The following is a 112,277-nucleotide window of genomic DNA, read 5'->3' as shown; positions in this document are numbered from 1 at the left end:
ACCTATTGCCAGCAGCAGGATGATCGATAGCGTGTCATACAGCCCGGGCGGAAGCTTGAGTTCGCTCCTGACCAGGCCTGCGAACAGACCGAACACGAAAAACAGAACTACCGGATCGAACCCCATGCATGTCCTCCGAACGGATTGTCGTTACCGGCTCACTCGATTTCGATGAGGATTTCACCGGGGTTCACCCGGTCGCCCTTGACCACGTTGACCGCTTTCACGGTGCCGTCGACGCCAGCCTGGATCTCGCTTTCCATTTTCATCGCTTCGCTCACCAGTACTGCCTGGCCGGCCTTGACTGCATCACCCACCTGAACCAGCACGTCGACCACGTTGCCGGGCATGCTGGTGGTGACGTGGCCCGGCTGGCTGGCCTGTTTGCGCTGCCCGCCACCGCTGCCGCCAGCGTAGCTGTTCAAGGACTCGAACACCGCCTCTTCCGGCATGCCATCCAGGCTCAGATAGAAGTGCCGCTTGCCGTCGCCCTTGACGCTGACGCCGGTAATATCGACCCGGTAGGTTTCGCCGTGGACATCGATGATGAACTCGGTCGGGCTGCCCTCCTGCGCCATCGGCTTGGCACCGCTGCCGTCGGGGATCGGCAGCAACGCCTCCGGCTTGAGCGTACCGGCGGCGCGCTCTTCGAGGAACTTGCGGCCTATGTCCGGGAACATGGCATACGTCAGAACGTCTTCTTCGCTCTGGGCCAGCGTGCCCACTTCCTTGCGCAGCTTGTCCATCTCCGGCGGGATCAGGTCGGCCGGCCGCACATCGATGACCTCTTCGGTTCCGATTGCGCGGCGACGCAGGTCCTCGTTTATGCTGCCGGGCGCCTGACCGTAGCGACCCTGCAGCAGAAGCTTGACCTCGTTGGTGATGGTCTTGTAGCGCTCACCGGCGAGCACGTTGAATACCGCCTGCGTTCCAACGATCTGCGAGGTGGGCGTGACCAGCGGCGGGTAGCCGAGGTCGGCGCGCACACGCGGGATTTCTTCGAACACATCCTGAATTCGATTGAGCGCGCCCTGTTCCTTGAGCTGGTTGGCCAGGTTGGACATCATGCCACCCGGCACCTGATTGACCTGCACGCGGGTATCGACGCCGGTGAATTCGCTTTCAAACTGGTGGTACTTCTTGCGCACGGCATGGAAGTACAGGCTGATGTCCTGAATCAGTGCCAGGTCCAGGCCCGTGTCATAGGGAGTGCCGCGCAGGGCGGCGACCATCGACTCAGTTCCCGGGTGGCTGGTGCCCCAGGCCATGGAGCCGATGGCAGTATCGATATGGTCGGCACCGGCCTCAATCGCCTTGATCTGAACCATCGCAGCCATGCCGGCGGTGTCGTGCGAGTGAATGAACACCGGCAGGCTCAATTCAGCCTTCAACGCGGTGACCAGCTCGGCGGTGGCGAATGGCGTCAGCAGGCCGGCCATATCCTTGATGGCGATCGAATCGATGCCCATGGCGGCCATGGCCTTGGCCTGCTTCACATAGCCGTCCACGGTGTGGACCGGGCTGGTGGTGTAGGCGAGGGTCCCCTGGGCGTGCTTGCCGGCATCCTTGACCGCAGCGATGGCGGTTTCCAGATTGCGCACATCGTTCATGGCATCGAAGATGCGGTAGACGTCGATACCGTTCTCGGCACTCTTGGCCACGAATGCCCGCACCACGTCATCGCTGTAATGGCGGTAGCCCAGCAGGTTCTGACCGCGCAGCAGCATCTGCAGGCGGGTGTTAGGCAGCGCCTCGCGCAGCTGGCGAAGCCGCTCCCATGGATCTTCCTTGAGAAAGCGCACGCAGGCGTCGAAGGTGGCACCGCCCCATACTTCCAGCGACCAGTAACCGACCTGATCGAGCTTCGGGCAGATCGGCAGCATGTCCTCGGTGCGCAGGCGTGTGGCGAGCAGGGACTGGTGGGCATCGCGCAGGATGGTGTCGGTAACGGTGATGGTGCGTGTAGTGCTCATTTGCTGTTCCTCGTTAGCTGCAAGCTTTAAGCGACAAGCTGCAAGCGGATCAGATTTTTCTTTCAGCTTGCAGCTTCAAGCTTGCCGCTGGGGTTCATAGTCCGGCATGCGCCGCGATGGCTGTGGCGATGGCCAGGGCCAGTTCTTCGGGCTTGCGCTTTACCGAGTACTGCAACAGCTCCGGATGGGCTTCGACGAAGCTGGTGTTGAACACCCCGCTACGAAACTCGGGGTTGCGCAGGATCTCCTGGTAGTAGGGCGTGGTGGTCTTCACACCCTGCAGGCGCATGTCGTCCAGCGCGCGCAGGCCACGGTCCAGCGCTTCCTCCCAGCTCAGCGCCCAGACAATCAGTTTCAGACACATCGAGTCGTAGAAGGGCGGAATGGTGTAGCCGGTGTAGATCGCCGTATCGACCCGCACACCAGGGCCACCAGGGGCGTAATAGCGGGTGATCTTGCCGAAGGAAGGGAAGAAATTGTTCTTCGGGTCTTCGGCGTTCACCCGGAACTGGATGGCGAAGCCGCTGTGATGAATGTCTTCCTGCTTCACTGACAGCGGCAGGCCCGAGGCGATACGGATCTGCTCACGCACGATGTCGATGCCGGTGATCTGTTCGGTGATGGTGTGCTCGACCTGAACCCGGGTATTCATTTCCATGAAGTACACGTCGCCCTCGGCGAGCAGGAATTCCACGGTCCCGGCGTTTTCATAGCCCACCGCCTGGGCTGCGCGCACGGCCAGGTCGCCCACGTAGGCGCGCTGCTCGGGCGTCAGCTGCGGGCTGGGTGCTATTTCGATCAGTTTCTGGTTGCGCCGCTGGATCGAGCAGTCGCGCTCGAACAGATGCACCGTATTGCCGTGGCTGTCGGCGAGAATCTGCGCCTCGATGTGCTTGGGATTGACGATGCACTTTTCCAGGAACACGTCCGCCGAGCCGAATGCCTTGGTTGCTTCGGAGATCACCCGCGGCCAGGCCTGTTCCAGCTCTTCGCGGCTGTTGCAGCGACGTATGCCGCGTCCGCCGCCACCTGAGGTGGCCTTGAGCATGACCGGATAGCCGACGCGTTCGGCTTCCTTCAATGCTTCGTCGAGGTCCGCCAGGTTGCCTTCGGTGCCCGGCGTGACGGGTACGCCTGCGGCGATCATGCTGCGCCGGGCTTCGGTCTTGTCGCCCATGCGGCGGATGACCTCGGCGTCCGGCCCGATGAACTTGATGCCGCGCCGCGCGCAGATCTCGGCCAGTTCGGCATTTTCCGACAGAAAACCATAGCCCGGATGCAATGCGTCGCAACCGGTTTCAACCGCCACGTTGACCAGCTGACGCGCGTTCAGATAGCCGGCGAGCGGATCGCTGCCGATGTTGTACGACTCGTCGGCGCGTTTGACATGCAGGGCATAGCGGTCGGCATCGGTAAAGACCGCGACCGAGCGAATGCCCATCTCGGCGCAGGCACGCACGATACGTACGGCAATTTCGCCACGGTTGGCGATGAGGATCTTCTTGATCACGTCCGTTCCTCGTGGTGGTGATCGGGCCATTTACGTTACGGCTGGCCAGACATATAGAAAAATGAATAATATTTCTACGTTGTATAAGCAAAAGCTTATGGAAGTGCCGTGAGCTCCTGTTCAGAGGATAGAACACCATGCGCAAATCTCTGCTTCGGATGACGCTGCGCCAGCTGCAGGTCTTTCGTGCGGTGTGTGCCAGCCAGTCCTACAGTCGTGCCGCAGAGGAGATGGCGCTGACCCAGCCTGCCGTCAGTCAGCAGATCCGTCAGTTGGAGGAACAGCTCGGCCAACCGTTGTTCGAGTATGTCGGCCGCAAGCTGTACCTCACCGAAGCGGCCCACAGCCTGCTGGCGGCCAGCGAGGACATCTTCGAGCGGTTGGATAACCTCGACATGAGTCTGTCGCGGCTCCAGGGCACCTTGCGCGGGGAGCTCAAGGTTGGCGTGGTGAGCAGCATCCAGTACCTCACGCCGCATCTGCTGGCGGCGTTCCGCGAGCGTCATCCCGAGGTGACCTTCTGCATGGAGGTCATGCGCCGGTCCGATGCGATCCGCCGGCTTCAGGACAATCGTGATGACGTGACACTGATGGCGCTGGTGCCCGAGGATCGGGCCCTGGAGTTCTTTCCGTTCCTCGACAACCCGATCATAGCCGTCGCTCACGCCGCGCATCCGTTGGCAGCGCAGGGCGGTCTGTCGCTCAAGGTGCTGGAAGAACACGTCGTGCTCAACCGCGAATCCGGTTCGGGCACGCGCAAGGCCTGTGAAGAATTCCTGCAGAACAAACGCGTACATCTGCAGCAGACCATACAGCTGGGTTCGGGGGATTCACTGGTGCAGGGCGCCCTGGCCGGGCTGGGCATCGCCATGGTGACCGCGCACGCCGCGGCCAGTCATCTGCGCAGCGGCGAGCTGGTACAGCTCGATTTCTCCGAGCTGCCGCTCTATCGGAGCTGGTGCGCGGTGCATGCCCGCGGCAAGCGACTCAGTCCGGTCGCTGAGGCGTTCCTCGGGTTTCTTCGCGAAGAGCGCGCACAGATCCGCCAGATTGCCAGGCGCTTCGAGCACCGGCAAACGGCGGCGGACTAGCCGCTAGGCGGGGCGCGGCTCGCGGTGCTGGAGGTCGATCAGATCGGGAAAGTCGCAGACCGCCGCGTGCAGCGCCTGGCTGTCGCGGTAGTCTTCTATCGCTCGCCGGTACGCCATGCGTTGCCGGTCCTGCTCGCGCCGTCTGGCACGGCGGGCGTTATTGGGGCCCTGTTCGTCGTCAAATGCGGTATCAAGCTCGTAAGCCATGTTGCACCCCCGTTTGGAGTTGAGTCCGGAACGGGGACATCTTGGCCTGCCGGGCATGACGGGCTTATGACAAGGCGTGCTCAGGTTTCGCCGACGTGGCGCTCCATTTGTTCCTGGCGCTCCTTGGCCTCGATCGAAAGCGTTGCCGTGGGGCGCAGCAGCAGGCGACGCAGGCCGATCGGCTCACCGGTCTCGTCGCAATACCCGTATTCGCCCTGCGCCAGGCGGTCCAGCGCCTCATCGATCTTGTCCAGCAGCTTCTTTTCCCGCTCGAGCATGCGCAGTTGCCACTGACGGTGCTCTTCGGCGCTGCCGACATCCGCCGCATCGCCAGGGATGTTTTCGGTTTCGCGCAGGGACTGAAACTCTTCGTCGATACGCTGGCGCAGGGCCTCGCGCTCGCGGGTCAGCAGATCGCGGAAAAACGCTTGCTGCTCCTCGTTCATGTACGCATCGGCAGGCTGCGCAAGGAGCTGTTCTTCGGTCATTAAGGGCTTGTTCATAGTGTTCACCGGTCGGTCTTCTTTTGCTTGGGCGTTGCCGATTACAGACACTCTCGAGCAGGGTTTGTTCAAGCTCCATCGCGGCCCGGCTTGGCAGGCACGGCGGGCTGACGGAGAATGCCGTTCTTTAGGATCACAGGGACAGGTGATGGAACTGCGTGGCGTATTGACCAGTTGGAATGATCAGAAGGGCTTCGGGTTTATCGAGCCGGACGCGGGCGGTGAACGGGTCTTCGTGCATATCTCGGCCATGCGCGGTGATGCCCGGCCGGTTACCGGCGATGCGGTGCTGTACATCCCCGGACGAGACGCTCAGGGACGGTTGCGCGCCGAACATATGCGCAGCGAAGCGCTGGCCGTCGACCGCCCGGCAATCCGTCGCAAGCCACGTGCCGAGAAGCTGCAAGGAAAGGCGGCGCCGCCGCGCAAACCGGCCGCTAGACGACAGCCGCGAGCGGCTGCGGCCGGATCGGTACGAAACCTTCCGGCGAAGCTGATCTTGCTGATCATGCTCCTGGCACTGCCCATCGCCGGCACAGTACAGGTGCTGCTGCTCGGCAGTGGCCGCTGGCGGGCTACCTGGTGATCAGCCTGCTGACTTTTCTGATGTACTGGTCGGACAAGCAGAAAGCCATGAAGGGGGCCTGGCGCACGCCGGAGAGTACCTTGCATCTGGCCGAGCTCGCGGGAGGCTGGCCGGGCGCCCTGGTAGCCCAGCAACTGCTCAGGCACAAGACGCGCAAGGCGTCCTATCAGGTGACGTGCTGGCTGATCGTTGCCCTGCACCAGCTGTTCTGGATCGACTGGCTGGTGCTGGGCGGGCGTTACCTGGGCCGCTTCATACGCCCCTGGCTGGTGTGATCAAACGGCCACGCCGAGGCTGCGCAGGTAGTCATCGTAGCTACCGCTGAAGTCGGTCACACCATCGGCGGACAGTTCGATGATACGCGTGGCCAGCGAGCTGACGAATTCCCGGTCATGGCTGACGAAGATCAGCGTGCCGGGATAGTTGTCCAGCGCCAGGTTCAGCGCCTCGATCGATTCCATGTCCAGGTGGTTGGTCGGCTCGTCCATGACCATCACGTTGGCCTTCTTCAGGATCAGCTTGCCGAACAGCATACGGCCCTGCTCGCCACCGGAAATCACCTTCACCGACTTCAGAATTTCATCGTTGGAGAACAGCATGCGCCCAAGGGTACCGCGCACCAGCTGCTCGCCGCCCTGCGTCCATTGCGCCATCCAGTCGAACAGCGTGCAGTCGTCCTTGAAGTCTTCGGCGTGATCCTGAGCGAAGTAGCTCACGTCAGCGCTTTCCGTCCACTTCACTTCGCCGGACAGCGGCGGCATCTCACCGACCAATGTACGGAGCAGAGTAGTCTTGCCGATGCCGTTCGGCCCGATGATCGCCACGCGTTCGCCGGCTTCGATCTGCAGGCTGAGATTCTTGAACAGCACCTCGCCGTCATAACCCTGACTGACGCGATCCAGCGTCACCGCCTGACGGTGCAGCTTCTTGTGCTGGTCGAAGCGGATGAAGGGGCTGACGCGGCTCGACGGCTTGACCTCGTCGAGCTGGATCTTGTCGATCTGCTTGGCGCGGCTGGTGGCCTGCTTGGCCTTGGAGGCGTTGGCCGAGAAACGGCTGACGAAGGTCTGCAGTTCGGCGATCTGTGCCTTTTTCTTGGCATTGTCCGACAGCAACCGCTCGCGCGCCTGGGTGGCGGCGGTCATGTATTCGTCGTAGTTGCCCGGGAACAGGCGCAGTTCGCCGTAGTCCAGGTCGGCCATGTGCGTGCATACGCTGTTGAGGAAGTGACGATCGTGGGAAATGATGATCATCGTGCTGGTACGCGCCTTGAGCACGTCTTCCAGCCAGCGAATCGTATTGATATCCAGGTGGTTGGTCGGCTCGTCCAGCAACAGAACGTCCGGATCGGAGAACAGCGCCTGCGCCAGTAACACGCGTAGCTTCCAGCCGGGCGCGACTTCGCTCATCGGTCCGAAGTGCTGCTCCAGGGGAATGCCCAGGCCGAGCAGCAGCTCGCCGGCGCGCGATTCAGCCGTGTAACCGTCCATCTCGGCGAATTCGGTTTCCAGCTCGGCCACGGCCATGCCGTCCTCTTCGCTCATCTCGGCCAGCGAATAGATCCGGTCGCGCTCGGCCTTGACCTTCCATAGCTCCTCGTGACCCATGATGACGGTGTCGATGACGCTGAAGTCTTCATAGGCGAACTGGTTCTGGCGCAGCTTACCCAAGCGCACGTTCTGCTCGATCATCACCTGGCCGCCCGAGGGCTCCAGCTCGCCGCCGAGGATCTTCATGTAGGTCGACTTGCCGCAGCCGTTGGCGCCGATCAGGCCGTAGCGGTTGCCATTGCCGAATTTGACGGAGACGTTTTCGAACAGCGGCTTGGCGCCGAACTGCATGGTGATATTGGCGGTAGAGATCAAGACGGAATCCTGCAGGCGGAGAATGAGGCGCCGGGCGTTGGCGGGGCGCGTATTGTACTGGCATAACGCGCCGTCGGACAGGCCGCCCGACGGGCCGTGATTACAACAGGCGAAGAGGAGTTCGCCGGTCGGCTTTGCTGCGGCAAGGCCGGCCGGCCGGCAGTCCCGGAGAGGGTTAGTAAGGCAGCATCCCGCCGGAGGCGGCAAACATCTCGCCGGTGACATAGCTGGCTTCGGTGGACGCCAGTTGTACGTAGAGCGGTGCGATCTCCACGGGCTGACCGGGTCGGCCGAGGGGGGTCTGTTCACCGAAGGTCTTGAGATTGTCCATGGTCTGGCCACCGCTGACCTGCAAGGGCGTCCAGAAGGGCCCCGGCGCCACTGTGTTGACCCGAATGCCTTTTCCAATCATCTGCTTGGCCAGGCACTTGGTGAAGTTGACGATAGCGGCCTTGGTCATCGAGTAATCGAGCAGATTTTCCGGTGGATCATAGGCGACCACCGAGGACGTATTGATGATCGAGCTGCCCTCCGGAAGGTGCGGGATGGCCGCCTTGCTCAACCAGAACATGGCGTAGAGGTTGGTCTTGACCGTCCAGTCGAACTGGTCGGTGCTGATGTCCATGATCGAATCGTTGCTTTGTTGCCGCGCCGCGTTGATCACCAGAATGTCCAGCCCGCCAAGTTCCTCCACGGCGCGCTTGATCATTTCCTGACAGAACTTTTCATCGCGGATGTCGCCTGGAAGTGCAACCGCCTTGCGTCCGGCGTCCTCGATCAGCTTGATCACGTCCTGTGCGTCCGGCTCCTCGTCCTCCAGATAACCGAAGGCGACATCTGCGCCTTCCCGCGCATAGGCGATCGCCGCCGCCCGGCCGATGCCCGAGTCGCCGCCGGTAATCAATGCCTTGCGACCCTGCAACCGTCCGCTGCCCTGATAGCTTTCTTCGCCGTGGTCAGGACGTGGATCCATTTTCTGAGCCAGCCCTGGCCAGGGCTGGCGTTCCGGATCGAAAGGCGGCTGCGCATACATCTTCTGCGGGTTGCGCATGGGCTGCGGAGCTTTCGTTGACGCTGAACCAGCAGCGGCTGACGAGCCGGCCGACGTTTGCGCGAAGGCCGGCGCGACCATACCGGCAGCCAGCGTTGCGGCCGCCCCATGCAGGATGGTCCGGCGTGAAGGTGAAAAATCATCTGAATTCATTGAGCGACTCCCATGAACCGAGTACGTTCGCACGAGCGGGCAGGCCGGCTCGCACCCGCTTGGGTAGACGGGGCTCGCACAGAGGGAGTTCGAGATTATCGACAGACGGCCCGGAAAGGGCTCGAATCATGGATGATGGGGATAGCGAATTAAGGCTTAGAACGTGAACGTCGGACGCTGTTGTGCCTGGGCATCAAGCTGACTGACCTGCCGCGTGACGACCGGCAGGGAGACCGGGGTAATGTTCTGATCAAGGTTGTGCTCGAACGCGTAACCCGGGGCTGCCTGTTGTTCAGACGAAGCGTTGGTCGAATGCTGCAGTCCAAGCATGACAATCGCGGCCAGCGAAAATGCCATCCATGTGTAGTGCACAGTATTCGCCTTCATTCTGAACCTCCTTGGGCTAAGCCAGTCTCAAGCTAGACGCAACGCGCCTTGCGGCTAATAGAGAGTGCAACAGCCGTGCCAGACGCTGCTCAAGAAAAATGCCAAGAAAATCAACGGCATGAAAATTTCCCTCGTTCCGCTGTTCATGCAATTTGCACGAAGCTCCCTTTTTGCTCAGGTAATCTGCACGAAGCAATTCTGTAGCATGGCTTCAAAGCGAGACGCCATGGTCATTCGCACGGCTCATTGATCGATCCGTCGGGTTGTACGGGAGAGGATGCGCGTTGCAGTGCGTTCAGCCAGTTGGTGTGCCGCCAGGCGCGACGCTGCCGCTAATGCAGTGGCGCATGGCCGAGACGAGTTTGGTTTTTGCTAGGGACTGTCGGGACGCGCGCTCGGTGGGTGTCAGGATAGGCGACGGGTGAGCGGCGGACGGGTAACGGACGGGATCAAGCGGAAGGGCTCAGGGGTGGAGGACGGGCATGTACAGTGTGCAGTCCGGAAGCTGAATCTCACATCTGCATGCCGGTTGGCGACAGACGGTGAGAACTATTTCTCGCGAGACGGTCAGAACGTCCAGGTTTGCTGGCGCTGCGACTGTGGGGCCGCCTGATTGACGTGACTTACCACAGGCAGGGACACCGGCTTGATACTGTGGGTGGCATAGCGCTCGATGCTGTACGTGACGGCGGATTGCGGTTCGGAGGCCTGAGCCGGCGCGTTGTTCTGAATGGAGAGCATGCCGATAGCAGCCAGTGACAGTGCCATCCAAGTGTAGTGAACAGTGCGACCCTTCATCTGAACCTCCCTTTGCCGTTTTTATCACGTGGCGGCTGTTGAGCCGCGCGGACAGTAACTGGTGCAATGGCCGTGCCAGGGAGTATCTATAAATTTCTTCTTCTAAATCAGTTATTTAAATTTGGTGAGGTCATGCGCCATCGTGCACTTTGCATGGAAGGGATTCTGAGGCCGTGTAGATTGCACGAACGGGTGAGGGCGTTGTTACAGGGTTAACGGCTGTAGCGGGGTGCTACGCCCGGCGCGGAGGCCGGGCGTATTAGGCTCAGTAGCGTTCCAGCCAGTGGGCGTAGGGCGCGGGGAGGGTCCAGGAGGCACGATCGAGTTTCAATTCGCGCGCGGCATGGTAGGCCCAGTGTGGGTTTGCCAGGTGTGCCTTGCCGACCATGACCAGATCCAGCTGGCCGTCCTGCACCGCTTTTTCCGCGACATGCGGTTCTCCGAATCCCCAGGCAGATGAGACCGGCAGGCCTGCTTCGTCGCGCACTCGCCTGGCGATCGGCCCCATGAATGCAGGCGCCCAGGGGATCTGCGCTGCCGGTGTGGAAAAGCCGATGCTTACGCTGAGCATGTCGAGCCCGCCGGCCTTCATGCGCTTCACCAGGTCAATCGAGTCGGTCATGGTCTGTTCGTCACGACCGTCGAACTCGATAACACCAAACCGTGCGGTCAAGGGTAGGTGGGCTGGCCACACCTCGCGCACGGCGGCAAAGGTCTCCATCAGAAAGCGGCCGCGGTTTTCCGCACTGCCACCATATTCATCGCTACGCTGATTGGAGTGCTCGGAGAAGAAGCTCTGTCCCAGATACCCGTGTGCGAAGTGCAACTCCAGCCATTCGAATCCGGCGTCGAGTGCACGCCGGGCAGCGGCGACAAAATCTTCCTGCACGCGGCGGATGTCATCCTTGCTCATTGCTTCGGGTGTCTTGTTCAGGTGCGCTCCGAACGGAATGGCCGAGGGAGCGATGGTCTGCCAGCCGCGTGAGTCATCGTTGGCGATGTGATCATCACCTTCCCAGGGACGATTGGCACTGGCCTTGCGGCCAGCATGGGCGATCTGGATTCCCGGCACTGCGCCGGCGGCCTTGATTGCCCTGACTGCGGGAACGAACGCCTGAGCCAGCTGATCGTTCCATATGCCGGCATCGCCGGGTGTGATCCGGCCTTCGGGTGACACGGCGGTGGCCTCGACAATGACCAGGCCGGCGCCGCCGCGGGCGAGCGACGTGAGATGAGCCAGGTGCCAGTCATTGATCAGGCCATCGACTGCCGAGTACTGACACATTGGCGGCACGGCGATCCGGTTGCGCAGAACGGTGTCCTTTAATTGAAAGGGTTGGAATAGTGCGGACATGAAAGCTTCCTGTGATCTGGATTATTTGTAAGTTCGATAATATTCGTACTATGGCTCGGAAGCAAATCGCTGTGTATCATTCGAGCCATGCGTCCCTTCAAGCACCCATCTGCCGATCAGTTCAGTCTCGAGCGCGTACTCTACGCGCTGAGCGATCCTGTGCGGCTGGATATCGTCCGGCGTTTGGCAACGGTTGCGGAGGCGAGCTGTGGCGATCTGGATGGTGGACGCCCCAAGTCCAGCATGTCGCATCATTTTCGCGTATTGCGTGACGCAGGGTTGGTGCGAACCCAGGGGGTGGGCACCACGCATATGAACGCGTTGCGCAGGGAAGAGATCGACCGGCGCTTCCCGGGTCTTCTGGACGCGGTGCTTGGCGCCCCGGTGGACGCATCAGTAGAGGCCTGATCCGGGCGCCAGCCGGTTGCGGCTTCAGGCGTTGGGCAGGCGCAGCGTGAAGGTGGTCAGCGTCTCATCGGACACTACGTCCAGCGTTCCGCCGTGGGCGCGGGCAATTTCTGCCGAGATGTACAGGCCAAGCCCCAGACCCTGCAGGCTGGTGCCACTCTTGCGCCGGTAAAAGGGCTCGAACAGCTGCTTCTTTACGGCTTCGGGTACGGGTTCGCCGGCATTGCTGACACTGATGGCCAGTTCATTACCCTCTAGCGCGGCGACGATCCGAATCGGCTCGGCGTCGTTACCGTGAGCGACTGCGTTGCCGACCAGATTGGATAGCACCTGGGCGAGCTTGTAGTGGTCACACCGCACCGGGCGGTGCACCTGAATATCGGTCTCGATCCGATGTACCGGCGCCGCAGTGCGCAGTTCTTCGACCACCTGCATCACCGTCGGCTGCAGCTCGCGACTCTGGGGCTCGACAGCCAGTCCGCTTCCCAGCCGGCCCCGGGCGAAGTCCAGCACGTTGCTGATCATGCTTTCCATCCGACCGATGCTGTTCAACATCAGCTGGGCGATATTCGATGTGCGAGCGTCCTCGGCCGAACGAAGGATGGAGGCAGTACCCGCCTTGATCGAAGCCAGTGGATTGCGCAGGTCATGGCCGAGCACGGCAATGAACTCTTCGCGCAGTTTCGCGGTGCTGCGCTCGTCGCTCAAGCTGGCCTCGCTCTCGATCAGCTTGAGGTGGTTGTCCAGGTGTAGCCCGATCAGCTCGGCGAACAACTCCAACATGCCCAGTGTTTCTGGCGTCTTGAGGCGAACCGGATGGGGGTGTATGGCGCAGAGCGTGCCGAAAAAGCTGCCGTCCCCCAGCCTGATCGGCATCGACACGTAGCTCTGAAAGCCGTACATCGCCGGTGTCGCATGTTCCGCGTAGACCGGGTCCGTCTCAACGTTCTCGATCACCACAGGCTCGCTGCATTGGCGCACCTGCTGGCAGAGGGTCGTAGTGATGTCGAGTTCTTCGCCGGCCTTCAAGCCGAAGTGAATGGTGTCGAGCACCTGGCAGGCCACCCAGCGGTTCTCCGTCACCCGCGCTACCGTGACGAAGCCCATGCCGGTGGTTCGACAGATCACCTCAAGAATCCGCGGTACCGCTGCGATCTTCTCGAAGATGGTTACCTCTTCGCCTGTTTCCACGTGCATGACAATCGACTCGCTCTGTCGGTACAGGAGTGGCGACGTCGTCCGGGACCGTCGCCGCGCCGCGGGACATTATGGTGGCTGAGGTTGCGAGACGCAAAGCAGCAGAGTGATGCATTCGTTAAATCTGGCGCATTGCGCCGCGCTTGGCTAACCTGTCGCGATCGTTCGCTGGTCTGTCCGACGCTGCTGCGCGCGGGGGCTCAGTCACCTTCACCCGCGGAAACCGTACATGCCCAATCTGACGCCCAAGCTAAACGCCTTGCGCAGCCTGACAGAAACCATCGTCGCGGAGACGGTCGCCCCGCACGCCGAGCGTATCGATCGCAACGGCGTCTGGCCCGCAGAGTCGATGCAGGCCCTTGCCGAAGCCGGTCTGCTGGGCCTGCAGGTACCCCAGGCGCAGGGTGGTCATGGCCAGGGCATGCTGGCGCTGAGTGTCATCACCGAAGCGCTGGGCAAGGCCTGCCCCTCCTCGGCGCTGTGTTTCGGCATGCATTGTGTGGGAACTGCGGTCATCGCCGCCAAGGCTACCTCGCACCAGCAGGAACACTACCTACGCGCGATTGCCCGGGGCGAGCATGTGACCACGCTTGCGCTGTCCGAGCGCGGTACCGGCTCACATTTCTATCTGCCCGAGACGACGCTCGACGATGCGGGTGATACCTATCGGCTCAACGGTACCAAGCAGTTCGTCACAAGCGGCGGCCACGCCGATTCCTACGTGGTGTCGACCGTCGCCAGCGACAAGGCAGACAACGGTGACTTCAGCTGCGTGATTGTCGATGCCCAGGCGTCCGGAGTCCGCTGGGGCGATGCCTGGAATGGCTTCGGCATGCGGGGCAACTCGTCGCGCCCGTTGCACCTGGAGAACGTCTGCGTACCCAAGGCCAATCTGCTTGGCGAGTCAGGCGATCAGGTGTGGTACGTCTTCGAGGTGGTGGCGCCGTATTTCCTGATGGCAATGGCAGGAAGCTATCTGGGCGTGGCTCAGTCGGCACTCGACACGGCCGGCGAGCATCTGCGCGCGCGCCGTTACGAGCATTCGGGTGAGTCGCTACGGCACATCGAAACACTCCAGGTCCGCTTCGCCGATATGTGGACCAGTCTGGCGCGTACCCGCGCACTGGTGCGCGAGGCGGCCAGGATGGGCGACGCCGGGCACCCGGAGGCGCTGCCCCATGTACTCGCCTGCAAGACGGCTGCAGGCGAGACGGCAGTGCAGCTGGCCAACGAGGCGATGACCCTGTGCGGCGGCACCGCCTACCGGGACAATAGTCGCGTGGCACAGATGCTACGCGATGCCCGGGCCAGTCATGTCATGGCGCCGACCACTGACCTGCTGAAAATCTGGACTGGTCGCAGCCTGCTCGGCCTGCCGTTGTTATAACCATGAAGAGTCAACGCATCCTACTCATTCATCCCGAGGACGCTGCTGACGCCGCCGACGTCAGGGCCCTGCAGGAACTGATAGGCTCGCTGGAGCTGCCGCTGACGCTATGTGATGCGCACGATTTCGGGCTGCGCCTCGATGCGCCCGACGCGAGCGATGACGAGCCAGCCGTACTGATTTTTCCTCAACTGATTCGCCGTCCGTCAAGCCTGGCCCGGCGCGCCCGTGCGCACTGGCCCCGGTGCGAGATTCTGTTTCTGCAACCGGCCACGGAAACCGAAGCCTTTCGCCGCAGCCTCGGGCTGGCGCCGATGCTGGGGTCCTACTGGTCCATTGTCGACACCAACCCGGCGACGCTCGGACCAGTATTGGTCGAGGCCGCCGCCGCCGTCAGCCGCCGTGCGCGCTTTCGCACCACCCTCGATCGAGCCAACGCCAGCCTGCAGCTGCGCCTGTCCGGCACGGACCCCGGCCGCGCAAATATAGCCGATCATTACCTGGCGAATTTCATCGATTTCGCCCAGGACGCGATCATCGGTATCGACCTGACCTATCAGGTTCTCTTCTGGAGTTCCGGAGCCGAAGAGCTCTTCGCGATGGATGCCCGTTCGGCAGTAGGGCGCAGCGTCAGACAGATGCCGTTCTGGAGCGATGAGCTGGAAGCCGTCCCCGAGGAACTGGCCCGTCGAGGCCGATCGATGGTGGTCGAGCGGAGCTGTCAGCTTGGCGAACGCGACATGGCACTGGAGATTCATTGTTCCAGCGTGCGCGATGCCGATGGCATGCCGCTGGGCGTCTCGCTGATGATCCGCGACGTGTCCGCCGCGCTCGCCCAGCGCGCCGCCAGCGAGGCGCTGATGCATGCCGAGCATCAGCACCTGTACCAACTCTTTCATCAGGCGCCGGGCTTCGTTGCCGTGACGCAGGGCCCCCGCCACATGGTGGAACTCGCCAACCGGGCCTTCCATCAGCTGGTGGGGCGCCGCGACGTTATCGGCCTGCAGGCCAGCGAAGCCTTCCCGCAGATGGAAGGCGAAACGCTCAGCGAACTGCTGGACCGCGTATACACCACCCGTCGGCCCTTTGTGGGGCGGGGGCTGCCCGTATTCATCCACCGCTCGCCCAGCGCCGCGCCGGAGCTGCGCTACGTGGATTTCGTTTTCCAGCCGGTGCTGTCCGAGCATGGCCTGCCTTCGGGCATCTTCTGCCAGGGCAACGACGTTACCGCGCAGAAGCTCATGCAGGAACAGCTCAAGCGCTCCGAAGAACACCTCGAGGCGCTGGTCGAGGAGCGTACCCGCGAGCTCGAACGCAGCCAGCTGGCCCTGCACCAGGCACAGAAACTCGAGGCGATCGGCAAGCTGACCGGCGGCGTCGCCCACGACTTCAACAACGTGTTGCAGATCATCGGCGCGAACCTTCAGCTGATGCGTGATGGGGTGGCCGGCCAGCCGCACCTGTCACGGCGCCTGGAGGCCGCAGCATCTGCAGTGGAGCGCGGTGCCAAGCTGTCCTCGCAGTTGCTCGCCTTCGCCCGGCGCCAGCCACTGCAACCGTCGCCCCTGAATCTGGCGCGCCAGCTGCGCGGCATGGACGATCTGCTGCGCCGTGCGCTGGGCGAAGACATTCAGATCGAGACGGTCGTCGCCGGTGGGTTGTGGACCACGCTGGTCGACCCGCATCAGCTGGAAAACGTTGTTCTGAATCTTGCCATCAATGCGCGCGATGCGATGCGCGATGGCGGCCAGCTGACCCTTGAGCTGAGCAACGCCATGCTCGACGATGAGTATGCGCGCAGCACGGCGGACGTGACGCCGGGGCAGTACGTGCTGCTCGCCGTGTCGGATACCGGCTGCGGGATGAGCGCAACGACCGTCGAGCACGCTTTCGAGCCGTTCTACACGACCAAGCCCGAAGGGCAGGGGACCGGGCTGGGCCTGTCGATGGCTTATGGGTTTGCCAAGCAGAGCGGCGGTCACATCCGCATTTACAGCGAGCCTGGCAACGGGACGACGGTGAAGCTGTATCTGCCGCGTTCGCTGCAGGAGGAAATCGAGCCGGTGACCCCGCTTACCGGCCCCGTGGTCGGCGGCAGCGAAACCATTCTGGTTGTGGAAGACGATCCCGCGGTGCAGGCCGCGGTGATCGAGCAGCTGACAGGGCTAGGCTACAACGTGCTGCGCGCCAGTGATGCCCAGAGCGCACTGAGCATCCTGCAGAGCGGCCTGCATATCGATGTCCTGTTCACCGACGTGGTCATGCCGGGCCCGTTGCGCAGCCCGGAGCTGGCGCGCCAGGCCAAGCAGCTGCTGCCGGATCTGATCGTGCTGTTCACCTCGGGCTATACACAGAACGCCATCGTCCATGGCGGCAAGCTCGATCCGGGAGTGGAGCTGATCAGCAAACCCTACCGGCTGGTCGATCTGGCACGCAAGCTGCGTCATCTGTTGGCCAACCGCGCGCAAAGCCAGGCGATGCCTTCCATTCTCTGTGAGCCGCAGCCCGGCATGGTGGGACAGGTTCACGACATTCTGCTGGTGGAAGACCAGCAGGATCTGCTGGAAATGACGCGCGAGCTACTGATAATGCTCGGGCACGACGTCATGGCCGTAGCCTCCGCGGAGGACGCGCTCGAGGCGCTTGCCGAGCGCCGGTTCAGCGCGCTGTTGACGGACGTCGGGTTGCCCGGCATGTCCGGTGAGCAGCTGGCCGACAAGGTCCGCGCGCGCTGGCCGGAAACCAGAATTGCGTTGATTACCGGTTATGGAGAGGGGTCGGGTGGGGATCTGCTGACGCTGGCCAAGCCGTTCAATCTCGAGCAACTGCGCGATCTCCTCGCGCAGCTGTGAGCTGATCAGGGCTCCTGCAGCATGTCCGCCACGCGATGCTTGAGCGCCGCAACGGAGAACGGCTTGGTCATCAGCGCCATGCCGGGCTTGAGAAAGCCCTCGGCGAGCGTGGCGTTCTCGGCATAGCCGGTAATCATCAGCACTTTCAGTGCCGGATACAGTTGTAGCGCCTGCTCTGCCATCTGCTGACCATTCAGGCCGGGGAGTCCTATGTCGCTGACCATCAGCTTGATCGGCTGTTTGGCGCTGACCGCGCGCAGGCCGGCGGGTCCATCGGCTGCCTGCACCACATCGCAACCCAGTTCCAGCAAGGCTTCGACAATCAGCTCGCGTACCAGTGATTCATCTTCGACCACCAGTACACGACAGGGGGCGGCGCTGGCGCGCGGTTGTTCCAGCTCAAGGGCAGCAGGCGGTTCGACAGTGCCGTGGGAGCGCGGCAGGTAAAGCGTGATGCTGGTTCCGCGGTGCGGCGTTGAAGCGAGCGTTAGGTACCCTTCGCTCTGACGAGCGAACCCGTAGACCATCGACAGCCCCAGTCCCGTGCCTTGGCCCTGGGGCTTGGTGGTGAAGAACGGCTCGACAGCGCGCTGGATGACCTCCGGGTCCATCCCGCGGCCGGAGTCAGTGATGCGGATCATTACATAGTCGCCAGGGGCGACATCGTGTGGCGTTGCCGCTTGCGGCTGGTCAAAGGCACCGTTGAGCGTTTCGATGCTCAGCACCCCGCCATCGGGCATCGCATCGCGCGCATTGATGGCGATGTTCAGCACGGCGCTTTCCAGCTGATAGGGGTCGCATCGGGTGACCCAGAGGGCCTCTGCAAAATTCAGGCGCAAATCGTAGAGCGGACCAAGCGTTCGGCTGAGCAGGTCTTCCATGCCGGTCAGCAAGCGGTTGCTGTCGACATGCTTGGGATCCAGCGGCTGGCGACGAGCAAAGGCGAGCAGTCGGTGCGTGAGCGCGGCGGCTCGCTGCGCAGAGCCCATGGCCGCCATACCATAGCGTGCCAGCGAATCGGTCTTGCCCTGCGTGATTCTGGTCAGCATCAGTTCCAGCGAGCCGATGATGCCGGTGAGGATGTTGTTGAAATCATGCGCCAGCCCGCCAGTCAGCTGACCGATGGCTTCCATCTTCTGCGCGTGGCGCAACTGGTCCTCGGTACGCCGCAGGGCCTCGGCCTGTTCCTTTTCGGCAGTGATATGCCGCCCATAGGCGTAGATCGCGTCTTTCTCGGCATAGGTGTGCCAGGAGATCCAGCGGGCTGATCCATCGCGATGACGGAAGCGGTTCTCGAAGTTGGTCAGATTGTCGCTGGCGGCGCGGTCGTGTTCGGACTGCGATAGCGAGAAATCGTCGGGCCAGACGAAATCCAGAAAGTTGCGGCCCTCTACCTCGTCCTGGGCATAGCCGAGGATGTCGTTCCAGGCTGGATTGACCGAGCGCAGGGTGCCGTCGATATTCACCACCGCCAGCAGATCTCGCGAGTTGCGCCACACCCGGTCGCGCTGAACGGTCCGCTCTGCGACGCGCCTTTCCAGGGTTGCATTGAGCTCACGCAGCGACTCGGCCGCGGTTCTCTGGTCATGGATATCGGTATTCGCGCCGATCCAGCGCAGCAGCATGCCATCTTCGCCATACATGGGCAGTCCGCGTGCAAGGTGCCAGCGGTATTCGCCATCATGCCGGCGGATGCGAAGCTCGTCCTCGTAGGGTACTCCGGTCGACAGCGCCTCGTGCCATGTATGGCGGCCGGCTTCGATGTCGTCCGGGTGAATCAGCGTGCGCCACACCTCGTGGCTGAGCCGGCCGATCGGCACACCGGCATAAGCATGGGCGCGTTCGTTGAACCAGTCGATGTGGCCATCGGGTCGCGCGGTCCAGACGATGTTAGGCATGGCCTGCGCCAGCACTTCAAACTGGGCTTCGCTGGCACGCAGAGCTTCCTGGGCGAGATGGGCGCTAGTGACATCGTGCCCCTCTACCAGCACCCCGGTCACGACACCGGCATCGTCGGTGATGGGCTCGTAGATGAAGTCGACGAAGCGGCGCTCCAGGCGCGCGTCCAGGCCGCGCCGCAGCATGATGCTGACACCGAACTGCACCATGCGCTCGCCCGTGACTCGCACGTCGTCGAGCCATTCGACAAAGCCTTGCCCCTGAAGCTCAGGCAGCGCTTCGCGTACAGTACGGCCGACCAGGTCATCGCGCGCAACGAGGCTGCGGTAGGCCTGGTTGACGAACTCGAAGACATGGTCGGGGCCTGTGACCGCTGCGATGAAGCCGGGGGCTCGCTCGAACAGCTGGCGCTGACGTTCGCTTTCTTCCTTGATCCGGCGTTCGGCCATGACTTCGGAAGTGGTCTCGACCACCGCGGCGAAGAAGCCGGCTATGTCGCCGTCTTCGCCGCGCACCGGTGTATAGGAGAAGGCGAAGTGCGTCTCCTCCGGGTAGCCGTGTCGCTCCGTAATCAGTTTGAGGTCATCCATGTGTACCGGTTGACCGCGGTACGTCTGGTCGACGATCGGTCGCAGATCGTCGGCGATGTCGCTCCAGACTTCGAGCAAGCGTCCGCCGAGCGCAGCAGGGTGCTTGCCGCCAAGCATCTTTGCGTAGGCGTCGTTGTACAGAATAATCTGCTCAGGCCCCCAGGCCACGAACATCGCCTGCTTGGACCCGAGGATAACGCTGATCAACGTTTGCAACGCCAGCGGCCAGTCGGCGGGAGAACCCAGAGGGGTGTTTGGCCAGTTATGGGCGCGGATCTGCTCGCCCATCTGTCCGCCGCCACCAAGAAATATAGGGAACGAAGCGTCCCGGGTGCCCGTCATCAGGATCCCGGCAGATTCAGGAAACGGAGGCGGGAATAAGCTGCGACAACGCCTCGGTCAGCTCCCCAATGTCATACGGCTTGGTAAACACCGGCCGGTCCGCCCAGGCTTCAGTCAGCCCGGCCTCGCCATAGCCGGTAGTGAAGACGAAGGGAATGCCACGGGCATCAAGACGTTCGGCAACCGGGAATACATAGCTGCCGTTGAGGCTCACATCGAGAATGGCAGCGTCGAAGTCCAGCCGCTTGGCCATGTCCTCGCCTTCCTCGACACTGGTAGCGACGCCGGCGACGGAATAGCCACGATCGGCCAGCATTTCCTCGAGCAGCATGGCTATGAGTGCTTCGTCTTCTACTATCAATACCTTGCTCATTCGCCACCCTGAAGCATGGCCCGGGGAGTCGGGCGTCGTGCCGATCGTTTATACGGCATTGGCCATCATTTCCCAAGCGATTGATGGTCCGAAGCGCGATCGCTCTCCGGTTCAATTGCATCAGACCGATTCGCCGCTGCCTCGTTCCAATGTGCGTAGAACGGCGTCGTATCGACCATGTTCAGTGCCGCTTCGAAGGACGTAGTCACCCTGGCGGTAGCACCGGTGAGATGTGGCCTTCTGTTGGTCCGGCGATCTGAACGCTTGGATAGCGACCCGGTCACAAGCTGTACCGTTCACAGCAGGAGATCAATCATGAAACTACCGATTAGCGTTGCGTTATGCGCCGCATTGGCTGCGGGCGTCGCCCAGGCTGCCGATCGTGAAGTGACCATGCATAAGGTCAGCGCCGAGGGCAAACAGGAGACCGTCGGCGTGGTGCGGATCAGCGAAACCGAGCACGGGCTGCTGTTCGAGCCGAATCTGCGGGGGCTGGAGCCTGGCATTCACGGCTTTCACGTGCATGAAAATCCGAGCTGCGATCCGGCCGAGAAGGACGGCGACATGACGGCTGCAGCAGCAGCAGGTGGCCATTTCGACCCCGAGAAAGCGGGCGAACATGAAGGACCTTACGGCGACGGTCACCTCGGCGACCTGCCAGCGCTGTATGTCGACGAGCGTGGCAATGCCGAGCATCCGGTGCTGGCGCCGCGTCTGGACAAGGTTTCGGCCATTGCCGACCGGGCACTGATGGTCCATGCCGGCGGTGACAACCATTCCGACAGCCCCGAGCCTTTGGGCGGTGGTGGCGCACGTGTGGCCTGCGGGGTGATTGGTGGCTGACGCGGCCTATACCTCCGGGGAGGTGGTGGTGCCATCCGGGTTCGTCACGGGTGTGGCGTGGATATTCCTGATCCTCTCCGGCGTCAGCGTGGCGATTGCGCTGGTACAGGCATTGGCCTTGCTGTTCTGGCCGCCCTTGGTCGATGTGCTGGACCAGTACCGAGCGGTGGCCGGTCAACAGGGTGAAGCTGGCGAATTGTCCGCCTTCGTGCTGGACAACCTGGCCTGGATGACCTTGTCCAACCTGCTGGTCTCGATGGTCACGCTGATCGCCGCCATCGGACTGCTGAAGCGCTTCAACTGGGCGAGGCTGGTGTTCATCGGCATGCTCGGTCTGATCATGCTATGGGCACTGGGCAGCGTGTTGATGCTTTGGCAGGCCGCACCGTTCCAGACCGCAGGCGCGGCAGCCTACGAACCCCTGATGCAGGGTCCGACCATGCCAGGGATGATGTTCGGCACCGCATTGACACTGCTGTTCTGCCTGCTTCTGGGCTGGGTTATCAAGCGGTTGTGCTCGGCGCGCATCCGCGCTGAATTTCAGTGAGGTCATACCATGCGACTTGAAGGGTCATGCCATTGCGGTTCGGTTCGCTTCGAGCTCGACAGCGCGCACCCTGCGCCGTACCAGCGCTGCTACTGTTCCATCTGCCGCAAGACGCAGGGCGGGGGTGGTTATGCCATCAACCTGGGCGGTGACGCGACAACGTTGAAGGTCACCGGCAAGGACAACATCACGGTCTACCACGCGAAGATGCCGGACGGGAGTGCCAGCAGTGCCGAGCGACACTTCTGTCACCTGTGCGGTAGCGGCCTGTGGCTGTTCAGCCCCGATTGGCCAGAGCTGGTGCATCCCTTCGCCTCGGCAATAGACAGTGAGCTGCCGGTGCCGCCCGAGCATACGCATGTAATGCTGGATTCGCGGGCGTCCTGGGTCGAGGTTCAGGCTGAAGAGGGAGATAAATGCCATGCGGTGTATCCCGAGGAGTCCCTGGCCGATTGGCACGAGCGCACCGGGATGACGCGCTGAGCAGTGTCAGTCGCGGTAGAACACCTGCACCAGGTGGTAGCCGAACTGCGTTTTCACCGGACCATGGATGGTCTTCAGCGGCTTCCTGAAAATGATCTGATCGATCGCGCGGACCATCTGGCCGGGGCGAACCTCCCCCAGGTCTCCGCCGCGTTTGCGCGAAGCGCAGAGCGAATGCTTGCGTGCCAGCACGTCGAAGGCCTCGCCGGCGGCCAGCCGCTTTTTCAGCTGCGCTGCCTCGGCTTCGGTCTTGACCAGAATGTGACGGGCCATGGCTACCGGCATGGTTACTCCTGGGCGTCCGGGCTGCGCTGGCCGGCGCGGGTCGACAGGCGCAGACCACGCAGACTGCGTTTGACGTTCTTCAGATGATTGACCAGTTCCGGCCCGCGGCGCATCGACAACCCCATCGCCAGTACATCGATCACCACCAGATGGGCGATGCGCGATGAAAGCGGGGTGTAGATATCGGTATCTTCCGGCACGTCGATGGGAATATGCACCTGCGCCAGCTCGGCCAGCGGCGTCTGACTGGGGCACAGGCTGATCAGTTTGGCTCCGCTTTCCACTACCAGCGTGGCGCTGTGCAGCAGATCCTTGGTGCGTCCGGTCTGGGAGATGGCGACGGCGACGTCCTCCGGCCCCAGCGTCACTGCCGACATCGCCTGCATGTGCGGATCGGAGTAGGCCGCGGTGCTGACCTGCAGGCGGAAGAACTTGTGCTGCGCATCGCTGGCCACCGCGCCGGAGGCGCCGAAACCGTAGAATTCCACGCGCCGCGCGGAGGCGAGTGCCTCGATGGCCTGTTCAGTGGCACGCGGGTCAAGGCGTTCGCGAACGTCCATGAGGGTCGCCAGCGTGGTGTCGAAAATCTTGTGCGACAGCGCGTCCACGCTGTCATCTTCACTGATCGAGAACTGGCCGAAGTTGGCGCCTGCCGCCAGACTTTGCGCCAGCCGCAGCTTCAGGTCCTGGAAACCGGTGCAGCCGATCGCGCGGCAGAAGCGCACGATGGTCGGTTCGCTGACGCCCACCTCGCGGGCCAGATCGGCCATCGACGAATGCATGACCTGCGCGGCCTGGGCGAGGACGTGATCGGCGACCTTCAGCTCGGATTTGCGTAACTGTTGGCGACTGGCGGCGATGTGCTGGAGCAGATTCACGGCGGCTTCGTGTTAGTCTTCGGTGACCCGAACCTCGGGGGGTCGTGTAGTTATACTACAAAACCCGCCTCACTGCCCTTGATGGAGGTCCTGCGTGTCCATCAACAGTCAACTCGAATGCGATATCGTCGTCTTCGGCGGCACCGGTGACCTGGCCATGCGCAAGTTGCTGCCGGCTTTGTATTACCTTCACCGCGAACGCCATTTGCATCCCGGAACCCGCATCGTCGCACTGGCCCGTGCCGAACATGATGTCGCCAGCTACGCGCGTCTGATGCGACGTCATGTCAGCCAACACGTGGCCAAGGCTGATTTCGATGCCACGATCTGGGACGCTTTCGCCGAGCGCTTCAGCTATCTGAGCATCGATGCTGGTCAACGCGTCGCGTTTCCCCGCCTGGCCAAGGCGCTGGGGGCGGAGCCGGGACGGGTACGGGTCTTCTATCTCGCCACCACGCCCAACCTGTTCGCGGTCATCGCGCGGCATCTCGATTCGGTCGGCCTGGCCAATTCCGATGCTCGTATCGTGCTGGAGAAGCCGCTGGGTGAAAGCCTGAGTACGGCCAACGGCATCAACGACGAGATCGGGAAGGTATTCGACGAGTCGCGGGTGTTTCGCATCGACCACTACCTGGGCAAGGAGGCGGTGCAGAACCTGCTCGCGCTACGTTTCGGCAATGCCCTGTTCGAGCCGCTGTGGCGCAATGCGCATGTCGACCATGTGCAGATCAGTGTGCTGGAACCGGTTGGCGTGGAGAACCGCGGGGACTATTACGACCAGGCCGGCGCCATGCGCGACATGGTGCAGAACCACCTTTTGCAGCTGCTCTGTCTGGTTGCGATGGAAGCCCCGGTGCACTTCGAACCCGAGGCGGTCCGTAACGAAAAGCTCAAGGTCCTCGAGGCGCTGCGTCCGATCACCGGCATGGATGTGCAGGACCGCACCGTGCGCGGTCAGTATTCCGAAGGTAGCCGCGCCGGTGAAGCGCTACCGGCCTACTATTTCGAGAAGAGTGTCGATCACGACAGCAATACCGAGACCTTCGTCGCCCTGCGAGCGGAGGTCGACAGCTGGCGCTGGGCGGGCGTGCCGTTTTACCTGCGTACCGGCAAGGCCACGTCGCAGCGCAAGTCCGAAATTATCGTGCAGTTCAAGTCGGTGCCCCACCGGTTGTTTCCGGAAAGCGATGATCAGCTTGCAGGCAACCGCCTGGTCATCCGGCTGCAGCCTGACGAAAGCATCAGCCTGTCGCTGATGGCCAAGTCGCCGGGGCGCGGCATGTTGTTGCAGGAGGTGGATCTGGACCTGCAATTCGACAAGGCATTCAAGCGGCGTCGCTGGGAGGCATACGAACGCCTGCTGCTGGACGTTATCCAGGGCGATGCGACGCTGTTCATGCGCCGCGACGAGATTGAGGCGGCCTGGCAGTGGGTCGATCCGATCATCGCCGGCTGGAACGACTACTACCGAACGCCGAAACGCTACGCTGCCGGCAGTCGGGGGCCGGACGCCGCAGACAGTCTGCTCGAGCGCAGCGGCCACGCCTGGTTCGACGGTCGGCCGACGAAAAGGCGACCGTGAGTCACAGGGTCGAGGTGGTCGCGTGTTCGCTTTCCAGTAACGCAGTGAAGTCGCCGGCGGGAAGCGGCTTGCTGATCAGATAGCCCTGAACTTCGTCGCAGCCGTTGTGCTTGAGGAAGGCGAGCTGCGCGTGATTCTCGACGCCTTCGGCCACCACGTTCAGGCCCAGACTATGCGACATGGCGATGATCGCCCGGACAATGGCTGCGTCGCGGCCTTCCTCGCTGACCCCTGACACGAATCCGCGATCGATCTTCAGCGTATGCAACGGGAAGCGCTTGAGGTAGGCGAGCGAGGAATAGCCGGTTCCGAAGTCATCCACTGACAGGCGGATGCCCATGTTCTGAAGCTCGGCGATGTTGCGCGTAACCTCATCGGAGTGCTCCAGCAACATGCTCTCGGTCAGCTCCAGCTCGAGCATGTCGGCGGGCAGATCGCACTCGTCAAGAATGCCCTGGACACGCTGGGCGAACTGGCTCTGGCGCAGCTGCTGAACCGATAGATTGACGGCCACCGCGACCGGTGCAGGACCTTGGTGATACCAGCGGCTTGCCTGCGCGCAGGCCTGTTGCAGCACGGTGTCGCCCAGGGCCAGGATCAGCCCGGTTTCCTCGGCCATTTCGATGAATTCACCGGGCATCACCAGGCCACGCTGCGGGTGCTTCCAGCGCACCAGCGCCTCGGCGCTGCGGATGCGGTCACTGGCCAGATGCAGCTTGGGCTGGTAATGCACCACCAGCTGATTCTCGTCCAGTGCCTTGCGCAGCTGGTTTTCCAGCTGCAGGCGTTCGATGCTGTAGGACTGCAGATCGCGGGTGAAGAACTGGAAGCTGTTACCGCCCAGATGCTTGGCGTGCTGCATCGCCTGATTGGCCTGGGTGATCATCAATAGGGCATCGCGCGCTGTCTGCGGGAACTGGCTGATGCCGATCGATGCGGTGATCACCAGTTCATGGCCGTCGATGGTAACCGGTCTCTTGAGGCCTGCGAGCAGTTGCTCGGCCAGGCGCGCCAGCTCTCCCTTCGCCGTGTGCTGCTCGACGATCACCACGAACTCGTCGGCCGATAACCGCGCCAGAATCTGCGCATCGGGCACCAGATCATTGAGGCGCTCGGCGACGGTGCGCAGCAACTGATCGGCCACATCATGTCCGAGCGTGTCGTTGATGTACTTGAAGCGGTCCAGGTCGATATGCATCAGCGCCAGATGCTCACCGGTCTTGCGCGCGCGTCCGGCGGTCTCGTTGAGCCGCTGGGTAAACAGGTTGCGGTTGGCCAGCTGCGTCAGCGGATCGTAATTGGTCAGGTACTTGACCTGTTCCTCGGTCTGTCGGCGGGTGGTCAGGTCGGCAAAGAAGCCGACGTAATGTGTCACCAGTCCCTGGTTGTCACGCACCACGGCCAGCTGCAGCCACTGCGGGTACAGCTCGCCGCTGCGCCGCTTGCCAAGCCGCTCGCCCTGCCAGTGGTCCTGCTCGGCCAGATACTGGCGCAGGCGATCGAAGTCCTCGCGGTCCTTTTCCATACCCATGTTGATGATTGCCCGCCTGAGTACGTCGCTTCGGGCGTAACCGGTAATCACACTGAACGCCTTGTTCACGGTGAGGATGTGCAACTGCGGATCGAGGATGAAGATGCCGTCGGAGGTTGCCTCGAAGACCGTTGCGGCCAGCTGCGCAGCCTCGGCCTGGTGGCGGCGGGCGGTGATGTCGCGGCGGGTGCCGATCATCCGTTTTACTCGCCCCGCGGCGTCGCGCTCGACTGCACGCCCGCTGTCTTCCACCCAGACCCAGCGCCCATCGGCGTGCCGCACACGGTATTCGATGCGGTAGGCAGAGGTCTGGTCCTTCAGATGCCGTACCAGGGTCTGACGCACCGGTTCGGCATCCTCCGGATGGATCAGCGGACGCAGATCCTGTTCCATGGTGCGTACCGCATCCGGTGACAGCCCGAAGATTTCCTGCACATGCGAGTGATACACGCGGTCGGAAGCCAGATCCCAGTCCCACAGGCCCAGCTCACTCGCCTCGAGCGCCAGGCTCAGCTGGGTCTGGCTTGAGCGGAGCGCCTGGCCGGCTTCTTCCAGCTCGGCGGTACGCTGATCGACACGCTGTTCAAGGATGTCGTGGCTTTCGCGCAGGCTCTGCTCGGCCTGGCGGCGCTGCTGAATCTCGCGCGCCAGCTGCTGGTTGAGACCCTCGGCCTGACGACGCGCTTCCTCCAGCCGGTTGACCAGAGCATTGCTGTGTTCGCTGGCAATCAGCGCGCGCAGCGATGAACGATTGATGAAGGCACCGGCGAGCAGAATGCAGCCGAACAGCGTGACACCCATCATGCCCCAGTACGGGCTGGTCGAGTCATCCTGACTGAGCAGGTAGAGCGTGGCAGGAGCGAAGGTGGGCACCACAAAGCTGGCGAAGGCCAGGAAGCGGTTGGCATAGATCACCGCCACGCAGATGCCCACGCCGCTAGCCAAACCGTAGACGGGTGCCTGCACGGCGAAATTGTCCAGCGGGACCATGAGGATCTGGCCGATGCCCAGGCTGAGGCCGGTCAGCGCATTGCCTAGATAGAACAGGGCGCGCCAGCGCAGGCGCAGACGATGTGTATCGCTGGCAGCGTGATAGCGCTTGACCAGCTGGCTGCGAAGGCCGGCAAGCACCAGCAGGGCAAGTAGCCAGCTGAACAGGATGGTGTGGCCGACCTGATTCCAGACGAGCACGGTCGTGACCACCGCAGCAAGCAGGATCAGCCATTGAGGCAAACGGGAATACTCATACAGCAGATCAAGCTGCCGTACGCGCAGGTCCTTCTGTTGCGTTGTCGGATATCCCTGTTGCGGAAACGCCATGGTGACGTGCTTCCTCTGAACGCTAAGCGTTTCTTGTTATCGTCGCTTCACCGCAAACAACCGACGCGTATGCAGTGCTCCCCTGTGGTTCACCTTACACGAGGGCTCGATGCCAGCACAGCCCCCGAACGCTGAAAAAACGCAGCCAGTGCGTCTGGAACAAGGCTCCGGCGGATTTCTTCCGGCCTTCGCGTGGTCGCTGGTAGAATGCGCCGATGGATATTTCACATCTGCTCAACTCGCTCAATGACGCCCAGCGGCAGGCCGTGACCGCCTCGGTCGGCCAGCAACTGGTGCTGGCTGGTGCCGGCTCCGGCAAGACCCGGGTACTCGTTCATCGCATCGCCTGGCTGATTCAGGTCGAGAATGCCTCGCCCTGGAGCGTGCTCTCGGTGACCTTCACCAACAAGGCCGCCTACGAGATGCGTCATCGCATCGAGCAGCTGCTGGGCATCTCCCCGCAGGGCATGTGGGTGGGCACCTTCCATGGCCTGGCCCATCGTCTGCTGCGGGCACACTGGCGCGAGGCCGGGCTGGCCGAGCAGTTCCAGATCCTCGACAGCGACGACCAGCTGCGCCTGGTCAAGCGGGTGATCCGCGAGTTGAACCTCGACGAGAACCAGTGGGCGCCGCGCCAGGCGCAGTGGTGGATCAACGGGCAGAAGGACGAAGGCCTGCGCCCGCAACACATTCAGCCGGCTGGCGATGTGTTCCTCGCCACCATGCAGCGCATTTACCAGGCCTACGAGCAGGCCTGTGATCGTGCCGGCGTGGTTGACTTCGCCGAGCTGCTGCTGCGTTCGCTCGAGCTCTGGCGCGACAACGTCAGTCTGCGCGAGCAGTATCAGGCGCGCTTCCGGCACATGCTGGTCGACGAGTTTCAGGACACCAACGCGGTGCAGTACGCCTGGCTACGGCTGATCGCCGGGAAAAACCCGAGCCTGATGGTGGTGGGTGATGACGACCAGTCGATCTATGGCTGGCGCGGCGCACGCATCGAGAACATTCAGCAGTTCCAGACCGACTACCCCAACGCCGAACTGATCCGCCTGGAGCAAAACTACCGCTCGACGGCCTGCATTCTGCGCGCGGCCAACTCGCTGATCGGCAACAATGCCGGGCGTATGGGCAAGGAGCTGTGGACCGACGGCTGCGAAGGTGACCCGATTGCGCTCTATGCCGGCTATAACGAGCAGGACGAGGCGCGTTTCATCGTCGAGCGCATCGAGCAGGGCATCGCCAGCGGTCTGGCACGTAGCGAGATCGCCATTCTCTACCGCTCCAACGCCCAGTCCCGGGTATTGGAAGAAGCGTTGCTGCGCGCAGCGATCCCGTACCGCATCTACGGCGGCCAACGCTTCTTCGAACGCGCCGAGATCAAGAACGCCATGGCCTATATGCGGCTGGTGGCCAACCGCGGCGATGACGGCGCGCTGGAGCGCATCATCAACTTGCCGACCCGCGGCATTGGTGACAAAACCGTCGAGCTGCTGCGTCAGCACGCCCGCGAACAGGACGTCTCGCTGTGGCAGTCAGCCTGCGATCTGATCGACCTCAAGCGCCTGACCGGCCGCGCCGGAAACGCCGTGCAATCCTTCCTGCAGCTGATCGAGGACATTGCCCTGCGCGTTGAAGGCCTGCCGCTGTACAGCATGACCCAGCAGGTCGTCGAGCACAGCGGGCTGCTGCGCTTTCACGAGAACGAGAAGGGCGACAAGGGTCAGGCCCGGGTCGAGAACCTGGAAGAACTGGTGTCCGCCGCGCGCGGTTTCGAGAACGAAGTCATCGACGAGGAGCAGGAGGGCGACACGTTGCTGGCGTTCCTCGCGCACGCCTCGCTCGAAGCAGGGGAAACTCAGGCCGACCGCCATGAAGACAGCGTGCAGCTGATGACATTGCACAGCGCCAAGGGTCTGGAATTCCCGCTGGTGTTCCTCGCCGGGGTGGAAGAGGGTCTGTTCCCGCACAAGATGAGCCTGGAAGAGCCGGGCCGTCTGGAAGAAGAGCGTCGCCTGGCCTACGTGGGCATCACCCGCGCCATGCAACAGCTGGTGATAACCTGGGCCGAAACCCGCCGCCTGTACGGCAGCGAAACGTTCAACAAGGTTTCGCGCTTCGTCCGCGAAATCCCGCCGGAGCTGATCAAGGAAGTGCGCCTGAGCAGCCAGGTGAGCCGCCCGTTCGGGCCGAAGAACAACATGTTCCAGCAGGAAGCCAGCGAAAGCACCGGTTTCGCGTTGGGCCAGCGCGTCATGCATTCGCTGTTCGGCGAAGGCGTGGTACTCAACTACGAAGGCCACGGCGCCCAGGCGCGGATTCAGGTGAACTTCGATGACGAAGGCAGCAAGTGGCTGATGGTGGCCTATGCCAAGCTGGAGCCGCTCTGAACGAGCGAACCGAATAGCACAAAACAACATGACGAATTCGGCGCTGCACCAGAAGGCAGTCCGCCGCTTGAAGCCCGGAGCTGCCTGACATGAAAAGACGCCAAATCCTCACCGCCGCCGGCCTTGGTCTGGGCGCTGCGGCACTCGCCGGATGCAAGGGCGACAACCAGAATCAGAACCAGGCGGCAGGAGCGTGTGAGCCCACCGAGCAGCAAACCTACAAATGGAAGATGGTGACTTCCTGGCCGAAGAACTTCCCCGGTCTGGGCACCACCGCGCAGCGCTTTGCCGATACCGTGAACGCGCTATCCGGCGGCCGCCTGAGCGTTCAGGTTTTCGCCGCCGGTGAGCTGGTCCCCGCGCTGGAAGTATTTGATGCCGTATCGAACGGCACCGCTGAACTGGGTCATAGCGCCGCCTATTACTGGAAGGGCAAGAGCCCGGCTGCGCCGTTCTTTACCGCCGTACCCTTCGGCATGAACGCGCAGGAGATGAATGCCTGGCTGTACGAGGGCGGTGGCATGGAGCTGTGGCAGCAGGCTTATGCCGATATGGGCGTGGTGCCGCTACCCTGCGGCAATACCGGCGTGCAGATGGCCGGCTGGTTCAACAAGGAAATTCACACCGTCGATGACCTCAAGGGTCTGAAAATTCGCATGCCCGGCTTCGGCGGCGAAGTGCTCGCCCGCGCTGGCGCCACTACAGTCAATCTGCCCGGCAGCGAGATCTTCACCGCGCTGGAAACCGGCGTGATCGACGCCACCGACTGGGTCAGCCCGTACAATGACCTCGCCTTCGGCTTGTATCAGGCGGCCAAATATTACTACTACCCCGGCTGGCAGGAACCCTGCGCCGTGCTCGAACTGAGCATCAACCAGGCCGCACTCGACGGGCTGCCGGCCGACTTGCAAGCCGTCGTCCGCCAGGCCGCACGTTCGACCAACCAGGCCATGCTCGACGAATACACCCGCCGCAACGCCGAAGCCCTGCAAACCCTGGTCACCGAACATCGCGTGCAGTTGCGTCAGCTACCCGAAGCGGTACTCGACCGCCTGCGTGAACTCTCTACCGAGGTGCTCGAAGAGACCGCCAACAGCGATCAGCTGACCCGGCAGGTCCGGGACTCGATGGAAGCCTTCCGCGAAAAGGTCGCTGCCTACCACGCCATCAGTGAACAGGCCATGTACGGTCTGCGCCGCTGACCACACCGCGCCTGACTGCACCCGTGCTGTACGCGCAGCGCTGGCGCCGCGCGGCCGCCGGCGGTGCCCGATCGCGGCGAGGACGCCGCTCCCACAGTGCCGCGGCGTCTTGCCGGTGCGCAAGGGGACGCAGACCAGGGTGTGTGGGAGCGTCGCCCCCGGCGCGACGCGATGCTCGCATCGTCCGGGCTTGGCGGACACATCCCCCTCCACCGGCGCTCGCAAATATAAGTCACCTATTCTCTCGGATAGCGCGTATAACGAACTGGCTAGTGAACACATCGCGCCAGACTCCCATCCCCGACGCCATCTCATAACCCCTGGACTCTACTGATAACAAATCAGGGATCTTGAGCGTCCGTTTTAGATTCGAGTTTCTCTCAGGTACCGGATGCCACCGCACATTGCGTGACGTGGTCGGCTTTCCAACATAGGTAACTCACATGAAAAAATTCCTTCCTGCCGCCAGATTGCTGGCCGCCAGCGCTATCGTCCTGTCCGGCTTATCGCTAGCCGGTTGTTTGGGCGGCAGTAGCAGCAACAGCGACAACAACACCGGCACCGGCGGCGACTCGCCCGTGACCGGCACGCCAGGTACACCAGGCACCGACAGCCCAACGGCGACGCCCTCCGACCCGATCGGCGACTCCGATCTGATCCAGGCGGTGCGCCCGATCAGTGACAGCATCACGGTTGATACCAACAAAAAACTTGCCGTCACTTTCAACCAGGATATGGACGGCCAGACCATCAACGGCACGTCCTTCCTGCTGCAAGGCGAGACAGGTCCTGCGGTGGTCGGCGGTGTCACATACGACCCGGCTACCCGCACTGCGATCTTCACGCCTGACAGCGGCCTGACGGACAACACGTTGTATACCGGCACGCTGACCACCGACGTAGCAGGCGCTTCGGGCGTCACGCTGGGGAACAGCCTCAGCTGGCAGTTCACCACCGGCGATACGGTCGATACCACCGCACCCACGGTTATCTTCGATCCGCTCGATGGCGATGCGCAGGTAGCCATCAACCGGAATCTCACCGCGACCTTCTCCGAAAGCATGGATCCCACCACCATTACCGCCAGCAACTTCACGCTGACGACTGGGGGTAATCCGGTGCCCGGCGAGGTCAGCTACCTGGGTAGTACGGCGATCTTCGATCCGACCGCTGACCTGTTGCCCGGTACGCTTTACATCGCGATGCTGACCACCGCAATTACAGATCTGGCCACCCCTGCCAATGCGCTGGCAGCTGGGCAAACCGCTGAGTTCACCACCGATAACAGTCTCGTACCGGCTGCCGGACCGGAACCGGTTGTGTTGGGCACCGCTGGCAACTTCGTGATTCTGTCGAAAACCGGTATCACCACCACCGGCACCACCGCTATTACCGGTGACATCGGCGTCAGCCCGATCGACGAAGCAGCCATCACCGGCTTCAGCCAGGCGCGTGATGCTACCGATACCTTCTCTACGTCCAGCCTTGTAACCGGCAAGATCTTCGCTGCCAACATGGCTGCCCCGACGCCAAGCTATCTGACCACGGCAATCAGCGACATGGAGCTGGCTTTCACCAACGCAGCGGGCCGCACCAACCCTGCAGCCACCGAACTGGGTGCAGGTGATATCAGCGGCGAAACTATGGCTCCCGGCTTGTACAAGTGGGGCACCAGCGTGCAGGCCACGTCGGACGTCACCTTTGACGGCGGCCCGAATGACGTCTGGATTATGCAAATCGAGCAGGACCTGTTGCTGGGTTCCGGCGTAGCCGTACAGCTGACTGGCGGCGCCAGGGCAGAAAATGTCTTCTGGCAGGTAGCCGGTCAGGTGACGCTGCGTACTGGCGCCACGCTGCAAGGTATCCTTCTGAGCAAGACGCAGATCGTTATGGAAACTGGCGCGACCCTGAACGGTCGCGCACTGGCCCAGACTCTGGTTACGCTCGATGCGGTAACCGCTACTCAGCCGGAATAGGTAGCAGCAAGAGCGAAGGACTCTCAGGTCTTCCGCTCTGAAAAACAAAGCCCTGGTCGCGAGACCGGGGCTTTTGTTTGTTCAGGTAACACGCGCATGGCGCCAGCCCCACCCCCTCCTGTAGGAGCGCCGCCCCCGGCGCGACGCGATGCCCCACATCGCCGAGTTTGAATATCGACCCGATCCGTCGCAATCGCCCCCTTGGCAAAACCACAAATCTCATAGCACTATCACCCCACTGCGAACGGCTTTATCGCACCCCAACCTCGGCAAGGATGCCCGATACGATTCCCTTCTGATCGATCGTCGCCCGCCCGGGCCGGTCTGCGTCTGACTGTACGCAGCAACACCACAATAAAAATCTGCCAAAACACGGAAGTCACGACATGAACGTCATCAAACTGTTGGCCATTCTCGCTGCAAGCACCTACCTGTTCGGTTGCGCCGCTGGCGCCAAGCAGGAAAACATCACCTACCGCTCCTATCAGCCTGCCACCTATGCCCAGGAACTGAGCAAGAACGTCAACGTCGAACCGGTCTCTGGCGGCCGCGAAACCAACCCGGCCTGGACTTCCGAAATCAGCAACAACGCCTTCTTCGGTGCGCTGCGCGACAGCCTCTCCGCCCAGAACCTGTACTCCGATAACGGCCGCTACAAACTCCAGGCCACCCTCGTCGGCGTCGACCAGCCCCTGTTCGGCATGGACATGACCGTCACTACCCGCATTCGCTACACCCTGGTCGACACCCAGACCAACCAGACCCTGCTGGAAGAAACGGTCGTCGCCCCGCACACCGCCACGGTCGGCGATGCCTTCGCCGGCGTTAAGCGTCTGCGGATGGCCAATGAAGGCTCGGCGAAGAAGAACATTCAGAATTTTCTGAATCGGTTGGCTCAGTTAAAGATCGCGCCGAAGCAGGTTTCGCTGGTCGAGTGATGCAGGAATGCCGGGCGGTGGAACATTGCTTCTGCCGCTCGGTCAGGCTGCGCTGGAAGGGCTCAGGGGGACAAGGGCTCAGAGGGGGACAGATTTATTTTCCTCCTCGCATCCCACCTCCCTTCGAAACGCCCCAAGAACGCCGGGGTCAAAGCGAGACGTAATCATCCAGTTAGCAGCCGGCCCAGCCGGCCATGGGAGCGTCATGAGTTTTGATATAGCGCACGACCCCGACCAATCCGAGTTCTACCTCGAAAGCGATGCCGGCAGGGCGTGCCTTGCTTATCGAAAGCTGGGGCAGGACACACTCGATCTGTATCACACCTCCGTGCCGGAAAGCCTGCAGGATCAGGGGATCGCCGCCGCCTTGACCGAACACGCCCTGGCGTACGCGAAGGAGAAAGGCTACACGGTGCAGCCGACCTGCCCTTATGTGCAGCACTACATGAGCGAGCACGGCCTGATCTAGGCTGCACAAAAAGCGGGACGGATTGATCGGCTTTGCCAGCGCCTGGAGCGTGTTTAGCCGGAGCGCCGACCTGAGCGCTCATGAATGATTGTCCGGTTCACGATCCCGCTCGTATCGCAGCTCAACCACAAATGCCGGTAACCACCGCTCCCGCCGCACCGTCCACAATTCATAACTCGGGGCGAAGCGATCCGTCTCATCCAGGCTGCCAAGGTTCACTTCTATCTCGTCGCCCGAGCGCGAGAAAACAGACGACCCGCACTGCGGACAGAAGTAGCGCCCTGCATAGCTGCCCGTCTCGCCATCCACCGTCACCGCTTGAGCGGGATAGATCGCTGACGCGTGAAACAGGGCGCCATGGTGCTTGCGACAATCCAGGCAATGGCACAGGCCGACCCGGTCAGGTTCACCCATTGCTTCAATACGCACCTTGCCGCATAGACAACCGCCCGTTACCGAGTCCATGTGAGTCTGCCTCGCTGGTGAATGGGTCCGCCTCATAGCGTAGTGCATGGGCAGCGCAGGCCGTGGGGCCACTGAAATGTCCAACCGCGAATCCTCCGTTTCGCTGACTTTCTTGAGCTCGTGGAGTCAGAACCTGCTGAGAAAGCATCGACGGAGAGAGGAACGTATGGCGAGGGAGCGTGAGAAAATGCTCAGCGGCGAACTGTACGACCCGCTGGCCCCGGAATTGGTGGCCGCACGAGAGCGTTCCAGCCGGTTGTGCCGCGCGCTGAATCTTACGCAGGGTGAACAGGACCCGGAGGGTCGGCGCCTGCTCGCCGAGTTGTTCGGCCATGGAGGTGACACGGTACGGATGCAGCCGCCGTTCTACTGTGATTACGGCAGCAACATCGAGCTGGGTGAAAGCGTATTCTTCAACTTCAATTGCGTGGTGCTCGACGTGGCGCGGGTGCGCATCGGTGATTACACGCTGCTCGGTCCGGGTGTGCATATCTATACGGCAACGCATCCGTTCGAGGCGAAGCTGCGCCGGCAGCAGGAGTTCGCCAGACCGGTGGCCATAGGCTCCGACGTCTGGATCGGCGGCGGAGCGATCATCTGCCCCGGCGTGACGATTGGTGCGAAAGCGGTGATCGGCGCGGGGAGCGTGGTCACCCGAGACATTCCTGCAGGTGTGCTGGCGGCAGGCAATCCATGCAGAGTGATACGATCGATCGAGCAGGACGACAACGGTGCTGGGTCATCTCAAGAAAGGTAGACGCCTTGAGCACCGGACAGCCCGATCGTTCGCGTCCACACCGTCGAACCTTCGCTTCGCTAGGGTAGCCGACAGTCACAGGGAGTGTGCATGAGATATTTTGAAGACATCGCCCCCGGCGAAGTTCACCAGCTCGGCCCGCGCGCGATCACGCTCGATGACTCACTGCGCTTCTGCGAAGAGTTTGACCGCCTGCCGTTTCACCTCGACAGCGACCAGGCACGCCAGTCGATCTACGGCGAGCTTATTGCCAGCGGCTTGCATACGCTCTCGCTCACCGCGTCCATCGTGGTCGATGGGTTCATGTCGCAGACGTCCATGACCGGCGCATCCGGTATGCGGAATGTGCGCTGGCATCGCCCGGTTACACTCCCCAATGAGCTGCAGGTAAACGTCACGGTCCTCGACAAAAGCCCGCCCAAGCCGGGGAAGCACTTCGGCGTGGTGACGTGCAGGTTGGAAACGACAGGGCAGGATGGTGTGTTGGTGATGTCGGCAACGGTTGATTATCTTGTTGGCAACGAACCGAGACGATAATGCGATCTGCGTCACGCTCAGGCAAAGATCCGCTCGAGGCTCTACCCGATTTCTGGCTGAATTGGCATTGCACATACTTCGCCGGCTAAAGGAGGCTCTGCGCTCCGCTTAGTACGTTCGATCACAGTTCGGGACATGATTAATGGTACTTAAGCACACGCTTTCTGAGATACGAAGCTTACGTGGCGCGTCGACCGGCATCCTTATAGGGTTTGTATCGATTATGTCGGCATGTTCGAGCAGCGGGCCTCGTTACGGGGGGCTGCCGTCACCGCCGCCGGGCGAGGCGATGATGATCATTTATCGCGGCGACTCTACCGCAGCGACATTGCGGAACATCGAATTTCGAATCGATTCCAAGTCGGTCGCCGTTTTGCCTAATAATTCTCACACTATTCTGGCGGTGAGTCCGGGTATATATGCAGTAGACGCTCAGCAAACTGCTTGGCTTGGCATGCAGGATATGAAACCAATCAGTACCTCGGTTGATTGCAGGGCCGAGAGCCGCTGTTTTGTCCGATATTCAATTACCAACGAAGGAAGCTACATTTCGCACCGAATCTCTACCGCTTCTCTCGAAGAGGCCAGTAAGGAATTGTCGCTTACCGGATTTGAGAAACCCTTGGCGGAGCAGAGGTAGCAGCTCGATTTTTGCGTGGCCTAGCTCGGCAAGATCCAGGGTAACAGTGAGGATGGGCTTGAGTCGTTCCAGTCGATCGCTGTGGTTTCAAGCAAGCCGGGCAAGAAGTGGCCGTCTAATAGGAGAGGTTAGTCAGTGAGCCATGGGCCGGCTGGCGTGCGTCCTTATGTCCATCTATAACTCCAATGAAGATGTGCGGTTGATAACACAGCGCTTCGTTTCGCGTACAGGGAACTCCAAGTTTGCCCGTGCCTGCTTTAGTTGGCAGCCGCGTGACGACGTCATGCCAAAAGGGTATCCCAATGCAACTCATCTACCGCGCCAGCGACATCACAGAAGCTCACATCGTCTCCGGCATGCTGCAGGCGCATGGGCTGGAGGCGTTTGTCGGTGGGCACTATCTGCAGGGTGCGATTGGCGATATGGCGGTGCAGGATTTCGCCGTGGTGCATGTGGCCGATGAAGATGTCGCTGAAGCGAAGCGATTGATCGCTGACTATGAGGAGCAGGCCGGCGGCGATACGGATTCCTATGGCTCAAGCATCGTTCGCAGAGCCGACAGGGTGGGAAGCTCGCCGTTGACCAGGCTGATCACCGGGATCGTGGTAGTCGTCGTGGTGGTTGTGTCGTTTTATCTTTTTGGCAGTTGAATCTCATTTGATCAATCGAGGACTCGTCATGAGCCATGCAGGACACTGTTATTGCGGGGCCATTCGTTATGAACTGTCAGGCGAGCCGAATGTGGTCGCCCTGTGTCACTGCACTGATTGCCAGCGCAGCGCTGGCGCGCCAGCGGTGTCCTGGGCGATGTTTCCCGAAGAAGCGCTGACGGTCACGCAGGGCGCGCCGAAAAGCATCAACGGGTCGGGTGGCGCGGTGCGCAGCTTCTGTCCGGAGTGCGGCAGTGGTCTGTTCTACTACAACGCGGTGAACCTGCCCGGGATCGTCGATGTGCAGACGGCGACACTCGATGATCCCGCGTCGCTGCCGCCGCAGGTTCAGATTCAGACGGCAGAGCGCCAGGGCTGGATGGCGCACCTGAACGAATTGCCCGCGTTCGAGCGGTTCCCTGAATGAGTCTGCCGCCAGGAGCGGGAGCGGGCGCGGGGAGGGGCGATGCCACCTGACGCCGCCTCGCAACCGGCTGGTATTGCCCGCCTGGCTCTGGGCGCCATGTTCATCTATCAGGGCCTGCTGCCGAAAATCCTGCTGACCAGCCCAACCGAGCTGAGACTGGTGGAGGCGAGCGGCCTCGGCTTGCCGGCCGAGCTCATTGTCCCGCTGGCCGGCGTTGGCGAGATCCTGCTCGGGCTGCTGATCCTGTTCCGCCGCGCTGGGCTATGGCCGGTTTACCTCGCTGCGGCGGCGCTGGTCGGGCTGGTGTTTTACGTGGCGGTCGTCATGCCCGGTTTGCTCGCCGAGGCGTTCAACCCGGTAACCACCAACCTGCTGGCGCTCGCTCTCTGCTACGTGATCGTGTGGTTGGAGGCACAGGCGTCACGAGGCGTGACGCCTGTCTGAGATGTGATGGCGCAGGAGTAGCGTGGTGCTCAGGCTCGCCTGCTGGTTCAGGCCGCCCCGTCGCGTGCATCGACCAGCTGCCGCAGCGCGGCGGGCAGCCAGTTGCGTAGCGTGCTGCTCAATCGCTCCTCATGACGCTGCCATACCGTGCCCACCCAGATCACACCGATACCGAGGAAGGTCAGCACGAAGGGAAACAGCATGCTGTCCTGGAAGACGTCGTAGGCCAGATGCCCGAAGTAGCCCGCGGCACCGAGCCCGCCGAAGACTGCGAAGACCCGCCGGCCAAGCAGGGTGCCGACAGCGATAATCGCCAGATTGATGCAAAGGTAGCCGAACTTGCTCAGTTCACTGTCGGAATCCATGGACGACAGCCCGCCCCAGAACGCTACCACCCCGAACAGGTACAGCCAGAATGCATAGTCGCGATCACCGCGTGCGTGCAAATCGACGCGGAACGCCAGTGCGATCATCAGCAGCCCGAAACCCAGCGACACCAGCTTGCGCTGTTCCCAGACATTGTCCTCGTTGCCGAACAGAAAGGGCGTGAGATCCATGCTCATGTACCAGAGCGTGACCGCCACGGGCATCACCAGAAACGGCAGGCGATAACGCCACAGCATGACCGCGCCGCAGGCCAGGGTGGCCAGTTCCATGAGCACCCAGCGCCAGTCGATCAATCGATGATACTCGCGGTACACCTGTCCTTCAGCCCACAACCCGAGCGCGGATTGCAGGCCGTAGATTGCCAGGGGTGTCAGGGCAATGACGAACGCACCGGTGATGCCGGCGGGTATCGCCAGCTGTTTGCGTAGCAAGGACTCGGTCAGACAGATCCCTGCGGCGGCATAGGCCAGTGCGATGCAGACGATGCCCCAGCCGCCGAATCGATCCCAACCGAGCGTCATGAACAGGGTCATTGCGCCGATGGCAATACAGCCGCCGAGATAGTAGAGCACATGCGTGGCGCGCAGGCCCGGGGTCTGGGCGGCACGGCCGGCAAGATAATCCCAGAGCTGCTGCGCCTGCGGTTCGGTCAGCAGGCCCTGGTCGGTGGCATCCTTGAGCAACGTGCGGTTCAATTTCATCGTCAATCCTTGAGCGAAGGCTGACCGCCCTGGTTAGCGTCCCAATGTGGCTGGCAACCAGGTAATCAATCCCGGCCATATTGCGGCAATCGCCAGCATCAGTATCTGTATCGCAATGAACGGTAGCACGCCGCGATAAATGGCGGCAGTCGGCACGCTCGACGGCGTCACACTTCGCAGATAGAACAGCGAGAAGCCGAAGGGCGGGGTAAGGAAGGAGGTCTGCAGGTTCAGTGCGATCATCACCCCCAGCCAGATCGGATCGATGCCCATGGCCAGCAGCACCGGCCCGACGATGGGCACTACCACGAAGGTGATCTCGATGAAGTCGAGAATGAAGCCGAGCAGAAAGATCACCAGCATCACCAGTAACGTGGCAGTGAAGGCGCCGCCCGGCAGCTGGGCGAATACGTCATGGATCAGGTCCTCACCCCCGAAACCGCGGAACACCAGCGAGAAGATCGAGGCGCCGATCAGGATCAGAAATACCATGGCGCTGATTTCGGTCGTGGCGTAGGCCACTTCACGCAGGCGTTGCAGGTTCAGCTGGCGCTTGAACGCGGCGAGAATGCCGGCGCCCAGCGCGCCGACGGCGGCCGCTTCGGTCGGCGTGGCAATGCCTGCCAGGATCGAACCAAGCACGGACATGATCAGTAGCAGCGGCGGCACCAGGCTGGTCAGCAGCTGGACTACGCTGACCTGGCCGCGCTCCTCGGGCGGCAAAGCCGGTAGCGCCTTGGGCCTGAAGATCGCCATACCGACCAGATACGCTAGATACAGGCCGACCAGTACCAGCCCCGGCAGCAACGCGCCAATGAACAGATCGCCAACGGTGACAGTCTTGGGCGAAAAGATCCCCATACGCAGCTGGGCCTGCTGATAGGCGCTGGAGAGCACATCCCCCAGCAGCACCAGTACGATCGAAGGCGGAATGATCTGCCCCAGTGTGCCGGTGGCCGCGAGGGTGCCGGTGGCCAGCGCCGGGTCGTAGCCGCGGCGTAGCATGGTCGGCAGCGCCAGCAGGCCGAGCGTGACCACGGTGGCGCCAACGATGCCGGTGCTGGCTGCGAGCAGAGCACCGACCAGACAGACCGAAATCGCCAGCCCCCCACGCAGGCCGCCGAACAGGCGCGACATGGCGTCGAGCAGATCTTCAGCGATCCGCGATTTTTCCAGCATCACGCCCATGAACACGAACAGCGGCACGGCGAGCAGCGTCTGGTTGTTCATGGTGCCGAACAGGCGGCTGGGCAGCGCACCGAAGAAGCTCGGCTCGAAGGTGCCGGTCAGCGAACCGATAGCGGCGAACAGCAGCGATACCCCACCGAGGGTAAAGGCCACCGGGAAACCGGCCATCAAGGTCAGACACAGGCAGATGAACAGCAATACCGCCATGAATTCTGCGCCCATCACAGTGCCTCGGCGTGGTCAGGTTGCAGGTGGGTAGGCAGCTTGCCGGTAAGTACGCACAGGGTTTTGATGATCTGCGAGATCGCCTGTAGCAACAGGCTTCCGACCAGCAGCAGGATGATGCTCTTCTGCAGGTAGACGAAGGGCAGGCCACCGGCCTCCGATGAACGTTCACCGCGTGTCCAGGAGACGGCGACGTAATCCCAGCAGGTCCACGCCAGGAACAGACACATTGGCAACATCAGCAGCAGTGTGCCCAGCAGATCGGTCAGCGCCTGGTGCCGGGCATTCTGTCGGCGAAAGAAGATATCCACGCGTACATGGGCGTCACGCTGCACCGCCCAGGCCGCCGCGCCCATGAACACCAGGGCGTGCGCGTACATGACCAGCTCCTGGGTTGCCGTGGCGCCGATACCGAACGCATAGCGCAGCAGCACCACAGCGCAGGTCAGCAGCACCAGCAGGACGGACAGCCAGGCAACGCCGCGGCCGAGCAGGGCATTGGCGGCGTCGATCAGACGCGAAAGGCTCAGGGCAAGGTTGGCGAATTGGCCGGGCATCGGATGGTTCCGCAACGGTGTTAGCTGGGCAAGCGGGCTTCGCAGCTGTCATCAATCGGTAACGCTCGCGCGTCACTGTCTGGCTGAGGCCGCTGTCAGGACGGGATGATGCGCGTACGGCCCCGATCGTCGATGGCTACGAAGACAAAGACCGCCTCGGTGACCTTGCGACTGTCATCGTGGGCAAGGTCTTCGCTCCACACTTCCACGCAGATCTTGATCGAGCTGCGGCCGATGTCCAGCACGTGGCAGTGGAAAGCCAGTTGCGCGCCTACCGGGACCGGCACCATGAAACCCATGCGGTCGATCGCTACCGTAGCAACCCGTCCGCGAGCGATGCGCGAGGCAGTGCCGGTGCCGGCCACGTCCATCTGTGACACGAGCCAGCCGCCATAGATGTCGCCGAAACTGTTGCAGTCGCGCGGTAGCGCGGTGACCTTGAGCGCCAGGTCCCCGTTCGGGACCGGATCCTTGTCTAGATCGTGCATGGGATTCTCGTAAAAGTCTTTGTAGTTGTTTTGGCAGAACGCCCGGCGGAGGCCTGTTGACATCCGTCAAGAACGCGTATCTTAAGGGATTGCCAGCCTCCTCTCAATGAATCCTTCGCCGGTGTTCAGAAAGTTCCCTGCCATACTCAGCTTTCACATAACTGTCATAATTCCGGAATAAGATTGTCACGTTCCTCCCATAACGTTTGCTCCAGTGCTTGCTATGGAGCGTCTCTGGAAGAGATCGAGCGTTGATACAAGTGCCATGGTCGTTAGTACCGATGACAATGTAAAAACTGGAGAAAGAGCATGAAGAAAGGTCTGATGGTTACTGCTGTTCTGGCGAGCAGCCTGCTGGCACAAGCCGTATATGCAGCCGAAACCGTACAAATCGACGGTTCCAGCACAGTTTTCCCGATCTCCGAAGCGATGGCTGAGGAATTCCAGTCGGCCGAGAAAGGCGCCACTCGCGTGACTGTCGGCGTATCCGGCACTGGCGGCGGCTTCAAGAAGTTCTGCCGCGGCGAAACCGACATGACCGGCGCTTCCCGCCCGATCAGCCCGGAAGAAGTCCAGCTGTGCAAGGAGAACAAGGTCGAATTCATCGAGCTGCCGGTTGCCATGGACGCCCTCACTGTCGTCATCAACCCGCAGAATGACTGGGTTGACCATCTGACCGTGGAAGAGCTCAAGACCATGTGGGAGCCCGAAGCACAGGGCAAGATCAGCAACTGGAACCAGGTTCGCGACAGCTTCCCTGACCGCAAGCTGAACCTGTTTGGCCCTGGCGTGGACTCCGGTACTTACGACTACTTCACCACTGCCGTCGTAGGCAAGGCGCACTCCAGCCGTGGCGACTTCACTGCCAGTGAAGACGACAACGTTCTGGTACAGGGCGTAGCGAACGACCGCAATGCACTGGGTTTCTTCGGTCTGGCTTATTACGAAGAAAACAAGAACAAGCTCAAGGCCGTGCCGATCGCCTACAAGGGCAAGGACGCAGTCGAGCCGAGCCTGGAAACCGCTGGTGACGGCAGCTACCAGCCGCTGACTCGCCCGCTGTACTACTATGCCAGCAAGGCATCCCTGGAAAACAAGCCGCACGTAGACAAGTTCGCATCGTTCCTGCTGTCGCAGGACAACACCGAGCTGGTCCAGGAAGCTGGCTACGTTCCGATGGGCGACAAGGTGTATGAAGCTGCGCAGCGCGTCCTGAAAGAGCGCGAAGTCGGCACAGCCTACGAAGGCGCAGAAGTAGGCGTCGACGTGGTTGAGACCCTGAGCCGCAAGAAGCACTACTAAGCAAGACGGTTGAAAAAGCGGGGGCTCATGCCTCCGCTTTTTCACATCCAAATCCAGCAGATCCGACACGAGCCTGAACGATGACCGAAACCGTAACCGCCCGACAGGGGTCCGAGCGCAGCTTCACCGTTTCGCCCCACTTCCTGCGCCGGCGTGCAATCATCAACGAAATCGCCCGCGCCATCCTGTGGGCATCCGCAGCGCTTTCGGTGCTGGTCACCGTCGGTATCGTCTATGTTCTGGTCAGCGAATCGCTGGCTTTCTTCGATCACGTTTCGCTCTGGGAATTCGTGTCGTCCACGACCTGGACGCCGGTGTTCGCCAACCCTCAGTTCGGCATCTGGCCGCTGCTGTCCGGCACGTTGACCGTGTCAGGTATTGCGTTGTGTATCGCTATTCCCTTGGGACTGCTGCTGGCTGTGTATCTGAGCGAATACGCACCCGACCGGGTACGTGAAGTGATCAAACCGATCCTGGAATTGCTCGAAGGCGTTCCGACCGTTGTATACGGCTATTTCGCTCTGCTGCTGGTTACGCCCATGCTGCAGATCATTTTCCCCGAGCTGCCCGGATTCAACATGCTGGCGCCGGGTCTGGTGCTGGGCATCATGATCCTCCCCTACGTCACCTCGCTGAGCGAGGACGCGATGCGCGCGGTTCCCAACGGGTTGCGCGAGGGCGGATATGCCCTGGGCTATTCACGATTTCACACCGCGTTCCATGTCGTCATTCCCGCGGCGATCTCCGGTATCACGGCCTCGTTCGTCCTGGCGATGTCGCGCGCCGTAGGTGAGACCATGGTGGTGGCGATCGCTGCCGGGCAGATGCCGCATTTCACCTTCAACCCGATGGAAGGGGCTGCCACCATCACCACCTTCATCGTACAGGTGACCCTCGGCGATGTGCGGCACGGATCGATCGCCTACCAGTCGATCTTCGCCGCCGGCCTGGTCCTGTTCCTGCTGACACTGGTGTTCAACCTGATCGGCTTCTACCTGCGCCGCCGCTTCCGCCAGGCGTATTGAGGACTGCTACCCATGAGATCGCTTACCGATAATGTTCAGTCCGGCGTGAACTACGCATCGATCGCCCGGAAGAATCGCTCCACCGACATGGTGCTGGCAGCCTTGGGTATATTCGTGCTGTTCATCGCCATCACCACGCTGCTGGCGCTGTTCGTCGACCTGGTGATCACCGGCTACCCGCGTCTGGCCGATCCTGATTTCTACACCAGCTTCCCATCACGAAAGCCTCTCCAGGCGGGCATTCTGTCTGCGTGGGTCGGTACCATCCTGGTGATGATCGTCACCGCGGTGCTGGCCATTCCGCTGGGCGTCGCGGCCGGGCTGTATCTTGAGGAGTACGCCGGGAGCAACTGGTTGACCGACATCATCGAGATCAACGTCTCCAACCTGGCCGGCGTACCGTCGATCGTATACGGTCTGCTGGCGCTGGGCCTGTTCATCTATACCTTCGGCATGAGCGAAACGGTGCTGGTGGCCGGTATGGTATTGGCACTGCTGATTCTGCCGATCATCATCGTCGCCACCCGCGAGGCGGTGCGCTCGATTCCCAAGGAGCTGCGCGAGGCAGCCTATGGACTCGGCGCGGACCAGTGGCAAACCATGTCGCAGTACATCCTGCCGGCCGCCAAGCCGGGCATCATCACCGGCGCCATTGTCGGGCTGTCGCGGGCCATCGGCGAAACCGCACCGATCATCACCATCGGCGCCCTGACGTTCATTGCCTTCCTGCCGCCGTCGCCTGTCTCTGGGGATGCGCCGTTCATCAACTTCGACTGGTTGTTGAGCCCCTTCACGGTCATGCCGATCCAGATGTTCAGCTGGATTTCGCGGCCGCAGGCGGACTTCCACCTCACTGCGGCGGCGGCGGGTGTGGTGCTGATCGTGATGACATTTATGATGAACGCGTTGGCGATCTACATCCGCTATCGCGCTCGCAAAGGTTGAGAGCGGGCCATGTCCGCGCTGAATGATCAAGGCGGTTCTCTTATGAACGCACAGGTTCCCAACGATATGAGCCAAGTAGTCATGACCCAGACCAATGCTGACAAAACGCGGGATCGCTGGTATCTCGAACCCACCGAGCCGCTGCGGGCCCGTGTCGACAATCTGAAATTCTGGTACGGCGACGGCACCCAGGCAATTGATGACATCAACCTGCCGCTCGTCGACAAGAAGGTGACATCGCTGATCGGGCCGTCCGGCTGCGGCAAGAGCACGTTGCTGCGCTGCTTCAACCGCATGCACGACCTGTACAAGGGTGTGCGGTATTCCGGTGCGATCAATCTGTATCCGGAAAACGAAAACCTGATCGATCTGGACCCCAGCGTGGTGCGCATGCGCATCGGCATGGTGTTTCAGAAGCCCAACCCGTTTCCCAAGTCGATCTACGACAACGTTGCTGCCGGCCTGAAGATTCGCGGTATTCGCAATCGCACCCAGCTTGACGAGATCGTCGAGAATTCCCTGCAGCAGGCCGCGTTGTGGGATGAAGTGAAGGATCGCCTGCATCAGTCGGCGTTCAGCCTGTCCGGTGGCCAGCAGCAGCGTCTGTGTATCGCGCGGGCCCTGGCCGTACAGCCGGAAGTGCTGCTGCTGGACGAGCCGACCTCGGCACTTGATCCGATTGCCACGGCCAAGGTCGAGGATCTGATCGATCAGCTCAACGGCAAGGTGACGATTCTCATCGTCACGCACAACATGCAGCAGGCGGCCCGCGTCTCGCATTACAGCGCCTACATGTATCTCGGCAAGCTGATCGAGTACAACGATACGCACGAGCTGTTCACGCGTCCCAAGTGCCAGCGCACCGAGGACTACATCACTGGCAGGTTCGGTTGATTCCGCGACGGACACTGATCCGTACGGTTTAAGGAGCACGTATGCCCAACAAGCAGAATGGTCATCTTCAGCACATATCGCAGCAGTTCAATACCGAGCTAGGCCAGCTTCGCACCGATTTCCTGAAAATGGGCGGCATGGTGCAGGATCAGGTCGTCCAGGCGATCGAATCGCTGGTCAGCCAGAATACCGACCTCGCCGAAAAGACGCGTAGTGCCGACAAGGAAGTCGACCGCATGGAACGGTTGATCGACGAGGAAGCCTATCGGGTCATTGCCAAGCGTCAGCCTACCGCCAGTGACCTGCGTCTGGTCATGTCGGTCGTGAAGATGGTCGCCGACCTCGAGCGGATCGGTGATGAAGCGAAGAAAATTTCCAAGTTCGCGATCAGCCTCAGCGAAAACGAGGCCAATGTGAACGGCCCACGCGGGCTGCTCGAGGCGCGGCACATCAGCAACCACGTCAGCGAAATGGTCCGGGACGCGCTGGATGCCTTCGCCCGCTTCGATACGGCGCTGGCCTTGAAGGTCATGAAGGAAGACAAGCGCGTCGATGAAGAGTACAAGGCGGCCACGCGCACACTGGTTACCTTCATGATGGAAGACCCGCGCAACATCAGCAGCTGCCTGTCGATCATGTGGGTGTTTCGTTCGCTGGAGCGGGTTGGCGATCACGCCTGCAACATCGCCGAGCAGGTAATCTTCATGGTCGAAGGCGAGGATGTACGTCACACGCCGATGGCCGAGCGCGAGAAGATCGTCGGCCACTGAAGCGAGCCGAACCGCTGCAATGAAAAGCCCGCCGATTGGCGGGCTTTTTTTACCACTGCGACAACTCAGTCGTTCAGGCTCAGGACCCACTTGGCAAGGGTCGTGGCCTCTTCTTCGGTTACAGGGTTGGCCGGCATCGGGATCTGCCCCCAGGTACCGACGTGACCGTTCTTGATATGGTCAGCCAGCATGGCGATGTTTTCGTCGTTGTCCTCGTACTTTTCAGCGACTTCCTTCAGGCTGGGACCGACTACCTTGGTATCCATCTGGTGACAGGCGGCACAGGGCTTGCTCTTGTACAGCGCTTCTCCGTCTTCGGCCAGCGCCGCGTGGGTGGACAGCAGAGCGCCGGCAGTGATCAAAGGCAACAGCAACTTTTTCATGGATTGTCCTCGAGGCTATCGTGGGGGCGGCTGGCTGCCGCCTCGTTATTCGTCATTCGGAATGCGCAAGGTATTGACCCCATAACTAGCAGGTTTTCTCCCCAGGAGGCAATGACCAGATTGTCGCATGCGGTGAATCAGCCGCCGTACGGCGGATCGTGATGGCGTTTCGCTGCAAAGTCTTGCGGTTTCCGCAGCGGTCTGCGTTAAGCTAGGCGCGAAGCTGATGAGAGATATCACATGGCGAAAGTGTCCGTCCTGATTGTGGACGATGCCCCCTTTATTCGAGACCTGATAAAGAAGGCCCTGCGCAGTCATTTTCCCGGATTGCAGATCGAAGAGGCCATCAATGGTCGCAAGGCCCAGCAGATGCTCAGCCGGGCGGAATTCGATCTGATCCTCTGCGACTGGGAAATGCCCGAGATGGGCGGGCTGGAGCTGCTCAAGTGGTTTCGTGGTCAACCCGGTACCGGGGCGACGCCGTTCGTCATGGTGACCAGCCGCGGCGACAAGGAAAATGTCGTCGAGGCAATACAGGCCGGGGTTAGTGACTATGTCGGCAAGCCGTTCAGCAACGAACAGCTGATCGCCAAGGTCAAGAAGGCTCTGCAGCGCTCCGGACGCCTCGCCCTGCTGCAGGGTGGTGCGCCCAAGCCGACCGTCAGCAGCGGACTGGATACCATTGCCAATCTGACTGGCAACCGCCGTGCAGAACCGCCGCCGAGCGCGCCGCCACCGAAGCCGCGACCGATTGCACCACCCGCCGTATCAGCCAGCGCGCCCGCGGAGGAAGCCCCGGTTGCCGCTGCAGAGTCGGTGCGTGGACAGGCGCAGTTGCGCTTGCCCGGCCAGCAGTTCGCCTGCGTGATCAAGACGCTCAGCCTGCGTGACGCCCTCGTCGTGGTTCGCCGCGGCGAGCGAATGCCCCAGGTGTTCGAAAGCGGCGTGCTGGACCTGGAACAGGATTCGGATCGCTCGGTGGCCCGGGTCAATGCCTACGTGCACGCCGTCGCGTCGATGGAACCGAAGATGGACTGCGAGTGGGTCAAGGTAACGCTGAAGTTTGTCGATCAGGATCCGGAGAAGCTGGATTATCTTTCGCGTCTGATCGCATCGGGCACCGCCCAGCAACATTATTCTCCGGGAGCCTGAGGCTCTCGAACCGCCGCTATCCGCTCACACCAGTCGCTTGAGCGGGAAGTGGCAGGTAAAACTGCTGCCCTGACCTACCGCACTGTGTATCTTCAGCTCGCCGTCATGACGTATCAGTACATGCTTGACGATGGCCAGGCCCAGACCGGTTCCGCCGGTGTTGCTGTTACGGCTTGAATCGACCCGGTAGAAGCGTTCGGTCAGCCGCGAGATGTGCTGCGGGGCAATTCCTACACCGTTGTCACGCACGCTCATGTGCGCTCCGTTATCGTCCACCCACCAGCGAACGTGGATGTCGCCGCCAGCCGGCGTGTACTTGACCGCATTGAACACCAGGTTGGAGAAAGCGCTGCGCAGCTCCCCCTCGACGCCGAGCAGACGGCGGTCGGACAGTGCTTCGAGTGTGATGCGATGATTCTGCTCGCCTGACAGCGCCTGAGCGTCCTGACGAATCGTCGCCAGCATGCGCTCGACAGCCACCGGCTTGGTTTCCGCTGCGGTATCGGAGGTTTCGAGTCGCGCCAGCAGGAGCAGATCGTTGAGCAGGCTCTGCATCCGCCGGCCCTGCTGCTGCATCTGCAACAGCGCCCGCTTCCAGCGCGGGTTGATCTCGTCGACGTTGTCGGTCAGCGTTTCCAGGTAGCCGACCACTACGGTGAGCGGAGTGCGAAGCTCGTGGGAGACGTTGGCCACGAAGTCCTTGCGCATCTGCTCGAGGTTGTGCAGCCGGGTCACGTCGCGGACCACCATCAGCCGCTCCCCCTCACCATAGCGGGTGATCGCATACTGCAGCCAGACGTTGGCATCGATGGGTGAGTGGATATCCAGCGTCTCGCGATACGCGCCCTGTTCGAAGAAGCTGACGAAACGCGGGTCACGAATCAGGTTGGTGACGGTCTGGCCGCTGTCGGCGGGTGCACGCAGGCCCAGTAGCCGCTCCGCCGCGTGATTCCACCACTCCAGATGCCCCTCGCGATCGACCATCACTACCGCATCCTTGAGCGCAGCGGTGGACGACTGGATGCGATCGATCACTGCCTGCAGCCGCTGGCGGTGCCGCGCGTCGCGCCGCTGCATCTGGTAGATGCTGTCGAAGATGTCGTGCCACACGCCGCGGGCATCGGGCGGTAGCTCGTTCGGATGGTTCTTCAGCCAGTTCTGAAAGCGAAGAAGCTGACGGAGGGTCCAGAGGGTATGCAGCGCCAGGCCTGCGGCAAGTGTCCACGCCAGCTGATCAATCAGCAGGCCAAACAGGGTGCAAAGGAGCAGAAGCAGGGCGAGACGATACAGGACCGCGCGGAACCAGTTGATCGTCACGCATCACTCCCTTGTTCAGTGCAGTCCGGAAGGCCGATCAGCTACGGGTGGAGAACCGGTAACCCGTGCCGCGCACGGTTTGTACCAGATGTTCGTAATTGCTGCCCAGCGCCTTGCGCAAACGGCGAATGTGAACGTCGACGGTGCGCTCTTCGACATAGACATTGCCACCCCAGACCTGATCGAGCAACTGGCCGCGAGTATAGGCCCGTTCCTGATGGGTCATGAAGAACTGCAGCAGGCGGTATTCGGTCGGGCCCATTTCGGCGGGGCTGTCATCGATGGTGACGCGGTGACTGACCGGGTCCAGATGCAGGCCGTTCACCTCGATCGGCGCTTCGCTGTCCACCGGGCCGGTGCGACGCAGCACAGCCTTGAGCCGCGCGACCAGCTCGCGGGGGGAGAACGGTTTGGTGATGTAATCGTCGGCGCCCACTTCGAGGCCCTGAATCTTGTTGTCTTCCTCGCCCTTGGCAGTGAGCATGATGATCGGAATATCCGAGGTCATGTCGTCGCGCTTGAGGCGTCGGGCCAGTTCGATCCCGGTGGTACCTGGAAGCATCCAGTCGAGCAGAATCAGGTCGGGCTTGCTGTCGATGATGCTGGCGTGGGCCTGTTGGGTGGTTTCCGCCTCCAGGCATTCGTACCCGGCCATCTCCAGCGCTACTGCGATCATCTCGCGAATCGGCGCTTCGTCATCCACGATCAATATGGTTTTGCCTGCCATGGTTTACCGTCTCGTTGCAGATTCCTGATATGCGCCGATTAGATAACAGATTTGTTGCAGTTGTATGACGAGATGTCCGATGAGCGGCGAGCTCAGCGCAGCCAGTAGTCGAGCGCCAGGCCGATGAACACCAGCAGGCCGCTCCAGTGGTTCGACAGGAAGGCATTGAAGCACGCATGCGCTTCACGCTCGCGAATCAGCCAGTGCTGCCAGGCGAAGCTGAGCAACATGGCGCCGAGCCCGGCGTAGAAGAACGGGCCGAGTTCAAAGCGTCGCCCGACCAGCACCAGGCAGATCAGCGTCAGACCCTGAAGCAGGGCGATGATCGCCCGGTCGGCCTCACCAAACAGAATCGCCGTGGACTTGATGCCGATACGCAGATCGTCCTCCCGATCGCACATGGCATATTCGGTGTCGTAAGCCACGGTCCAGATCAGGTTGGCCAGAAAGACCAGCCACAGCGCCGCAGGCAACGCTTCGGCCTGCGCGGCGAACGCCATGGGGATGGCCCATGAAAAGGCTGCTCCGAGCACCACCTGTGGATAGAAGGTGAACCGCTTGCAGAATGGATACAGCGTCGCCAGGGCGATACCCCCGAAGGCCAGCTTGATGGTCAGCGCGTTGGTGAACAGCACCAGTGCGGCGCTCAGCGTCACGAGGATGGCGAACAGAATCAGCGCCTCGCGCGCGGTGACTCGACCGGTAGCCAGGGGACGCTGACGGGTTCGCGTCACATGACCGTCGAAATTGCGGTCGGCGTAATCGTTGATCACGCAGCCGGCGGCGCGCATGCAGATTACTCCGAGCACGAAGATCACCAGATTCTTTACATCGGGCACGCCTTCGGCAGCCAGCCAAAGCGCCCACATTGTCGGCCACAGCAGCAGGTAGGTGCCGATGGGCCGGTCCAGCCGCATCAATTGTATGAAGTCGTCGGCGCGGGGGTGAACGCGGCGTAACGGTTTGGTCAGCAAGCCAAGCAAGGTGCTTCTCCGCTCGAGGGTGCAGGTCAGTTGGCCGGTGGCCAACCGTCCAAGAATACTTCACAGACCAGCAGCCGCAAGCTGGCATGGGAAAACTGTGACCGTCTCCCCCAGAGCCCGACCTGCTGGTGCTCGGCTGGCAGCCAGTGGGCAGGGTAGCGGCTTATTTCGATGTCGCTGCGCTCGATGCGCGCATCGGCGAATAGCACCTCGCCGAGACTGCGCGTGCCCAGACGCTCCAGATCCAGCCCGGAATCGGCGAGCGACGCAAGTGGAGCCACGCTCCGGGCAAACACGCGCGGTGCGCCCGCAGCATGTAGCAACACCTCGCGAACCCAGGCGTCTGCTCCGGGTTGAATACCCAGCGCCAGCGCTTCATCTTCCCGCGCCGCTTGCACCGACTGTCGCAGCAACTCGACGCAGAAGTCGTCCCCCCCGGCGGCCATCAACCGACGGGTCAGGGAGCCCTGGCCGCGGAGCCAGTCATACAGAGGATCGGCGGGCGGGGCGGGATGGTGCTCGGCAGGCAGCCAATGGGGAACGGTCACGGAAGGTTCAGGGTCTGCGGTGGAAGCGAAGGCGCAAGGTTAGCATGATTGCCCATCTTCTGGCCGCCCTGCGCGCTTGGCGCTGGCGGTCTATTACGGTAGTGTCGCTGCAATTTTCCTAACGACGTTTCGGGACGATATTCATGAAGAAGTGGCAGTGTGTGGTGTGCGGGCTGATCTATGACGAAGCCGAGGGCTGGCCGGATGACGGCATCGCCCCCGGCACGCGCTGGGAGGACGTTCCCGCGGACTGGCTATGCCCCGATTGTGGTGTGGGCAAGGAAGATTTCGAGATGATCGAGATCGGCTGATTCAACTGCACAGGAAGTTCGTCGTGTCCGATTCTGCTCCGCTGTTGATTCTTGGTACCGGCCTGGCCGGCTACAATCTCGCCCGTGAGTTTCGCAAGCTCGATACCGAGCGGCCGCTATGCCTGGTCACCGCTGACGACGGCCGGTTCTATTCCAAACCCATGCTCTCGACCGGCTTTTCCAAGGGCAAGGAAGCCGATGAGCTGGCAATGCAGTCGGCCGCAGCGATGGCCGAGCAGCTTGACGCGCGCATCCTGGTGAATACACGCGTGACCGGTATCGACGCGGGAACCCGACGGATACTGACCACGGACGGACAGCTGGCCTACAGCGATCTGGTACTGGCCAGCGGTGCCGAAGCACGTCGGCTGCCCTGGGCCGAAGCGCTGGGCGAGCGGCTGCAATCGGTCAATGATCTCATCGACTACGCGCGCTTCCGCGCTGCGCTTGCCGGCAAGAAAAACGTCGTGATCATCGGTGCAGGTCTGATCGGCTGTGAGTATGCCAACGACCTCGCAGCGGCCGGGTACTCGGTGCAGGTTATCGCGCCAGATCAGCAGGTCATGGCAGGTCTCCTGCCGCCGGAAATCGCCGCTGCGGTGCAGCATGGGCTCGAGGTGCTGGGCGTGCGCTTTCATCTGCGCCAGGGCATCCGTGACATGCGGCCCGCTGCTCACGGCATCAGCGTGATCCTCGAGGACGGCAGCCTGGTGGAAGGGGAGCAGGGATTGTCCGCAATCGGTCTGGTGCCGGGGCGGGCGCTGGCAGAGCAGGCCAGGCTGGACGTGGCGCACGGCATCAAGGTCGACCGCCGGTTGCGCACCTCTGCCGAGCACGTCTATGCCCTGGGCGATTGCGCCGAAGTCGCGTCGCTCAGCCTCATGTACGTGATGCCATTGATGGCCGCAGCGCGGGTACTGGCGCAGAACCTGGCTGGCGGTGACGCTGAACTGAGCTATGGACCGATGCCGATCACGGTGAAGACGCCCGCCTGCCCATTGGTCGTCTCGCCACCGCTGACGGCTACCGAGGGCAGCTGGACCATCACCGGGGACGGGGCCAACCTTCGCGGGCTGTTTCACGATGCACACGGACAATTGCACGGGTACGCGTTAAGCGGCGCGCTGGTCAGCGAAAAGCTGCAGCTCAACCGCCAGCTGCCGGCCTGGATGCCCTGAACGCGGCCGTCTGGCCGGTTTCACCTGCCTTTTGTCAGCAAAAGACGAGGTTCTGTCCGGCTTCGTCGCGCTCGGCTCTGGCGCAACGCCACGACTCATGCCATGCTGGTTTGGCTGGGACATGCCAGGCCCCGGGTGCTGGTGGCCTTGGCGCTGTCGCGAGGACGCGGCAGGAAAAACAAAAACAACAGACAATGAGGCTTCAATATGCGTAAACCGGATCTCGCCGCGGCGATCGCCGACAAGGCCGACCTGAGTAAAGACCAGGCCAACCGTGTGCTCAACGCCGTACTGGATGAAATCACTCAGGCTCTCAGCCGCAAGGACACCGTGACCCTCGTCGGGTTTGGCACCTTCCTGCAACGCCATCGCGGCGCCCGCACCGGGAAAAATCCGCAGACCGGCGATCCGGTGCAGATCAAGGCCAGCAATACCGTTTCCTTCAAACCGGGCAAGAGCCTCCGCGACTCGGTCAATTGAGCCCGCCGGCCGGAGGCCGATTCAGGCCTCCGGTGCGACTTCCGTCATTTCCAGCCGTGTTTGAATTCGTGCACCAGCACGCGTAGCGCGTCTCGCGCGTCCAATACCTTGTCAGCCGCTTTCGCCGCCGCCTCGCGCGACAGATGCAACCGCTCGAGCAGCTCGTCGGGTATCGGCATTTGCGGTCCGCTGCCAATGTCGCGCTCGCGCAGCAGGGCCAGGGTCAGATAAACCATGTTGGCATACACGTGCAGGTCGCCCTTGTAGGCCGGTTCGTGCTGATAGCGGATCGCGGTCGACACCTCAGCAGGCATATCCCAGTAACGCATCAGCCAGCTGCCGATCTGATCGCGGGTCACGCCGAGCAGGTGTTGCTCGATCAGATGAGAAGGTACATGCGGGTTGGCTTCCACGTGCCGACAGATCAGCTTGAAGTAGGGCGGGAAGATGTACGCCAGCACCAGATATCCGAAATTGTGCAGGAGGCCGGCAAGATAGTTCAGGCCCAGTTCGGGCCGCTTGTCGCGGGGCATGGCCTTGGCAAGCCCTTCGATGACCGCGGCACTGTAGATAGCCTGTTCCCAGTATTGGGTGCTGCCTTCGGCGGTGTCCTTGGGCAGACTGAAGGTCTTGCCCAGAGCCAGGCCGACGGCCAGATTGATCACCAGATCGAATCCCAGCACACGACCGATGGCGTCTTCCACCGAGCGGATCTTGCCGGGAGCAGCGTAATACGGTGACGAGGCCCAGCTAACCACCTGGGCGGCCAGGCTGGGGTCGGTCTCGACCACATCCGCCAGTTGCTCGATCGTCGCATCTGCGTCCACCCGCAGCTTCATCACCTTCTGTGCGGTTTCCGGCAGCGGCGGGATCTCGATGGTCTCTTCCAGGCGCTGGCGCATGCGCAGAGCCGTGAAGTTTTTCACTGCGTCGCTGATGTTGCTGCGGTCCTGCTCCGGGTCGGTTGGCAGAGGCTCAAGACTGCTCAACGGCACAGCGAAGCGTCCGGAGCTGGCTTTGGAAATCAGTGCGCCGATGTCGTCCCCTTCAAGCTCCAGGTACAGGCCCGGCAGCCCGCTGTCGACCCATAACCGGTTGTGTTCGAGCAACTGCTGCTCGAACACGCATGGCGAGCCGAACACCAGCGGAAGACCCGGAACGCTGGTCATCTCGTGCTTGGCGAGAATGCGTTCGGCCTGCGCCATGCGCACCGGCTCGAGCTCGCGACCGAGCAACTCGCCAATTCGCTTGAGGTCGAGCAGATGATCGCGCGGGAACAGCGCCAGCAGCATGCCGACGCTATCGCCGAGCAGGCAGGCCTGAACCTGCTGCGCCAGTGGTCCGAGCTGGTCGGCCTGGCGCAGGTGATAGCGGATGCCCTGCTGTTGCAGAAGCTTCTCGATCGAGTCGGGGAGGCTGTCGTGACCGGCGTCATTGGCAGGGAGCGTGTTCATCGGCGAGTTCCTTCTGGTCGGGCTGTCAAAAGCCGCTACAGGATTTTTCGCTGATCTTAGCATGGCCTCCGCGACGAAGCGGGTCAGACTTGCGCGAATTGCTGCCCGTGAGCCAACCATCGGTCGATAAGCGGCTGAACATGCCCCGGATACTCCCGCGCCAGACGTTTGGCTGCGTCCTGCACTTCCGGCAGCAGATCCGCGTCGCGCACCAGATCCGCTACGCGAAACTGGACCAGCCCGGTCTGACGGGTGCCGAGCACCTCGCCGGGGCCTCGCAATTCCAGATCCTTTTCGGCGATGACGAAACCGTCCGAGCTTTCACGCATGATGCCCAGGCGCTCGCGCCCAAGCGCTGACAGCGGGGCGTGATAGAGCAGTACACAGTGGCTTGCGGTGCTACCCCGTCCGACCCGGCCACGGAGTTGGTGCAGCTGCGCCAGGCCCAGGCGTTCGGGGTTCTCGATGATCATCAGGCTGGCGTTGGGCACGTCCACGCCGACCTCGATCACAGTGGTGGCAACCAGCAGGTGCAGGTCGCCAGCCTTGAAGGCGGCCATGATCTCGGCCTTCTCAGCCGGTTTCATGCGGCCATGAATCATGCCGATGGACAACTCCGGCAGACTTTCGCACAGCGCGGCCCAGCTGACTTCGGCTGCCTGCGCCTGCAGCTGCTCGGATTCCTCGATCAGCGTACAGACCCAATAGGCCTGTCGGCCTTCGGCACAGCCGGCCCGCACGCGCTCGACCACCTCCTCGCGTCGACTGTCGGAGATCAGCACGGTGTTGATCGGCGTCCGGCCTGGCGGCAGCTCGTCGAGTACCGAGGTATCCAGATCGGCATAGGCGCTCATCGCCAGCGTGCGCGGTATCGGCGTGGCGGTCATGATCAACTGGTGCGGGGAGAATTGCCCGGCTGCGCCCTTGTCACGCAGGGCCAGCCGCTGCTGCACACCAAAGCGGTGCTGCTCGTCGATGATCGCCAGCCCCAGATTGTGGAACCGCACCTCGTCCTGAAACAGTGCATGGGTGCCGACCACCATCGCCGCATCACCAGTGCCGATGAGCTGCAGCTGGTTGGCCCGCGCCTTGCCCTTGAGCTTGCCGGCCATCCAGGCAACGGAAATGCCCAGCGGTGCGAACCAGCGCTGGAAGTTGATGAAATGCTGCTCGGCAAGGATTTCGGTGGGCGCCATCAGCGCAACCTGCCAGCCCGCTTCCAGCGCCTGCAGCGCAGCGAGTGCGGCGACCACGGTCTTGCCCGCGCCGACATCGCCCTGCACCAGTCGCAACATCGGACGCGGCTGGTGTAGATCGCGTACCACGTCATCGGCTACACGGCGCTGTGCGCCGGTCAGCGGAAAACCGAGTTGCTCGACAAACTGTCTGGCAAGCGCGCCGCTGGCCGTCATGACCGGGGCACGGCGCGAGCGGACCTGCGCACGCAGGCGCAGCATCGCCAACTGGTGAGCCATCAGCTCTTCGAACGCCAGGCGGTGCTGGGCCCAGTGGCGACCGTCCTGCAGGGCCTCGAGGTCTACATCGGGCGGTGGCCGGTGCAGTGTGCGGATGGCCTCACGCAGTGGCGCCAGGTCATGGGCGGTCGCTATGTCGGGCGGTAGCAGTTCAGTCAGGCTGTTGCCCGATGCCAGCCACTGCAGTGCCGCTTCGCTGAGACTGCGCAGGCGTAACTGCGACAGACCCTCTGTGGCCGGGTAGATCGGCGTCAGCGTGTCGGCAACCGGGGCGGTCTGCCCGCTCTCCAGGTTCTGCATCTCGGGGTGGTAGATTTCCAGCCCCGACGCCCCGGGGCGCACTTCGCCGTAGCAGCGCAGATGAGTGCCGCGTTGCAGGCTGGCCTTGAGGGCAGCGGAAAAATGGTAGAAACGCAGGCTCAGCGTGCCCGTGCCGTCCTGCAGCCGACACAGCAGGCTGCGTCGCCGTCCCATGACTACGTCGGCGGCCTGGACGACGCCCTCGACTACAGCGTCCATGCCGGGCCGCAGGGCGCCGATGGGGGTCACGCGGGTGCGGTCCTGATAACGCAACGGGAGATGAAACAGGACATCTTCCACGCTGCGCAGCCCCAGCCGTTCGAGCTTGTCGGCGAGCGCCGGGCCGACGCCCTTGATGACGGTGAGGCCGGTGCGCTCGGAGCGAGGCGGCATCGTTACCTGGCAGCTTGCGGCGGCTGGCTGATCGAGCACAGGCGGATCGAATCGCTGAGGATTTCGACCGCCTTGGGGCGCGGGAAGCTGGCTCGCCAGGCAATGGCCACGGTGCGGTAGGGCACCGGCGAGGTGAACTGCTTGGTGACCAGCAGATCGGAGCTGTAGTAGCGATCATCGGCGGCCGACATCGGCAACACGGTCATGCCGATGCCTGAGGCCACCATGTGCCGAATGGTTTCCAGCGAACTGGATTCCACTGTGGTGTGCTTGTGCTGTTCATCGCCCTTGCGGATGCTCGGGCAGGCTTCGAGCACCTGATCACGGAAGCAGTGACCTTCACCCAGCAGCAACAGCTTGCTGTCGTCCAGCTCATCGAGTGTCACCGTCTCGCGGCTGGCCCAGGGGTGGCTGGCCGGTACCAGCAGGCTGAAGGGCTCGTCGTACAGCGGCTTGGTCAATACGTCCGGCTCGTTGAACGGCAGGGCCACGATGATTGCGTCGAGCTCGCCGTTGCGCAGCTTGTCGCGCAGCACATGGGTGAAGTTCTCCTCGATGTACAACGGCATTTCCGGTGCGACACGATGCAACTGAGGCACCAGATGCGGAAACAGGTACGGCCCAATGGTATAGATGGCGCCGACCTTCAATGGCGCCGAGAGCTGGTTCTTCCCGGAACTGGCCAGCTCGCGAATGGCTGACGCCTCCTCCAGCACCCGCTGCGCCTGCGTAACGATCCGCTCGCCGATGGGCGTGACCCGCACCGCGCTTTTGCTGCGCTCGAAGATCATCACGCCGAGCTCATCTTCCAGCTTCTTGACGCCGACGCTGAGCGTGGGCTGCGATACGTGGCAACGCTCGGCGGCATGGCCGAAATGTTGTTCCTGAGCCAGAGTAACGATGTAGCGCAGTTCGGTGAGGGTCATGGCTTATACTGAGTCCACAATGTATTCAAGCCAAGCATAGCGGGTTGATCGATAGAGGAAAACAATCGAATGAGACAGGTTGTGATTGCCGGATGCGGCGACCTTGGCGGCGCGCTGGCCGAGCGGCTCATGGCACAGGGTTGGACGGTATACGGCATGCGCCGTGATACCTCGCGGTTGCCCGAGGGTGTGCAGCCCCTGACCGGGGACCTTCTCACCGATGACTGCCCCGCCGACTGGCCGCGCAAGATCGATTATCTGGTCTATTGCCCCGCAGCAGGCAAGCGCGATGCCGAGCTTTACCGCGCGCTGTATGTGGACGGTTTGCGCAGGGTCGTCGGCTGGATGGCCGAGCGCCGCCAGCAACCCCGGCACCTGTTGCAGATATCCAGTACTGGTGTGTACGCGCAAAGCCAGGGTGAGTGGGTGACCGAGAACAGCCCGGCACTGGCCGACTCGGATACCGCCCGGGCGCTTATCGAAGCGGAGGACGTGGCGCTGCGCAGTGGCATTCCCGCGTCGGTGGTGCGTCTGGCGGGGATCTACGGCCCCGGGCGCAACCGGCTGATCGAGCAGGTGCGCGCCGGTGTAGCCGTGCCCGCCGATCCGGTGCAGTACACCAACCGGATTCATCGCGATGACGCTGCCGGGTTGCTGCAGCATCTGCTGGTGCAGGCCGACCAGCACGAACTGCTGGCGCCCTGTTATCTGGGCGTGGACGACGAGCCGGCTCCGCTTCACGAGGTCTGTAGCTGGCTGGCCGAACAGCTCGGCACCACACTGGCTGCAGAGGGCCCCGGCATTGGTCGAACCGGGAGTAAGCGCTGCAGCAACGCGCTGGCGCGGGAGACCGGCTGGGTGCCTGGCTATCCGAGCTACCGGGAAGGTTACGCGGCCATGTTGAGCGAAGCCTGAGGAAGCAGTGGTGATCTTCGGCGCCTGGCGTTGTCCACCGATCTCGAACCACTGGAGGACGCGACGATGAAAAAGACTGGCTCAGCTGAATGGGAAGGTACGGTCAAGGAAGGCTCGGGCACCATCACGACCGAAAGCGGCGTGCTGGACAGTTCACCCTATGGCTTCAACACTCGGTTCGAAGACGGACCCGGCACCAACCCCGAAGAGCTGATCGGCGCTGCGCATGCCGCATGCTTCTCGATGGCGTTTTCCATGCTGCTCGGGCAGGAAGGCTTTACACCCAGCAGGATCGCCACGACGGCCGAAGTGTCGCTGGAGAAGCAGGAAGATGGTTTCGCCATCACTGCGGTACACCTTGACGTCCAGGCGCATGTGCCCAACCTTGATGAGGCGACATTCACCGAGATCGCCAACAAGGCCAAGGCGGGTTGCCCGGTGTCGAAACTGTTGAATGCAGACATCACCATGGAAGCCTATCTCACCGAATGAGGCAGGCTGGCGAACGAGGCGCCTTGCAGGCGCCTCTGGTAGCCTCAGCCAACCACCATGATGCCGTCCATCTCCACCGGCACGCCCTTGGGCAGCGAAGCCACGCCGATCGCTGCGCGGGCCGGGTAGGGCTGCTTGAAATAGCGAGCCATGACTTCATTGACCAGGCCGAAGTGGGCAAGGTCGGTGAGGAAGATGTTCAATTTGACGATATCCTGCAGGGATCCGCCAGCCGCCTCGGCAACGGCCTGAAGGTTGTCGAACACGCGGCAGATCTGCTGTTCCATGCCGTCGACCACTTCCATGGTGGCCGGGTCCAGCGGGATCTGACCAGACAGATAAACCGTATTGCCGACCTTGATGGCCTGGGAATAGGTGCCTATTGCGGCCGGTGCGTGGTCGCTGGTGATGACTTGCTTGTTCATGTTTGCTCCGGATCGGATCAGTTTTTCAGACGCGTGATGCGCAGCACGCCGCTGAGCACGCGGATACGCTTGATAAGTTGGGACAGGTGCAGGCGGTCGCGGACCCGGACCACCAGCTGAACCACGCTGGTGCGGCCATCGCGCTCGTCGACGCTGATCTTGTCGATGCTGGCGTCGGCCATGGTGATGCCGGTGGCGAGTTGCGCGATGATGCCACGCGCGTGCTCGAGCTCCACGCGAAGCTCGACGGTAAATTCGCCGGTGACGTCCTTGTCCCAGGTCAGATGCAGGATCTTCTCTTCACTGTGACGGCTTTCGGCCAGGTTGTTGCAGTTCTCCTGGTGGATGACCATGCCCTTGCCCGAGGAGAGATAGCCGACGATCGGGTCGCCTGGAATCGGGTTGCAGCAACGCGCGAAACTGACGACCAGCCCCTCGGTGCCGCGAATGGCCAGGGGCATTTCACGAATCTGCGCCTCGTCCGGCTCGGCGACCTTGGCCGCTTCGGTTTCGTTGCTTCCTTCGCTGATCAGCAGGCGCCGGGCGACCACGTAGGCCATGCGGTTGCCCAGCCCGATGTCGGCGAGCAGTTCTTCCAGATTGTCCATCCCGCAATCTTCCAGAACGCGGCGCAGGCGGGCCGGCGGTATATCCGACAGTGTGGTGTCGAAGCTGGCCAGAACCTTCTCCAGCAGACGCTCGCCCAGGGCGATGGACTCGGAATGACGCTGATGCTTGAGGAAGTGGCGAATGTTGCTGCGGGCCTTGCCGGTGATGACGAAGCTCAGCCAGGCGGGGTTGGGGCGCGCGCCCGGGGCAGTGATGATCTCGACGGTCTGCCCGCTCTGCAGGGGTTCCGATAGCGGCGCCAGCCGACGGTTGACGCGGCAGGCAATGCAACTGTTGCCCACGTCCGTATGCACGGCATAGGCGAAGTCCACCGGAGTGGAGCCCTTGGGCAGCTCCATGATCCGTCCCTTTGGGGTGAAAATGTAGACTTCGTCGGGGAACAGGTCGATCTTGACGTTCTCGATGAACTCCAGCGAGTTGCCCGCCCTTTGCTGCAGCTCCAGTACGCTTTTCAGCCACTGGCGCGTGCGGGCATGGTTGCCGTTGATCACCTCTTCCTTGGACTTGTATACCCAATGCGCGGCAATGCCGTTATTGGCAAGCTCTTCCATCTCTTCGGTGCGAATCTGGATCTCGATCGGAACGCCATGCATGCCGAACAGGGTGGTATGCAGCGACTGATAGCCGTTGGCTTTGGGGATCGCGATGTAGTCCTTGAAGCGCCCGGGGAAGGGCTTGTACAGACTGTGAACGGCGCCGAGCGCGCGGTAGCAGGTATCGGCCTTCTCGACGATGATGCGGAACGCGTAGACGTCCATGATCTCGTTGAAGGATTTGCGCTTGCCGCGCATCTTCTGATAGATGCCGTACAGGTGCTTCTCTCGTCCGATCACCCGCCCGGGAATACCTTCGCGCTCCAGCCGGTTCTGCAGCGAGTCGAGAATCTTGCTCAGCAGCTCCTTGCGATTGCCGCGCGCGCTGCGTACCGCGCGGTCGATCAGCTGGGCGCGCATCGGATACATCGCCTTGAAGCCGAGGTCTTCGAACTCGACGCTCAGACTGTGCATGCCCAGGCGGTTGGCGATGGGGGCGTAGATCTCCAGCGTTTCCTTGGCGATACGCCGGCGCTTCTCGCCAGACAGCGCGCCCAGCGTACGCATGTTGTGCAGCCGGTCGGCCAGCTTGACAAGAATCACGCGAATGTCGCGGGCCATGGCCAGTGCCATTTTCTGGAAGTTTTCCGCTTGCGCCTCGGCCTTGGTCTCGAAGGTCATCTGCGTAAGCTTGCTGACCCCGTCGACCAGTTCGGCAACCGTGTCGCCAAACTGCGTAACCAGTGCGTCCTTGGGTATGCCGGTGTCTTCAATGACATCGTGCAGCATGGCAGCCATCAGGCTCTGATGATCCATGTGCATGCCGGCGAGGATGCCGGCTACGGCTAGCGGATGGGTAACGTAGGGTTCGCCGCTGCGCCGGGTCTGGCCGTCGTGGGCCTGCTCGGCGTAGAAATAGGCGCGCCGGACCAGGTTCACCTGATCCGGTTCGAGATAGCTGCCGAGTCGCTCGGCGAATACTTCTATAGCAGACATGCAAGGCTCCTGCGCCCGGCGGAACGGGCCATCACCTTCGGCATGCACGTCCTGCGCAAGCCCTTACTCCGCCAGATCGGATTCCAGCGAGTACAGCGGCTCTTGCTGATCCTGAATGGCTTCCTGGGCGAGAATCTCGTTGGTCACCAGGCCGGCAGCGATTTCACGCAGGGCGACCACGGTAGGCTTGTCATTTTCCCAGGCGACTTTCGGGTCCTTGCCGCCGGTGGCGATCTGACGCGAACGCTTGGTGGCCAGCATGACCAGCTCGAAACGGTTTTCTACGTTATCCAGGCAGTCTTCAACGGTGACGCGAGCCATGGGTGTACTCCGGAAACTTTCTTGAGAATCGGTGCGCTCCAAACAGGGCGCGGGACCTGACAGTCTACTGGCTGGCGACGCGTTCTGACAAGAGTGCGTCCAGCAGCGTCCGATGACGATCCTGCTGGCGGACCAGGTCGAGGCGACCGGCTCGCAGAATGGCCTTGAGATCTTCCAGGGCGGTCTGGAAGCAGTCGTTGATGACCAGATAATCGTATTCGACGCAATGGCTCATTTCACTGACGGCCTCGGCCATACGGCGGTCGATCACGCTGGAATCATCCTGGCCGCGGTTGGTCAGCCGCTCGCGCAGATCTTTCCGACTCGGCGGCAGGATGAAGATCGACCGGGCCTGCGGAAGTGCCCTGCGGACCTGTTCGGCGCCCTGCCAGTCGATCTCCAGTATCAGGTCGTGGCCCTCTGCGAGGGTTTTTTCCACGGTGCTTTGCGAGGTGCCGTACAAGTTTCCGAATACCTCGGCATGCTCAAGGAAATCGCCGTGACCGACCAGCTCGAGGAAGCTGTCGCGGCTGGTGAAGTGGTAATTGACGCCATCGATTTCACCGGGACGCATGGGCCGCGTGGTGTGCGAGACCGACACGCGCACGGTATCGACCTGATCGAGCAGGGCCTTGACCAGGCTGGTCTTGCCGGCGCCCGAGGGGGCGGAAATGATGTACAGCGTGCCGGTGGCTGGGGTCATCGTGAGCGATCTCGCATAACGGCCTGCGGTGAAAAGCAGGCAGTATAAAGTCAATCGGCTGGCTCGTCATGGACACTGGCGGCGTTTTGCCTGTCTATTGAGCTGAACCGGGACCGGGAAGGCGAGATGATTTCGAAATGGCAGTGGTTGTTGGCACAGATCGGCCGCACCTTGTGGATACGGGCTTCGTTGTTCGCCCTGCTGGGCGTCGGTGCGGCACTGCTGGCGATTGCCGCGGAGCGACTGTACCCGGGTGAGGCGCCGATGGATCTCGGGGCCGAGGCCGTTAACGACATTCTCAATATTCTCGCGACCAGCATGCTCGCGGTGACTACCTTTTCTCTGACGGTAATGGTGTCGGCCTACGGTTCCGCTACCGCGAACATTGCGCCGCGTGCCACCCGCCTGCTCATGCAGGACACCACTACGCAAAACGTGCTCGGGACCTTCCTCGGTTCTTTCCTGTTTTCCCTGGTGGGCATTATCGCCCTGCATACCGAGGTCTACGGTACCCGTGGCCGTCTGGTCCTGTTTCTTTTCAGTCTGCTGGTCGTCGCGCTAATCGCCATCACCATGCTGCGCTGGATCGAGCACCTTTCCAGCTTCGGTCAGATGGCAGACACCGCCGAGCGAGTCGAGGGCGCCATCGTCAAAGCCATTTGCAGCCGCGTGGACCATCCCTCGGCCGGTACCAGCGTATTGTACGATGCGCACACGCAGATCCCTGCCGAGGCGACGCCGGTGTATCCGGACCGGGTGGGCTACGTGATGCATATCGATATTCAGGGCCTGGATGAGTGGGCCTGCGAGAATCAGGGGCAGGTTTACATCACCAGCCCGCCTGGAAGCTTCGTGCACCCGCCGGAGCCGCTAGCCTGGATCGTGCCGCCCTGCGAGAGGGTGTCAAAGGACGTGTACCAGTGCTTTACCCTGGGCAAGGAGCGCTCGTTCGATCAGGACCCTCGCTACGGTATGGCGGTAATGTCGGATATTGCCTCGCGCGCGCTCTCACCCGGGGTCAACGATCAGGGCACCGCGATCGATGTGCTCGGCCGCGTGGTGCGGGTGCTGACCTGCTGGTCCGAAGGCGAAGAGCTTGGTCCGCTCGGCACGATGCAGCGCCCCAGGGTTCACGTTCCACCTACCGAACTGGCCGATCTGTTCGACGAAATGTTCACGCCCATCGCCCGCGACGCTGCCGGGACGATGGAAGTGCAGGTAAAGCTGCACGAGTCCCTGCGCATGCTGGCGCAATACGGCAGCGCCTACCGCAGCAATGCCCAGCGGCATACCCGCCTGGCCCTGCTGCGAGCCGAGCGGGCGTTGCTGCTGGACGAGGACAAGGCCCGGGTTAGACAGCTCGCAGAGCAGACTCTGAAGCTTTGTTGAGTCGGTGTGTCATGGTTCGGTAATGGCACTGCAATATTTCAGCGATACGCTTTGGCCGTCCCTTGCCGAGGCTAACCGAGGCGAGCGAGACACGAATCTTCCGCCGGTGAGCACATCGCGCTGCCGGCCGTCGCTGCGAGCCTCTCATGAAGCGTGTCCTGACTCTTATCATCGCTGTCTGCATCCTCGGCCTTAGCCTGCAGGTATTGCTTACACTGCACAACATGCGCGCGCTGACGCGCACCCTCGAGAGCGAATACACCGCCTCGGTGGATTTCTACAAGGCCGCTGTCAAAGCCGGCGAGTCATTGCGCGAGGTCAGCCTGCTGGGTTACCAGCTGACCAGCGCACGTACGGAAGCGGACCTGCAGGCCTTCATTGCGCGGACCGACGCCCAGTTCCTCACGCTCGAGGAGCGGCTGCAGCGGCTGGAATCCCCGCGCTGGGCCGCCTTCCAGCACATGCCGCTGAGCGAGATCCACACGGATGAAGCCGAGCCGTCGCAGGCGGGGTCGACCGTTGCCGATCTGCTCTCACAGATCCGCGTGAATGCGCAGGGTGCGCAGGGGATCTACCAGGTGCTGCGCGACCTGAGCCTTCAGCGGCTGCCGCTCGAGGCGAGCCTGTCGGCTTCGCTGCCGGCACTGGGTGACGCTCTGGTGCAGACGCTTGCGGTCGCGGATGTTGCGCCGGACTATGCACGTCTGCTCGACGGATCGATGCAGGTCGCCCTCAGCAACTCGCGCTACAGTCTGCGAAAGGCGCTCAAGCGGGCCGAGGTCGATGGCAGCGGGTGGGCCGATCTACCCCCCGAGCAGCAGTCCGGTCTGAATGATCTGCAGGCGCTCACTGCACGGATCGCCGCAGACAAGGAAAAGCTGCTGGCCAGCGAAACCAACCCCGCCGCCTTCGCGCTCAACTTCCAGATGGCGTTGAACAGCATCGCCACACTCGAAAACGTGGTCAACGCCTTGCTGATAGAGCAACAGGCGCGGCTGGTTGCGCAGGCCGATCGGACGGTCGACCAGCTGATCATTGCCGCCCTGGCCATCGTCGCGCTGGTGGTGCTGATCAGTGTCGCCCTCGGCCGCAGTCTGACCCGGCGCATACATCAGGTGGTTCAGGGGCTGAGCGCGATCGCCGAGGGCAGTGGCGACCTCAAGGCCGCTCTGCCGGTACGGGGGCGTGACGAACTGGCTGCGCTGGCGCGCTCGTTCAATCGCATCATCGAGAAGCTTCATGGCAGCTTCGTGGTGCTGGAACAGCAGGTTATATCGGTCTCCGAGCAATCACGTCAGTCGATGTCGGCCAGCACCCGTGTAGCCCAGCAGATGGATGACCAGCTGGTCGAGGTTGAATACCTGGTGCGCGCCATGGCTGAAATGAGCGACGCAGCGGGCAGCGTGGCGCTCAGTGCCGAGTCGGGCTCGGCGACTGCTGTGGCATCGGAACAGCGCGCCAAGCTCGGCAAGCAGGTGGTCGATCAGACCGTTGCATCGATCTCGGAGCTGTCCTCCAGCTTCACCGCGGTGCATGGCGTGGTAGAGCGGCTGGAAACCTACAGTCGGGAAATCGGCGCGGTTATCGACGTGATCCAGGGCGTATCGGACCAGACCAACCTGCTGGCGCTAAACGCGGCCATCGAAGCGGCGCGGGCGGGGGAGCAGGGGCGGGGGTTCTCTGTGGTGGCCGAAGAGGTGCGGGCGCTGGCCGCACGGACCCGCAGAGCGACCGAACAGGTGGAGCTGACCATCGCCGCGCTGCAGGAGGCAACGCGCGAAACGGTCGTCGCCATGGAGCAGGCGGAGCGCAACCGGCTGCACAGCGTCGACAGCGCCAAGGCTTCGGGAGCGGAGCTCGATCGGATTACCGAGGCATTCCGAACCATGACTGCGATGAATCTGCAGATCGCCGCCGCCGCCGAACAGCAGCGCCGGGCGGCGACCGAGATCAACGGTAATATCGAGACAATCCGCGCCCTGGCCAGTTCGACGCAGACGCAGGCCAGTGACAGCCGTGCAAGCGCCGTGCAGCTGACCGCCAGTGTCGACCAGGCCATGACGATTCTTGGCCAGTTCGCCACCTGAGCGAACTGCCTACTGGCTCACTCGATGTTCTGCACCTGCTCGCGCATCTGCTCGATGTAAACCTTCAGGTCAACCGCTGCCTGGGTGCTACGCGCATCGATCGCCTTGGAGCCGAGCGTATTGGCTTCCCGGTTGAATTCCTGCATCAGAAAGTCCAGGCGGCGGCCCATGGCCTCGCCTCCGGCCAGTACGCGGCGGGTCTCGCTGACATGGGTGTCGAGTCGGTCGAGCTCCTCGGCTACGTCGATTTTCTGCGCCAGCAGCACCACTTCCTGCTCGATGCGCTGGTTATCCACGTCCAGACCGGTTTCGGCGATGCGGTCGATCAGCTTCTGTCGATGCGCGACCAGCAGTTCCGGCATCATCTCGCGCAGCGTCGCAACGCGTTCTGCAATGGCGTCGAGACGCTCTTCGAGCAGCTTGCGCAGCTCTGCGCCCTCGCGAGCACGCTGGTCCTTCAAATCCTTGAGGGCACGCTCGAAGAGGGCTCCGGCCTGTTCGATCAGACCGCTTTCGTCGGGTTCAGCGTTGCTCAGAACGCCTGGCCATGCGAGCAGTTCCAGTGGGTTGACCGGGGCGGCGTTGACCAGGTTGAGGCTCAACTGCTGGGAGGCGGCGATAAGCTGGTCGACCAGTGGCTGGTTCAGGTTCAGCCGGGCACTGGTGGCGACCACCGGATGAAAGCGCAGGGTGCACTCGACCTTACCGCGGGCAAGCTGTTTGCGCAGCCGTTCGCGCAGGGGTCCTTCCAGCTCGCGGAACGCTTCCGGCAAGCGCAGGCTGGGTTCGAGGTAGCGGTGGTTGACCGAGCGCATTTCCCACGCCAGGTTGCCCCGGTCCGTGCTGAGCTCGCAGCGGGAAAAAGCGGTCATGCTGTAAACCATCATTGGCCTCGTTATCCGGTTCCGTGTGATGGCATTGTACTCCCGCGACTCCAAGGCGGTACAGCCGGGCCCGGCCTGCTCGCGTATACTGACCGGCACATACACGCAGTACACAAGGATTCAAGATGAGCAAACGACCCAGCGGCCGCGACGCCAACCAGATGCGCCCGGTGACGCTTACCCGTGGTTACACCAAGCACGCCGAAGGTTCGGTACTGGTGGAGTTCGGTGACACCAAGGTGATCTGCACCGCCAGCGTCGAGGCCGGCGTTCCACGCTTCCTGCGCGGTTCCGGCCAGGGCTGGATCACCGCCGAGTACGGTATGCTGCCACGGGCTACGGGCGAGCGGATGCAGCGCGAGGCCAGCAAGGGCAAGCAGGGCGGTCGTACGCTCGAAATCCAGCGACTCATCGGCCGCTCCCTGCGCGCCGCGGTCGACCTGCGCAGCATCGGCGAAAACACCATTCACATCGATTGCGACGTAATTCAGGCCGACGGCGGCACCCGTACAGCTTCCATCACCGGCGCCTGCGTCGCGCTGGTCGATGCGCTGGGCGTGCTGAAGAAGCGGGGGTCGATCAAGAAGATCCCGGCCGTGCAGATGATTGCAGCAGTATCGGTCGGCATCCATAAGGGTGAGCCGGTGCTGGATCTGGACTATCTGGAAGACTCGGCAGCGGACACCGACCTGAACGTGGTGATGACCGACAAGGGTGGTTTCATCGAAGTGCAGGGCACCGCTGAAGCGGCGCCGTTCAGTGGCGATGAACTGAATGCTATGCTGGCGCTGGCCAGGCAGGGAATCGAGCAGCTGTTCGCCATGCAAACGGCGGCTCTGCAGGACTAGGAGCGCCGCGGGGATTGCGTCCATGCCGGCCTCATGACAGCCAACCGACGGACAGGAACGCACTATGACAGACGAACTGGAGCAGTCCCCACTCATTACGCCCGACCCAGACGCCCGCAAGTGGGCACTGCTGGCGCATCTTTCGGGCTTTCTCGGGTGCCTCATACCCTTCGGCAACCTGATCGGCCCGCTGCTGGTCTGGCAATTGAAGAAGGACCAGCATCCCTTCATCGATGATCAGGGCAAGGAAGCACTCAACTTTCAGATCAGCGTCACCATTGCTGCACTGATCTGCTTCCTGCTTATGCTGATCATCATCGGCATGCTGCTGATCTGGGTGGTGGTGATTGGCGCGGTGGTGCTGATGATCATTGCCGCGATCAAGGCCAACGAAGGCCAGGCCTATCGCTACCCGTTCTGCTGGCGAGTCATCAAGTAAGCCAGCGGCAAGCTATGAGCTCCAAGCGGCAAGCTGTCCTTGCAGGCTGCAGCTTGCGTAGGTGAAAACGCGCAATGCCTGTCACGCTCTGTAGCTTGCAGCTTGCAGCTTGCAGCTTGCAGCTTGCAGCTTGCAGCTTCTGCTAAATGCTCAGGGTCCAGTCGTAATCGATGATGACCGGGGCGTGCTCGGAGAAGCGGACCTTGCGCGGTATCTGCGCATTCTTGACGAAGCGCCGCAGGCCGGGGGTCAGGAACTGGTAGTCAAAGCGCAGCCCCAGGTTCAGATCCTGGGCCTGTTCGCTGTCCGGCCACCAGCTGTACAGATCGGATTCACGGGTGACCTCGCGCAGCGCATCGACATAACCCATGTTGCCGAAGATCTCGTCCATCCAGGCCCGTTCCGGCGCCATGAAGCCTGGCTGATGCTGGCAGTCGCGCCAGTTCTTCACGTCCAGCTTCAGATGTGCGACGTGCAGTGACCCGCAGTAGATGAATTCGCGACGCTTGCGGCGCTGCTTGTTCAGGTACCCGGTGAAGTCGTTCATGAACTTGAATTTCTGGTTCAGGTCCGCATCCCCGTTGCGACCCGAGGGCAGCAGCAGGCAGCCGATGCTGACCTTGTCGAAGTCGGCCTGAATGAAGCGGCCATATCGGTCGGCCAGCTCGAACCCAAGGCCCATGATGATCGCCTTGGGCTGGATCTTGGTGTAGATCGCCACGCCACCCTGGCTCGGAACCTCCGCCTCGAAACAGTACTGCCAGTAGCCGTCGATCCAGTACGGGTCCTGTTCCAGTTCGGGAGCGGTGACGCGAATATCCTGCAGACAGATGACATCGGCATCCTGTGTGCGCAGCCAGTCGAACAGACCCCGGGCCGCGGCAGCCTCGACGCCGTTGACATTCAGACTGATGATTCGCATGCATGGCTCCCCTGAAATCGAGCGTGTATGATAACCGAGCTTGCGGGCTTTTTGTTAGAAGAGGGTGGGATGCAGGAATATCAACGAGAGTTCATTCGCTTTGCACTCGATCGCAATGTTTTGCGCTTCGGCGAATTCACCCTCAAGTCCGGTCGCAAGAGTCCGTACTTCTTCAACGCCGGTCTGTTCAATGACGGCACCTCGCTGGGACGGCTCGCGCGCTTCTATGCGCAGGCCTTCATCCACAGTGATCTCGACGAAGTGGACGTTATTTTCGGGCCCGCCTATAAAGGTATTCCGCTGGCTGCCGTTACGTCGGTATCACTTGCGGAGAGTTTTGATCGCAACCTGCCCTACTGCTACAACCGCAAGGAAGCCAAGGATCATGGTGAAGGCGGCTCTCTCGTAGGGGCGCCGCTGCAGGGGCGCGTGCTGATCATCGACGATGTCATCACCGCAGGCACCGCCGTACGTGAAGTCATCGAGATTATCCGTGCGGCCGGCGCTACGCCCGCTGCGGTGATGATTGCGTTGAATCGGGAAGAGCGTGGCCAGGGTGAGCTGTCGGCCATTCAGGAAGTCGAGCGTGATTTCGGCATTCCGGTCGTCAGCATTGCTTCACTTACCCAGGTCCTGGCGTTCCTCGAAGAAGATGCCGAGCTGCGTCACCATCTGCCTGCGGTGCAGGCGTATCGGGCTCAGTACGGAATTTGAACTAGATCTTGAGCGTCAAGCTCCAGGATGGGGTGTCCGGGTTATGCGCAAGCTGCTGTACTGGGTAAGTCTCGGCGTGTTGGGCAGTGTTCCGTTGCTGGCGCAGGCGGACCTGTATCGCTACGTTGACGACCGTGGTACCACGGTACTCGATAGCCGCGTGCCGGCCGAGTTTGTCAGTCGTGGGTACGAAGTATTGGATGCGCAGGGCCGCGTGAAGCAGGTCATCCCCGCAGCACCGACGCCGGAGGAGCGCGAAGCCGCTCGCCAGGCGCGCGCCGATCAGGAACGTCAGCGCGCCGCTGATGCCACACTGTTGCGCCTCTACAGCAGTCCGAGCGACCTTGATCGCGCCCACCAGCGGCAGATCGTCCAGATCGAGAACCTGATTACCACCACCGAAGGCAATATCGCTGCGTTGCGCGACCAGCGTGATGAGTTGCAGGCACGCGCGGCCGCTCAGGAGCGTGCCGGCCGCAAGGTCGAGGAGCGGCTCATCGCGGAGCTGAACGAAGTGGACGCGGAAGTAGTGCGGCTGCAGCGCCTGATCAGCAGCAAGCGCGACGAGATAATCGAGGTCAATGCAGCATTCGCCCGTCAGCGCGACCGTCTGGTCGCGCTCACCGGTGACATGCAACCGCGCTAGCGCGCTCGCAGGGTTGCGTTATTGCGCAGCGTCTACCGGCGCTGTGGTCTCGTAAGCGTTCACTGCCTGACGGAAGCTGGCCGGAATCGGCTTCGGTCGACGGGTCTGCTGGTCGGCGTACACGTAAGTGATCTCACCGGTCAGCAACAACGTGTCGTCGCGGTAAATGCCGATCACGAACAGCATGCTCGAATTGCCCAGCCGAGCGATGCGCACATGCACATCCAGCAGGTCATCATTCTCCGCAGGGGAGCGGTATTCCAGCAGCGTGCGTACGGCAAAGAAATCGCCACCCTTGGCCCCGGTATCGCCGCCACAGCTGCTGGTCAGGGCACGGAAGTACTCGGTGATGCCGATGTCCGCGTAGGTCAGGTAGTGCCCATTGAAGACAATGCCCTGCATGTCTACCTCGGACCAGCGCACGCGCAGCTGGTGAGAGAGTCTGAAGTCGTCGCGCTGCATGGTCATTCCGGCTTTTGATTGGTGATCAGTGTGCCGACGCCGGCGTTGGTGAACACCTCCAGCAGTACCGCATTGGGCACCCGACCGTCGACGATGATCGCGCTGCCCACGCCGCCCTGCACCGCGTCCAGCGCGCAGCGAATCTTCGGCAGCATGCCGCCGTAGATGGTCCCGTCCTCGATCAGCGCGTCGACCTGAGCGGTGGTCAATCCGGTCAGCACGGTGCCTTCCTTGTCCATCAGCCCGGCGATATTGGTCAGCAGCATCAGCTTCTCGGCCTTCAAGGCCTCGGCGACCTTGCCGGCGACCAGGTCGGCGTTGATGTTGTAGGAAGCACCATCCTTGCCCACACCGATGGGTGCGATGACCGGGATGTAGTCATCGGTAACCAGGGCATTGATCAGCTTGATGTTGACCGACTCGACCTCGCCGACCTGGCCGATGTCGATGATCTCCGGCTTGTCCATGCCGGGCGTGCGGCGACTGACCGTCAGCCGGCGTGCCTTGATCAGACCGGCATCCTTCCCGGTCAGTCCGATGGCGCTACCGCCGGCCTGGTTGATCAGGTTGACGATGTCCTTGTTGACCGAGCCGCCGAGCACCATTTCGACCACGTCCATGGTCTGGGAGTCGGTGACGCGCATACCCTCGATGAACTCGCTCTGGATGTTCAACCGCTTGAGTAGCTCGCCGATCTGCGGTCCGCCACCATGCACCACGACCGGGTTGATGCCCACGGTCTTCATCAGCACGATGTCGCGCGCAAAGCTGTTCTTCAGCTCTTCGCTTTCCATGGCGTTTCCGCCGTACTTGATGACGATGGTCTTGCCGGTGAAGCGTTGAATATAGGGCAGCGCCTCGGTCAGGACCCGGGATACCTGGGCGGCGGCTTCGCGGCTCAACATGTAAAAAGTTCTCCTGGCGGTCAGAAAGTCAGTTCAAGATCAGGCGCCACGGCGGCCAGCTGATCACGGAATAGTTGTTGGACAGCCTCGAGCTCCTGAGGTTTATCCGCTTCGAATCGCAGTACCAGTACCGGCGTGGTGTTCGAGGCGCGGATCAGGCCCCAGCTCGAGGGGAAATCGACACGGATTCCGTCGATCCCGGTCAGCTTGCCCTGTCCCCAGTCGGCCTGCTTGCGCAGCGCTTCAATCAGCTCGAACTTGCGGCTTTCGCCGACAGTGACATTGATCTCCGGCGTGGTCAGTCCCGACGGGTATTGAGCCATCAGCTCGGTGCTGGATACGCCGGGTGCCTGGACCGAGAGGATTTCCAGCACGCGGCAGGCGCTGTATAGGCCGTCGTCGAAACCGTACCAGCGTTCCTTGAAAAAGATGTGGCCGCTCATCTCGCCGCCCAGCAGCGCGCCGGTTTCCTGCATCTTGCTCTTGATCATCGAATGCCCGGATTTCCACATCACCGGGCGGCCGCCCATGCGGCTGATCAATGCAGGCAGTCCGCGGCTGCACTTGATGTCGAAGACGATATCGGCACCGGGCTGACGCGTAAGGACATCCTCGGCGAGCATCATCAACAGGCGATCGGGATAGATCATCTCGCCGGCGCTGGTCACGACGCCGAGCCTGTCGGCGTCGCCGTCGAAGGCCAGACCGATATCCGCTTCATGCTGACGAACGTGCGCAATCAGCTCAACCAGATTCTCCGGCTTGCCGGGGTCAGGGTGGTGGTTCGGAAAGGTACCGTCAACATCGCAATACAGCGGAATGACTGTACAGCCCAGCTCTTCGAACAGTGCCTGGGCGACGACACCCGCTACACCATTGCCGCAATCGATCACTACTTTCAGGGGTCTGGCGAGGACGACGTCTTCGACGATGCGCTGTATGTATCCCGGCAGCAGGTCGAGCTGCTCGCGGCTTCCTGCGCCTTCGCTCAGATCGCTCTGCTTCAGTCGGGTGTGCAAGGCCTGAATCCGCTCGTCAGCCAGGGTCTGGCCGGCTATCACTACCTTGAGGCCATTGTAATCGGCCGGATTGTGGCTGCCGGTAAGCATCACGCCAGATGTGGCATCGGTGGTCGAGGTGGCGTAATACACGACCGGGGTCGGGACCATGCCCAGATCCACCACGTGACAACCGGACTCCATCAGTCCACGGATGAGCTGTTCGACAAGCACCGGACCGGATAGTCGACCGTCACGCCCGACAGCGATGCGCGGCTGTCCTGCAGCGATGGTTTCGCTACCGATACTGCGGCCGAGCCAGTACAGGTACTCCTCGTTCAGGGTTTTGCCGACCACGCCGCGAATGTCGTAGGCGCGGAAGATTTCGGCCGGAAGCTGGGGAATGGGCGCAGCCGTCGGCGGCTGATTCCCGGCCATGTCGAACGGATCTTCGCCATCCAGGATATCGATATCGAGAATCTCCGGCTCGGCGAATGCCGGGGTGCGGGCGGGTGCGGGCGGGCTGCTGGCAGCTGCCATCGGTTCGCGAGTCGCCTCGGGATTGGGCCCGACCTTCTGCCCGCTGCGACTGGCCAGCCGCATGATGCTCTGACCGACTGGCTCCAGCGGGCCCAGCTTGAGGCCCGCTGCCTTGTGTCCCAGGGTCAGTTGATTGAGGGTGCCGGCGTCAGCCCGCAGCGTGCGCGTCCACTCGCGTTGCAACCACAGCAGCGAGGCGAGCGCCCCGGCCAGAACCAGCAGCGCAGCGCCGGCCAGCCAGAGCGGATTGATCAGGCCGGCAACCAGGGCTGGGCCGGGGCGGAACTCGATGAACCAGGCCGGATTGGCGGTAGGCAGGCGAAGCGCCTCGCCGGAGCCACTGCCGCGCTGTATCAGCCGCTGTTCGGGGGCGCCGGGAAATTGCTGGATGAGCGTCACGCCGCCGGCTTCGGCCGGCAACGGCGGCAGTGCGGACTCGAGCCGCTGGAGTTCGAAGACCACCGCCAGCGTCCCGCCGATATTGGCGCTCGGTGACGCGCGCAGTGGGCGTACCGCATACACCTTCCACGCGTTGTTGATCTGATGAGCCTCCAGCGGAACCGGCATGCCGCGCTCGGCGCGACGGATCATGTCCAGTGCGGCAAAGCTGAGCGGGGCCTGGCTGTCTTCTACCGGCTGCGCCTGGCCCGGGAGGTGCGCGTAGACCGCCAGACTGTCAGCGTACATGTAACGCATCAGCCGCTGCAGTGTCGGGCTGGTCCCCTGTTGCAGCGACACCTGCAGCTGAGGGTTGGCGGCCGCCGTCTGCACATCGGCTTCGATCTGAGCCAGGACTCGATTCAGGGCACCGACCTGCTGATGCGCATAGGCCTGGGCCATATCCTGTTCGTAACGCTGATTGCTGGGTCCGAACAGCGCCGCCCAGATCAGCGCGGCGGCGGCAGCAATACCGGCGAGAGCCAGCAGCAGCGGCAAGAGCGTGCTGGGGAGGGTGGATGACTGCGGGTCCCCGGAAGATTTCCTGAGCTTCATTTCCGTAACGCCTCCCTGCTTCGTATTGTTGTTAGTGGCTGCCAGTATGGCCGAATCCGCCGGCGCCGCGCTGACTGTCGTCGAATGATTCGACGATGTCGATACGCGCCTGCAGCACCGGGACCAACACCAGTTGCGCGATCCGCTCGCCCGGCTCGATCGTGAAGGCACTCTGGCCGCGGTTCCAGCACGACACCATCAATTCACCCTGATAATCCGAGTCGATCAGGCCGACCAGGTTGCCCAGCACGATGCCGTGCTTGTGGCCCAGACCCGAACGCGGAAGGATCAGCGCCGCCAGCCCGGGGTCGGCAATGTGAATCGCCAGACCGGTTGGCAGCAGCTGTGTCTGCCCCGGCTCCAGCGTCAGCGGCTGATCGAGCATTGCGCGCAGGTCGAGGCCTGCCGAGCCTTGTGTGGCATAGGCCGGCAATGGCCACTGGTCACCCAGCCTAGGGTCGAGAATTCGGGCTTTGAGAGCGTGCATGGCTATCCTTGTTGTTATGCGTTCAGCTGGCCGGCAATGAAGGCAATGATCTGGCGCGCCAGCTTCTGCTTGCTCGCCTGGGGCAGCGATTGTGGCGTGAGGCTGCGATCGATCAGCGTAACGGCGTTGTCGTCGCTATTGAAACCGATTGATGTCGAACTGACATCATTGGCGATGATCAGTTCAAGGTTCTTGCGCTGCAACTTCTCCGTGGCGTAACTCAGGACATCGTGGGTTTCGGCAGCAAAGCCGACGCACCAGGGCCGTTGCGGATGCCTGGCCAGGGTCGCCAGGATGTCCGGGTTACGCACCAGCTCCAGCGTCATCCCGGCGTCGCTGCCTGGCTCCTTCTTGAGCTTGCCTTCGGCGCAGGCGACCGGACGGTAGTCGGCCACCGCCGCGGAGGCGATGAACAGATCCGCCGGCAGCGCGGCTTCACAGGCAGCAAGCATGTCCAGGGCGCTGACCACGTCGACGCGGTGAACGCGCGGGGGCGTGGGCAAATGCACCGGTCCGGCTACCAGCGTCACGCGGGCGCCGGCCTCCGCTGCGGCGGCGGCAAGGGCGAAGCCCATTTTCCCCGAACTGTGATTGGAGATGTAGCGCACCGGATCGATGGCTTCGCGCGTTGGCCCCGCATTGATCAGCACATGCCGGCCGGCCAGCAGCCCGCGCTCGAAACACTCGGCCGACCGGGCCGCGATATCCGCAGGCTCGAGCATGCGGCCGGGCCCGATATCGCCGCAGGCCTGCTCGCCGGCCGCAGGGCCGAAGACCTTCACGTCACGCTCGAGGAGTACAGACAGGTTGGCCTGGGTGGCAGGGTCGCGCCACATGGCCTGATTCATCGCCGGAGCGATGGCAATCTGGGCATCGGTGGCGAGAACGAGCGTGGTGAGCAGATCGTCGCCACGGCCCTGCGCCAGCCGCGCCATGAGATCGGCGGTTGCAGGAGCGATCAGCACCAGGTCGGCCCAGCGCGCCAGCTCGATATGTCCCATCGCTGCTTCGGCGGCGGGGTCGAGCAGATCGCCATGCACCGGGTGGCCGGAGAGTGCCTGCAGCGTCAGGGGGGTGATGAACTCACGGGCAGCCTGGGTCATGACCACGCGAACCTGGGCGCCCGCATCGCGCAGCCGGCGGACCAGTTCCGCGCTCTTGTAGGCGGCGATCCCGCCACTGACGCCTAGCACAACCTGCTTGTTCAACAACCGCTGCATGCTTCGCTCCCGCCGCCCGGCGCCCATGGTCCGGGCGCGCCTGAATGCCCGCTACGATACCATACGGGCAGGCCCGTGGCGCTGCTTTCACGGGTCGACGCCGCGGTGCGGGACACCCTATAATCGCCACTCCCGCATACAGGCGCGAACAGGAAGTACGTGCCGGCATCTGCAAGGATTCTGCCCATGCCGATTACTGACTGGCCGCTGTCCGAGCGACCCCGCGAAAAACTCCTCAAACAGGGCGCAGCTGCGCTGTCCGATGCCGAATTGCTGGCGATCTTCCTGCGTACCGGTGTGCCGGGCCGTAGCGCCGTGGACCTGGCTCGAGATCTGCTTGCCGGCTTCGGCAGCCTGCGTGCTCTGGTTCAGGCTGATCTGACGTCTTTCTGCCGACACGCCGGGCTTGGTCCGGCCAAGTTTGTGCAACTGCAGGCCGTGATGGAAATGGCCCGCCGGCATTTATATGAGGACCTGCAGCGCGGCGATGCACTGACATCCCCCGGGGCGGTACGTGCGTATCTGCGCAGCCGGTTGATGAGTCTGCCGCACGAGGTGTTCGCCTGCCTGTTTCTGGACAACCAGCATCGGGTCATCGCTTTCGAGGAGCTGTTCCGGGGGACGCTCGACAGTGCCAGCGTCTATCCGCGGGAGGTGGTCAAGCGCGCCCTGGCGCTGAATGCCGCTGCACTGATACTGACCCACAACCATCCGTCGGGGGTCGCCGAACCCAGCCAGTCCGACCTGATGTTGACCCGACGTCTGCGCGAGTCGCTGGCGACAGTGGATATACGGGTGCTCGATCATCTGGTGATTGGCGACGGCGAGCCGGTATCCTTTGCCGAACGAGGTTTGCTGTGAAGGAAAAGCGTTGCCTCGCGGCGCGGGTTTTGGTATAAAGCTCCGCTCTTCTCGGGGCTGCGCCCGCTTCGCCTTATTTCAGGTGCTGACAGGTAGCGCTTTTCCATTGCCCCGGCTGGACAACAGATTCTTTTATGGCTTCCAACCAGTTCGGGTTGGGCAAGTGGTTGGAGAGGGTTAACCATGTCTCGAGTATGTCAAGTGACCGGCAAGGGTCCGGTGACTGGGAACAACGTTTCCCACGCTAACAACAGAACCAAGCGTCGTTTTCTGCCTAACCTGCAGCATCACCGCTTCTGGGTTGAGTCGGAGAAGCGCTTCGTACGTCTGCGCACCTCTGCCAAGGGCATGCGCATCATCGACAAGCGCGGCATCGAAGTTGTGCTGGCCGAGCTGCGCGCCCGCGGCGAAAAAGTTTAAGGAGCAGAACCATGCGTGAATTGATTCGTTTGGTGTCCTCTGCCGGTACTGGTCACTTTTACACTACCGACAAGAACAAGCGCACCACCCCGGACAAGATCGAAATCAAGAAATTTGATCCGGTCGTCCGCAAGCACGTGATGTACAAGGAAGCCAAGATCAAATAAGGTCTTGCTCCCAATAAAAAACCCGCCATGTGCGGGTTTTTTATTGCCTGAAAGCCGGACTGCCGGCTACTGCTAGCGCTCGCCCCCCACGGCGAAGTTCGGCAGACTGTCTACCGGCTGGGCGAACTCGAACGGAATCGAGACGGTTTCAAGTCCGACGTTCCGCTGTACAACGAAGTGCAGGTGCGGGCCGGTGCTGTTACCGGTATTGCCCGACAGGGCGAGCAGGCTTCCGGCGTCCACCCGCTGCCCCTCGCGCACCGCAACCGAACCCTGCTTGAGATGCAGGTAGACGCCCATGGTGCCGTCGTCGTGCAGGACCCGCACGAAGTTGCCTGCCGGATTGTTGCCACGGCCAGTCTGCTGATTCTCGGTCTTCACCACCACGCCCGGGCGCGATGCCAGAATCGGTGTGCCTACCGGCATGGCGATATCGATGGCGAAGCGACCCTTTGCGCCGGTATGGCTGTATTTCCCACCCGGACCCTGGGTCACGCGAAACGGGCCGCCGCGCCAGGGCAAGGGGTAGCGCGCGGTGGCATGCTGGGCGCGCGGGTCGCCCAGGGCGTAGCGCAGCTTGTAACGGTAGTCGGCCTTGCCTTCGCCAGTGGGCACTAGCGTCAGCAGTCGCATGCTCTGGCGCGGAGTCAGCACCCAGCGAATCGGTTTGGCCGGGACGCCGCTTACGTTGCGCGCCGACTCGATCTTCAGCTCGATCTCGACCGGAGCGTAGAGATCGTTATGCACGATCAACGTCTCGCCGCCGTCATGTTTTTTGGTGGAGACGTAGACCTGCTGATCGTTGTTTTCGACCATCGCGTCCTGGAACACGATCACCTTGGCGCCCAGCACCTTGCGATCGGTATAGGTCACCACGCCGTTGGCGTCGGTGTACTTGTAAATGGTCGAAGCGAGGAGGGCGGGGCTGGCCAGCAGCAAGGCACTCACCAGAAGGAAGGCACGCATCCGTTGCAAACCGTAATGGGTTGATGAGCGCCAAGAATAAACCGTGGCGCGGGTTAAAGCGACCCGCGCCACAGGCAATAGCGCACACTTGCAGCCGGACGGCCTTGCCGGCCGTCGGCTTTGTGCCAACCACCGCTCACCGGGTGGGAGTCACCCGCCAGACCACGTTTGCCAGATCATCCGCGACAATCAGCGCGCCTTGCGGGTCCACGGTCACGCCGACCGGTCTGCCGCGCGTCTTGCCTTCCTCGGTACGGAACCCGGTCACGAAGTCGACAGGATCGCCCGACGGGCGTCCGTCGCTGAACGGCACGAAGACCACCTTGTAGCCGGATGGATCGTCGCGGTTCCAGCTACCGTGCTCGCCGACAAAGGCGCCCTCGCCGAACTGACCGCCAAAGGCTCCGTCGGAGAAATCCACGCCGAGGGCTGCTACGTGGGAGCCGAGAGCGTAGTCGGGGGTGATCGATGCGGCGACCTTTTCATCGTCCTGTGGGCGGACCCGTGGATCGACGTTCTGGCCCCAGTAGGCGTAGGGCCATCCGTAAAACCCGCCTTCCTGAACCGACGTCAGATAGTCCGGGACCAGATCGGGACCGAGTTCATCGCGCTCGTTGACCACCGCCCAGAGCTGCTGGGTATCGGGATGAATGGTCAGTGCCGTGGGATTGCGCAAACCGGTGGCGTAGGGCTTGTAGGCGCGGGTTTCGGTGTTCACCTGCCATACCACGGCTCGATCGACCTCCGCCTCCATCCCGCGCTCGGTAATGTTGCTGTTCGAGCCAATACCGATATACAGATACTGGCCATCGGCGCTGGCGGTCATGGCCTTGGTCCAGTGATGGTTGATCTGCGAAGGCAGGTCGATGATCTTTTCCGGAGGCCCGCTCGCCTGCGTCTGGCCTTCCTCATAATCGAATCTAACCAGCGCATCCTGGTTGGCGACATACAGATCGTTGCCAACCAGAGCGAGGCCGTAGGGTGCATTCAGGTCGTCGGCATACACGGTCTGCTCTTCATACTCGCCATTGCCGTCCGCATCACGCAGGAGCGTGAGGCGATTGCCGCTTTCCACCGAGGTGGTGCCCTTGGATTTGATATAGCCGGCGATGACGTCCTTGGGCTTGAGCTTGGGCGCGTTGCCTCCGCGGCCCTCGGCAACGAGGATGTCCCCGTTTGGCAGCACGATCGTCTGACGCGGAATCTTCAGATCAGTAGCGATGGCCGTTACGGTGAAGTTGTCCGGAACCGTCGGCTGGGCATCGCCCCAGGGTGTCGGCTCGGCGATCTTCATGCTCGGCAGCAGACCCCTCTCCGGTTCCGGCAGGGTCGGGTCGGGTCCGTAGGCCACCGGATTCTCGTCATCGCCTCCGCATGCACTCAGCAATACCGCCATGCCCAGAATCGACAGTGCTCTCGAATGGTTCATGCTTCACCTCCGTCGCGCAGGCTGGAAAGGCCGATCCAGGCGGCCACGCACACCAGCACCGAGACGATGATCGACAGGATAAGACTGGATGGCATGGTCGCCCAGGCGTCCTTGGCATGTTCCAGGGCGTTGATGAAGCCCAGAATCCAGGCGACCAGCAGAAGAATGAAATAAATCAGCGGCCGTCCTTTCTTGTGCACGGCGCGAATCAGGTTGACCAGGGCGAACAACAGCGCGAAGCCCAGGAAAACCAGCCCGCCGACGATCAGCCAGGAGGCGAAGTTGTTCCATTGAATTTCATAGGTGCGAAAGTAGGCGATATCGCTCAGCAGGGCACCAAGGAACAACGGCACGGTGCCAGCCAGTAGAATGGCGTGCAGTGGATGGGGCGTGTAGCGATAGTGGTGGTGGGCAGTGGCGGTCACGGTAATTTCCTCGTTGCGGCGAGCCGAGTCTGGTGACCGCTGTAATGGTAACGGTCTGCCGGGCTCGTGCGGGTTGCACCTACAAGGAGATCATGCCGTCGGAGGATAGTTCAGTCAGCGGGTCTGAAGGCCTGCCGGCGATTGCCGCCGGCAGGCCCTGTTCAGATGGGAGGCGTGGGCGTTCAGGCGGCCTGTTGTGGCTGCAGGGAGTAGCTGCGCAGCACCATGGCGAAGTCCTGCAGGGATTTGATCCCGCTGGCCTCTGCCTGGGCACACCAGTCACGCAGGGCCTGGAGCATGTCATGCCCATTGGCGCTGGTACGGCCCCAGATCTGCTGTAGCGCAAGTCGCTTCTCGTAAATTACTCGCAGCGTCTGGCTGTGGCTGAGCATGGTTTGCACTCGTTCTTCCTGGCGCGGTTCCAGCAGGCTCGGCTCGCGGCTGAGCAGGCGCTTGGCGCGGCGGAAGACGTGGCGTACCGAGTCGTCCATCTTCTGAAGTTCCTGGCGTAGCAGCGGCTTGATCACCAGCTTGCGATACTGCGCCATGATCTGAAAACGATTGTTCAGGATCGCCATGGCGGTATCCATGTCCAGCGTCTGCTTGCCCTCGACCCGGTGGGCGATGGGTGCGGTGCGACGGACCTTGGCCAGCCCCAGTATGCTGAACAGGCGGATGTACATCCAGCCGATGTCGAACTCCCACTTCTTCACCGACAGCTTCGCCGAATTCGGATACGTGTGGTGATTGTTATGCAGCTCTTCACCGCCGATGAGAATGCCCCAGGGCGAGATGTTGGTAGCCGCATCCTTGCATTCGAAGTTGCGGTAGCCGACGGCGTGGCCGAGGCCGTTGATGATCCCTGCCGCGGTGACCGGAATCCACATCATCTGCACGGCCCACACGGTGAGACCGATGACGCCGAACAGCAGCAGATTGATCGCCAGCATGATGCTGATGCCGCCATTGGGATACTTGCTGTAAACGTTACGCTCGATCCAGTCGTCCGGGCAGTTCTTGCCATAGATGCGCAGCGTCTCTTCGTTCTGCGCCTCTTCACGGTACAGTTCGGCGCCCCGACGGAGCACGGTCATCAGGCCTTTCTGGACCGGGCTGTGGGGATCTTCAGGGGTTTCGCACTTGGCGTGGTGCTTGCGATGGATGGCTGTCCACTCGCGGGTGTTCATGGCGGTGGTCAGCCACAGCCACAGGCGGAAAAAGTGTTTCAGGGCCGGATTCAGCTCCAGCGAACGGTGGGCGGAGTACCTGTGCAGGTAGACCGTCACGCTGACGATGGTGATGTGGGTCATGACCAGGGTCGCCGCCAGAACCTGCCAGGCGTTGAGATCGAGCAAACCGTTGTACCACATAGACGTCGAGTACCTCTTCATAAAAGCGGGAGACAATCCCGTTCAGCAATTATGGAGTAATAGATGCTGCAAGGACACGACCACAAGTCGAGACCTTGGTCGAAGCCCCCGTATATTGATACCGGATGCTTCAGAGCGAAGCCGCATTTTAGAGGGCTTCTTCCGCCAGTCTTCCCGGGAACAGGCTGCGTAGAGGGCTCCTCGGTACACGCCTCGACGTAAGTACGGAGGCTTCTGCGAAGCGACCGGCGTAAGGAAGCGTTATACGAGGCTTGAGATTCTGTACATGTGGTGTACAACTAAATATCCACCCATGTAGGAGAAGCATCATGTTTGTACAACGCATTGCTGCATTCAACAGTACTGTTCTGGCCTCACTGTTCGCTGCGGGTCTGATGGTCAGCGCTCCGGCCATGGCACACAATCATGGCGAGCATGCCGACAAACCCGACGCCGACATCATCGAGACGGCTCGCGAAGCGGGGCAGTTCGATACGTTGCTGACCGCGGTGAAGGAAGCCGGTCTGGAAGAGACGCTCAAGGGCGCCGGGCCGTTCACCGTCTTCGCGCCGACTGACGAAGCTTTTGAAAAGATTCCCGACTCCGACCTTGAAGCCCTGCTGGCCGACAAGGAAAAGTTGACCGACGTGCTCACCTATCACGTGGTGTCCGGCAAGGTCATGGCCGAGGACGTTGCCGGCATGTCCAGCGCACCGACCGTGCAGGGCGAGTCTCTGAGCATTGATGCCAGCGACGGTGTGAAGGTCGACGACGCCAAGGTGGTCAAGGCCGATGTCAAGGCCAGCAACGGTGTCATCCACGTAATCGACACGGTTCTGATGCCGGGGATGTAACCCGCGCAGCAGGAAAGGAAGGCAGGCCGTCGCCTGCCTTTTTTTGTATTTGGCCTCTTCAGGGGCGACTCCGCAATGCTTGACCGAGGTCAAGAACGCGTCTGCAACGGCCGCTACAATGGCGGCCTTTCCAGTCCACGGAGTCGCCGATGCAAGCCCTTCAGCGTTTGCCCCTGCGTTACAAGTTCTGGGCGGTCAATGGAGTGGCTTTCCTGAGTACCCTGGTACTCGTACTGGTGGCGATGGTGCTCGAGCAGCGCAGCGTCAACCAGACCCGGCAGGAACAGGCCTTGAGCATGCTGCAGTTGTGGCATGAAAGCGATGTGGCGTTGGTCGACGGGCCGTTGCAGCCAAGGCTGTTGAATGCGCTGGACGGCGAGCCGGTGGAGCGCACGCTGTTCGAGGCGGCTGATGCCGACTCCCGCTGGGTACCGTTGTCTACTCCAGCGCTCTGGGGAGGCGATCGGCCGATCGGCGCCTGGGTTACCCGGGGGACCGGGGCAGCGGTTCGCGCCGTGCTCGTCGATGGCAAGACGTTCCAGCAGATATTCACCGATCGGGCCCCGGTCTACGCGCTGGCCGTGCTGCTGCTGATGATCGGCGTGCTGCTCGGATCGCAACTGCTGATCCGCTTCGTCGACCATTATCAGAAGCAGCTGCAGCGCATGGCGCATTACGATGTGCTGACCGATCTGCCCAATCGCATGCTGGCGCGTGACCGGCTTGACCATGCCCGCGACAAGATCGATCGCCGGGGTGGCTATCTTGCGGTACTGTTCATCGATCTGGATCGCTTCAAGACGATCAACGACAGTCACGGGCACAGCTTCGGTGATGCGGTTCTGTGCGCAGTTGCCAGCCGGCTCCGCGCGCGCTGCAGGGACGAGGACACGCTGGCGAGGCTTGGCGGTGACGAGTTTCTGCTGATCCTCGAGCATCTGCCGGATCCGAAGGTGGCTGATCAGGTCGCAGCCAATCTGTTGGCATTGCTCGAGCGCCCGTTGATGCTCGAAGACAGCCGGGAGGTCTACGTGGGGGCCAGCATCGGCATTGCCGTCTACCCGGGAGACGGTAACGGCAGCACCGAGCTGATTCGCAATGCCGACGCCGCCATGTACCGTGCCAAGTCCCAGGGGCGCAACACCTTCAGTCACTATGTCCCCGCCCTCACCGAGAAGGCTCGCGAGCGGTTCGAGCTGGAGCGCTCGCTGCGCAAGGCGTTGGCCATGGACGAACTCAGCCTGCACTTCCAGCCATTGATCGATCTGAACGACGGCCGCTGCGTGGGGGCCGAGGCGCTGCTGCGCTGGGACAGTCATCGGCACGGGCAGGTCTCGCCGGCTACCTTCGTGCCGTTGGCCGAGGACACCGGGCTGATCGTGCCGATCGGTAGCTGGGTGCTGCACCAGGCCTGTCGGCAGGCGAAGCTGTGGCTCGATGCCGGCATCGACGTGCAGACCATTGCGGTGAACCTGTCACCGATCCAGTTCATGCACCAGGATATCGTGCGGTTGGTCGCCGGGGCGTTGCAGTCTACCGGCCTGCCGTCGTCGCGGCTGGAGTTGGAGATCACCGAAGGTGCATTGATGGGCAACACCGAGCAGGCAGGGCAGATACTCGCCGCGCTGAAGCAACTCGGGGTACGCATCGCGGTTGACGATTTCGGCACGGGCTATTCGTCGCTGGCCTATCTGCGTCGCTTCCCGCTGGACAAGCTGAAGATCGACAAGAGCTTTCTGGCGGCGGTGCCTGCCGACGCTGGCGAGTGCCAGCTGGTGAGGACGGTCATAGATCTGGGCTGCAATCTCGGCCTTGATGTGCTGGCTGAAGGCATCGAAACGTCGGGCCAGCGCCATTTTCTGCAGTCTCACGGCTGTCGGCTTGGCCAGGGCTATCTGTTCGCCAGGCCGATGCCTGCTGACCACTTCGCGAGCTGGTACGAAGCCCGGCTCCCGGTCAGCTGATCGCCCCGAGCCGATCGCGGCCAGCCTGCTTGGCCTGATACATGCGCTGATCGGCTGTATCAAGCAGGGCACGGGGTTGCGCGCTGCGGTCATAACAGCGCTCAGCCAGGCCGATGCTGGCCGTCAGCCGGCTGCCATCGGGCCGGCTGCCCCAGCCCTGCTGCATCAGCCGCTCCAGGGCACGTCTGGCCTGGGTCATGTCGGTGTCCGGCATGATCAGCAGAAATTCTTCCCCACCCCAGCGCACCAGGCTGTCCGAGCTGCGCAGACTGGCGAGCATGTTGCGTGCGGCGCCAACCAGTGCGCGGTCGCCGGCCTCATGGCCGAAACGGTCGTTGATGCTCTTGAAATGATCCAGATCGATGAAGGCAACAGACAGCGCGCTGTTCTGGCGTTCGGCTGCGTCCCACTGAAGGCGCAGGATTTCTTCACCGCTGCCGCGCGAGAAGACGCCGGTCAGTGGGTCGCGAATCGCCTGTCGCACCAGAGCGATCATGAACGCCAGCTGGCTCATGCATGCCAGCGCCGTGACCCCGGCGATAAGCATGAGCAACCAGAAGGCGCCGGCAAAGGACGGCCAGTTGAGCGTGGTCCAGCTAAGGTACCCTGCCAGTGCCTGGGCGAGCAGAAGCACCACCGCCAGTACCAGATTCTCGACGAGCGTCAGCGGAAAGATGGCCAGACCCGCCATGAGCACGAATGGCAGAAAGGCGTAGCCCGCACCCACCGCTGCGGAAAACTGCGTGAGCTGGTAGCTCCCGAGCAGATAATGCGAGGTGATGTAGAACACTGTCGGGATTGCAAACAGGATGCCGATCGCACGATAGGCGTCGAACAGCTGCCCACTGGGCCGGTAGAACAGCAGTACCCCGGCAAACGCGAGGCATACCATCAGGCGCTGCAGCGCCAGGTGAAACCATAGCTCGATGGGGAACACCATCCAGTCGACGACGCTCCAGGCGGGCGTCAGTACAGCGAAGAGAAAGGCAAACAGTCGCACCCGATTGACGATCATCGTTGCCCGTCGCTGGGTCAGCAACAGCGCATGCCGATGAGGCGACAGCAGGCGAGGCAGTTCACTCGTTTTCAGCTCGCTAGGCAGCAGGCTGGCAAGGCGGTTACGCAGCAGGTCGAGTAAGGAAAGCATGGGGTTGGTGCCATCTGGTCATTGTTGTAACCCGGCTCGGTATCTGCCAGGTGCTATTCAAAGGCCAGTATTGGACCACGGCCACCCGCGGTGGATGTTGATCGAAGTCATGCCGGTGGCGTGAACACCCCGCCCGGCGAACGGGCGGAAGCGTTCAGATCAGAGGAACATCCAGAGCAGAATGGCGCCGAGGACGACACGGTAGACCACGAATGGCTGCATGCCGATGCGCTTGATGAACGCCAGGAAGTAGTGGATGCACAGATAGGCGCTGATGCCGGACAGGATGACGCCCACAGCCATGGGCGCCCACTCGACCTGGGTATCGGCCTTGACCAGATCGTAGGTCTTCAACAGGCAGGCCAGAACGGTGACCGGAATCGACAGCAGGAATGAGAAGCGCGAGGCGCCCTCGCGGTTCAAGCCGACCATCAGGCCTGCCGTCATGGTGATGCCCGAGCGCGAGACACCCGGGAACAGCGCCAGCGCCTGTGCGCAGCCGATCCAGAATACATCCTTCCAGCGCAGCTGGTGCTCGCTGCGCTGCCCGCGATGACGCCAGTCGACCCAGCCCAGCAGCAGACCGAAGATGATCAGACCCCAGGCGATCCAGATCGGTGAACGCAGGGAGGTTTCGATGAAATCCTGCATGATCAGCCCGACCAGGCCAACCGGAATCGTACCGAGAATCACGCCCCAGGCCAGACGCGAGTCGGCGTCGAGCTCTCGGGTCGACAGCGACCGCGTCCAGCTTAGCGTCATCCGCCCAATGTCCTGACGGAAGTACAGCAGTACCGCTGCCAGACTGCCCAGATGCAACGCGACATCGAAAGCCAGGCCCTGATCGGGGTCGCCGCCGAGAATGGGGACCAGAATGAGGTGTGCCGAGCTGGAAATAGGAAGGAACTCGGTCAGTCCCTGCACCACGGCAAGTATGACCACCTGCAGCCAATCCATAGAAACGCCTTCTCCGTCTAAAAAGTGCGGCAAGTAAACCACGACGCGCCCTGCAGGGCGAGTCCGGAATCCCGGCCAATCGAAGCGGCCGAGCCGCAAACTAAGGCATTGTCTGCGGCAGAAAATTCCATCGCGCCGTTAAATTACTCCGGTAGATAGCGCAACAGCAGTGCCATGTCAGCGGATACCCCCGGTGGCTGGGCGATGCGCACGCGATGCCCGGCCCCCGGCGCCACCTGCGCAGGATCACCATGGCGGTCCCTGAGCGATTCCAGGACGAAGGTATGATTTCCAGCAGGCGTCATCAGCTCGAGTTGATCGCCACGCTGGAAACGGTTCTTCACCTCGACCGTGAGCCAGCCATCGGCAGCGTCGATCACCTCGCCAACGAACTGGTGTCGCTCCATTCTCGACGCGCCATGTTCGTAGTTCTGGTACACACCCGGCGGATGACGGCGGTAGAAGCCCTCGGTGTAGCCGCGGTTTGACAGGCTTTCCAGATCGTCCATCAAGCCTAGATCGAAGGGGCGGCCCGCGACGGCATCGTCGATCGCGTGGCGGTACACCTGCACCGTGCGTGCGACGTAAAAGTGCGACTTGGTCCGACCCTCGATCTTCAGCGAGTCGACTCCCATCCCCACGAACCGCTCGACGTGCTGCACCGCGCGCAGATCCCTGGAGTTCATGATGTAGGTGCCGTGCTCGTCCTCCTCGATAGGCATCAGCTCATCGGGCTTGTCGATCTGGCGAATCACCTGCAGCGGCGGGGCGATGGACTCAACATTGCCCTCTGCCGTCTCGACGGCGGGCTGTACGTCGTACTTCCAGCGGCAGGCGTTGGTGCAGGCCCCCTGGTTGGCGTCCCGATGATTGAAATATCCGGAGAGCAGGCAGCGACCGGAGTAGGCGATGCATAGCGCGCCGTGGACGAAGACTTCGAGGCCCACATCGGGGCAGCGGCGACGGATCTCCTCGACCTCGTCAAGAGACAGCTCGCGAGACAGGATGATGCGCTCCAGCCCCAGCTTCTGCCAGAACCTCACCGTCGCCCAGTTCACCGCGTTGGCCTGCACGGAAAGATGGACCGGCAGTGTCGGCCAGCGCTCGCGGACCAGCATGATCAGCCCGGGATCGGACATGATCAGCGCATCCGGCCCCATCGCGATGATCGGCTCCAGATCCTTCAGGTAGGTCGCCACCTTGCTGTTGTGCGCGGCGATATTGCTCGCGAGATAAAAGCGCTTGCCCAGCTGATGCGCCTCGCGGATTCCCGCGGCGAGTACCTCGGGATCGTGAAAATCGTTTTCGCGTACCCGCAGGCTGTAGCGCGGCTGGCCGGCGTACACGGCATCGGCGCCGTAGGCAAAGGCGTAGCGCATCGCCTTGAGGGTGCCGGCGGGTGCAAGAAGTTCGGGGGCTTTGGGCATTGGCGTCATCCTGTTTACAAGACAAGAGGGCGCGCAGGGTAACTCCCCGGGACGTCCCGGTTATTGATCGAGGTCATGCGTATGGTCCGTCAACACGCTCGTTGATCCACATGACCGGTGCGTTACGGCATGGCATCTTGGGGCCAACAAGAACGACAAGCGGAGAACCATCATGCGCTGGAAAAACCGCCCGGAAGGGTCCAACTGGGGTGACTTCGGCCCGGACGACGAACTCGGTAGGTTGAACCTGCTGACGCCGGAAAAGGTCCTGCAGGGCGTGGCGGAAGTGCGGGACGGACGCAGCTTCTGTCTTAGTCTGCCACTGGATTATCCGGGCGGTAATGCGCTCAATCGCTTCCGCCATCCACCACGACGCTTCACCTCGGGGCGCGCGGGCAAGGTCAACTACAACTTCCCGCTGCATCAGGTGAATCCCGACTTCACCGATGTAGTCAGCGACGATGCAGTGCTGCTGTATACCCAATACTCGACACAGTGGGACGCGCTTGCGCACGTCGGCGGCATGTTCGACGCCGATGGCGACGGTACGGCCGAGCCGCTGTACTACAACGGCTGGCGCGCCGGCGTCGAGGTGCTCGGGCCGCAGGGCCATGAAGACGCCCTCGAAGGCGTTCGTGCCGAGCGGCTGGGCATCGAGAAGATGGCCGAAACAGCAGTAAGCGGGCGCGCGGTGCTCATCGATCTGGAAAGACATATCGGACGTGAGAGGGTGCTCGTCGGCTTCGAGCAGCTGCAGCGGATCATGCAGGCCGACGGCGTGGTGGTGGAGCCGGGCGACATGGTCTGTCTGTATACCGGCTTTGCCGATGTGGTGCTGGACATGAACCGCGAACCGGATGCGCATACCCTGGAAAACAGTTGCGCAGTGCTCGATGGTCGCGATCCGGAATTGCTCAAGTGGGTGACCGACAGCGGCTTGAGCGTGCTGATCGCTGACAATTATGCTGTGGAAGCCTATCCGGCGCGTCAGGGCGATGGCTGCTGCGCCGCTTTGCCGCTGCACGAGCATTGCCTGTTCAAGCTCGGCATTCACCTCGGTGAGCTGTGGTACCTGACCGAACTGGCGCAGCACCTGCGTGCGAGCGGGCGCAACCGCTTCCTGCTGACCGCACCGCCGCTGCGGCTGCCTGGTGCTGTGGGATCGCCGGTCTCGCCGGTGGCGTTGGTGTAAGCCGCCGGCCGATCGCTTCGTGCATTCGTCTTCGCGGTCATGCCCGCTCCTACGGGCGCAGGCACGATGTAGGAGCGCACCTGGGCGCGAAAGCGGCATCGCAGACGCTCCGGGGTATCGTCCTGGATACCGTGCATCCTTCTTCGCGGTCATGCCCGCCTACAGGATTCGATATGCACACTCTGATGTAGGAGCGCACCTGGGCGCGAACGCGGGATCGCCGGCAGCGCGAAGTTCTGTGTTGGGATCGCGCTCCCCATCGCCGCGCACCAACAAAAAACCCGGCCAAGGCCGGGTTTTTCTTACTGCGTGCTGCGCACTGCTCAGATCTTGCTTTCCAGCTCGGGGATCAGCTCGAACAGATCGCCGACTAGGCCGTAATCGGCTACCTGGAAGATCGGTGCTTCTTCGTCCTTGTTGATCGCCACGATCACCTTGGAGTCCTTCATGCCGGCCAGGTGCTGGATGGCACCGGAGATGCCGACTGCAACGTACAGGTTCGGTGCAACGATCTTGCCGGTCTGGCCGACCTGCATGTCGTTGGGGACGAAGCCTGCGTCAACCGCAGCGCGCGAGGCACCCACCGCTGCACCGATCTTGTCGGCCAGCTTGTACAGCATCTCGAAGTTCTCGCCGTTCTGCATGCCGCGCCCGCCGGAGATGACGATCTTGGCACCCGCCAGTTCGGGACGGTCGGACTTGGCCAGCTCTTCGCCGACGAAGCTCGATACACCGGCATCTTGCGCGCTGGAGACGTTCTCGACGCTGGCGCTGCCGCCTTCGGCTGCGACCGGATCGAAACCGGTGGAACGCACGGTGATGACCTTGATCGACGCGCTGGACTGCACGGTAGCCATGGCGTTACCGGCGTAGATCGGACGCACGAAGGTATCCGCGCCTTCCACTGCCGAGATCTCGGAGATCTGGTCGACGTCCAGCAGGGCGGCAACACGCGGCATGTAGTTCTTGCCGTTGGTGCTGGCGCTGGCAAGGATGTGGCTGTAATTCTTGCCGAGTTCTGCGATCAGCAGACCCATGTTTTCCGGCAGCTGGTGCGCGTAGGCCGCGTTGTCAGCCAGCAGGACCTTGGACACGCCGTCGATCTTGGCAGCAGCGTCAGCCACGGCCTGGCAACCTTCGCCAGCGACCAGTACTTCGATGTCACCGCCGATGGCCTTGGCCGCGGCGACGGTGTTCAGCGTCGAGGCGATGAGCTCGGCGTTGTTGTGTTCTGCAATAACCAGAGTTGTCATGTTCAGATCACCTTGGCTTCGTTCTTGAGTTTGTCGACCAGCTCGTCGACGCTCTTGACCTTGATGCCGCCCTTGCGTGCAGCCGGCGACTCGACCTTCAGAGTCTTGATGGTGGAGCTGGTGCTCACACCCAGATCGTCAGGCTTGACGGTTTCCAGCGGCTTCTTCTTGGCCTTCATGATGTTGGGCAAGGAGGCGTAGCGCGGCTCGTTCAGGCGCAGGTCGGTGGTGACGATGGCCGGCAGCTTCAGGTCAACGGTCTGCAGACCGCCGTCGATTTCACGGGTGACCTTGACGCGCTCGCCGTCGACGGCCACTTCAGAGGCGAAGGTGCCCTGGGCGTAGCCGGACAGCGCAGCCAGCATCTGGCCGGTCTGATTGTTGTCCGAGTCGATCGCCTGCTTGCCGAGGATGACCAGCTGGGGCTGTTCCTTGTCGACCACGGCCTTGAGCAGCTTGGCGATGGCCAGCGAGTTCAGCTCTTCGCTGCTCTCGACCAGAATGGCGCGGTCGCAACCCAGTGCCAGCGCGGTACGCAGCTGCTCCTGGGCAGCGGTCGGGCCAACCGATACGGCGACGATTTCAGTCGCCACGCCTTTCTCTTTCAGGCGCACGGCTTCTTCCACGGCGATTTCGCAGAAGGGGTTCATCGACATCTTGACGTTGGCGAGATCGACACCGGTGTTGTCCGCCTTGACGCGAACCTTGACGTTGTAATCGACCACGCGCTTAACGGCGACGAGGATTTTCATGGACGCTAGTCCTCCACAAGTCTATGAGACGCCCGCGGGCGCATGACATTAAAAGGGTGCCTAGCATAACGGCAGTCGCTGGCACCCGATAGTGCAAATGGCCATTAAGCTGACAAACCAGCCGGAACGAGGGCGGTCACGCCATTATTCCGGCTGGTTATCGGCTCAGGCGCTGAGCTGGTCTGCGTAGGCGGCCAGATGATGGTCTTCGTCACCCAGCTGGTGGGAAATCATCACGAGACGCTTGGCGTAGTGCGCACCGGCGTATTCCCAGGTCATGGCGATACCGCCATGCAGCTGGATCGACTGCTCGGCCACATACTGTGCGGCGCGGTTGACCATGTACTTGGCAGCGGAGAGCTTGGCACTGCGCAGCTCGCTGTCTTCGTCGTTGGCCAGCGATGCAGCGAGGATCGCCATGGAGGTCGCGCGCTCAAGCTCGCTGACCATGTCGACCATACGGTGCTGCAGGACCTGGAACTTGCCAATGACCACGCCGAACTGCTTGCGGGTCTTCAGGTAGTCCAGCGTGATGTCGCACAGTTCGCGCATGGCGCCAACCGCTTCGGCACACAGCGCAGCGATGGCACGGCCGGACTGATAGCGGATGGCATCATACGCCTGGCCTGCAGTGCCCAGCAGTTCGCCCTTGGCCCCGTCGAGGAACAGCTCGCAACCCTTGCGACCGTCGACAGTCGCGTAGTCGCGACGGCGCACGCCTTCGCTGCTCGGATCGACGATGAACAGGCTGATGCCGTCCTTGTCACGGGCATCGCCGGCGGTACGCGCCGAGACGATGATCTTGCCGGCAGTGTGACCGCCGATGACCACGCCCTTGCGACCGTTCAGAACCCAGCTGTCACCCTGCTGCGAAGCAGTGGTGGTGACATTGCTGAGCTCGTAGTGGCTGTGCAGTTCTTCCAGGGCAACAGTGGCCTGCAGCTCGCCCGAGGCGATGCCGGCAAGCAGTTCTTCCTTCTGCGCGTCGGTACCCAGCTGGGTGATCAGGCCGCCAGCAAAGATGACCGATTCCATGTAGGGTTCGAGGCAGATGCCGCGACCGAGCTCCTGCATGATCAGCATGTTTTCCACGCCGGTGCCGCCGAAGCCGCCGAGCTCTTCCGGGAACGGAATGGCGGTCAGGCCCAGCTCGCCCATCTGCTTCCAGAAGTCGACCGAGAAACCGGCTTCGCTCTTGCTGGCGTGCTCGCGCTTGTCAAAGGTGTAGGTATCGCGAACCAGACGGGCCGCGGTTTCCTGGAGCATTTGTTGCTCTTCAGACAGTTTGAAGTCCACGGGCAGTCTCCTTAGAGTTCGAGAATCATTTTCGAGACGATGTTCTTCTGGATCTCGTTGGATCCGCCGAAGATCGACAGTTTGCGCATGTTGAAGTACGAGGACGCCAGCGACGGAGCGTAGTCGTCTACCAGTACTTCACCCTCGTAGCCGTATTCCATTTCATCCGGCAGGAAGGGCAGGGCATAGACGCCCAGTGCCTTGCGCAGCAGGTTGGTGATGGCCTGGCGAATTTCGGTGCCCTGGACCTTGAGGATCGAACTTTCCGCGCCCGGTACGCCGCCTTCGGAGGCTGCTGCAACGATCCGCAGGGTGCTCATTTCGGCTGCCATCAGCTGCATCTCGACTTCGGCGATCTGCGTGCGGAACAGCGTGTCTTCGATCAGCGGCTTGCCGTTCTTCATCTGCTTGGAAGCGACGCGCTTGAGATGACGCATGGCTGCCTTGGAGGCGCCGATGCCGGCCAGACCGGTACGCTCGTGAGTGAGCAGGTACTTGGCACAGGTCCAGCCCTTGTTCTCTTCACCGACCAGGTTCTCGACCGGTACCTTGACGTCGTCGAAGAAGACTTCGTTGACTTCGTGGTCGCCGTCCAGGGTGATGATCGGGCGCACGGTGATGCCGGGCGTGGCCATGTCGATCAGCAGGAAGGAAATGCCACGCTGCTGCTGAGCTTCAGGGTCGGTACGTACCAGACAGAAGATCCAGTTGGCGTGCTGGCCCAGGGTGGTCCAGGTCTTCTGACCATTGACGATGTAGTGATTGCCGTCGCGCACTGCGCGGGTCTTGAGCGAAGCCAGGTCGGAACCGGCGCCGGGCTCGGAATAGCCCTGGCACCACCAGTCGGTACCGTCGAGGATGCGCGGCAGATAGCGCTGCTTCTGCTCTTCAGTGCCGAACTTGATGATCACTGGAGCGACCATGTTGACGCCGAACGGGACCAGGCGCGGAGCGCCGGCAGCGGCAGACTCTTCGTCGAAGATGTGCTTCTCGATCGGGCCCCAGTCGGTGCCCCCGTGTTCGACCGGCCAGCCCGGTGCGTACCAGCCCTGCTTGGACAGAATCTTCTGCCAGCGCTCGTGGTCTTCCTTGGCCATGTGCTTGCCAAGCTTGACCTTGGCCGCAATGTCCTCGGGCAGGTTGTTCTTCAGAAACTCACGCACTTCGTCACGGAAGGCGAGCTGCTCGGGTGAGAAATGGATTTCCATGTGTAGTCCTCGTTGTAAACGGTACGGTCCCGCCGGCGAACCGGCAGGCCCCGGGGTCATCAGAGATCAGCGAACTTGCGACCTTCCCTGGCCAGCTTTTCCAGCAACGGTGCCGGCTTCCACCAGGCACCGAGCTTGTCGTGGAATTCGCAGATCTTCGCGTACACGCGATCGACTCCGACGGTGTCGGCATAGAACATCGGACCGCCCTGATGGGCGGGGAAGCCGTAACCGTTCAGATAGATCACATCGATATCGCTGGCGCGCTGGGCAATGCCTTCTTCGAGGATCTTGGCGCCCTCGTTGATCAGCGCGTAGATGGTGCGCTCAATGATGTACTCGTCGGACAGCTGCTGACGCTCGACGCCCTGCTCTTTTGAAGCGGCTTCGAGGATCGGCGGCAGGTCTGGGTTCTCCTGCGGGGTACGCGAGCCCGACTCGTAAACGTAGAAACCTTTCCCGGTCTTCTGACCGAGCATGCCTGCTTCTGCCATCTTGTCGAGAATGGCCGGCAGCTTGTATTCGCTGGGCAGGGTCTGGCGCTGGCGGTTGCGGATCGCCAGACCGATATCCAGGCCGGACAGATCGCGCATGGCGAAGGGGCCCATGGCCATGCCGAACTTCTTCAGCGCGCCGTCCACCTGTGCCGGGGTGGCACCTTCCTCGAGCAGGAATTCCGACTCGCGACCGTACTGGAACACCATCCGGTTACCGACGAACCCATCGCAGACACCGACCGGCACGGACACCTTTTTCAGCTTCTTGCCGATGGCCATCGCGGTAGCGAGCACTTCGTTGCTGGTCTTCTCGCCGCGGACGACTTCCAGCAGGCGCATGACATTGGCCGGGCTGAAGAAGTGCAGGCCGACGACATCTTCCGGGCGCTTGGTGAAGTCGGCGATCCTGTTCAGGTCCAGCGACGACGTGTTGCTGGCGAGGATGGCACCGGGCTTGCAGTTGGCATCCAGTGCTTCGAACACCTTCTGCTTGACGCCCATCTCTTCGAACACGGCTTCGACCACGACATCGACGTCACCAAGGTCGGCGTAATCGGTTATGCCGCTGATCAGGCGCATGCGCTTGTCGAGTGCGTCCTGGGTCAGACTGCCACGCTTGACGCTCATGCCGTAGGTATCCCGGGCGCGCTCGATGGCCTTGTCGCGGGCTTCGCTGCTGATCTCGAGAATCTTCACCGGAATACCGGCATTGGCGAAGCAGATGGCAATGCCCACGCCCATGGTGCCGCCACCGATGACGCCAGCGGACTTGATCTCGCGCACCGGCGTGTCCTTGGGCAGGTCATCGACCTTGGAGGCCTGACGCTCGGAGAAGAACGCGTGGACCAGCGCGCCGCGCTGCGGCGATACCAGACATTCACCAAAGAGTTCACGCTCGCGCTTCAGACCTTCTTCCAGCGGCAGGGTGAACGCCGCTTCGACGGCAGAGACGCAGCGCTGAGGCGAGAACAGGCCAGGCATCTTCTTATCGATTTCGGCGCGCTTGGCGGCGACGGCCCCGGCGTTGTCGACGCCTTCGAGCTTGTCGGTGCGCTCGCCGGTGCGGCGTGCGCCCTTGCCGTCCATCAGCAGTTGCTGGGCGAAGGCAATGCCTTCGGACAGCAGGTCGCCTTCGATCAACTTGTCGACCACGCCCAGTTCGAACGCTTCAGGAGCGCCGATCGGGTTGCCGGAAACAATCATGTCCAGAGCCTTGGGTACGCCCACCAGACGCGGCAGACGCTGCGTACCGCCAGCGCCGGGGAGCAGGCCCAGCTTGACTTCGGGCAGGCCGACCTTTGCGTCCTTGCGGGCGATGCGGTAGTGACAGCTGACCGCTACCTCGAGCCCGCCGCCCAGGGCAGTACCGTGAATCACGGCAACGCTGGGCTTGTTGCCGGCTTCGATGCCGGCAACAACGTCAGGGAGGCTGGGAGACTTCGGCGGCTTGCCGAACTCCTTGATGTCGGCTCCGGCCATGAAGGTCATGCCTTCACAGACCAGGACGATGGCTTTGACTTCCGGATCGGCTTCGGCGGCCTTGAAGCAGTTCTGCAGGCCTTCGCGCACCGCAATCCCCAATGCGTTGACCGGTGGATTGTTGACTGTGACGACGGCAATGTCGCCTTGACGTTCCAGGGTAACCACGTCCGACATGCTTAACCTCCGTTTAACTGGGTGGGCTGTGTTTCACTATGCGAAATAATGAAACCATGTTTCGCTAGGCAAAATACAAAAAAACAAATCCTTTGTCGATGCCCCTCGCAGGCGAAATGTGGCTGAATCACTCATGTTGATGGCCCGAATTCGAGGGGCGGGATGGCAATGCGGGCGATAGATTTTGGCACCCCGCTGCCGCATTGGTTCCGGACGCAAACCCCGTGTCCGGATCAGACGCCCAGGCGCTCCACATCGCGTGCCAGCATTGCCAGCTGATGGGCGAGCTGGTTCTTCACTTTTTCCTCGGATACCAGATACGACGGCGCACCGCAGGTCAGCGCCATCAGCGTTCCGTCCTGCAGAAACAGGGGCACCCCGGCGGCGTTGACGTTGCGGTCCCAGTCGCCGAGGGACAGGCAGAACCCATGCTTGGCGTAGTCCTCGAAGCTTCGCTGCAAACCGGCCTCGAGCTCGGTCCAGTTTTCCGCGTGACGGTCCTTTAGAGCGGCGATCACATGGCTGCGCTCTTCATCCTTCATGGCCGCAAGATAGGCACGGCCGGCTGCCGTGGTCGCCAGTGGCAGGCGCACGCCGACATCCATGCGCAGCGAGGTGGTCTCTGCAGGGCGACAGTTTTCCACGTAGATCATGGACAGGCGGTCGCGGCAGGTCAGGCCGACGGAGGTATTGGTGGTGCGAGCGAACTCGTCCAGGTATGGCTTGGCCAGCTGACGTACACGAAGGTTGGAGACGTACGCGTAGCCCAGCGCGAGCACACCGGAGTCAAGCTGGTATTTTTCCAGTTGCGGTGAGTAGCTCAGATAGCCCAGTTTGGTGAGGGTGTAAGTCATCCGCGAAACAGTGGGCTTTGGCAGCCCGGTGATTCTGGCGATGTCCTGGTTGCCCATGACGACTGCGCCCTGGCTGAACGCACGCAGGACGTCCAGCCCGCGAGAAAGGGCCTCGACGAATTTGCGATCCTTGCCCGGTATCGTCTCCCTCAGGGATTCCAACTCTTCGTTCATGTGGTCTGGTTACCTTATCGATGCGTCCTGCAGCGGTCTATTATTGTTCTTGGTCTACTCCGGATTGTTGCCCGGAAGCCGGAACGATACCAGATGCAGGCATTCTGCACAGCGAGACTGGTTAGAGATTGTCTCGATGATTGCACACTTGAGGTAGATAGAATAGCATCTTTTTGGTATGTAGTTTCGCACTGCAAAATAACAGTCCAAAAACAAGAGGTTCAGATGTCGATTCCTGCACAATCGGTCGTGGCCACTCAACTGACGCAATTGGGACACAGCACTGTCTTCGACGTCCTCGAACAGGCCTGCCAGCGATACGGCGACAGACCGGCGTTTTCCTGCGGGGACGAAACCCTGAATTTCCTCGAGTTGCGCCACAAGGCTGACCTGTTCGCGCGGTACCTTCGGCACGCGGCCGGGCTCAAGCCGGGTGATCGATTGGCCATCCAGCTGCCCAACCTGCTGCAGTACACTATCGCCATCTTCGGCGCCATGAAGGCGGGTCTGGTTGTCGTCAACACCAACCCGCAATACACCCCGTTCGAAACCCGTCACCAGTTTGCCGACTCCGGCGCCAGGGCTGTGGTGGTGCTGGACAAACTGATCCCGCTGGTGCGCAAGATTCAGGCTGAGACCGATGTCGACCTGCTGATCGTCACCGGCACGGATGATCTGCGCAATCCGGTATTCGATACCGAGGAAAAGGGCGCAGTACGCTTCATGGAGACGCTGCGCCGCGGCGAGCAGCTGCCAGCGGTCCAGCCCGAGCGAGGGCTCGATGACCTCGCGCTGCTGCAGTACACCGGCGGCACCACGGGCGTTTCAAAGGGTGCCATGCTCACCCACCGCAACATTCTGAGCAACGTGCTGCAGGCCGTCAGCATCATCCGCGAAGGTGATGTCGAATACGGCAACGAAGTGCGCGTGTCGCCACTGCCGCTCTATCATATCTTCGCCTTCACGGCGAACTGCATCGCCTCGGTCTACACCGGCTTCCACAGCATTTTGATCAGCAACCCGCGTGATCTGGACAGTATGATCGCCGACATCAAGCGTCAGCCGATCACCTTGCTGACGGGCATCAATTCGCTGTTCGTCTCGCTCATGAATCATCCCGACTTCGACAGCATCGACTTCAGCAAGCTCAAGTGGGTCAACTCCGGCGGGGCGCCGCTGAACACCGAGATCGCCAAGCGCTGGCAGGCACGTACCGGAGCGGTGGTGCGTGAAGGCTACGGGCTGACCGAAACCTCGCCCGTGGTCGTCGCTTCCACCGCGTTCACACCTTATAAGGAAGGGTTCATCGGTCGAGCCGTGATCGATACCGAGATGAAGACGATCGATGACGACGGTAACGAGACGCCGCGCGGCCAGCCGGGCGAGCTGTTGATCCGCGGGCCGCAGGTCATGCAGGGGTATTGGCAGCGTCCCGGCGAAACCGCCGAAACGATCACCGATGACGGTTGGCTGAAGACCGGCGATGTCGGGATCATCGACGAGGAAGGTTTCCTCAAGCTGGTCGACCGCAAGAAGGACATGATTCTGGTGTCCGGCTTCAACGTCTACCCGAATGATGTCGAGGATGCGGTCATGCGCCATCCCGGCATCCGCGAGTGTGTAGCGGTAGGCGTTCCGGACGAGCGCAAGGGCGAGTCGATCAAGCTGTTCGTCAGCCTCAATGATCCGAGCCTGGATGAGGCGGCGATCATCGCGCATTGTCGTGAGCATCTAACCGGCTACAAGGTGCCGAGCTACGTGGAAATTCGGGAGGACCTGCCCAAGTCCACCGTGGGCAAGCTGTTGCGCCGCGTTCTGCGTGACGAAGCACGCGCGCAGTCCGACACGTGAGCGCACTCAGCCTGTCGATCGCTGGTGGTATCGCCGAGATCGGTCTGGACGACGGCAAGGCCAATGCGCTCTCGCAGAGCATGATCGAGGCGCTGCTCGATGCGCTCGACCAAGCGGCCCGAGCCGATGCGGCAGTTCTGCTCTACGGTCGACCGGGCATATTCAGTGGGGGTTACGATCGCAAGCTGATCGACGCCGGCGGGCCCGCCCGGGACGCCATGCGCGAAGCGGGAGATCGGCTGACCGTGGCCATGCTCGAATTCCCGGCCCCGCTGGTGATCGCCAGTACCGGGCACGCCATGGCCAAGGCAGCGTTTCTTCTGTTGCTGGCCGACTACCGGCTGGGATCGGCCGGCCCGTTCAAGGTCAGTCTCAACGAGGTGGCGATCGGCATGACCATGCCGGATGTCGCCATGCACCTGGCGCGCGAGCGCATTCCCACCGCTTGGCTATCGCGCTGCGCATTGCAGGCGGAGCTGCTTGACCCTGCGCAGGCCATGGACGCGGGATTTCTGGACGAGCTGTGCCCGCCGGATCAGTTGCTGGAGCGGGCGCGGAGCAAGGTTAAAGCCCTGGCGACGCTGGATCGCCAGGCCTATCGGGAAACGCGGCGGCTGCTCAATGCACCACTTCGTGAGGCGATCGGGCAGTCGTTGGGATATTGATCGGGGTGAGGGAAGGGAGAGGCCGGCGCATCTCCCTTCGCGGTCATGCCCGCGCCTACAAGGTGAGGTTTCCCCGCATCTCTGTAGGAGCGCATCTGGGCGCGAAAGGGGTGAGCCATCGATTTGATGACCCGTCAGGCGCCCCGTTCGCTCCTGCGGCTGGGCCCAGGATCACCCGCGCTGGTAGGTCCCGATCAGGCGGTTCATCGCCAGCGTGTGGCGTTCCACCTTGGCCAGCAGTTCCCACATGTTCATGCCTTCGGGCAGGTGCAGGTCCGCGTCCAACGCCAGAATCCAGTAATAGTAATGATGGCGGCCATGGCCTTCGGGCGGCATGGGGCCGTTGTAGCCGATCTTGCCGAAGTTGTTCTTGCCCGATGTGAAGTCACTGGTGCCCTCGGGCAGCGATTCGACCTCGGACGGGATGTTGTACAGCACCCAGTGGACGAAGCCGTAGGTACCGTTGGGAGAAATTAGGGGAGCATCCGGGTCGTGGCAGATGATCGCGAACGACTTGGTACCGGCCGGCGGGTTCGACCAGCTCAGCGCAGGCGACGCGTCGACGCCTTCTCCGGTGTGCTTGGTAGGGATGGCGCCATGCTGCTCGAAAGCAGTGCTGGTCAGTTGCAGTTCGGTAGACAGTGCGAAGCCCATGTAACCTCCTCGGAGTGAATGCGTGACGATTTGCAGAGCGTCCGACTGACGACCCCCTGCGTTGACGGTTGTTCCGTCAGCGTACCATTGCGCTGAGCAGCCAGAGGCCCAGCAACAGCCAGATGACCCCGGCGATGAAATGCTTGCGCATGAAGGCGCGTACACCCGCATAGAGTAGCAGCAGTCCGACGATGACCGCGGCGATACTCAGCCAGCTGCTGTCCACCCCCAGCGTTCGCGCGAACCCGTTGACGAAGGCGGCGCTGGCACCGCTGAGGATGTCGAACAGCCAGGCGAGACTGTCAATGATCACCCGGACAATAGAGCCGAGCACTTCACCAAGCCATTCGAACGGATTCATCTGCATACTCATTCCTGCGTAGAAAGATGGCGATACCTTAGCAGAACCGCCCGCTGGTGCGCAGGACGGAAAGAAGACTCGTAAAGGCTGAACGATGTCCGAGGCCGGCACGGAGAAACGGCGTGACCTGGCCTGGGCTGCATCGGCATGCCGCACAGCTGACTAATACGAAAAGCCCCGCCAACCGGCAGGGCTCCTTATCTTTTCGCGTCCTAGCCTTTCAGCTTTCAGCGGCTTCTCGAATCAGACCCGTTCGATGACCGCCGCCACGCCCTGACCGAGGCCGATGCACAGGCTGACCAGCGCATAGCGGCCACCGGTGCGCTCGAGCTGGCGCATGGCGGTGAGCGCCAGGCGGCCGCCGGAGGCGCCAAGGGGATGACCCACGGCAATGGCGCCGCCGTTCGGATTGAGTCGCGGATCGTTGAAGTCCAGCTCGAGCATCTTCGCGCAGCCAAGCACCTGCGAGGCGAAGGCCTCGTTGATCTCGATGACGTCCATATCCTTGAGTGTCAGACCTGCGCGGGCGAGAGCCTTCCTGCAGGCTTCGACCGGGCCGACCCCCATGATGCGCGGCGGCACGCCAGCTACGGCACCAGCCAGGATACGCGCGCGGGGCTTGATACCGAACTTCTCGCCAATTGCTTCGGACCCGAGAATCAATGCCGCAGCCCCGTCGTTCACGCCCGAGGCATTGCCGGCGGTGACCACGCCGCCTTCGAACAGCGGGCGCAGCTTGCTCAGCGCCTCCATGTTGCTCTCCGGGCGCGGATGCTCGTCCTGATCGACCAGCGTCGGCGGCTTTTTCCGGCCCTGCGGCACTTCAATGCCGTGGATCTCGTCCTTGAAGAAACCGTCGGCGCGCGCCTTTTCGTAGAGCTCCTGGCTGCGGGCGGCATAGGTATCGGCCTGCTCGCGGGTGATGTTCAGCTCCTGGGCCACGTTGTCCGCGGTCTCCGGCATGGTGTCGCAACCGTGTGCCTGTTCGACCTTCGGATTGGGAAAGCGAGCGCCGATGGTGCTGTCGAAGGCACGGAATTCGCGGGAGTAGGGTGATTCGCTCTTGGCGATGACGAAAGGCGCGCGGCTCATGCTCTCGGCACCGCCGGCGATGATGAGCTCGCCTTCGCCGGCGCGGATCATGCGATGACCGTCGAGCACCGCGGCAAGGCCGGAGCCGCACAGACGGTTGACCGTCAGCCCGGGCACGTCGTGAGGCAGACCGGACAGCAGCGCGGCGTGACGGGCAATGTTGCGCGCGTCTTCACCGGCCTGGTTGGTGCAGCCCATGACCACGTCTTCGTACTGGTTCTTGTCGAACCCGTTACGCTCGATCAGCGCGCGCATGACCTCGGCGAGCAGGTCGTCCGGACGTACGCTAGCCAGGGCGCCGGCATGGCGGCCAAAAGGGGAACGCAAACCATCGTAAATGTAGGCAGTGCTCATGAATTACTCCTGGTTGTCCGGGGTGGTGAGTGGCAGATCGAGTTGCGCGCGGCGGCGCAGCCAGGGGCTTGGCCGGTAACGCGGCTCGCCATACACCGCCTGCAGATTGCACAGCACAGTCAGCACGCGCTGCTTGCCGTAATGTTCGCCGAAAGCCAGCGGACCCTTGGGGTAGCCAAGCGCGAGTTGGATGGCGCGATCAAGTGTTTCCGGGGTGGTGATGCCCTTCTGGGCGATCTCACTGCCCAGATTGATGACGCTGGCGATCAGGCGCTGAATGACGAAGCCGGGTGAATCGTTGATCACCTCGACCGGTACACCGTCGGCGGCCAGAGCCTGACGAGCCTGGGCAACGACATCGGTCGATACGGCAGGGTTGCGCATCAGAGTACGGCGCTTGTCCCAGTTGGCGAAAACGTCGATCGCCACGGTACGCTCGGCGGGCAGGCCGAGGTGCAGCAGGGCAGTGGTGCAGTCCTCGCCCAGCGGAGTCACCAGGCAGATGGCTTCGGCGCTGGGCTGGTTGCCGGTCTCAAGCGTGGCGCCAGCCGCCTCGAGAGCAGCATGCACATCGCTGCGCACGGCGTCATCATCGCAGTGCAGCCAGAAAGGGCGGTTGACCAGTACGGTTTCGGCGGCAGGCTCGGGGGTTTCGACCTTCTGGCCGTCCTCGTAGCGATAAAAACCCTGACCGGTCTTGCGACCAAGCAATCCGGCGGCCACGCGCTGCGCGGCGATGAAAGAGGGGGTGTAGCGCGGATCGTGATAGAACTGCTCGTATACCGATTCCATGACCGCATGCGAGACGTCCAGGCCGGTCAGGTCGAACAGCTCGAACGGCCCCATGCGAAAGCCCGGGCCGTCGCGCAGGATGCGGTCGATCTGCTGCGGCGTGGCAACCCCTTCGCTGAGCATGCGCAGCGCCTCGGTGCCGAAGGCGCGACCGGCGTGGTTGACCAGAAAGCCGGGCGTGTCGGGCGTGATGGCCGGGAAGTGACCGGCTTTCTCGGCGAGCTCCACCAGACCCTGGATGTAGCGTTCGTCGGTACGCGAGCCGCGCACGACTTCAACGATCTTCATCAGCGGCACAGGATTGAAGAAGTGGAAGCCGGCCACACGTTCGGGGCGCTGGCACCCGGCGGCGATGCGGGTGACCGAGAGCGAGGAGGTGTTGGTGGCGAGCACGCAGTCGTCCCGGACGATGGCTTCCAGATCCCGAAACAGGTTCTGCTTGACCTCGAGCAGCTCGACGATCGCTTCAATGATCAGGTCGCAGTCCTTGAGATCATCCAGGCTGGCGGCCGGCTGCATGCGGGCGACAGTGGCATCGAATTCGTCCTGGCTGAGCTTGCCCTTGGCGACCGAGCGTTGCAGCAGGTTGCGGTTGAATTCGAGTGCGTCGGCGATCGCCTCGGCGCGGGTGTCATACATGATTACCTGCTCGCCGCTGGAAGCGAAAAGCTGCGCGATGCCGCGGCCCATGGCACCGGCGCCAATCACGCCAATCCGGTTGAACATGCGTAAACTCCTCGTTACTCTTGTCGTTCCGCATAGCGGAATGAGGTTTCGTTGCAGGTATGCGAGATTAAATCCTGGGCTGCGTGGTTGCAAGTTCGCGCAGATCGGAGCCCGCTCGCCGTGGTCAGACAGCGACGTGGCATACTTGTCTCAAAATCAGGACAGTCGAGGCCGGCTCCAAATCGCTGGCGGCTGTAGTGTCCCGCAAGTGTAGATTAAGGTGGTGTCTAGTGGATCAGGATCAACGTCAGGCTGTAGAGCGCTCGGTCACCGGCTTCTTCCAGGACCTGGGGGTCGAGCTGGTGGAATACGGCAAGGACCGGGCGGTGATCGCCCTGACGCTGACCCAGAAGCACATGAACAATGCCAGCAACCTGCACGGTGGCGTCACTGCCAGCCTGCTGGACATCGCCATGGGCCTGTGCGGCACCTGGGCACCCACGGCCGAGGAGCGCCGGGTCGCCATCACCCTGTCATTGAACGTGAATTTCTCGGCGACGGCTCCGGTCGGCACCCGCGTGCGCGCCGTGGCGACCTGCCGTAGCGCCGGCCACAAGGTGTTCATGGCCAGCTGCGACCTGCTCGACCATGACGACAGGCTGATCGGGTTTGGCGAAGGCGTGTTCAAGAAGGGCGCATACCGCAAGGATCTGCCGTGAGCCTCTGTCAATGAAGGCAGCGCTGCTGCCACTGGGCGTAGGCCTCGAGCTGATCGCCCTGCTGAGCGCATTCAAGCCGCTGAGCTGGCTGGCGGCGCTGATCTTCCTTGCCTACTTTACCCTGCATTTTCGCCGTCTCAATCCGTATCCTCGCTGGCTCGGCATCGCCACGCTTTGTATCGTTCTGGCCTCGCTGTTCAGCAGCCGAGCCGACGCAGCGCTATGGCCTCGGCTGGCCTCCTCTGCGGCGTACTACACCAGCTTTCTCGGCGCGCTGGGTCTGATGCAGCTGCTTGCCAAGCGCCTTCCCCAGTTGCGCGAGATGCACAAGGCGCTGCTGTCGGGTTCCAAGGTCGTGCTGTATCCGCGCTATGTGCTTGCCGCCGGGAGCATCGGCTCGATTCTCAATTTCGGCATGATGAACCTGCTCTGCGGCACCCTTACCGAGCATCTCAAACGCTATCCGCTTACCGAGGAGCAGCGACGCGCCGGCCTGCGCAGCGTAATGGTCACCACGCTGCGCGGGTTCGCTCTGGTGCCGCTGCTGGCGCCGACCAGCGTGACCATCGCGATCATCTCGCGGGAAATGCCCGAGCTCTCGTGGGCCAGCATGGTGCCCTACGGGGTGATCGCGGCGCTGATGATGATCCTCGTCGGCTGGCGACGGGAGACGGGCGGCCTGCTTGCTCTGCGGGACAACATTGGTGACAGCAGCAAGGCCGAAGGGATGATCAGCCTGTTGATCGGTAGCCTGCTGGGATTGGGGGCAATAGGTCTGCTTGCCTGGCTGTCCGAGCTGTCGGCATCGCAATCTGCCATGGTACTGGTTCCGTGCGGCGTCGTTTCATTCCTGCTCTGGCGGGATCGCTCGCCGCGCGCCGCGTTGGGTGAGGTGACCGAGAACATGAGCAGCATGCACAACGAGATGTTCATATTCGGCTGTGCTGCCGTGCTCGGCGCAGTGCTTGGGGCGGTGGCCCCGCTGGAAGACATCGCAGCCTGGCTGGCTCAGGAGCCCAAGTACAATCTTCTGTTGGCGGTAGCCAGCCTGTTCAGCACCATCACCCTGGCGGTCATCGGTGTCGCGCCGATCGTCTCGCTTTCCTTGATTGCCGGGCTACTGGCGCAGTTGGGGTACCTTGGTGTGCCGATCATGACGCCGGCCGTGGGGTTGATGTGCGGATTCTCGCTGGCAATGATCTTTTCGCCGTTCGGCCCGTCCACGCTGATCCTCGCCCGCTACAGCGGCGAGAAGCCCTGGCGCGTGGCGTTCGGCTGGAACGGTCGATTCGTGGCCAGTGTCATGCCGCTGTTGCTACTGTTATTGTTCGCCACCTACTGGTTGCATAGCTGAGCGCTGACGAAACATGCCCGAATTACCCGAGGTCGAGACTACCCGCCGCGGCATCGCTCCCCACCTTGAGGGTCGCCGTGTAACGCGCCTGATCGTGCGCGACCGTCGCCTGCGCTGGCCGATACCGGAGGATCTCGGCATCCAGATCGAGGACCAGACGTTTGCTGCCGTGCGCCGCCGCGCCAAGTATCTGCTCATGGATATCGGCGGGGGCACGCTGATCAGCCATCTCGGCATGTCAGGAAATCTGCGTCTGGTGCCGGTGAACACGCCGGTGCTCAAACACGAGCATGTCGACATCGAGCTCGATTCGGGCATGGCGCTGCGCTATACCGATCCGCGTCGGTTCGGCGCCATGCTCTGGAGTACCGATCCATCCAGCCATCCGCTGCTTGCCCATCTCGGCCCGGAGCCGTTGTCCGGAACCTTCGATGGCAGTCGGCTGTTCAGTCTGTCGCGCGGACGCAGCATGGCGGTCAAGCCCTTCATCATGGATAACGCGGTCGTCGTCGGCGTTGGCAACATCTACGCCACCGAGGCTCTGTTTGCGGCCGGCATCGATCCGCGACGCGAGGCAGGGCGTATCAGCCGTGCCCGTTACGACCGGCTGGCCGAGGAAATTCGGCGGATTCTCGCCTATGCCATCGAGCGCGGCGGCACCACGCTGCGCGACTTCATCGGCGGGGATGGCCAGCCCGGCTACTTCCAGCAGGAACTGTTCGCCTACGGGCGCGGCGGCCAGTTATGCAAGGTCTGCGGCGGCACCCTGAGTGAGGTGCGCCTGGGGCAGCGCAGCTCGGTATTCTGCAGGCGTTGCCAGCGCTGAAGGCGGCGGAATCGGGACGGGTTGGCAATTTTCTGCGGCCAGATTCCGTAATGCCACGATTGGGCCTACAATGGCCCAACGGCACCCGGGAAGGGTGTTGTTCGTGAGAATAAATGCCTACCGGGCCACCACCAGGGATCCTACTATGCGCCTGTTACGTCACACCACCGCCATGCTGGCCGGCCTGCTGCTCGCAGGCAGCGTATTCGCCGCCGACTCCGCCGCCTTCGGTTATGAAGAACACGTCGAAAATCCAGGCATCTTTGCCATGGTCGGCGACCTGGTCATCGCGCGTCCGATCGGCGCTGCCGTGACTGCCGTCGGCGCTGCCGCGTTCCTGGTCAGCCTGCCATTCACTGCGCTGGCCGGCAATACGGCCGAAGCCGGTCAGGAGCTTGTGGTACGCCCCGGTCGCGAAACCTTCATGCGCTGCCTTGGCTGTACCAAGACCGGCTATGGCCGCAAGCAGCAGCAGGAACGTCTCTGACCTAGCGCGACCGCCGAAACGGAAGCGGCGGTCCGTCGCGCCACCGTGTCGTAGGTTTTTATGCGTGCATTCCTCAGGCCGGGCTGGCTCAGCGCGGCCTTGCTTGTCCTCGTCAGCCTGTTCGTCTGGAAACCTGAGCTTGCTACGCTTGCCGCAGGCATAGCGCTGTTTATTCTCGGCATGCATCACCTGGAAGACGGCTTCAAGGCGTTCACCGGTGGTGCCCTCGAACGCTGGCTGACCCGCTCTACCAATCGGCTGTGGAAAAGTCTCGGGTTCGGCATGCTGTCCACCGCACTGGTGCAGTCCAGTTCGCTGGTGACGCTATTGAGCATCGCCTTTCTCAGCGCCGGGCTGATCAGCCTCAGCGCGGGCATCGGCATCGTCTTCGGCGCGAATCTGGGTACTACCACCGGTGCCTGGCTCATCGCGCTGGTCGGGCTGAAGGTGGATCTCGCAACGGTGGCAATGCCCCTTCTGGTGTTCGGCGTGATCCTTGGCCGCCGTGGCGAAGCCCACTGGAAGGGTCTCGGTCAGGTGCTGCTCGGCATCGGTCTGCTGTTTCTCGGCATCGATCTGATGAAGTCCGGAATGGGAGGTTTCGAAGGCGCGTTGGCGCTTGAGCAGCTGGCGCTGAGCGGCTGGCTTGGGGTGCTGCTGTATGTAGCCGCGGGTCTGGTGGCGACGGTACTCATGCAGTCCAGCCATGCCACGCTGATGATTACGCTGGCTGCGCTGGCTGCCGGTCAGTTGAGCTACGACAATGCCCTGGCGATGGCGATCGGCGCAAACCTGGGTACGACGATCACCGCGGTCGTGGCGGCGATTGGCAGCAATCAGGCCGGGCGGCGCCTGGCTGCTGCCCACATTCTGTTCAATCTGGTCACTGCCGCCGTGGCGCTGGCGGTTCTGCCGCTGCTGTCCCAGGCGGTCGATGTCATCAGCGAGAGCGTGGGAATTGCGGCAGATAGTTACACGCTGAAGCTGGCACTGTTTCATACGCTGTTCAATCTGCTTGGCCTGGTGCTGATGGTGCCCTGGGTGAAGCCCCTGTCCAGGGGACTGCTGCGCTGGCTGCCCGACCGGAGCGTCGCCCGCGGACGACCCCTTCCACTTGGCGAGCAGCCGGGGTCGCGCGCACGGTTTCTGAATGATGCGTCCCTGCGCCATGCGGATTCCGCGCTCAAGGTGTTGCAGGCAGAAGTCGCCAACCTCGGCCGCTTGAGCCGTGAGGTGGTTGCTGCGGCAGCCTACTTGCCTGCCTCGGTGGGGCGCGGCATGAACCCCGAACAGCTGCAGACGTTCGTGAGCCGGCCGGTACCGCCGGAACTGCGCGAAGATGCCGACGCGCTGTATGACCGCCACATCAAGCCGGTGTACGGCGATATCTTCGAATTCATCAGCCGCATCGATGTTTCGCTGTTGCCCGAACAGCAACACAGCGTGATGAACCAGACGCTTGCCGCGCGCGATCTCGTCGAAGCAGTCAAGGCAGCCAAGCATATGCAGGCCAATCTGCGCCGCGGCGTCGACAGTCAGAATGCCGCCGTGCGCGCGGCGTATCGGGAGCTGAGGGAGCAATGCGGTCTGGCCCTGATCGATCTGGCCCGACTGGATGACCTGCAGGGCGACCGGGAGGAGCAGCAGCGTCTGCTGAGCGGCTATCTGGACCAGGAAACGCTGTTCGCCGAGGCGTATCAGCGCAACGTCCAGACCCATGTGCGCAACCGAGAGATGGACGGCTGGCAGGCGACGTCACTGCTCAATGATCTGAACTATCTGCTGCGGGTGCGGCGGCGACTGCACAGCGCCCATGTGGTGCTTGCCGAAAACCATGATGTCGCCGTTCAGCCTGCGCTGGATTCGCTGCCGCGCGAACGGATCGAGCCGTCGTTCAGTCTGCCCTGAGCGCCCGCCGCACCAGCGCCTTGCCTTCGCCGCGCGGATCGCTGGCTGCGGACAGCTCGCTTTGGCGCTTGTCCCAGTTCACCGCCTGCATGTCACCATACTCGCGCCCGACCGGTTCGATGCGATGCCCCAGCCGTTCGAGCGCTGAGCGTACCTGCGGGGTGAAGGCGCCATCCTCGATCTGAATGTGATCGGGCAGATACTGGTGGTGGAAGCGCGGACGTGATACCCAGTGCTCCACGGGCTGGCCGTCCATTGCCTCCATGCTCCCCAGCAACACCATGGTGATGATGCGGCTGCCACCGGGTGTCCCTAGCACGGCAAGGCGCTGGTCGTTTTCCAGCATGGTGGGCGTCATGCTCGACAGCGGTCGCTTGCCCGGGGCGATGGCGTTGGCCTCACTGCCGGCCAGGCCGTAGGCGTTGCGTCCTGACGGATCAGCGGCGAAGTCGTCCATTTCATTGTTGAGCAATACGCCTGTTCCCGGCACCGTGAAAGCGGCGCCGAAAGGCAGATTGATGCTGAGTGTCGCGGCAACGGCGTTGCCCTGGCTATCGATCAGCGAAAAGTGTGTGGTATGGGTGCCCTCTACGAACCCCTGCGGCGCCCCCAGTTCGCTGCTTGGCGTTGCGCGCTGCGCTGAAATGCCATCGGCCAGTGCATGGGCGTATTCTGCAGAGATCAGGCGCGCGACCGGCACGTCGATCTGATCGGCGTCGCCCAGCAGAACAGCGCGGTCGCGATATACCCGGCGCATCAGCTCGACCAGCTGATGGGTACGCTGTGCCGATCCGGGGGGCGTCGCGGGTAGATGGTCAAGTCCCTGAAGAATACCGGCCAGCGCAATGCCGCCGGCCGATGGCAACGGTGCGCTGATGATCTCGTGCCCCTGGCTGCGCCAGCGAATCGGCTCGCGCTCGATGATGCGGTATCCGCTCAGGTCGGCTTCCTGCCAGATGCCCCCTGCGGCCCGTACGCCCTCGACCATGCGTTCGGCGATGGGTCCGGCATAGAATCCGTCGCGTCCCTGCTGCGCCAGGGCTCGGAGTGTGGCAGCCAGTTCCGGTTGCCTGAGTAGCGTACCGACAGCCGGCAGCTCGCCGTCCCGCAGATATATTCGCGCGGTCTCGGGGTCGGTACGCATCGCCTTGAGGCGGAAGCCGCCGAGCATCCGATAGCGCTCACCCACCTCGAACCCTTCCTCGGCGGCCCGTATGGCCGGGGCCAGACTTGTTGACAGCGGCAACTGGCCGTAGTGCTCGGCCAGATGAACCAGAGCCGCGGGCAGTCCGGGAATGCCGGCGGCGAGCGGACCGTCGAGGGCGCTCTGCCGCGAAACCTTGCCGTCGGCGTCCCTATACATGTCCCGATGCGCCGCCAGCGGCGCGGTTTCACGGGCATCGAGGAAGCGGTAGTCGACACCGTCCTGGTCCTGCAGGCGAAGCAGGAAGAACCCGCCACCACCCAGGCCGGAACCCTGCGGCTCGACTACAGCCAGCGTAGCGGCCGCGGCAATCGCTGCATCGAAGGCATTGCCGCCCTGATCCAGAACGCGGTGTGCTGCATCGGTAGAGAGAGGGTGCGCAGTGGCGACGGCCTGTTGTTCGGGAGCGGCGGCATCGAGCGCACCGCTGATCAGCAGGCCGAGCGTGAAAAGGGCGCCGCGCAGGGTGTTCATGCCGCGCCGGTGAGAATCTTGTACTTCTCCATCAGTTCGTCCTTGCTCTCGACGTTGTTCACGTCCAGAGGGATGCAGTCGACCGGGCATACCTGTTGGCACTGCGGCTCGTCGAAGTGGCCGACGCACTCGGTGCACAGGTTCGGGTCGATAACGTAGATCTCCTCGCCCTGGGAGATCGCTCCGTTGGGGCATTCCGGCTCGCATACATCGCAGTTGATGCAGTCGTCGGTAATGATCAGTGACATGGCGCTGGGATACTCCGCTTACGCCTGATCAGGCCGAAAGCGCCTGATCAGGGCCTCGTTGACCTTGGGATGGACGAATTTTGTGACGTCACCGTTCAACGCGGCGATTTCCCGTACCAGCGTTGACGAAATATACGAATACTTTTCCGAGGGCGTCAGGAACAGACTTTCGACATCCGGCGCGAGCACGCGGTTCATGTTCGCCAGC

The 112,277-nt window shown here is 62.3% G+C and carries 108 protein-coding genes and 2 pseudogenes (2 of these 110 running past the window's edge); 50 read left to right on the top strand and 60 right to left on the bottom strand.

Annotation, left to right across the window (positions count from 1 at the left end; translation table 11 throughout):
• The 3 genes from KEM63_RS16760 to KEM63_RS16750 form a co-directional block, all read right to left on the bottom strand.
• A protein-coding gene (locus KEM63_RS16760; RefSeq protein WP_223653700.1) for a sodium-dependent bicarbonate transport family permease crosses the window boundary here: on the bottom strand, nt 1-126 show its 5' portion. 807 nt of this gene lie to the left of the window's left edge; 126 of the gene's 933 nt are visible here — the first part of the coding sequence; its start codon is at nt 124-126; the stop codon falls past the left edge of the window.
• 32 nt (nt 127-158) lie between these two features.
• Nucleotides 159-1,973: a sodium-extruding oxaloacetate decarboxylase subunit alpha gene (gene oadA, locus KEM63_RS16755; protein WP_223653699.1), complete on the bottom strand. Its 1,815-nt coding sequence runs from the start codon at nt 1,971-1,973 to the stop codon at nt 159-161.
• Between the two features lie 94 nt (nt 1,974-2,067).
• A complete protein-coding gene (locus KEM63_RS16750) occupies nt 2,068-3,483 on the bottom strand; it encodes an acetyl-CoA carboxylase biotin carboxylase subunit (RefSeq protein ID WP_223653698.1) in 1,416 nt (471 codons plus the stop codon).
• A gap of 137 nt (nt 3,484-3,620) precedes the next feature.
• On the opposite strand from KEM63_RS16750, the gene KEM63_RS16745 reads away from it, so the two are divergent.
• A complete protein-coding gene (locus tag KEM63_RS16745; RefSeq protein WP_223653697.1) occupies nt 3,621-4,574 on the top strand; it encodes a LysR family transcriptional regulator in 954 nt (317 codons plus the stop codon).
• 3 nt (nt 4,575-4,577) lie between these two features.
• Here the strand turns inward: KEM63_RS16745 and KEM63_RS16740 are convergent, their stop codons facing one another.
• Both KEM63_RS16740 and dksA read right to left on the bottom strand, forming a co-directional pair.
• Nucleotides 4,578-4,781 (bottom strand): PA3496 family putative envelope integrity protein, encoded by a 204-nt coding sequence (locus tag KEM63_RS16740; RefSeq protein ID WP_223653696.1) that lies wholly within the window; start codon nt 4,779-4,781, stop codon nt 4,578-4,580.
• An 80-nt stretch (nt 4,782-4,861) separates the two neighbouring features.
• Entirely contained in the window at nt 4,862-5,269 is a 408-nt protein-coding gene (gene dksA, locus KEM63_RS16735; protein WP_223655905.1) for an RNA polymerase-binding protein DksA, read from the bottom strand.
• On the opposite strand from dksA, the pseudogene KEM63_RS17050 reads away from it, so the two are divergent.
• A pseudogene (locus KEM63_RS17050) lies at nt 5,226-5,522 on the top strand (cold shock domain-containing protein); the annotation flags it as partial. The gene dksA and the pseudogene KEM63_RS17050 sit on opposite strands and share 44 nt — an antisense overlap.
• 270 nt (nt 5,523-5,792) lie before the next feature.
• Nucleotides 5,793-6,145: pseudogene (locus KEM63_RS17045) on the top strand (DUF1294 domain-containing protein).
• Here the strand turns inward: KEM63_RS17045 and KEM63_RS16725 are convergent.
• The 5 genes from KEM63_RS16725 to KEM63_RS16705 form a co-directional block, all read right to left on the bottom strand.
• Nucleotides 6,146-7,735, bottom strand: coding sequence for an ABC-F family ATPase (locus tag KEM63_RS16725; RefSeq protein ID WP_223653695.1), 1,590 nt, complete (start codon nt 7,733-7,735; stop codon nt 6,146-6,148).
• 175 nt (nt 7,736-7,910) lie between these two features.
• Nucleotides 7,911-8,939, bottom strand: a complete 1,029-nt coding sequence (locus tag KEM63_RS16720; protein WP_279346813.1) for an SDR family oxidoreductase — start codon at nt 8,937-8,939, stop codon at nt 7,911-7,913.
• A 156-nt stretch (nt 8,940-9,095) separates the two neighbouring features.
• Entirely contained in the window at nt 9,096-9,326 is a 231-nt protein-coding gene (locus tag KEM63_RS16715; protein ID WP_223653694.1) for a hypothetical protein, read from the bottom strand.
• Nucleotides 9,327-9,893: 567 nt separating this feature from the next.
• Nucleotides 9,894-10,124: a hypothetical protein gene (locus KEM63_RS16710; RefSeq protein WP_223653692.1), complete on the bottom strand. Its 231-nt coding sequence runs from the start codon at nt 10,122-10,124 to the stop codon at nt 9,894-9,896.
• A gap of 265 nt (nt 10,125-10,389) precedes the next feature.
• A complete protein-coding gene (locus KEM63_RS16705) occupies nt 10,390-11,478 on the bottom strand; it encodes an NADH:flavin oxidoreductase/NADH oxidase (RefSeq protein ID WP_223653690.1) in 1,089 nt (362 codons plus the stop codon).
• Nucleotides 11,479-11,565: 87 nt separating this feature from the next.
• On the opposite strand from KEM63_RS16705, the gene KEM63_RS16700 reads away from it, so the two are divergent.
• Nucleotides 11,566-11,886 carry an ArsR/SmtB family transcription factor gene (locus KEM63_RS16700; RefSeq protein ID WP_223653688.1) on the top strand — a complete coding sequence of 107 codons (321 nt, stop codon included), beginning with the start codon at nt 11,566-11,568 and terminating at the stop codon, nt 11,884-11,886.
• A 24-nt stretch (nt 11,887-11,910) separates the two neighbouring features.
• Here KEM63_RS16700 and KEM63_RS16695 read toward each other — a convergent pair whose 3' ends face one another.
• The gene (locus tag KEM63_RS16695) at nt 11,911-13,083 is read right to left on the bottom strand and encodes a GAF domain-containing sensor histidine kinase (protein ID WP_223653686.1); all 1,173 of its coding nucleotides are present in this window, start codon (nt 13,081-13,083) and stop codon (nt 11,911-11,913) included.
• 229 nt (nt 13,084-13,312) lie between these two features.
• Between KEM63_RS16695 and KEM63_RS16690 the strand changes: the two genes are divergently transcribed.
• Both KEM63_RS16690 and KEM63_RS16685 read left to right on the top strand, forming a co-directional pair.
• A complete protein-coding gene (locus tag KEM63_RS16690; protein WP_223653677.1) occupies nt 13,313-14,470 on the top strand; it encodes an acyl-CoA dehydrogenase family protein in 1,158 nt (385 codons plus the stop codon).
• 2 nt (nt 14,471-14,472) lie between these two features.
• Nucleotides 14,473-17,322, top strand: a complete 2,850-nt coding sequence (locus tag KEM63_RS16685) for a response regulator (RefSeq protein ID WP_223653675.1) — start codon at nt 14,473-14,475, stop codon at nt 17,320-17,322.
• A gap of 5 nt (nt 17,323-17,327) precedes the next feature.
• On the opposite strand, the gene KEM63_RS16680 is transcribed toward KEM63_RS16685, so the two are convergent.
• Both KEM63_RS16680 and KEM63_RS16675 read right to left on the bottom strand, forming a co-directional pair.
• Entirely contained in the window at nt 17,328-20,153 is a 2,826-nt protein-coding gene (locus KEM63_RS16680; protein ID WP_223653673.1) for a hybrid sensor histidine kinase/response regulator, read from the bottom strand.
• Between the two features lie 16 nt (nt 20,154-20,169).
• The gene (locus KEM63_RS16675) at nt 20,170-20,526 is read right to left on the bottom strand and encodes a response regulator (RefSeq protein WP_223653671.1); all 357 of its coding nucleotides are present in this window, start codon (nt 20,524-20,526) and stop codon (nt 20,170-20,172) included.
• A gap of 315 nt (nt 20,527-20,841) precedes the next feature.
• Here KEM63_RS16675 and sodC point away from each other — a divergent pair, with 315 nt between their 5' ends.
• From sodC to KEM63_RS16660, 3 genes are read left to right on the top strand one after another with little or no spacing between them, the layout of a single operon-like run.
• Nucleotides 20,842-21,369, top strand: a complete 528-nt coding sequence (gene sodC, locus KEM63_RS16670; protein WP_223653670.1) for a superoxide dismutase family protein — start codon at nt 20,842-20,844, stop codon at nt 21,367-21,369.
• Entirely contained in the window at nt 21,362-21,916 is a 555-nt protein-coding gene (locus KEM63_RS16665; protein ID WP_223653669.1) for a hypothetical protein, read from the top strand. The genes sodC and KEM63_RS16665 overlap by 8 nt, the downstream gene beginning before the upstream one ends.
• Nucleotides 21,917-21,925: 9 nt before the next feature.
• Complete coding sequence (locus tag KEM63_RS16660; protein ID WP_223653668.1) at nt 21,926-22,399, top strand: GFA family protein; 474 nt, start codon at nt 21,926-21,928, stop codon at nt 22,397-22,399.
• A gap of 6 nt (nt 22,400-22,405) precedes the next feature.
• Here the strand turns inward: KEM63_RS16660 and KEM63_RS16655 are convergent, their stop codons facing one another.
• Nucleotides 22,406-22,684 carry a peptidylprolyl isomerase gene (locus KEM63_RS16655; RefSeq protein ID WP_223653666.1) on the bottom strand — a complete coding sequence of 93 codons (279 nt, stop codon included), beginning with the start codon at nt 22,682-22,684 and terminating at the stop codon, nt 22,406-22,408.
• Between the two features lie 2 nt (nt 22,685-22,686).
• A complete protein-coding gene (gene hexR / locus KEM63_RS16650; RefSeq protein ID WP_223653665.1) occupies nt 22,687-23,562 on the bottom strand; it encodes a transcriptional regulator HexR in 876 nt (291 codons plus the stop codon).
• A gap of 94 nt (nt 23,563-23,656) precedes the next feature.
• Here hexR and zwf point away from each other — a divergent pair, with 94 nt between their 5' ends.
• Nucleotides 23,657-25,144: a glucose-6-phosphate dehydrogenase gene (zwf, locus tag KEM63_RS16645; protein WP_223653663.1), complete on the top strand. Its 1,488-nt coding sequence runs from the start codon at nt 23,657-23,659 to the stop codon at nt 25,142-25,144.
• Nucleotide 25,145: 1 nt separating this feature from the next.
• Here the strand turns inward: zwf and KEM63_RS16640 are convergent, their stop codons facing one another.
• Nucleotides 25,146-27,995, bottom strand: a complete 2,850-nt coding sequence (locus KEM63_RS16640) for a putative bifunctional diguanylate cyclase/phosphodiesterase (RefSeq protein WP_223653661.1) — start codon at nt 27,993-27,995, stop codon at nt 25,146-25,148.
• 215 nt (nt 27,996-28,210) lie between these two features.
• Here KEM63_RS16640 and uvrD point away from each other — a divergent pair, with 215 nt between their 5' ends.
• From uvrD to KEM63_RS16615, 5 genes are all read left to right on the top strand, one after another.
• Nucleotides 28,211-30,382: a DNA helicase II gene (gene uvrD / locus KEM63_RS16635; RefSeq protein WP_223653659.1), complete on the top strand. Its 2,172-nt coding sequence runs from the start codon at nt 28,211-28,213 to the stop codon at nt 30,380-30,382.
• An 89-nt stretch (nt 30,383-30,471) separates the two neighbouring features.
• Nucleotides 30,472-31,584, top strand: coding sequence for a TRAP transporter substrate-binding protein (locus KEM63_RS16630; protein ID WP_223653658.1), 1,113 nt, complete (start codon nt 30,472-30,474; stop codon nt 31,582-31,584).
• A gap of 443 nt (nt 31,585-32,027) precedes the next feature.
• On the top strand, nt 32,028-33,560 hold the full coding sequence (locus tag KEM63_RS16625; RefSeq protein ID WP_223653656.1) for an ice-binding family protein: 1,533 nt from the start codon (nt 32,028-32,030) through the stop codon (nt 33,558-33,560).
• Nucleotides 33,561-33,946: 386 nt separating this feature from the next.
• Nucleotides 33,947-34,498, top strand: a complete 552-nt coding sequence (locus tag KEM63_RS16620) for a hypothetical protein (RefSeq protein ID WP_223653654.1) — start codon at nt 33,947-33,949, stop codon at nt 34,496-34,498.
• A 205-nt stretch (nt 34,499-34,703) separates the two neighbouring features.
• Nucleotides 34,704-34,967: a GNAT family N-acetyltransferase gene (locus KEM63_RS16615; RefSeq protein ID WP_223653652.1), complete on the top strand. Its 264-nt coding sequence runs from the start codon at nt 34,704-34,706 to the stop codon at nt 34,965-34,967.
• 78 nt (nt 34,968-35,045) lie between these two features.
• On the opposite strand, the gene KEM63_RS16610 is transcribed toward KEM63_RS16615, so the two are convergent.
• Nucleotides 35,046-35,432, bottom strand: a complete 387-nt coding sequence (locus tag KEM63_RS16610) for a GFA family protein (protein WP_223653650.1) — start codon at nt 35,430-35,432, stop codon at nt 35,046-35,048.
• Between the two features lie 166 nt (nt 35,433-35,598).
• Here KEM63_RS16610 and KEM63_RS16605 point away from each other — a divergent pair, with 166 nt between their 5' ends.
• The 5 genes from KEM63_RS16605 to KEM63_RS16585 all read left to right on the top strand — a co-directional run bounded on the left by KEM63_RS16605 (nt 35,599) and on the right by KEM63_RS16585 (nt 38,887).
• Nucleotides 35,599-36,189, top strand: a complete 591-nt coding sequence (locus KEM63_RS16605) for a sugar O-acetyltransferase (RefSeq protein WP_223653649.1) — start codon at nt 35,599-35,601, stop codon at nt 36,187-36,189.
• A 90-nt stretch (nt 36,190-36,279) separates the two neighbouring features.
• Nucleotides 36,280-36,726, top strand: a complete 447-nt coding sequence (locus KEM63_RS16600) for a MaoC/PaaZ C-terminal domain-containing protein (RefSeq protein ID WP_223653647.1) — start codon at nt 36,280-36,282, stop codon at nt 36,724-36,726.
• A gap of 942 nt (nt 36,727-37,668) precedes the next feature.
• A complete protein-coding gene (locus tag KEM63_RS16595) occupies nt 37,669-38,016 on the top strand; it encodes a putative signal transducing protein (RefSeq protein WP_223653645.1) in 348 nt (115 codons plus the stop codon).
• A gap of 28 nt (nt 38,017-38,044) precedes the next feature.
• Nucleotides 38,045-38,443, top strand: a complete 399-nt coding sequence (locus KEM63_RS16590; RefSeq protein WP_223653643.1) for a GFA family protein — start codon at nt 38,045-38,047, stop codon at nt 38,441-38,443.
• 39 nt (nt 38,444-38,482) lie between these two features.
• Nucleotides 38,483-38,887 carry a DoxX-like family protein gene (locus tag KEM63_RS16585; RefSeq protein ID WP_223653641.1) on the top strand — a complete coding sequence of 135 codons (405 nt, stop codon included), beginning with the start codon at nt 38,483-38,485 and terminating at the stop codon, nt 38,885-38,887.
• A 47-nt stretch (nt 38,888-38,934) separates the two neighbouring features.
• Here KEM63_RS16585 and KEM63_RS16580 read toward each other — a convergent pair whose 3' ends face one another.
• The 4 genes from KEM63_RS16580 to KEM63_RS16565 all read right to left on the bottom strand — a co-directional run bounded on the left by KEM63_RS16580 (nt 38,935) and on the right by KEM63_RS16565 (nt 42,433).
• Nucleotides 38,935-39,975, bottom strand: coding sequence for a DUF2157 domain-containing protein (locus tag KEM63_RS16580; RefSeq protein WP_223653639.1), 1,041 nt, complete (start codon nt 39,973-39,975; stop codon nt 38,935-38,937).
• Between the two features lie 33 nt (nt 39,976-40,008).
• Nucleotides 40,009-41,385: a TRAP transporter large permease gene (locus KEM63_RS16575; protein ID WP_223653637.1), complete on the bottom strand. Its 1,377-nt coding sequence runs from the start codon at nt 41,383-41,385 to the stop codon at nt 40,009-40,011.
• Nucleotides 41,385-41,945 carry a TRAP transporter small permease subunit gene (locus tag KEM63_RS16570; RefSeq protein ID WP_223653635.1) on the bottom strand — a complete coding sequence of 187 codons (561 nt, stop codon included), beginning with the start codon at nt 41,943-41,945 and terminating at the stop codon, nt 41,385-41,387. The genes KEM63_RS16575 and KEM63_RS16570 overlap by 1 nt, the downstream gene beginning before the upstream one ends.
• A 95-nt stretch (nt 41,946-42,040) precedes the next feature.
• A complete protein-coding gene (locus tag KEM63_RS16565; RefSeq protein WP_223653633.1) occupies nt 42,041-42,433 on the bottom strand; it encodes an acyl-CoA thioesterase in 393 nt (130 codons plus the stop codon).
• Nucleotides 42,434-42,742: 309 nt separating this feature from the next.
• Here KEM63_RS16565 and KEM63_RS16560 point away from each other — a divergent pair, with 309 nt between their 5' ends.
• The 5 genes from KEM63_RS16560 (at nt 42,743) to phoU (ending at nt 47,369) form a co-directional block, all read left to right on the top strand.
• Nucleotides 42,743-43,735: a PstS family phosphate ABC transporter substrate-binding protein gene (locus KEM63_RS16560; RefSeq protein WP_223653631.1), complete on the top strand. Its 993-nt coding sequence runs from the start codon at nt 42,743-42,745 to the stop codon at nt 43,733-43,735.
• An 80-nt stretch (nt 43,736-43,815) separates the two neighbouring features.
• A complete protein-coding gene (gene pstC / locus KEM63_RS16555; RefSeq protein ID WP_223653629.1) occupies nt 43,816-44,760 on the top strand; it encodes a phosphate ABC transporter permease subunit PstC in 945 nt (314 codons plus the stop codon).
• Nucleotides 44,761-44,772: 12 nt separating this feature from the next.
• Entirely contained in the window at nt 44,773-45,705 is a 933-nt protein-coding gene (pstA, locus tag KEM63_RS16550) for a phosphate ABC transporter permease PstA (RefSeq protein ID WP_223653627.1), read from the top strand.
• A gap of 81 nt (nt 45,706-45,786) precedes the next feature.
• The gene (pstB, locus tag KEM63_RS16545) at nt 45,787-46,599 is read left to right on the top strand and encodes a phosphate ABC transporter ATP-binding protein PstB (RefSeq protein WP_223655903.1); all 813 of its coding nucleotides are present in this window, start codon (nt 45,787-45,789) and stop codon (nt 46,597-46,599) included.
• Nucleotides 46,600-46,640: 41 nt separating this feature from the next.
• The gene (gene phoU, locus KEM63_RS16540) at nt 46,641-47,369 is read left to right on the top strand and encodes a phosphate signaling complex protein PhoU (RefSeq protein WP_223653625.1); all 729 of its coding nucleotides are present in this window, start codon (nt 46,641-46,643) and stop codon (nt 47,367-47,369) included.
• Between the two features lie 65 nt (nt 47,370-47,434).
• Here the strand turns inward: phoU and KEM63_RS16535 are convergent, their stop codons facing one another.
• Complete coding sequence (locus KEM63_RS16535; protein ID WP_223653623.1) at nt 47,435-47,752, bottom strand: c-type cytochrome; 318 nt, start codon at nt 47,750-47,752, stop codon at nt 47,435-47,437.
• A 240-nt stretch (nt 47,753-47,992) separates the two neighbouring features.
• Between KEM63_RS16535 and KEM63_RS16530 the strand changes: the two genes are divergently transcribed.
• Nucleotides 47,993-48,904: a response regulator gene (locus tag KEM63_RS16530; RefSeq protein ID WP_223653621.1), complete on the top strand. Its 912-nt coding sequence runs from the start codon at nt 47,993-47,995 to the stop codon at nt 48,902-48,904.
• Nucleotides 48,905-48,928: 24 nt separating this feature from the next.
• Here the strand turns inward: KEM63_RS16530 and phoR are convergent, their stop codons facing one another.
• The 4 genes from phoR to KEM63_RS16510 all read right to left on the bottom strand — a co-directional run bounded on the left by phoR (nt 48,929) and on the right by KEM63_RS16510 (nt 52,479).
• Nucleotides 48,929-50,221 (bottom strand): phosphate regulon sensor histidine kinase PhoR, encoded by a 1,293-nt coding sequence (phoR, locus tag KEM63_RS16525; protein WP_223653618.1) that lies wholly within the window; start codon nt 50,219-50,221, stop codon nt 48,929-48,931.
• Nucleotides 50,222-50,258: 37 nt separating this feature from the next.
• Nucleotides 50,259-50,948 carry a phosphate regulon transcriptional regulator PhoB gene (phoB, locus tag KEM63_RS16520; RefSeq protein WP_223653616.1) on the bottom strand — a complete coding sequence of 230 codons (690 nt, stop codon included), beginning with the start codon at nt 50,946-50,948 and terminating at the stop codon, nt 50,259-50,261.
• 92 nt (nt 50,949-51,040) lie between these two features.
• The gene (ubiA, locus tag KEM63_RS16515) at nt 51,041-51,931 is read right to left on the bottom strand and encodes a 4-hydroxybenzoate octaprenyltransferase (protein ID WP_223653614.1); all 891 of its coding nucleotides are present in this window, start codon (nt 51,929-51,931) and stop codon (nt 51,041-51,043) included.
• A gap of 26 nt (nt 51,932-51,957) precedes the next feature.
• Complete coding sequence (locus KEM63_RS16510; RefSeq protein ID WP_223653613.1) at nt 51,958-52,479, bottom strand: chorismate--pyruvate lyase family protein; 522 nt, start codon at nt 52,477-52,479, stop codon at nt 51,958-51,960.
• Between the two features lie 143 nt (nt 52,480-52,622).
• On the opposite strand from KEM63_RS16510, the gene KEM63_RS16505 reads away from it, so the two are divergent.
• From KEM63_RS16505 to KEM63_RS16495, 3 genes are all read left to right on the top strand, one after another.
• Nucleotides 52,623-52,790, top strand: a complete 168-nt coding sequence (locus tag KEM63_RS16505) for a rubredoxin (RefSeq protein ID WP_223653610.1) — start codon at nt 52,623-52,625, stop codon at nt 52,788-52,790.
• A gap of 23 nt (nt 52,791-52,813) precedes the next feature.
• Entirely contained in the window at nt 52,814-53,968 is a 1,155-nt protein-coding gene (locus tag KEM63_RS16500) for an NAD(P)/FAD-dependent oxidoreductase (protein WP_223653608.1), read from the top strand.
• Nucleotides 53,969-54,175: 207 nt separating this feature from the next.
• The gene (locus tag KEM63_RS16495) at nt 54,176-54,448 is read left to right on the top strand and encodes an HU family DNA-binding protein (protein WP_093396045.1); all 273 of its coding nucleotides are present in this window, start codon (nt 54,176-54,178) and stop codon (nt 54,446-54,448) included.
• Nucleotides 54,449-54,492: 44 nt separating this feature from the next.
• On the opposite strand, the gene KEM63_RS16490 is transcribed toward KEM63_RS16495, so the two are convergent.
• The 3 genes from KEM63_RS16490 to KEM63_RS16480 all read right to left on the bottom strand — a co-directional run bounded on the left by KEM63_RS16490 (nt 54,493) and on the right by KEM63_RS16480 (nt 58,996).
• On the bottom strand, nt 54,493-55,902 hold the full coding sequence (locus KEM63_RS16490) for an aminoacyl-tRNA deacylase and HDOD domain-containing protein (RefSeq protein WP_223653606.1): 1,410 nt from the start codon (nt 55,900-55,902) through the stop codon (nt 54,493-54,495).
• An 83-nt stretch (nt 55,903-55,985) separates the two neighbouring features.
• Entirely contained in the window at nt 55,986-58,070 is a 2,085-nt protein-coding gene (gene recG, locus KEM63_RS16485) for an ATP-dependent DNA helicase RecG (protein WP_223653604.1), read from the bottom strand.
• Between the two features lie 2 nt (nt 58,071-58,072).
• Nucleotides 58,073-58,996 carry a hydrogen peroxide-inducible genes activator gene (locus KEM63_RS16480; RefSeq protein WP_223653602.1) on the bottom strand — a complete coding sequence of 308 codons (924 nt, stop codon included), beginning with the start codon at nt 58,994-58,996 and terminating at the stop codon, nt 58,073-58,075.
• A gap of 69 nt (nt 58,997-59,065) precedes the next feature.
• Between KEM63_RS16480 and KEM63_RS16475 the strand changes: the two genes are divergently transcribed.
• Together KEM63_RS16475 and KEM63_RS16470 are read left to right on the top strand one after the other, a co-directional pair.
• A complete protein-coding gene (locus tag KEM63_RS16475; RefSeq protein ID WP_223653600.1) occupies nt 59,066-59,911 on the top strand; it encodes an SDR family oxidoreductase in 846 nt (281 codons plus the stop codon).
• 66 nt (nt 59,912-59,977) lie between these two features.
• Complete coding sequence (locus tag KEM63_RS16470; RefSeq protein ID WP_223653598.1) at nt 59,978-60,403, top strand: OsmC family protein; 426 nt, start codon at nt 59,978-59,980, stop codon at nt 60,401-60,403.
• Between the two features lie 44 nt (nt 60,404-60,447).
• On the opposite strand, the gene KEM63_RS16465 is transcribed toward KEM63_RS16470, so the two are convergent.
• The 4 genes from KEM63_RS16465 to gmk form a co-directional block, all read right to left on the bottom strand.
• Nucleotides 60,448-60,828, bottom strand: a complete 381-nt coding sequence (locus KEM63_RS16465) for a RidA family protein (protein WP_223653596.1) — start codon at nt 60,826-60,828, stop codon at nt 60,448-60,450.
• 17 nt (nt 60,829-60,845) lie between these two features.
• Nucleotides 60,846-62,987, bottom strand: a complete 2,142-nt coding sequence (spoT, locus tag KEM63_RS16460) for a bifunctional GTP diphosphokinase/guanosine-3',5'-bis pyrophosphate 3'-pyrophosphohydrolase (RefSeq protein ID WP_223653594.1) — start codon at nt 62,985-62,987, stop codon at nt 60,846-60,848.
• Nucleotides 62,988-63,050: 63 nt separating this feature from the next.
• On the bottom strand, nt 63,051-63,308 hold the full coding sequence (rpoZ, locus tag KEM63_RS16455; protein WP_223653592.1) for a DNA-directed RNA polymerase subunit omega: 258 nt from the start codon (nt 63,306-63,308) through the stop codon (nt 63,051-63,053).
• Between the two features lie 64 nt (nt 63,309-63,372).
• The gene (gmk, locus tag KEM63_RS16450) at nt 63,373-64,011 is read right to left on the bottom strand and encodes a guanylate kinase (RefSeq protein WP_223653590.1); all 639 of its coding nucleotides are present in this window, start codon (nt 64,009-64,011) and stop codon (nt 63,373-63,375) included.
• 126 nt (nt 64,012-64,137) lie between these two features.
• Here gmk and KEM63_RS16445 point away from each other — a divergent pair, with 126 nt between their 5' ends.
• Entirely contained in the window at nt 64,138-65,400 is a 1,263-nt protein-coding gene (locus KEM63_RS16445; RefSeq protein ID WP_223653588.1) for a DUF2254 domain-containing protein, read from the top strand.
• A gap of 146 nt (nt 65,401-65,546) precedes the next feature.
• Nucleotides 65,547-67,487, top strand: coding sequence for a methyl-accepting chemotaxis protein (locus tag KEM63_RS16440; RefSeq protein ID WP_223653586.1), 1,941 nt, complete (start codon nt 65,547-65,549; stop codon nt 67,485-67,487).
• A 17-nt stretch (nt 67,488-67,504) separates the two neighbouring features.
• Here KEM63_RS16440 and KEM63_RS16435 read toward each other — a convergent pair whose 3' ends face one another.
• Nucleotides 67,505-68,371 (bottom strand): YicC/YloC family endoribonuclease, encoded by an 867-nt coding sequence (locus KEM63_RS16435; RefSeq protein WP_223655902.1) that lies wholly within the window; start codon nt 68,369-68,371, stop codon nt 67,505-67,507.
• A gap of 125 nt (nt 68,372-68,496) precedes the next feature.
• On the opposite strand from KEM63_RS16435, the gene rph reads away from it, so the two are divergent.
• Nucleotides 68,497-69,219, top strand: coding sequence for a ribonuclease PH (gene rph, locus KEM63_RS16430; protein ID WP_223653584.1), 723 nt, complete (start codon nt 68,497-68,499; stop codon nt 69,217-69,219).
• A gap of 64 nt (nt 69,220-69,283) precedes the next feature.
• Complete coding sequence (locus KEM63_RS16425; RefSeq protein WP_223653583.1) at nt 69,284-69,658, top strand: DUF4870 domain-containing protein; 375 nt, start codon at nt 69,284-69,286, stop codon at nt 69,656-69,658.
• Between the two features lie 142 nt (nt 69,659-69,800).
• Here KEM63_RS16425 and KEM63_RS16420 read toward each other — a convergent pair whose 3' ends face one another.
• Nucleotides 69,801-70,580, bottom strand: a complete 780-nt coding sequence (locus KEM63_RS16420; protein WP_223653581.1) for an exodeoxyribonuclease III — start codon at nt 70,578-70,580, stop codon at nt 69,801-69,803.
• 69 nt (nt 70,581-70,649) lie between these two features.
• On the opposite strand from KEM63_RS16420, the gene pyrE reads away from it, so the two are divergent.
• Together pyrE and KEM63_RS16410 are read left to right on the top strand one after the other, a co-directional pair.
• Entirely contained in the window at nt 70,650-71,294 is a 645-nt protein-coding gene (gene pyrE, locus KEM63_RS16415; RefSeq protein WP_223653579.1) for an orotate phosphoribosyltransferase, read from the top strand.
• Between the two features lie 43 nt (nt 71,295-71,337).
• Nucleotides 71,338-71,940: a DUF4124 domain-containing protein gene (locus KEM63_RS16410; protein ID WP_223653577.1), complete on the top strand. Its 603-nt coding sequence runs from the start codon at nt 71,338-71,340 to the stop codon at nt 71,938-71,940.
• Between the two features lie 18 nt (nt 71,941-71,958).
• On the opposite strand, the gene KEM63_RS16405 is transcribed toward KEM63_RS16410, so the two are convergent.
• The 5 genes from KEM63_RS16405 to coaBC are packed head-to-tail and all read right to left on the bottom strand — an operon-like array spanning nt 71,959 to nt 77,545.
• Nucleotides 71,959-72,402, bottom strand: coding sequence for an acyl-CoA thioesterase (locus tag KEM63_RS16405; RefSeq protein WP_223653574.1), 444 nt, complete (start codon nt 72,400-72,402; stop codon nt 71,959-71,961).
• 2 nt (nt 72,403-72,404) lie between these two features.
• A complete protein-coding gene (gene argB / locus KEM63_RS16400) occupies nt 72,405-73,307 on the bottom strand; it encodes an acetylglutamate kinase (RefSeq protein WP_223653572.1) in 903 nt (300 codons plus the stop codon).
• A 20-nt stretch (nt 73,308-73,327) separates the two neighbouring features.
• Entirely contained in the window at nt 73,328-75,838 is a 2,511-nt protein-coding gene (locus tag KEM63_RS16970) for a phosphomannomutase/phosphoglucomutase (RefSeq protein WP_279346807.1), read from the bottom strand.
• 31 nt (nt 75,839-75,869) lie between these two features.
• On the bottom strand, nt 75,870-76,325 hold the full coding sequence (dut, locus tag KEM63_RS16390) for a dUTP diphosphatase (protein ID WP_223653564.1): 456 nt from the start codon (nt 76,323-76,325) through the stop codon (nt 75,870-75,872).
• 14 nt (nt 76,326-76,339) lie between these two features.
• A complete protein-coding gene (gene coaBC, locus KEM63_RS16385) occupies nt 76,340-77,545 on the bottom strand; it encodes a bifunctional phosphopantothenoylcysteine decarboxylase/phosphopantothenate--cysteine ligase CoaBC (RefSeq protein WP_223653555.1) in 1,206 nt (401 codons plus the stop codon).
• A gap of 186 nt (nt 77,546-77,731) precedes the next feature.
• Here coaBC and radC point away from each other — a divergent pair, with 186 nt between their 5' ends.
• From radC to rpmG, 3 genes are all read left to right on the top strand, one after another.
• Nucleotides 77,732-78,406, top strand: a complete 675-nt coding sequence (gene radC / locus KEM63_RS16380; protein WP_223653553.1) for a RadC family protein — start codon at nt 77,732-77,734, stop codon at nt 78,404-78,406.
• Nucleotides 78,407-78,589: 183 nt separating this feature from the next.
• On the top strand, nt 78,590-78,826 hold the full coding sequence (gene rpmB, locus KEM63_RS16375) for a 50S ribosomal protein L28 (RefSeq protein WP_093395975.1): 237 nt from the start codon (nt 78,590-78,592) through the stop codon (nt 78,824-78,826).
• An 11-nt stretch (nt 78,827-78,837) separates the two neighbouring features.
• Complete coding sequence (rpmG, locus tag KEM63_RS16370) at nt 78,838-78,993, top strand: 50S ribosomal protein L33 (protein WP_003464575.1); 156 nt, start codon at nt 78,838-78,840, stop codon at nt 78,991-78,993.
• A gap of 72 nt (nt 78,994-79,065) precedes the next feature.
• On the opposite strand, the gene KEM63_RS16365 is transcribed toward rpmG, so the two are convergent.
• The 4 genes from KEM63_RS16365 to desA form a co-directional block, all read right to left on the bottom strand.
• Nucleotides 79,066-79,959: a peptidoglycan DD-metalloendopeptidase family protein gene (locus KEM63_RS16365; RefSeq protein ID WP_223653552.1), complete on the bottom strand. Its 894-nt coding sequence runs from the start codon at nt 79,957-79,959 to the stop codon at nt 79,066-79,068.
• 136 nt (nt 79,960-80,095) lie between these two features.
• Nucleotides 80,096-81,388: a PQQ-dependent sugar dehydrogenase gene (locus KEM63_RS16360; RefSeq protein WP_223653551.1), complete on the bottom strand. Its 1,293-nt coding sequence runs from the start codon at nt 81,386-81,388 to the stop codon at nt 80,096-80,098.
• Entirely contained in the window at nt 81,385-81,813 is a 429-nt protein-coding gene (locus tag KEM63_RS16355; protein ID WP_223653550.1) for a DUF2231 domain-containing protein, read from the bottom strand. Before KEM63_RS16355 ends, KEM63_RS16360 begins: the two co-directional genes overlap by 4 nt.
• Before the next feature lie 182 nt (nt 81,814-81,995).
• Complete coding sequence (gene desA, locus KEM63_RS16350; RefSeq protein ID WP_223653549.1) at nt 81,996-83,183, bottom strand: delta-9 fatty acid desaturase DesA; 1,188 nt, start codon at nt 83,181-83,183, stop codon at nt 81,996-81,998.
• A gap of 329 nt (nt 83,184-83,512) precedes the next feature.
• On the opposite strand from desA, the gene KEM63_RS16345 reads away from it, so the two are divergent.
• Nucleotides 83,513-84,037: a fasciclin domain-containing protein gene (locus KEM63_RS16345; protein WP_223653548.1), complete on the top strand. Its 525-nt coding sequence runs from the start codon at nt 83,513-83,515 to the stop codon at nt 84,035-84,037.
• Nucleotides 84,038-84,186: 149 nt separating this feature from the next.
• Complete coding sequence (locus tag KEM63_RS16340) at nt 84,187-86,001, top strand: putative bifunctional diguanylate cyclase/phosphodiesterase (protein ID WP_223653546.1); 1,815 nt, start codon at nt 84,187-84,189, stop codon at nt 85,999-86,001.
• On the opposite strand, the gene KEM63_RS16335 is transcribed toward KEM63_RS16340, so the two are convergent.
• The 3 genes from KEM63_RS16335 to trhP form a co-directional block, all read right to left on the bottom strand.
• Nucleotides 85,994-87,148 carry a GGDEF domain-containing protein gene (locus tag KEM63_RS16335; RefSeq protein WP_223653544.1) on the bottom strand — a complete coding sequence of 385 codons (1,155 nt, stop codon included), beginning with the start codon at nt 87,146-87,148 and terminating at the stop codon, nt 85,994-85,996. The genes KEM63_RS16340 and KEM63_RS16335 overlap by 8 nt on opposite strands.
• A gap of 159 nt (nt 87,149-87,307) precedes the next feature.
• Nucleotides 87,308-88,105, bottom strand: a complete 798-nt coding sequence (locus tag KEM63_RS16330; RefSeq protein ID WP_223653542.1) for an undecaprenyl-diphosphate phosphatase — start codon at nt 88,103-88,105, stop codon at nt 87,308-87,310.
• A 143-nt stretch (nt 88,106-88,248) separates the two neighbouring features.
• Entirely contained in the window at nt 88,249-89,541 is a 1,293-nt protein-coding gene (trhP, locus tag KEM63_RS16325) for a prephenate-dependent tRNA uridine(34) hydroxylase TrhP (RefSeq protein ID WP_223653540.1), read from the bottom strand.
• A 163-nt stretch (nt 89,542-89,704) separates the two neighbouring features.
• On the opposite strand from trhP, the gene KEM63_RS16320 reads away from it, so the two are divergent.
• The gene (locus KEM63_RS16320) at nt 89,705-90,724 is read left to right on the top strand and encodes a cyclase family protein (protein WP_223653539.1); all 1,020 of its coding nucleotides are present in this window, start codon (nt 89,705-89,707) and stop codon (nt 90,722-90,724) included.
• A 323-nt stretch (nt 90,725-91,047) separates the two neighbouring features.
• Here KEM63_RS16320 and KEM63_RS16315 read toward each other — a convergent pair whose 3' ends face one another.
• From KEM63_RS16315 to KEM63_RS16290, 6 genes are all read right to left on the bottom strand, one after another.
• Entirely contained in the window at nt 91,048-91,977 is a 930-nt protein-coding gene (locus tag KEM63_RS16315; protein ID WP_223653537.1) for an electron transfer flavoprotein subunit alpha/FixB family protein, read from the bottom strand.
• Nucleotides 91,978-91,979: 2 nt separating this feature from the next.
• Complete coding sequence (locus KEM63_RS16310; protein ID WP_223653535.1) at nt 91,980-92,729, bottom strand: electron transfer flavoprotein subunit beta/FixA family protein; 750 nt, start codon at nt 92,727-92,729, stop codon at nt 91,980-91,982.
• A 165-nt stretch (nt 92,730-92,894) separates the two neighbouring features.
• The gene (locus tag KEM63_RS16305; RefSeq protein WP_223653533.1) at nt 92,895-94,025 is read right to left on the bottom strand and encodes an acyl-CoA dehydrogenase family protein; all 1,131 of its coding nucleotides are present in this window, start codon (nt 94,023-94,025) and stop codon (nt 92,895-92,897) included.
• A gap of 11 nt (nt 94,026-94,036) precedes the next feature.
• Nucleotides 94,037-95,233, bottom strand: a complete 1,197-nt coding sequence (locus tag KEM63_RS16300; protein WP_223653530.1) for an acyl-CoA dehydrogenase family protein — start codon at nt 95,231-95,233, stop codon at nt 94,037-94,039.
• 59 nt (nt 95,234-95,292) lie between these two features.
• On the bottom strand, nt 95,293-97,386 hold the full coding sequence (locus tag KEM63_RS16295) for a 3-hydroxyacyl-CoA dehydrogenase NAD-binding domain-containing protein (protein ID WP_223653528.1): 2,094 nt from the start codon (nt 97,384-97,386) through the stop codon (nt 95,293-95,295).
• Between the two features lie 233 nt (nt 97,387-97,619).
• Complete coding sequence (locus KEM63_RS16290; RefSeq protein ID WP_223653526.1) at nt 97,620-98,414, bottom strand: IclR family transcriptional regulator; 795 nt, start codon at nt 98,412-98,414, stop codon at nt 97,620-97,622.
• A gap of 225 nt (nt 98,415-98,639) precedes the next feature.
• Between KEM63_RS16290 and KEM63_RS16285 the strand changes: the two genes are divergently transcribed.
• Together KEM63_RS16285 and KEM63_RS16280 are read left to right on the top strand one after the other, a co-directional pair.
• The gene (locus KEM63_RS16285) at nt 98,640-100,265 is read left to right on the top strand and encodes an AMP-binding protein (RefSeq protein ID WP_223653516.1); all 1,626 of its coding nucleotides are present in this window, start codon (nt 98,640-98,642) and stop codon (nt 100,263-100,265) included.
• Nucleotides 100,262-100,930 (top strand): crotonase/enoyl-CoA hydratase family protein, encoded by a 669-nt coding sequence (locus KEM63_RS16280; RefSeq protein WP_223653514.1) that lies wholly within the window; start codon nt 100,262-100,264, stop codon nt 100,928-100,930. The genes KEM63_RS16285 and KEM63_RS16280 overlap by 4 nt, the downstream gene beginning before the upstream one ends.
• Before the next feature lie 171 nt (nt 100,931-101,101).
• Here the strand turns inward: KEM63_RS16280 and KEM63_RS16275 are convergent, their stop codons facing one another.
• The 4 genes from KEM63_RS16275 to KEM63_RS16260 form a co-directional block, all read right to left on the bottom strand.
• Nucleotides 101,102-101,584: a YbhB/YbcL family Raf kinase inhibitor-like protein gene (locus KEM63_RS16275; RefSeq protein WP_223653512.1), complete on the bottom strand. Its 483-nt coding sequence runs from the start codon at nt 101,582-101,584 to the stop codon at nt 101,102-101,104.
• 76 nt (nt 101,585-101,660) lie between these two features.
• Nucleotides 101,661-101,951: a 5-bromo-4-chloroindolyl phosphate hydrolysis family protein gene (locus KEM63_RS16270; protein ID WP_223653510.1), complete on the bottom strand. Its 291-nt coding sequence runs from the start codon at nt 101,949-101,951 to the stop codon at nt 101,661-101,663.
• Between the two features lie 237 nt (nt 101,952-102,188).
• Nucleotides 102,189-103,391, bottom strand: coding sequence for a 3-oxoadipyl-CoA thiolase (locus KEM63_RS16265; RefSeq protein WP_223653509.1), 1,203 nt, complete (start codon nt 103,389-103,391; stop codon nt 102,189-102,191).
• A gap of 3 nt (nt 103,392-103,394) precedes the next feature.
• Nucleotides 103,395-104,909 (bottom strand): 3-hydroxyacyl-CoA dehydrogenase, encoded by a 1,515-nt coding sequence (locus KEM63_RS16260; protein WP_223653507.1) that lies wholly within the window; start codon nt 104,907-104,909, stop codon nt 103,395-103,397.
• 230 nt (nt 104,910-105,139) lie between these two features.
• Between KEM63_RS16260 and KEM63_RS16255 the strand changes: the two genes are divergently transcribed.
• The 5 genes from KEM63_RS16255 (at nt 105,140) to KEM63_RS16235 (ending at nt 110,143) form a co-directional block, all read left to right on the top strand.
• On the top strand, nt 105,140-105,568 hold the full coding sequence (locus tag KEM63_RS16255; protein ID WP_223653505.1) for a PaaI family thioesterase: 429 nt from the start codon (nt 105,140-105,142) through the stop codon (nt 105,566-105,568).
• Between the two features lie 10 nt (nt 105,569-105,578).
• Nucleotides 105,579-106,922, top strand: coding sequence for a hypothetical protein (locus KEM63_RS16250; protein ID WP_223653495.1), 1,344 nt, complete (start codon nt 105,579-105,581; stop codon nt 106,920-106,922).
• Between the two features lie 13 nt (nt 106,923-106,935).
• Nucleotides 106,936-107,748 carry a bifunctional DNA-formamidopyrimidine glycosylase/DNA-(apurinic or apyrimidinic site) lyase gene (mutM, locus tag KEM63_RS16245; RefSeq protein WP_223653493.1) on the top strand — a complete coding sequence of 271 codons (813 nt, stop codon included), beginning with the start codon at nt 106,936-106,938 and terminating at the stop codon, nt 107,746-107,748.
• A gap of 145 nt (nt 107,749-107,893) precedes the next feature.
• The gene (locus tag KEM63_RS16240) at nt 107,894-108,235 is read left to right on the top strand and encodes a multidrug transporter (RefSeq protein WP_223653491.1); all 342 of its coding nucleotides are present in this window, start codon (nt 107,894-107,896) and stop codon (nt 108,233-108,235) included.
• Nucleotides 108,236-108,295: 60 nt separating this feature from the next.
• On the top strand, nt 108,296-110,143 hold the full coding sequence (locus KEM63_RS16235) for a Na/Pi cotransporter family protein (protein ID WP_223653488.1): 1,848 nt from the start codon (nt 108,296-108,298) through the stop codon (nt 110,141-110,143).
• Here KEM63_RS16235 and ggt read toward each other — a convergent pair.
• The 3 genes in view from ggt to coaD are tightly spaced (at most 18 nt apart) and all read right to left on the bottom strand, a layout consistent with a single transcriptional unit that may run on beyond the window.
• On the bottom strand, nt 110,130-111,821 hold the full coding sequence (gene ggt / locus KEM63_RS16230; RefSeq protein ID WP_223653486.1) for a gamma-glutamyltransferase: 1,692 nt from the start codon (nt 111,819-111,821) through the stop codon (nt 110,130-110,132). The genes KEM63_RS16235 and ggt overlap by 14 nt on opposite strands.
• Complete coding sequence (locus KEM63_RS16225) at nt 111,818-112,069, bottom strand: YfhL family 4Fe-4S dicluster ferredoxin (protein WP_223653484.1); 252 nt, start codon at nt 112,067-112,069, stop codon at nt 111,818-111,820. The genes ggt and KEM63_RS16225 overlap by 4 nt, the downstream gene beginning before the upstream one ends.
• An 18-nt stretch (nt 112,070-112,087) precedes the next feature.
• On the bottom strand, nt 112,088-112,277 hold the end of the coding sequence (gene coaD / locus KEM63_RS16220) for a pantetheine-phosphate adenylyltransferase (RefSeq protein WP_223653483.1). The gene runs 299 nt beyond the window's last position; the window shows 190 of its 489 coding nt (coding positions 300-489); the start codon falls outside the window, past its right edge; the stop codon is at nt 112,088-112,090.

The organism is Halopseudomonas nanhaiensis (assembly GCF_020025155.1).
Classification (GTDB): domain Bacteria; phylum Pseudomonadota; class Gammaproteobacteria; order Pseudomonadales; family Pseudomonadaceae; genus Halopseudomonas; species Halopseudomonas nanhaiensis.
Note: the sequence above shows the minus strand (reverse complement) of the source record. Positions and strands in the feature narration are given on the sequence as shown.

Excerpts from the sequence above, each read along its gene's own strand:
- oadA (WP_223653699.1), bottom strand. The coding sequence starts at position 1,973 with ATGAGCACTACACGCACCATCACCGTTACCGACACCATCCTGCGCGAT.
- KEM63_RS16745 (WP_223653697.1), top strand. The coding sequence starts at position 3,621 with ATGCGCAAATCTCTGCTTCGGATGACGCTGCGCCAGCTGCAGGTCTTT.
- KEM63_RS16740 (WP_223653696.1), bottom strand. The coding sequence starts at position 4,781 with ATGGCTTACGAGCTTGATACCGCATTTGACGACGAACAGGGCCCCAAT.
- dksA (WP_223655905.1), bottom strand. The coding sequence starts at position 5,269 with ATGACCGAAGAACAGCTCCTTGCGCAGCCTGCCGATGCGTACATGAAC.
- KEM63_RS16720 (WP_279346813.1), bottom strand. The coding sequence starts at position 8,939 with ATGAATTCAGATGATTTTTCACCTTCACGCCGGACCATCCTGCATGGG.
- KEM63_RS16715 (WP_223653694.1), bottom strand. The coding sequence starts at position 9,326 with ATGAAGGCGAATACTGTGCACTACACATGGATGGCATTTTCGCTGGCC.
- KEM63_RS16710 (WP_223653692.1), bottom strand. The coding sequence starts at position 10,124 with ATGAAGGGTCGCACTGTTCACTACACTTGGATGGCACTGTCACTGGCT.
- KEM63_RS16705 (WP_223653690.1), bottom strand. The coding sequence starts at position 11,478 with ATGTCCGCACTATTCCAACCCTTTCAATTAAAGGACACCGTTCTGCGC.
- KEM63_RS16700 (WP_223653688.1), top strand. The coding sequence starts at position 11,566 with ATGCGTCCCTTCAAGCACCCATCTGCCGATCAGTTCAGTCTCGAGCGC.
- KEM63_RS16695 (WP_223653686.1), bottom strand. The coding sequence starts at position 13,083 with ATGCACGTGGAAACAGGCGAAGAGGTAACCATCTTCGAGAAGATCGCA.
- KEM63_RS16690 (WP_223653677.1), top strand. The coding sequence starts at position 13,313 with ATGCCCAATCTGACGCCCAAGCTAAACGCCTTGCGCAGCCTGACAGAA.
- KEM63_RS16685 (WP_223653675.1), top strand. The coding sequence starts at position 14,473 with ATGAAGAGTCAACGCATCCTACTCATTCATCCCGAGGACGCTGCTGAC.
- KEM63_RS16680 (WP_223653673.1), bottom strand. The coding sequence starts at position 20,153 with ATGACGGGCACCCGGGACGCTTCGTTCCCTATATTTCTTGGTGGCGGC.
- KEM63_RS16675 (WP_223653671.1), bottom strand. The coding sequence starts at position 20,526 with ATGAGCAAGGTATTGATAGTAGAAGACGAAGCACTCATAGCCATGCTG.
- sodC (WP_223653670.1), top strand. The coding sequence starts at position 20,842 with ATGAAACTACCGATTAGCGTTGCGTTATGCGCCGCATTGGCTGCGGGC.
- KEM63_RS16660 (WP_223653668.1), top strand. The coding sequence starts at position 21,926 with ATGCGACTTGAAGGGTCATGCCATTGCGGTTCGGTTCGCTTCGAGCTC.
- KEM63_RS16655 (WP_223653666.1), bottom strand. The coding sequence starts at position 22,684 with ATGCCGGTAGCCATGGCCCGTCACATTCTGGTCAAGACCGAAGCCGAG.
- KEM63_RS16640 (WP_223653661.1), bottom strand. The coding sequence starts at position 27,995 with ATGGCGTTTCCGCAACAGGGATATCCGACAACGCAACAGAAGGACCTG.
- uvrD (WP_223653659.1), top strand. The coding sequence starts at position 28,211 with ATGGATATTTCACATCTGCTCAACTCGCTCAATGACGCCCAGCGGCAG.
- KEM63_RS16630 (WP_223653658.1), top strand. The coding sequence starts at position 30,472 with ATGAAAAGACGCCAAATCCTCACCGCCGCCGGCCTTGGTCTGGGCGCT.
- KEM63_RS16625 (WP_223653656.1), top strand. The coding sequence starts at position 32,028 with ATGAAAAAATTCCTTCCTGCCGCCAGATTGCTGGCCGCCAGCGCTATC.
- KEM63_RS16620 (WP_223653654.1), top strand. The coding sequence starts at position 33,947 with ATGAACGTCATCAAACTGTTGGCCATTCTCGCTGCAAGCACCTACCTG.
- KEM63_RS16615 (WP_223653652.1), top strand. The coding sequence starts at position 34,704 with ATGAGTTTTGATATAGCGCACGACCCCGACCAATCCGAGTTCTACCTC.
- KEM63_RS16610 (WP_223653650.1), bottom strand. The coding sequence starts at position 35,432 with ATGGACTCGGTAACGGGCGGTTGTCTATGCGGCAAGGTGCGTATTGAA.
- KEM63_RS16605 (WP_223653649.1), top strand. The coding sequence starts at position 35,599 with ATGGCGAGGGAGCGTGAGAAAATGCTCAGCGGCGAACTGTACGACCCG.
- KEM63_RS16600 (WP_223653647.1), top strand. The coding sequence starts at position 36,280 with ATGAGATATTTTGAAGACATCGCCCCCGGCGAAGTTCACCAGCTCGGC.
- KEM63_RS16595 (WP_223653645.1), top strand. The coding sequence starts at position 37,669 with ATGCAACTCATCTACCGCGCCAGCGACATCACAGAAGCTCACATCGTC.
- KEM63_RS16590 (WP_223653643.1), top strand. The coding sequence starts at position 38,045 with ATGAGCCATGCAGGACACTGTTATTGCGGGGCCATTCGTTATGAACTG.
- KEM63_RS16585 (WP_223653641.1), top strand. The coding sequence starts at position 38,483 with ATGCCACCTGACGCCGCCTCGCAACCGGCTGGTATTGCCCGCCTGGCT.
- KEM63_RS16580 (WP_223653639.1), bottom strand. The coding sequence starts at position 39,975 with ATGAAATTGAACCGCACGTTGCTCAAGGATGCCACCGACCAGGGCCTG.
- KEM63_RS16575 (WP_223653637.1), bottom strand. The coding sequence starts at position 41,385 with ATGGGCGCAGAATTCATGGCGGTATTGCTGTTCATCTGCCTGTGTCTG.
- KEM63_RS16570 (WP_223653635.1), bottom strand. The coding sequence starts at position 41,945 with ATGCCCGGCCAATTCGCCAACCTTGCCCTGAGCCTTTCGCGTCTGATC.
- KEM63_RS16565 (WP_223653633.1), bottom strand. The coding sequence starts at position 42,433 with ATGCACGATCTAGACAAGGATCCGGTCCCGAACGGGGACCTGGCGCTC.
- KEM63_RS16560 (WP_223653631.1), top strand. The coding sequence starts at position 42,743 with ATGAAGAAAGGTCTGATGGTTACTGCTGTTCTGGCGAGCAGCCTGCTG.
- pstC (WP_223653629.1), top strand. The coding sequence starts at position 43,816 with ATGACCGAAACCGTAACCGCCCGACAGGGGTCCGAGCGCAGCTTCACC.
- pstA (WP_223653627.1), top strand. The coding sequence starts at position 44,773 with ATGAGATCGCTTACCGATAATGTTCAGTCCGGCGTGAACTACGCATCG.
- pstB (WP_223655903.1), top strand. The coding sequence starts at position 45,787 with ATGACCCAGACCAATGCTGACAAAACGCGGGATCGCTGGTATCTCGAA.
- phoU (WP_223653625.1), top strand. The coding sequence starts at position 46,641 with ATGCCCAACAAGCAGAATGGTCATCTTCAGCACATATCGCAGCAGTTC.
- KEM63_RS16535 (WP_223653623.1), bottom strand. The coding sequence starts at position 47,752 with ATGAAAAAGTTGCTGTTGCCTTTGATCACTGCCGGCGCTCTGCTGTCC.
- KEM63_RS16530 (WP_223653621.1), top strand. The coding sequence starts at position 47,993 with ATGGCGAAAGTGTCCGTCCTGATTGTGGACGATGCCCCCTTTATTCGA.
- phoB (WP_223653616.1), bottom strand. The coding sequence starts at position 50,948 with ATGGCAGGCAAAACCATATTGATCGTGGATGACGAAGCGCCGATTCGC.
- KEM63_RS16505 (WP_223653610.1), top strand. The coding sequence starts at position 52,623 with ATGAAGAAGTGGCAGTGTGTGGTGTGCGGGCTGATCTATGACGAAGCC.
- KEM63_RS16495 (WP_093396045.1), top strand. The coding sequence starts at position 54,176 with ATGCGTAAACCGGATCTCGCCGCGGCGATCGCCGACAAGGCCGACCTG.
- KEM63_RS16490 (WP_223653606.1), bottom strand. The coding sequence starts at position 55,902 with ATGAACACGCTCCCTGCCAATGACGCCGGTCACGACAGCCTCCCCGAC.
- recG (WP_223653604.1), bottom strand. The coding sequence starts at position 58,070 with ATGCCGCCTCGCTCCGAGCGCACCGGCCTCACCGTCATCAAGGGCGTC.
- KEM63_RS16480 (WP_223653602.1), bottom strand. The coding sequence starts at position 58,996 with ATGACCCTCACCGAACTGCGCTACATCGTTACTCTGGCTCAGGAACAA.
- KEM63_RS16475 (WP_223653600.1), top strand. The coding sequence starts at position 59,066 with ATGAGACAGGTTGTGATTGCCGGATGCGGCGACCTTGGCGGCGCGCTG.
- KEM63_RS16470 (WP_223653598.1), top strand. The coding sequence starts at position 59,978 with ATGAAAAAGACTGGCTCAGCTGAATGGGAAGGTACGGTCAAGGAAGGC.
- KEM63_RS16465 (WP_223653596.1), bottom strand. The coding sequence starts at position 60,828 with ATGAACAAGCAAGTCATCACCAGCGACCACGCACCGGCCGCAATAGGC.
- spoT (WP_223653594.1), bottom strand. The coding sequence starts at position 62,987 with ATGTCTGCTATAGAAGTATTCGCCGAGCGACTCGGCAGCTATCTCGAA.
- rpoZ (WP_223653592.1), bottom strand. The coding sequence starts at position 63,308 with ATGGCTCGCGTCACCGTTGAAGACTGCCTGGATAACGTAGAAAACCGT.
- gmk (WP_223653590.1), bottom strand. The coding sequence starts at position 64,011 with ATGACCCCAGCCACCGGCACGCTGTACATCATTTCCGCCCCCTCGGGC.
- KEM63_RS16445 (WP_223653588.1), top strand. The coding sequence starts at position 64,138 with ATGATTTCGAAATGGCAGTGGTTGTTGGCACAGATCGGCCGCACCTTG.
- KEM63_RS16440 (WP_223653586.1), top strand. The coding sequence starts at position 65,547 with ATGAAGCGTGTCCTGACTCTTATCATCGCTGTCTGCATCCTCGGCCTT.
- KEM63_RS16435 (WP_223655902.1), bottom strand. The coding sequence starts at position 68,371 with ATGGTTTACAGCATGACCGCTTTTTCCCGCTGCGAGCTCAGCACGGAC.
- rph (WP_223653584.1), top strand. The coding sequence starts at position 68,497 with ATGAGCAAACGACCCAGCGGCCGCGACGCCAACCAGATGCGCCCGGTG.
- KEM63_RS16425 (WP_223653583.1), top strand. The coding sequence starts at position 69,284 with ATGACAGACGAACTGGAGCAGTCCCCACTCATTACGCCCGACCCAGAC.
- KEM63_RS16420 (WP_223653581.1), bottom strand. The coding sequence starts at position 70,580 with ATGCGAATCATCAGTCTGAATGTCAACGGCGTCGAGGCTGCCGCGGCC.
- pyrE (WP_223653579.1), top strand. The coding sequence starts at position 70,650 with ATGCAGGAATATCAACGAGAGTTCATTCGCTTTGCACTCGATCGCAAT.
- KEM63_RS16410 (WP_223653577.1), top strand. The coding sequence starts at position 71,338 with ATGCGCAAGCTGCTGTACTGGGTAAGTCTCGGCGTGTTGGGCAGTGTT.
- KEM63_RS16405 (WP_223653574.1), bottom strand. The coding sequence starts at position 72,402 with ATGCAGCGCGACGACTTCAGACTCTCTCACCAGCTGCGCGTGCGCTGG.
- argB (WP_223653572.1), bottom strand. The coding sequence starts at position 73,307 with ATGTTGAGCCGCGAAGCCGCCGCCCAGGTATCCCGGGTCCTGACCGAG.
- KEM63_RS16970 (WP_279346807.1), bottom strand. The coding sequence starts at position 75,838 with ATGAAGCTCAGGAAATCTTCCGGGGACCCGCAGTCATCCACCCTCCCC.
- dut (WP_223653564.1), bottom strand. The coding sequence starts at position 76,325 with ATGCACGCTCTCAAAGCCCGAATTCTCGACCCTAGGCTGGGTGACCAG.
- coaBC (WP_223653555.1), bottom strand. The coding sequence starts at position 77,545 with ATGCAGCGGTTGTTGAACAAGCAGGTTGTGCTAGGCGTCAGTGGCGGG.
- radC (WP_223653553.1), top strand. The coding sequence starts at position 77,732 with ATGCCGATTACTGACTGGCCGCTGTCCGAGCGACCCCGCGAAAAACTC.
- rpmB (WP_093395975.1), top strand. The coding sequence starts at position 78,590 with ATGTCTCGAGTATGTCAAGTGACCGGCAAGGGTCCGGTGACTGGGAAC.
- rpmG (WP_003464575.1), top strand. The coding sequence starts at position 78,838 with ATGCGTGAATTGATTCGTTTGGTGTCCTCTGCCGGTACTGGTCACTTT.
- KEM63_RS16365 (WP_223653552.1), bottom strand. The coding sequence starts at position 79,959 with ATGCGTGCCTTCCTTCTGGTGAGTGCCTTGCTGCTGGCCAGCCCCGCC.
- KEM63_RS16360 (WP_223653551.1), bottom strand. The coding sequence starts at position 81,388 with ATGAACCATTCGAGAGCACTGTCGATTCTGGGCATGGCGGTATTGCTG.
- desA (WP_223653549.1), bottom strand. The coding sequence starts at position 83,183 with ATGTGGTACAACGGTTTGCTCGATCTCAACGCCTGGCAGGTTCTGGCG.
- KEM63_RS16345 (WP_223653548.1), top strand. The coding sequence starts at position 83,513 with ATGTTTGTACAACGCATTGCTGCATTCAACAGTACTGTTCTGGCCTCA.
- KEM63_RS16340 (WP_223653546.1), top strand. The coding sequence starts at position 84,187 with ATGCAAGCCCTTCAGCGTTTGCCCCTGCGTTACAAGTTCTGGGCGGTC.
- KEM63_RS16335 (WP_223653544.1), bottom strand. The coding sequence starts at position 87,148 with ATGCTTTCCTTACTCGACCTGCTGCGTAACCGCCTTGCCAGCCTGCTG.
- KEM63_RS16330 (WP_223653542.1), bottom strand. The coding sequence starts at position 88,105 with ATGGATTGGCTGCAGGTGGTCATACTTGCCGTGGTGCAGGGACTGACC.
- trhP (WP_223653540.1), bottom strand. The coding sequence starts at position 89,541 with ATGACGCCAATGCCCAAAGCCCCCGAACTTCTTGCACCCGCCGGCACC.
- KEM63_RS16320 (WP_223653539.1), top strand. The coding sequence starts at position 89,705 with ATGCGCTGGAAAAACCGCCCGGAAGGGTCCAACTGGGGTGACTTCGGC.
- KEM63_RS16315 (WP_223653537.1), bottom strand. The coding sequence starts at position 91,977 with ATGACAACTCTGGTTATTGCAGAACACAACAACGCCGAGCTCATCGCC.
- KEM63_RS16310 (WP_223653535.1), bottom strand. The coding sequence starts at position 92,729 with ATGAAAATCCTCGTCGCCGTTAAGCGCGTGGTCGATTACAACGTCAAG.
- KEM63_RS16300 (WP_223653530.1), bottom strand. The coding sequence starts at position 95,233 with ATGGAAATCCATTTCTCACCCGAGCAGCTCGCCTTCCGTGACGAAGTG.
- KEM63_RS16295 (WP_223653528.1), bottom strand. The coding sequence starts at position 97,386 with ATGTCGGACGTGGTTACCCTGGAACGTCAAGGCGACATTGCCGTCGTC.
- KEM63_RS16290 (WP_223653526.1), bottom strand. The coding sequence starts at position 98,414 with ATGAACGAAGAGTTGGAATCCCTGAGGGAGACGATACCGGGCAAGGAT.
- KEM63_RS16285 (WP_223653516.1), top strand. The coding sequence starts at position 98,640 with ATGTCGATTCCTGCACAATCGGTCGTGGCCACTCAACTGACGCAATTG.
- KEM63_RS16275 (WP_223653512.1), bottom strand. The coding sequence starts at position 101,584 with ATGGGCTTCGCACTGTCTACCGAACTGCAACTGACCAGCACTGCTTTC.
- KEM63_RS16270 (WP_223653510.1), bottom strand. The coding sequence starts at position 101,951 with ATGCAGATGAATCCGTTCGAATGGCTTGGTGAAGTGCTCGGCTCTATT.
- KEM63_RS16265 (WP_223653509.1), bottom strand. The coding sequence starts at position 103,391 with ATGAGCACTGCCTACATTTACGATGGTTTGCGTTCCCCTTTTGGCCGC.
- KEM63_RS16260 (WP_223653507.1), bottom strand. The coding sequence starts at position 104,909 with ATGTTCAACCGGATTGGCGTGATTGGCGCCGGTGCCATGGGCCGCGGC.
- KEM63_RS16250 (WP_223653495.1), top strand. The coding sequence starts at position 105,579 with ATGAAGGCAGCGCTGCTGCCACTGGGCGTAGGCCTCGAGCTGATCGCC.
- mutM (WP_223653493.1), top strand. The coding sequence starts at position 106,936 with ATGCCCGAATTACCCGAGGTCGAGACTACCCGCCGCGGCATCGCTCCC.
- KEM63_RS16240 (WP_223653491.1), top strand. The coding sequence starts at position 107,894 with ATGCGCCTGTTACGTCACACCACCGCCATGCTGGCCGGCCTGCTGCTC.
- KEM63_RS16235 (WP_223653488.1), top strand. The coding sequence starts at position 108,296 with ATGCGTGCATTCCTCAGGCCGGGCTGGCTCAGCGCGGCCTTGCTTGTC.
- ggt (WP_223653486.1), bottom strand. The coding sequence starts at position 111,821 with ATGAACACCCTGCGCGGCGCCCTTTTCACGCTCGGCCTGCTGATCAGC.
- KEM63_RS16225 (WP_223653484.1), bottom strand. The coding sequence starts at position 112,069 with ATGTCACTGATCATTACCGACGACTGCATCAACTGCGATGTATGCGAG.